Consider the following 115343-nt stretch of genomic DNA (forward strand, 5'->3'; position numbering starts at 1 on the left):
TGGGCCATACGGGCCGGGTGACCGCGGTTGCGGCAGTGCGGTTGCCGGATGGCCGGACTCTGCTGGCGAGCGGCAGCGATGATTGGGCGGTGCGGCTGTGGGATCCGGCCACCGGATACCTGGCTGGCGAGCGCTCGACCATCTCTTGGGCGACCGGGGTCCCCGCGGTGTGGGTGACCGCGGTCGCCGCGGTCGCGCTACCGGATGGACGGTCCCTGATTGCCGCGAGGGGAGACGGCTCCACCAAGGTGCAGTTGTGGGACGCTGCCACCGGTCACCTGGCGGACGGGCCAATTATCGGCCACACCATCAGGGCGGACACTGTCGAGGTGGTGCCGTCGGCGGATGGGCGGGCTCTGCTGGCTGCTGGGGTGGCTGCTGGCGAGCTTTTTCCTCCTACGGTGGAGTTGTGGGACCTGACCACCGGTTACCGGCTCGGCGAGCCCTTCAATTTCCACCTCCACCTTGTGACCGCGGTTGCGGCGGCGCAGTTGTCGGATGGGCGGACCCTGCTGGCGACCGTCGAAGGTCAGGGCCCGCTGATGCTGTGGGATCCTGCCACTGGTGACCTGGCTGGGGAACCACTTGTCGGCCACACGAGGAGGGTGAATGCGGTTGCGGCGGTGCCGTTGCCGGATGGACGGACTCTGCTTGCCACAGGCAGCGACGATTGCACGGTGCGGGTGTGGGATCCGGCCACTGGTCGCGCCTCCGGCGAGCCACTCACCGGCCACGCGAGGAGGGTGAATGCGGTTGCGGCGGTGCCGTTACCAGATGGACGGACTCTGCTTGCCACAGGCAGCGACGATTGCACGGTGCGGGTGTGGGATCCGACTACCGGTCAGCCGGTCGGCGAGTCACTTGCCGGTCGCATCGGAGAGGTGACCGCGGTTGCGGCGGTGCAAATACCAGACGGACGAACCATCCTAGCTGCCGGTAGCACTGACGGCATGGTGCGGCTATGGAATCTATGCACGAGTGGCCTGAGCCAGACTGTCTCGACCATTGACGTCGGCATGAAGGTGACAGATCTTTGCGCGCTCAAAAGAGGCTCGCTAGCAGTCGTGGCGGGCGGCGGCGTAACGGTTATCTGCTTAGACCGGCTCTGACGGGCGAACGCAGGTCATCAGCCTGCCCGTGCGGAGGCCGAATGTATGCACCGCGAACCAGCCGAAAGGTGCGTATGGCGGGGACAGGCGACACAACCCGGAGGTCTCGGCCGAGACCTTAGGGATGTATTGCAAATTCTGCTGTACGGCATCATGGCGCGGACGGGGTCATCCGAGCCGACCGTTTCGCTGCGAGGCGGCGAGCACACGTCATCGGCCGGGAATCAACTGCAAGCTCCCGATAGTAGCCCGACGAAAGGGATCCTCGGACTGAGCGCCACGCGCAAGGACGTAGGCGCCTTGCCTGAGCGCCAAGATAGTTGTGGCCAGGGCGTCGATGTCCAAGTCGGTCGCGAGTTCGCCATGGGCTTTACCGTCTGCCAGGACCTCGCGGATCTGATCCTGAATCCATGTGAACATGGTCGAGATCGGCTCCAGCAGTGCAGGATCTGCGACGACTGCTGAATCCTGTACCAGTCGGCCGAGGCGGCAACCTCTCAGAACGTTCTCGTCGACGGTCAGGAACGCGGCGATCCGGTCCCGCACCGTCGAACCGCTCTGCAGGCGCTGCTGGATCTGGTCCTTGAGCTCGTCGGCCATCCGATGTTCCGCGGCGATGGCCAGATCTGCCTTGCCGCGGAAATGGTGGTACATGCTGCCTTGGCCTGCACAGGCGAGTTCCTGGATCGCCCGAGAGCTGGTTCCTCCATGGGGCTGGTTGGCGCCGTTCGGCGTGCAACATGCGTGCAGAATCGCTGCCTACGAACCGGCGGTATCCGGAATTCGCTAGCCGATCCGGAATCCGCGCGGTACCTGATCGCAGGCGTGTGCGACGGCCACTGAAGATTGCCTAATGAGCGCGCAGCCGTTCAGCGTCTGGCTGTGGAGCGATGCTGGATCGGGGAGAGCGTTCGGTAATCGAATCATGTCCGCTCTGGTGGGGCGGGCGGCAGTGAACAATCCTCGCCCGAGGGCTTGGAATCAATGCTTGCGGGATTATTGCGAGACCGACGAAGAGTAATGGAGCGGGTCACCTTTCGTGCCGGATCTATTGGTCATAGTCCCAGTTTGGCCTAGGTATTGCCGCGCCATGCCGGTGGACCGAAGGTTGGTTTGCTGATGGTGTGCTGTATGTATTCTTTGCGCGTCCTGGTCGACAGCGACGAGCGGGTGTCCGTTCGCCTCATGAGTGTCGGAGGTTTGTGCACACATGGTTCTGCATCGCTCGGTTCCGCGTCCGACGGTACTTACGCCTGGCGCTGCAACATCGCATTTCCGTCCAGTGCTGCTCGACGCGTCGAGCCCGGAAGGACTGCGTGAACTGGAAGCGCTGGCAGCGTCGAGTTCTGTGAGTGCGGTGCACGACACGATCGAAGACCAGCTCGACGAACTGATCCGGTGCGAGGACCCCGCCCTCGCGCATTCGACGGGCTCGCTGGCAGCCTCCCGTCGTCGGATCTGTGGCGGGACTCCGTTGTGGCGGTGGGGAACGTGGGTGTTCTATCCGTGGAACGGCCGGTTGGTGCATGTGCTGCCGCGCGAGGGTTTCCAGCGGGTGCGGACAGATCGGAATCGCAACAAGATCGACCGGGCGCAACAGCGCGACCTGCGCGATCGGCGGATCGGTGTGATCGGGCTGTCGGTGGGCAACAGTGCGGCTGTGACGCTGGCGATGGAAGGGGTCGGCGGATCGTTCCGATTGGCCGACTTCGACACCGTCGGGCTGTCGAATCTGAACCGGTTGCGGGCAGGGGTGGGTGATCTCGGAGTTTCCAAGGCTGTGCTCGCGGCACGTCAGATGTTCGAGATCGACCCCTACCTCGACATCGAGGTGTTCACGGACGGGTTGACCGAGGAGTCGATCGGGTCGTTCTTCGATGGCGTGGGCGGCACCCGGCCGCTGGATCTGGTGGTGGAGGAATGCGACACGGTATGGGCGAAAGTCGCTGCCCGTGAGTGCGCGCGGCACCGAGGGATCCCGGTACTGATGGACGCCAACGATCGCGGCCTGCTGGATGTGGAGCGTTTCGATCGCGAACCCCATCGCCCGCTGTTCCACGGCCGCGGCGGCGGGTCGACCTCGTCCGATGTCGCGAGGATGAACCGGGGCGAACTGCTGTCGTTTCTGCTGGCAGTGGTCGATGAGCCGCGGCTGAGTCCGGCGATGCGGGACGCCGTCGGCGAGATCGGCCGGAGCCTGTCCAGCTGGCCTCAACTCGCCTCCGGGGTGATGCTCGGCGGCGCCTTGGTGGCGGACACGGCTCGCCGGATCCTGCTCGGCGAGCTGATCCCGTCGGGGCGAACCTATGTCGACCTCGACGAGCTCATACCCGCGATAGGCCAACGGATTGCTCCGGCATTCGTGCGGGCGATGGAAGAAGTCCGTTGACGATCGACCTGTGCGACGTGGAACTGGTCGGCACACGGCTGCGGGTGCGTGATCTCCGTGCCGGTGATCTGGGCGTATATCAGCGGATCTTCACCGATCCCCACCTGACCCGATATATGGGCACCGACAGCATGGGCGTCCGGGCGGCCGCGGCGTCGTTCGACGCCGCCCGCCGGTCCCGCGGCGAGAGTCCGCGGCGCAAGTACACGCTGGCGATCACGGCACCGGGTGAGGACGCCATGGTCGGCACCATCGGCCTATTGGTAGAGGATTTCGGCAGCAGCGCGATGATCGGCGGTCTGGTCATGGTTCCGGAAGGGGCGCTGCGTGCGGGTGGAATCGAGGCGGGGCGGCTCATGGCGGCATTCGCCTTCGGGCCGCTCGGGATTCACCGGGTATGGGCGGGGCACCGGCACGATCATCCGGTGATGGACACGGTGATGTCGGGAGTGGGCTTGACGCCGGAGGCGCGGCTTCGGCAGCTGTACCGAACCCAGGGCCGGTGGCGCGATGTGTGCACCTACGCGGCTTTGCGGCCGGAATGGGCTGCGTCGGCGACACCGGCCGAGCGTCGAATCCTGGCGTTACGGCCTACCGCGGCAAGGGAACACGCCACCACAGGTCGGTGAGCAACCCTGCCGAATCGGGCTCCGGGCGCGCCGCGGCGCGATAGCATCGCCGAATACTGGCCCGTGCAATCATTTTTGCCCGAATTGCCACCACCCGAAACGCGCAGCGGCCGGCGACGGGAGGAACTCCACCGCCGGCGAGATCCGAAGTGGAGATCACCGATGGCAGTGCTGATCGACTCCGACTACTTCACACCGGCGGACCGGCGGGAGGCAGTCACCGCGATCCTGCAGGAAGCCGACATCGGGGCGAACCTGCAGATGTGGGATTCGCCGGCCGAAGTGGTCAGCCGGCACCAGGCTTGGATGCTGGGTCCGATCGCGCTCACCCGCTCGGAGGTATCCGGTCACCAGGTCTGGCGGACACGTCGGCATGAGCGAACAACGCCCAGCGACACCCTGACGGTCACCGTTCAGAACGGACAAGTCCGCAGGCACGAACAATTCGGTGCGCAAACGCTGATCGAGCCCGGCGCCTGCGAAGTGATCGACCTGGCCACCACGTTCGCCTCCGGCTGGCACGGTCTCGGGGGAACGCTGTGCCTGCAGCTGTCCAGGGAGCGCCTCGGCATTTCCGCGGAAACGGTCGTCGCGGCTCACGGGCGGCTGGCGGCATCGCCGCTGTACCCGATGGTCACGGCGCAGATCCAGCATCTCGTCGCGATCGCCGACCAGCTCGAAGCAGATCCGGCCGCCGCTTCCGTGGGCGAGTCGTGCCTGGAAATGGTTCGGGCGCTACTGATCTCGGCGGCGGGCCGCGGTCCGGGTGACGGCGCAGCCATGCCGGAGCAACTGCTGATCGAGCAGATCCTCGGGTATGTGCGGACACACCTGTCCGACTCGACCCTGAAGATCCCCGGTATCGCCGCCGCCAACAACATCTCCGTCCGGCACCTGTTCAAGGTATGCGCGCAGTCGGGTATCAGCCTCGAGCAGTGGATCATCGAACAACGCCTGGTCAGGGCCCGCGACATGCTGATCGACAGAGGCTACGCGCACCGGTCCATCGCGTCTGTGGCCGGTGCCGTGGGTTTCCGCGACGCCGCTCACTTCGCCCGGCGATTCCGCGAAGCATTCGGCATCACGCCACGTGACTGGCGCCGCAGCGCCACTGATACGGACAACCCACCGAAGTAGCCGGGGGTTGTCGCGCCCGGTTGCAAGCACGTTTGTGCGTGCACAGTCAGTTGCCGTGCAGTGACAGCCTCCTTCGAAGGCCGATACACCGATATCTTTCGAATGTGGCTGCGCGAGACCGCATCAGGAGTACGAGTGTTCGCTATGGGCACCCGCGCCGATGCAGTCCGTGCCGAGGGCATCGAGAGAGAGGGGAGACCATGTCCACAAAGATCGGCAAAGCGATTCGGGCGGCGAGGATGGCCTCCGGATTCACCCAGGCGGAGTTGGCCGACTGGATCGGAATCGCGGACGGAAACCAGATCAGCCGTTGGGAACGCGATGTGGTGACACCCAGCGCCGACAGTGTCGGCGAGTTGTCGCGAGTCCTAGGGGTGCGTCTCGACAACTCGGTCGGAGATGCAGTGGCGTGCTGATCTGAATGCCGTTCGCCGAGCTTCGGCTGGCTTCCACAGCTACGAAATGACCTGGGAGCTCAGGTCGCTCACGAGGATTCGGACGCCGTCGCCGTCATTGCCGATCAAGGTCGCATCGTGGAGGTCGAGCTGGTCGTGTCGTGCATGATGGCGATCATGGGCGGTCCGGCACTTTCAGAAACGCGCGGTCACGGGCAGGCGACGGTGTGGCTGTGGCCGGGGCACGCTGTGTACCGAGGCCCTTCCCTGCAGCTCGACGCGCACTGCGGCACCGTGCATTGCCTGGCGGTCGGGCTGGACGCGCCGTTCACCGTGCACGTGGGCGGCCGGGAGGAGACCGCGCGTTCTGCGCTGATTCCGCCCCGGATGATCCATCGGGTCGTCTGCAACGGCGAGCGGATGCTGTTCTGCTATATCGATCCGAGCTCGCCGCAGGCAACCAGCTGCTGGAAACGCATGACCGCGCACGACCAGGGAATCGGTCTGGCGCACAGCAAGGAAGACGACCTGATCGATCTCGCCGCTCGGCCGTGGTTCGATCCCGTCGCGGCAGTAGACCTGGCCTGCGGCCCCGGCGTGGCGAACATCGACGCCAGGATCGTGGCCGCGGCGGCGACCCTGCAGGCCCACCCGGCCCGCTCGAACTCGGCCGCCGAACTAGCTGCCGAAGCTCACCTGTCCACGTCACGTTTCCTGCACCTGTTCAACGCCGGCGCAGGCACCAGCTTCCGCCGATACCGGATGTGGGCTCGCATGCTCAGCGTCGGCCGTGCCGTTGCGAAGGGCACCGATTTGACGACAGCGTCCTCGGACGCCGGGTTCGCCAGCCCTTCCCACTTCAGCGACGCCTTCCACGCCATGTGTGGCCTCACCGCCAGCAGCCTGCTCGCCGCGGGCACTCGCGTCGTCGTCCTGGACGGAGTACCGGCAGGAACGGCCCCGCCTGAGCGGTGTCGAGAGCGAGGCGCGTGCCGGGTCGGTGCACGAGAATGGTCAGATGCTCATCCGAATCGTGGGGACGCAACTGCCCGGGTTGTCCTGCCGTCCGGCGGGGATCGAGACGCCGTACTCGAACATCCATGTAGGCGTGCAGCGGAAGAATCGTCCACAGGAGCTGCTCGATCCGCAGCGTGGCGACGCGGACGCTGTCACATGGACTGTGGAATGCGCCGTCGACGGCGCCGATATCCGCGGGCCCTACATTCAGGGCAGACCGGGGGAGCGGTTCCTCTATCTCAGCTGGGGCACCGTCGATGACACGGGAACCGTCACCATGTTCCGGCGGGCCAAACTGATGCTCGCCGACGTGCCCGCCGAGGTTCTGGCCGCCGCGACGGAATCGGGCGTACTCGAGGCTCGGCTCGGTCTCACCGATGCGACCGGAAACCCGTTGTGCGCCAGGGTGAAACCGGCCCTGATCCGCTGGACCGCCGCGACCTGACCGCGGCGCCGACCTCGACCGGCGGGCGCACGCAGGTCGGGTACGAGGGCGGTCTTCAGTGGCAGGATGTGGGCGTGGGTGACTTCTTCGAACGGATCGTCGATCTCGAGGTGTCCGCGGCCGACGCGGGTGCGTTGGCGGAGCGGATGGTCGACTGGATGGTGGGGCGGGGGTGGCTGCTCCGGGAAACTTCGGGCGCGGCGATGTACAGCCTCCAGGTCGACGAAGGGTATGTGGCGGGCCCCGAGTGGGCTGAGATCGCCCAGAATTGGGGCGGCGATTGGACCCCCGCGCCGGTCGCCGTGATCGTCGGCAGAAACGCCCACTACAGCGGTCAGGGTGAGATCGAACCGGCCGCCGCGATATGTCCACAGTGCCACGCGCGCACTGTGATCATCGACTACCCGCAGGTCTGGGAAGCTGATCCCGCAGTGTGGCAACCATTTTCGAACGCTATCGACTCCTGGAAAGAAACCGGCGAAGGCGCGGCCACCTGTGCCACCTGCACCACGACAGGCCCGATCACCAGCTGGCAGTGGGCCGACGATTTCGCCCTCGGCGCCCTCGCCTTCGACTTCTGGGGCTGGCCACCCCTGACCGACGAGTTCGTTACCGAGTTCACCGCCCAGCTGGGCCACCGGACCGAACACCACATGGGCAAGTTCTGAGTCGAGGCCACGTTCGGCGGCCGAACAACCCGCGGATCATCGTCAGCGCGCTCGACCAGCCGGGAAACCTGCGGTCCGACGATGGCCGTGCTCACGGATCAAGGTCGCTGAAATGGCTCCGACCAGCGCGTACTCGCGACGCAGCAACCCGTACGCCCTGCGCGCAGAGTCGGCGGGTGTCCGTCGGTGAGCGGGGTTCAGTGCGACGCCGATCTCACCAATGGGGAGCGGTCCACAGTGAAATTGCGGCCCTCACTACCATGGATATGGCGCAAATATCGATGAACCCAGAGGACGTGTGTTGACTACCGAACAACTTGATCGCTGGAACGCTCAGGAAGCTGCTGCTGAGGCGATGATTCCGATCATCGGGACGTTGTACCGCAGCAAGGGTGTGACGATTCTGCTGCACAGTCGGTCGCTGGTGAACAAGTCGGTGATCAGCATTCTGCGGACGCATCGATTCGCGCGGCAGATCGGCGGCGAAGAGCTGTCGGTGGACGAGACGTTGCCATTTCTGCAGGTGATCAGCCGGTTGGATCTGGGGCCGTGCAAGATCGATCTCGGTCAGCTCGTGATGGCCTATCACGCGGATGAGCGTGGGCTGTCGGTCGAGGAGTACACCACGTCGGTGCTCGCGCAGGTGAGTGACGACAACAAGGCCGTGTCGCAGGGGCCGCGCGATGTGGTGCTCTACGGGTTCGGGCGGATCGGGCGGCTGGTCACCCGGCTGCTGATCGAGAAGGCCGGGTCGGGCAACGGGCTGAGCCTGCGTGCGGTGGTGGTTCGCCGGGGTGGCGATGACGACCTGGCCAAGCGGGCATCGCTGCTGCGCCGGGATTCGGTGCACGGGCACTTCAACGGCACGATCAAGGTCGATACCGACAACGAGACGATCACCGCGAACGGCAACGTCATCAAGTTCATCTACAGCGATGACCCGACGACGATCGACTACACCGCCTATGGCATCGACAATGCGATCCTGATCGACAACACCGGTCGCTGGCGTGACCGTGACGGCCTGGAGCAGCACCTGCGCCCCGGCATCGCGAAGGTGCTGCTCACCGCGCCGGGCAAGGGTGACGTGCCCAACATCGTGCACGGCGTCAACCACCGCGATCTGGACCTGTCGCAGCAGATCTTCTCCTGCGCCTCGTGCACGACCAACGCGATCGTGCCGCCGCTCAAGGCCATGGACGACGAATTCGGGATCGTCCGCGGACACGTCGAGACGGTGCACTCGTTCACCAACGACCAGAACCTGCTGGACAACTACCACAAGGCCGATCGTCGCGGCCGCTCCGCGCCGTTCAACCTGGTGCTCACCGAGACCGGCGCCGCCTCGGCCGTCGCGAAGGCGATGCCGGACTTCAAGGCCAAGATCACCGGCAACTCGATCCGTGTTCCCACCCCGGACGTCTCGGTCGCGATCTTGAACCTGCAGCTGAAGCAGGACACCACCAAGGAAGACGTGCTCGCCTACCTGCGTCAGGTCTCCCTGGCGGGCCCGTTGAGCCGCAACCTCGACTACACCGCCGCCACCGACGCGGTCTCGAGCGACTTCATCGGCTCGCGCGCGGCCTCGATCATCGACGCCAACGCCACCATCGTCGAGGGCGACACCGCGATCCTCTACGTCTGGTACGACAACGAGTTCGGCTACTCGTGCCAGGTGGTACGGACCGTGCAGTACATCTCGGGCATCGAATACCCGACCTACCCGCAGCTGGGTGCGCAGTCCGACGTACGCGAACTGACCGACGCGCGGTAGCGACACGGTGGTGAGGCGGGCACCGGGTCTCTGACCTGGGCCCGCCTACCTCGTCGACCGGATGCGGAGCGCGTGCGGCGAACGTGACCGCTTGTCGGGCCGCGCGATGTTGTGCATACTGGCCACATGACATCGAGTCGAAAGGGCGTCCTGCGCCCGGGCCGTTGAGCCCCACGCCGGTCATCGAACCGGCTTCTCTCCCGCATGAACGCGGGGAATTCACCGATAATCCGCAGTGCTCCCGTGTGTCGTATGACGATTCGCGCCTGGCCCTCTGGCTGCGTGTGCGCGAACTCGCCGTGCCGCCCGGGATGATCGATGTCGCCGGGTCCCGGCGTCTCGTCGGCGACTGGTCCGGGGCATGCGCCGCGGCGCACGTCGATGTGGATATCGATCTGCGGTCGTTGGCGCGGACGCACGGGCGGGGACTCGCCGCTCGCGTGCGGGCCGACCTGCGGTATCTGGCACCGGATCTGTTGCGCTGGCATCTACCCAGAATCGCGCCGGACGGATTGTTGCGGCCCGGGTTGACGATGGTGTTGGCTCGCTACGATGCCGACGACGTCGCGAACCTCGGCACCGGAACACCGTGTCCCAGTAGCCTGCACCTGGTTGTCCGTACGCCACCGGCGTGGGCGGCTGCCGGTCAGCGGATCAGCCTCGCGCTGTGGGACACGATGAGCCCCGCGACGAGTGCCCGCATGCACCCACACCCGCGACCCAACAGTCGCTACCGGCTCGACCTGCACCGTCACCTGTGGGATTCGCGCAGAGTGGGGGAGTTGCGAACCCGCTCTGGGGATTCCGTGTCGCTGCCGCCGGATGGCGCCCCCGGCTTCGGGCTGCCCGGTCCGATCGCGTGGGCAGATCGCCCCGACCACGGGCCGGCTGATCCGATCACGCAGGCCGGTGGGCTCGACTTCGGCCTGTCCGCAACGGTGCTGCCAGGTTGTGCCGTCGACCGTTGGGCGGACGAAGCGGGAATTCTGCTGCGGGCGCAGGGATGCCGGTCCGGACTGGTTCTGGTGCGGTGCGGTGCGCGGAAGCGGGTCGTGTTGGACGTGCGCGCGGATGACTCACCCGCAGTAAGGATTTCGAGGGAGCACCCGCGCGGCGGAATCTCCGCCCTTCCGGTCCTGCCCGATGCCGCGACCTGGGTGCTCCCAGACCTGGAATTGCTGCGCGCGGGTGCGATCACCGCCGATCGACTGCATCCACTGGTCGCTTCCGCGCTCGGACGCGACGGCGCGCCGACCGAGACACCCGGGGTCACCGCCGATCATCGGATCGTCGAGTGCCGGGGCGAACGCCACCGGATCGGTTTGGTGAACGGGGTGCTCGCCGCCTTGGACCACGACCCCACCGAAATCCGGCGCGAGGAGTTGCTGGCAGCCCTGACCGGAACCCCGATGCCCTGCCTGCAAGCCATCGACCGATCACTGCGCCAACCGGATTGGCTCGTCGGCGTCTGCGACCGACTGGACCACGGCGATATCGACGGTGCCCTCACCATCGTCGAAGCCAGGCTCGGTGCCGACGCGGTGCTGCGTGACGGACCACTCAGGGACGCACTCGAAGCCGCTGTACGACAACGGATTACCTACGGCTTGTTCCGGGCAGGCCTCCCCGCACCGGGTCGCGGCCACGTCCCTCCCATCCGGCGCGACCGCCGCGAGCGTCGAGCACATCCGCGACACGCGGCATTGCGCTGACGCGACCGGCACATCGGGGTCATGCGTTCTCGCACCGGCGAGCGCCTGCCGAGCATCCAGCGCGTCCACACTCCATGGATTCGCACTGACCTGCTGATCGGTGTATCGGGTCAGCCGACTTCGCGTTGACGGGCCGAGCTCACATCCGGCTCGGTTGTTGGCCGGCCTTCGCCCGCACGTCAGCCGGCTCGCACTGAACTCGACTTCGCACCAACCGTCCCATCCATCGAATTCTTCTGAACCCAAAGGTGATTCGCACATGACTGTTCCCACTCTCTGCCCGCCGCTCCCGATTCGCCCCGTCGGCTCCCAGCTCGACGTCGCCGGTGAACTCCTCGCTCTGCTGGGCGCGGTGCAGACGGAGCCGCGTCGCAACGCGCAACTGGAAGCGCTGACCTTGGCCGTGGCCGCCGACCTGCCGGTGCTGCTGTGGGGTGAGCCGGGCATCGGCAAGACCGCCGCGTTGACACAACTCGCCGAGTCCCTGGACCTACCGCTGACCACGGTGATCGCGAGTGTGCATGAGCCGTCGGACTTTTCGGGTCTGCCGATCATCGGTGACGACCCCGCGAACCAGGGTGTGCCAATGGCGCCGCCGGATTGGGCCGTGCGGCTGGTGAAGGTCGGGCGCGGCTTGCTGTTCCTCGACGAACTGTCCACCGCACCTCCCGCCGTGCAGGCCGCGCTGCTGCGCGTGGTCCTCGAAAGGCGGGTCGGCGCACTGGAATTGCCGCCGGGCGTGCGCATCGTCGCCGCCGCCAACCCGCGCTCCTCGGCGGCCGACGGCTGGGAGCTGAGTCCGCCGTTGGCGAACCGATTCGTGCACCTGCAGTGGGCCCACGACCACGACGTCGTTGTCCGAGGCCTCGGCGGGACATGGCCGCGCGCGACCCTGCCCCGTATCGCACCCGAAAGCCTCTCGGAGGCAGTGGCATTCGCTCGTCGGTCGGTGTGCACGCTGCTCGCGGCGCGGCCGAAGCTCGTGCATCAGATTCCCACCACCGAGACCCGAAGGGGCGGTCCTTGGCCGTCGCCGCGAAGCTGGGAGATGACCGTGCGGCTGATCGCCTTCGCCACCGCGGCCGACACCAGTCGCGATGTGCTGTCGCAGTTGATCCGCGGCACGGTCGGGGACGGTGCCGGTTTCGAATTGCTGACCAGCATCGATCGGATGGATCTGCCCGACCCGGAGGCGCTGCTGGCCGATCCCGACACCGCGGAGCTGCCGGAGCGGGGCGACCTGCGCCAGGCCGTGCTCGACGGTGTGGTGGCCGCGGTCCGCAAACGACCGGAGAAGTCTCGTTGGGACGCGGCCTGGTCGTTGCTGGTCAAAGCCGTGGAAACCGGAGCGCCTGACCTGGTGGTTGTTCCCGCGACCACTCTGGCCACGCTGCGCCGCGACGACTGGGAAGTACCCGCGTCGATCGAACAGCTCGCCGCGGTGGTATCGGTGTCCCAGAGTGCCGATCGCGCCGCCGCCCGCGTTGCCGTCAAGGCGGGCCGATGAGGGCCGACATCACCGGGCTGGATTTCGTCAAGCTGTATGCCGCACGGCTGCACGCGGTTTCGGCCCGACCGTATTTGGCCACCGCCCTGTACGCGCTGCACATCGTCGAGTCGCCGGTGGTGCCGACGATGAGCGTGGACAAGCACTGGCGGTGCTACGTCTCGCCCAGGTTCGTCGACCACACGCCGGTGGAGGAACTGGCTTCGATACTGGTGCACGAGGTTTCGCACCTGCTGCGTGACCATCACGCGCGCAGCGACCGCTACGCCCATACCCACGACCTGACCGGCCCGGGGGAACGACTGCGGATGAATATCGCCGCGGATGCCGAAATCAACGATGACGCGTTCGGCGACGGTCTGGTCCAGCCGGCTGGGGCGGTCCTGCCCAGAACACTGGGACTCGACGAAGGCCAGCTCATGGAGGACTATCTGGGTCAGTTCCGGCTCGGGCATCTGACCCAAGACCTGGCCTGGCTCGACTGTGGCAGCGGTGCGGACGGATCGGACCGCGAGTGGGACCTGGGGCCCGACGGTGCGGACGGGCTCAGCGAACAGCAACGCGACGGCGTCCGGTTCCTGGTGGCGCAGGGCATCATCGGCCGTCCCGGTGACGCGCCACAGGGGTGGCGGCGCTGGGCGAAAGAGGCCTTGCACCCGTCCCAGCCATGGCGGGATCTGCTCGGCGCCGCCCTCCGCGCGGCAACATCGGCCCCCGGCGTCGGCGAGGACTACACCTACCGGCGCCCGGCCCGGCGTTCGACGGCATTACCCGGCATCGTGTTGCCTAGCTTGCGCCGCACCCCACCTCGGGTCAGCGTGGTCATCGATACCTCGGGATCGGTCAGCGATGACGAACTGGGCAGCGCCCTGCTCGAAGTGGCCGCGATCGTCCGCGCCGTCGGCGGCCGCCGTGACCTGGTCACCGTGTTCTCCTGCGACGCCGCGGCCCGCATCGCCCACCCGCTGTGCCAGGCCGAGGGGATGCTGCTGATCGGCGGTGGCGGCACCGACCTGCGAACCGGCTTCACCAAGGCCCTGCGCACCCGCCCGGATGTCCTCGTGGCCCTGACCGACGGCCAGACGCCCTGGCCGTCCCAACAACCGGCGTGCCGAACCGTGGTCGGCCTGTTCAGCCGGGAGCGCGCGTGGCAGGAGAACAACCCGGACTACGTCCCGGACAGGCCACCCGCGTGGGCGCGGGTGGTCGACATCGGCTGACGCCGGGAAGTCGCCCTCCTACTGGACGCGCCGCGCCCGCACCAGCGGCGCTACCAGCATGATCGAGCCCGACAGGAAGAGTCCGGCGAGCGGGATCAACGGAAGATAGGACACCCACACGACCGGCTCTTGCCGCGCCAGCGCGATCACCGTCGCGACAACCGTGACGACGAACACCACCGCCGACCACCGGTGCGCTCGGCGAACGCGCCGGACACCCGAACTCCGGCCGGACGCCGGTGCGCGTCGCGAGCCGCGGTAGACCAGCGCGAACATCAGCGAACCGGACAGAAAGAGTCCGGCTAGCGGAAACAGCGGCAGGTAGACCACCCATTCCGGTCCACTCAGCGACAACCCGATCACCGTGATCAGTACTGCCGCGAGAAAGCTGACGGCAAGCCATCGATGAGCTCGTCGAACCTCGATGATGTTCATCGAAAACCCTTTCGTTGATCGGTGGAAACAATGCTTCCACGGCACCGACTTCGAAACTTCTCGATTCGTGATCGTTTCTCCCTCGCCGTGTCCGACGGTCGATGGGAACCGACCCCGCCGCCTCGTATCGAACATTCCGATCCGTCCATCGAATTTCCCGATCGAATCGACGCAGTCAGTGCGCTGACCTGTGAAAACAGTCGGAAGAGCGTTGCGGCGGAGCGGATTTCGGAATTCGCGGCGTCCGGCACCGAATACCGTTGATCAACGTTTGCGAACAGGCGCTGCGAAAATGAGAACGGGGATTGTGATGACCAACGGTGTGAGTTCTTCGATGGGCCGGGAATTGCCGCTGCGCGGTGCGGTGAACGCACGGGATCTGGGCGGGTTGCGCACGAGGGACGGGCGGCAGGTGCGCCGCTTGCGGGTGCTACGGTCGGATCTGCTCACCGGGCTGGACGCCGAAGATGTGTCGTTCCTGCTGACCGAGTGTGGGCTTCGCACGATCGTCGACCTGCGTGCGCCGGGCGAGATCGTCACGGACGGAACAGGTACCGTGGTCGACGCCGTCGCTGACTACCGCAACCTGCACGTCTACGGCGCGGACCGGGTGCGCCTCGACCTCACCGAGGTCTCGCCCGACGGAAGCCTGTTCGACCGGTACTGCGAATACCTCGAGCACAGCAGCGAGAACATCGCCGCCGTGCTGCGCCTGCTCGCCACCCCGGGTCAGTTGCCCGCGCTGGTCCACTGCGCCGCGGGCAAGGATCGCACCGGGGTGGTGATCGCGCTGCTACTGGCCGTCGCCGGGGTGCGCGCGGACGACATCATCGCCGACTATGCCGCCACCACCCCGAACATCGCGGCGCTGCGGGCTCGCGGCGAGCGGGTTCGACTGGTGGATGACGCGGCAGATCGGCTCCCCGCCTGGGTCTTCGCCGCCGACGTGGCAACCATGCGCCAGTTCCTGATCCACCTGGACACCGAGCACGGTGGCGCCACCGCGTGGGCGACCAGCGCCGGTCTCGACGAGGCGACGCAGCGGCAGCTGGCCGAGAACCTACTCTGTGACTGAGGTCACAAATCGACAGCGATTTCGTCCCATTCTTCCCAGAACGTTTTCTAGCGCTTGGGAAGGTCTTTACTATTGACGCGACTCTGTGTCTGGAGTCCGCTCTCTTTCGAGCAGTGCTGCAGATCCGTCGTTCGCTCGCAGCTCAGCATCAATTGCCAGTGCATGTTCGACCGATGAACCGGGAGCTCATCCGCCCCGGCGAAGGAGAATGATGACCGACAATGATCCGGGCACCACCACCGCGACGGCGCGCACGCTGTCGCATGCGTCACTGAAATCGGTTCTCCAACAAGATCTTCCAGCGTCACTCGTGGTGTTTCTCGTCGCGCTGCCGCTGTCGCTCGGGGTCGCGCTCGCCTCCGGCGCGCCGGTCGTCGCCGGGCTCATCGCCGCCGCCGTCGGCGGGGTGGTCGCGGGATTACTCGGCGGCTCGAAGGTTCAGGTCAGCGGGCCCACCGCGAGTCTCGCCGTCGTGGTGGCGGGAGCGGTCCAGCAATTCGGTTGGGCCGCCATGTGTTTCATCACCGTCGGGGCGGGTGTACTGCAGATCTTGTTCGGGCTCAGCCGCGTCGCGCGAGCCGTGCTCGGTATCGCGCCGGTGGTGGTGCACGCGATGCTTGCCGGCATCGGGGTGATCATCGCCCTGCAACAGGTTCACGTGCTCCTCGGCGGAACGACGGTCAGCTCGCCGTGGGGCAGCATCGTCGAGCTTCCGCGTCAGGTGATGTCGGTGCAGAAGGGCGACTTGTTCGTCGGGCTGCTGGTGATCGCCGTGCTGATCGGATGGCAGTATCTGCCGCGCCGGGTTCGGGTGGTGCCCGGCCCGCTGGTCGCGGTGGTGGCGGCCACGGTGGTCTCCTTGATACTGCCGGTGACGGTGGAACGGGTGCGCCTCGACGGCTCGCTGCTCGACGGGATCGGGTTGCCCGCGTTGCCGCACGGCGGGTGGCTGCCGCTGGTGCTCACCATGCTCACCGTCGCACTCATCGCCAGTGTGGAGACGCTGCTCTCGGCCGTCGCGGTCGACAAATTGCGCCCCGACCAGCGCACCGACTTCGACCGCGAACTCTGCGGTCAGGGCGCGGCGAACATGGTCTCGGGCGTGCTGGGTGGTCTGCCGATCGCGGCGGTCATCGTCCGCAGCATCACCAACGCCAACGCGGGCGCCCGCAGCAGGGCGGCGACTGTGCTGCACGGTGGCTGGATCCTGGTGTTCGCGGTCGCGCTGGTCGGCCTGGTCCGGCAGATCCCGACGGCGGCGCTGGCCGGGCTGCTGGTGCTGATCGGGGTGCAGTTGGTGAAGCTGGCGCATATCAAACGTGCCCGCCGCACCGGCGACATCTACGTCTACCTGGTCACCGTGATCGCGGTCGTCGCGCTGAACCTGTTGCAGGGCCTGGTGATCGGGCTGCTCGCCTCGTTCGCCTTGCTGCTGTGGCGGGTCGTGCGGTTCACCATCGTCGCGGCGCCGCGCACCGACGGCACCTGGCTGGTGCGCATCGCGGGCACCTGTACCTTCCTGGCCGCGCCCCGGCTCACGACCGAACTGGCGAAGGTGCCCGACGGTGTGGACGTGACGGTCGAGATGAGTGTGGACTTTCTCGACCACGCGGCGTGCGAGTTGCTCTCGGACTGGGCCGACGCCCGTGAATCCGGCGGCGGCACAGTCGACTTCGTGGAACTCGGCACCGCCAGGATGGCCCGCACCCACGACGGGCCGCCGGAACACGGGCACGCGCGCAAAGCAGTCGACGAGGCGATTCGGCCATGGCGGCGCAGCGGCGGCGTCGACCCGATCGCCGCAGGCATCGCGGCCTATCACCGCAAGCACGCGCACCTGATGCGGCCGCACCTGGCCGGATTGCGACACCGGCCCGATGCCGACACCTTCTTCCTGGCGTGCGCCGACGCCCGCATCGTTCCCAATGTCATCACCAACAGCGGTCCCGGTGATCTGTTCACCGTCCGCAATGTCGGCAATCTGGTACCGGTCGGTGGCAGCGATGTCTCGGTCGAGGCCGCGCTGATCTACGCGCTGGACAAGCTCGACGTGCGCTCGGTGGTGGTGTGCGGGCACAGCGCCTGCGGTGCGATGGAGGCGCTGTACCGGCAGGTTCAGGCCGGGCCGGGTCTGGACGACTGGCTCGCGCACGCTCAGCCGACTCTGGCCGCGTTCCACGGCGGTCATCCGGTCGCGACGGCGGCCGAGCTCGCGGGCTTCGGCCCGGTCGACCAGCTCGGCATGGTCAATGTCGCCCGCCAGGTGCAGACCCTCGTCGACTATCCGGCGATCCGCAGCGCGATGGCCGAACGCGGTGTCGCGGTGACCGGGTTGTTCTTCGACCTGGCGACCGCGCGGGTGATCGAGATCCACGCCGACGGGATCTCGGGTTCAGAGGAGGCCCGCAGGGTCGCCGCCGAGCCCGTGTAAAGGGGGGTAGGTGTGGGTCACGCCACAGACTGCCTGCCGTTATGGCGAGACCCACTGTTTGTGCGGCACACTGGCTTTGCCAATTCTTTACCAATAGGTTGGTTCTACCCGTACCCGGTTCGCCGATGCACCGGAATCTTGCTTCATCCCCCTTTGCTTCACCACCGCCCTCGTGATGATCGGCCTCGGCCCTGCGCCGGGAGTCGGCGAAGGAGAGTCATGTCTGTCGAGAACGACCTTGCCCCGCCCCGGGTGGACGGCCCGTCGAACGAGCCGTCCCGCCCCGCCTGGCAACAGACGCTGCTGCGTCACGATCTACCCGCTTCCATCGTTGTTTTCCTTGTCGCGCTGCCGCTTTCGCTCGGCATCGCGGTCGCCTCCGGCGCGCCGATCGCCGCCGGTCTCGCCGCCGCCGTGATCGGTGGTGTGGTCGCGGGCCTGCTCGGCGGCTCGGTCCTGCAGGTCAGCGGCCCGGCCGCGGGTCTGACCGTGGTCGTCGCCGAATCCATCGCCCAATTCGGTTGGCGCACAACCTGTTTCATCGTGGTCGCCGCGGGCGTGCTGCAAATCCTGTTCGGACTCAGCCGGATCGCGCGCGCCGCGCTCGCCGTCGCCCCGGTGGTGGTCCACGCCATGCTCGCCGGTATCGGCATCACCATCGCCCTGCAGCAGATCCATGTGCTGCTCGGTGGTTCCTCGCACAGCACCGCGCTGCGCAATGTGATCGAACTCCCCGGTCAGCTGCTGTCGCTGCACGGTAGTGACGCGCTCGTCGGCGCCGTGGTGATCGCGGTGATGCTCGGCTGGAAGTACGTTCCATCGAAGCTGCGCGCGGTGCCCGGTCCGCTGGTCGCGGTGCTCGTGGGCACCGTGCTCTCGCTCGGTCTGCCCGACGTCGAGCGGATCGCGCTGAGCGGGTCGGTCTTCGACGCGCTCGGTCTGCCGGAACTGCCATCGGGCAACTGGTCGGCCATCGCCATGATGGTGCTCACCATCGCGTTGATCGCGAGCGTGGAGAGCCTGCTCTCGGCCGTCGCGGTCGACAAGATGCACACCGGTCCGCGCACCGGATTCGATCGGGAACTGCTCGGTCAGGGCACGGCGAATGTCGTATCGGGTCTGGTCGGTGGCCTGCCGATCACCGGTGTGATCGTGCGCAGTGCCACCAATGTGCAAGCGGGCGCGCGGACCAGGGCTTCCACTGTGCTGCACGGACTCTGGATTCTGCTGTTCTCGGTGGCGCTGGTCGGCCTGGTGGAACAGATTCCCAAGGCCGCGCTGGCGGGCCTGCTCATCGTCATCGGCATGCAGTTGCTGAAACTGGCCCACATCCGGTTGGCCAGGCGCACCGGTGATCTGCTGGTCTATGTGGTGACCGTGCTCGGCGTGGTGTTCACCAACCTGCTCGAAGGCGTCGTCATCGGGCTCGCGCTGGCGTTCGGGCTGCTGCTGTGGCGGGTCGTGCGCGTGCAGGTGACGGCGTCCCCGCTGTCCGACGGACGCTGGCAGGTCCACATCGACGGCTCGTGCACCTTCCTCGCGCTGCCGAAACTGTCGGGCGAGCTGGCGAAGGTGCCCACGGGCGTCGATGTGATCGTCGAGATGACCGTCGACTTCCTCGACCACGCCGCGTTCGAGGCGATCGAGGAATGGCAACGTCAGCAGGAAAGCGGTGGTGGCCGTGTCGATTTCGTCGAAATCGGCAGTGCGCGGATGGCCGATACCCCCGCCGCCCCGCCGATCCGCGGATTCGGTCGCGCCGCCATCGACGACATGCTCCGTCCGTGGCGGCACCAGAAGTCCGGCGGCGACGCGGTGACCGCGGGTGTCGCGGCCTTCCACCGCGGCCACGCCCACGTGGTGCGTCCGCATCTGGACGGGCTGCACCACAGCCAGGATCCGGACTCGTTCTTCCTGACCTGCTCGGATTCGCGGATCGTGCCCAATGTGATCACCAACAGCGGACCCGGCGATCTGTTCACCGTGCGCAATGTGGGCAATCTCGTGCCGGTCAGCGGTGACGATTCCGTCGAAGCGGCACTGAGTTTCGCGCTGGACAGTCTCGCGGTGCGTTCGGTGGTGGTGTGCGGGCACTCCTCGTGCGGCGCGATGAAAGCGGTCTATTCCGCCGCCGACACCGCGGGTGGCCTGAGCTCCTGGTTGCGGCACGCCGAGCCGACACTGCAGCGGTTCCTCGCGGGCCATCCCGTGGCCGCCGCGGCCAGGGCAGCCGGGTACGACGAGGTGGATCAGCTGAGCATGGTCAATGTCGCCGTGCAGCTCGAGACCCTGGGACGCAATCCCGCGGTGCGCCGCGCTGTCGCCGAGCGTGGGTTGGCGGTGTCGGGGCTGTTCTTCGACATCGCGACATCGCGGGTGCTCGAGGTGACTGTCGACGGAGTCAGCGCGATCGACGATCACGCGGCACTCACCGTCACCCGTTGACGACACTCCGCCGGTGCCGCGGGCATCGGCGGAGGAACGCTGTCACGGCTGCGCCGATCAGGACACCGCGACTCGGCGGTGGTCGGACTCGTAGGCTGGAAACCATGACCAGCGATCCGACCGCCGCCGAGCGCGTCACCGACGGCCCCGAATCCGCGGACACCGAGTCCGCCGACGGGCCGGGGCGGTGGGATGGAGTCAAGGACCGCGGGCGCGCCTTCCGGGGACACGTCGCGCGGCGCCCTACCCTCAACCTCGGCTACCGCATCGCCGTCGGCGTGGTCGGTGGGTTGGTGCTGATCATCGGGATCATCACGATCCCGTACCCCGGACCCGGCTGGGCGCTGGTGTTCGCGGGATTCGGCATCCTGGCCACCGAGTTCGTCTGGGCCCATCACACATTGAACTGGGTGCGCGGCAAATACCGGATCGTCATGGACTGGTACACCTCGCGCGGCTGGTTCATCAAGGTGCTCGGCGCGGTGGGCACCTTCGCCCTCGTCCTGGTGACGTTGTGGCTGCTCGGTACTTATTCGATGGTCGCAGGGTGGATCGGAGTCGATTGGCCATGGTTGCGCAGTCCCCTGATGTCGTGAGCACGGTTCCGGGCCACCTACTCACCGACCCCGCCTGGGTCGCGGCCCGGATCGACGCGATGAGCCATACCTGGGGCACCGATGTTCCCCGGGTCGCGGGCACCCTGTGGTGGTGCATGGTCGCCTCGACCTTGGTCGAGCAGATCGCCGTCGCCTACGCGGCGGGCACGCCAGCGCCGGTCGCCGCGCTCGGCGAATTCGACTGTGCGGTCCGTCCCGACGGTGGTGTCGAGCACGCGGAATTCCGCCGGGTGCCGGTCGACGCCACCGGGCGCTCGGTGCGCTCGGACGTGGGTGGCGAGACCGGTGCGGCGGCGGCCGAGGAGGTCGCGACCGCCTTGCGTGACACCTTGACCGCGGTGATTTACCAGGTCGCGGCAGTGTCCGGGGCCGGGGCTCCGTCGCTGTGGGCGGTCGTCGCCGATGCCATCGGCAACCGGGCGCTCGACGCGGGCACCAAGGAGGCCGCGACCCGACTGGCGGCGGATGTGGGCTCGCGCCTGCCCGCGCCACGGTTCGTCACCGTCGAGGGCCGCACCTTCGTCCGGCGCGCCTCGTGCTGCCTGGTCTATGAGGTGCCCGGCCGGCAGATGTGCACGAGCTGCCCGAAACGTTCGCCTGCCGATCGAGCCGAACAGCTGGCCGCCGCCGCACGCACCCGGTTCTGAATCGGCGACCCGGTCCCTCGACGCCGTCGCCGGACAGCCGCGTGCCCGGCACGGACAGCGCCCACCTTCGCCGTCACTGACCAACACGCGGTCATAGGTCCATCGACACGGCGCATCGGGCCTCCCGATAGCATGGTGCGGCGCGCAGGTGCCCCTGCGCGAGCCGCCGGACGGACCCGGTATCGACGTCAAGGAGAACATTCCCGTGACCACCTCTGCACCCATCAGTCCCGTCGCTCTCGTTCGGGTGCCGGCCGGGACTACCGCGGGCGCAGCGGTGCGGGAAGCGGGCTTGCCCACGAAGGGCCCGGACACGGTCGTCGTCGTGCGTGATGTCGACGGCGCACTCAAGGATCTGTCCTGGATCCCGGCCGAAGACGCCGACGTCGAGCCGGTGCCCGCGAACAGCGAGGACGGGCGCAGCGTGATCCGGCACTCGGCCGCGCATGTGCTCGCCCAGGCGGTGCAGCAGGAGTTCCCCGACGCGAAACTCGGGATCGGCCCGCCGATCAAGGACGGCTTCTACTACGACTTCCAGGTAGACAAGCCGTTCACGCCCGAGGATCTGGCCAAGCTGGAATCGCGGATGAAGAAGATCATCAAAGGCGCGCAGCGCTTTTCGCGTCGCGTCGTGGAGATCGATGACGCCCGCGTCGAACTGGCGAACGAGCCGTTCAAGCTGGAGCTGATCAGCGACAAGTCCGGCATCGACGATCCCGAGATCATGGAGGTCGGCGGTAACGAGCTGACCATCTACGACAACCTCGACCCGCGCACCGGTGAAAAGCTGTGGGGCGACCTGTGCCGCGGCCCGCACATCCCCACCACCAAGTTCATCCCCGCCTTCAAGCTGACCCGTTCCTCGGCCGCCTACTGGCGTGGTGACCAGGACCGCGAGGACCTGCAGCGCGTGTACGGCACCGCGTGGGAATCGGCCGAGGCGATGGACGCCCACCTGGAGCTGCTGGCCGAGGCCGAGCGCCGCGACCACCGCAAGCTGGGCCTCGAACTCGACCTGTTCTCCTTCCCCGACGCGCTCGGTTCGGGTCTGCCGGTGTTCCACCCCAAGGGCGGCATCATCCGCAAGGAGATGGAGGAGTACTCGCGTCAGCGGCACGTCGACGCGGGCTACGAGTTCGTCAACACCCCCCACCTCACCAAGGGGCATCTGTACGAGATCTCGGGCCATCTCGACTGGTACAAGGACGGCATGTTCCCGGCCATGCACCTCGATGCCGAACTCAACGAGGACGGCACTGTCCGCAAGCCCGGCCAGGACTACTACGTCAAGCCGATGAACTGCCCGATGCACAACCTGATCTTCGGCGCGCGCGGCCGGTCCTACCGTGAGCTGCCGCTGCGGATGTTCGAGTTCGGCTCGGTGTACCGCTACGAGAAGTCCGGCGTGATCCACGGCCTGACCCGGGTGCGTGGCATGACCCAGGACGACGCGCACATCTACTGCACCAAAGAGCAGATGCACGCCGAGCTCACCAGCACCCTGCAGTTCGTCCTCGGCCTGCTGAAGGACTACGGCCTCGACGACTTCTACCTCGAGCTGTCCACCAAGGATCCGAAGAAGTACGTGGGTTCGGACGAACTCTGGGCCGAGGCCACCGAAACCCTCGAGAAGGTCGCCGAGGCATCCGGCCTGGATCTGGTGCCCGACCCTGGCGGCGCCGCGTTCTACGGCCCGAAGATCTCCGTGCAGGTCAAGGACGCGCTCGGCCGCACCTGGCAGATGTCGACCGTGCAGCTCGACTTCAACCTGCCCGATCGTTTCGACCTCGAGTACACCTCCTCCGACGGCACCAAGCAGCGTCCGGTGATGATCCACCGCGCCCTGTTCGGCTCGATCGAACGGTTCTTCGGCGTGCTCACCGAGCATTACGCCGGTGCGTTCCCCGCCTGGCTCTCGCCGGTGCAGGTCGTCGGTATCCCGGTGGCGGAGAACTTCGCCGAGCACCTGGATGGCGTGATCGAGCGGCTGCGTGACGCAGGGGTGCGCGCGCAGGTCGACCGCAGCGACGACCGGATGCAGAAGAAGATCTTCAACCAGACCGCGCAGAAGGTGCCGTTCATGCTGCTGGCGGGCGCACGCGACGTGGAAGCGGGCGCGGTGAGCTTCCGGTTCCGCGACGGCACCCAGGTCAACGGGGTGCCCGTCGCCGACGCGGTCGCCACGATCACCACCTGGGTCGCCCACCGCGAGAACGCCTCACCCACCGCCGCGGGGTTCGAGGTCGTCTCCGCTGCGGTCGGGTCATGAGCGAGAACCTCGCCCCCGACGCCGGCTCGATCGTCGACGCCGGGGCGGGCCAGCCCGACCGCCTCCAGCGGCTGTGGACGCCGTACCGGATGTCCTACATCACCGGTGAGATCAAGCCCAAGGACGCGACCGGGCATCCGTTCACCGATATCCCGAAGATGTCGGATGAGGACGGCCTGATCATCGCGCGCGGCGAGCACGTCTACGCCGTGCTCAACTTGTACCCGTACAACCCAGGGCACATGATGGTGGTGCCTTACCGCCGGGTAGCCGACCTGGAGGACCTCACGCCCGCCGAGAGCGCGGAACTGATGGCCTTCACCCAGCGGGCCATTCGCGTGATGAAGCAGGTCTCGCGGCCTGCCGGATTCAACGTGGGTCTCAATCTCGGTGGTGTGGCCGGTGGTTCGCTCGCCGACCACCTGCACCAGCACATCGTGCCGCGCTGGGGCGGGGATGCGAACTTCATCACCGTGGTCGGCGGGGTGAAGGTGATGCCTCAGCTGTTGCGCGAAACGCGGCAGCTGCTGGCGGAGGCGTGGGAGGAATAAAGACCGTGCTCAGCTTCTTCGGCCGCCAGACGTTTGCGAAAGCGACTGCGCCGCTGGGCAAAGCGCTCGTCGGGACCGGGCTCACCCCGGACGCGATGACCCTGATCGGCACCACGGCGACGATCGCCGCCGCGGTGACCCTGTTTCCCTCCGGACACCTGTTCTGGGGAACGATGGTGATCTGGCTGTTCGTCATGTTCGACATGCTCGACGGGGCGATGGCGCGCGCCCGCGGCGGCGGCACCAAGTACGGCGCGGTTCTCGACGCCACCTGTGACCGGGTGGCCGACGGCGCGATCTTCGGCGGACTCGCCTGGTGGGCGGTCTATCACGAGCACAGCAGGCAACTGTTCGCGCTGACCTTGATCGTGCTGGTCACCTCGCAGGTGATCTCCTACGCCAAGGCGCGGGCCGAGGCGAGTGGGCTGTCCGCCGACGGTGGACTCATCGAACGCCCGGATCGCCTGGTCATCGTGCTGGTCGGCGCGGGGCTCACCGGCATCGGCGGGCACTGGGGGATCGGCTGGCTGACCTGGGCCGTGTACGTGGCGATGTGGGTGCTGGCGGTGCTGAGCATCGTGACGGTGTTCCAGCGGGTGCTGGCGGTGCGCAATTCGCCGGGTGCGCGGGTGGTCATTCCGCCGACGCCGCAGCCGGACGCGGCGGAGGGGTCGGCCTCGTGAGCCTCAAAGATCGGTTGAGCGACTGGGGGTACGCCGCAGGCTGGGGTCTGGTGCGTTCGGCGCCGGAAGGGTTGGTGCGCAAGGTCTTCGACCTCGGCGCCGATCGTGCGGTGAAGGGCGGCGGACCGCAACAGTTGCGCCGCAACCTCGCCCGGGTCCTCGGCGTGCCCGCCGACCAGGTGCCCGACGAGCTGATGCGGGCGAGCATGCGCTCCTACGCCCGCTACTGGCGTGAGGCGTTCCGGCTGCCGTCGATGGACCACAGCGCGATCGACTACTACGTCGACGGTCTGGAGAATGTCGACGCCGCGCTGGAACACGGTCGCGGCCTCATTCTGGTGCTCCCGCACTCGGGCAACTGGGATATGGCCGGTGTGTGGCTGGTGCAGCACTACGACAACTTCACCACCGTGGCCGAACGACTGAAGCCCGAATCGCTGTTCGAGCGGTTCGTCGCCTACCGCGAGAGCCTCGGTTTCGAGGTGTTCCCGCTGACCGGTGGCGAGCAGCCGCCGTTCGCGGCACTCGCCGAACGGCTGCGCCAGAACCGGATCGTGTGTCTGATGGGCGAACGCGACCTCACTGGCAAGGGCGTGCCGGTCGACTTCTTCGGTGAACGAACCTGGATGCCCGGCGGTGCCGCGAAACTGGCCATCGAGACCGGTGCCGCACTGGTTCCCGTGCACGGCTGGTTCACCGTCGACGACGACGGCACCGAGAACTGGGGCCTGAAAGCCGAACCGGCACTGGATGTTTCCGGTGGGGTGGCGGCCGCGACGCAGGGGCTGGCCGACCGGTTCGCGGCCAATATCGCCGAACATCCGGCCGACTGGCACATGCTGCAACCGCTCTGGGAGGGCGACCTGTCGTCCGAACGACTGTCGCGGATGCAGGACACAGGGGGCCAGCGGTGAAGATCGGGATGATCTGCCCGTATTCATTCGACGTCCCCGGCGGCGTGCAGGCGCATGTGGTCGAGCTCGCCCGGGTGTTCATCGAACGTGGGCACAAGGTGAGCGTGCTCGCCCCGGCCTCCGACGACACACCGCTGCCCGAGTTCGTCGTCTCGGCGGGTCGCGCCGTCGCGATTCCCTACAACGGGTCGGTGGCGCGGTTGTCGTTCGGCCCGATGGCCTACACCAGGATCCGCCGCTGGATCGACGGCAACGACTTCGACGTGCTGCACATCCACGAACCCAACGCCCCGAGCCTGTCGATGCTGGCGCTCAAGATCGCCGAGGGGCCGATCGTGGCGACCTTCCACACCTCGACCACGAAGTCGTTGGTGCTCAGCACTTTTCAGGGTGTGCTCCGCCCGTATCACGAGAAGATCAGCGGGCGGATCGCCGTGTCCGAGCTGGCCAGGCGCTGGCAGGTCGAGGCGCTGGGATCCGACGCGGTGGAGATCCCCAACGGTGTCGATGTATCCGCGTTCGCGCGCGGTGAGCCGCTCGACGGATATCCGCGCGCGGGCCGCACGGTGCTGTTCCTCGGTCGCTACGACGAACCACGCAAGGGTATGGACGTGCTGCTCGGCGCGCTGCCCGCGCTCATCGAACACCATCCCGATGTGGAGATCCTCATCGTCGGGCGCGGTGACGAGGAACGGTTGCGCCGCGAGGCAGGCGAGCACGCGGGGCATCTGCGGTTTCTCGGACAGGTCTCCGACGCCGAGAAGGCCGCCGCGCTGCGCAGTGCCGATGTGTACGTCGCGCCGAATCTGGGCGGCGAGAGCTTCGGCATCATCCTGATCGAGGCGATGGCCGCGGGCACCCCGGTGGTCGCCAGCGAGCTCGACGCCTTCCGGCGCGTGCTGCGCGACGGGACAGCGGGCCTGCTCACCCCGATCGGTGACTCCGACGCGTTGGCCACCGCCATCGACACCCTCCTCACCGACGACGAGACGCGCGAACGACTGGTCAGTACCGCCACCCAGGTGGTCGCGGGCTACGACTGGCCGGTCGTGGCCGAACAGATCCTGCGGGTGTACGAGACCGTCACCATCGGCGACAACCGGGTGCGGGCCGCCGGATGATCACCTTCTCCGCGACCACCGTCCTCGTTCTCGGGCTGGTCGCACTGCTCGTCCTCGCCCTCGGAGTGTGGGCCTACTCCACCGCGAACCGCCTGGACAGGCTGCACGTGCGCTCCGATCAATCCTGGCAGGCACTCGACGCCGCACTCGCCCGTCGTGCCGTGGTCGCACGCGCGGTGGCCATGGCCGTAGCCGACCATCACCGGCAGGAACCCCCCGGCCTCGGCGTACACCGCTTCGGGGAGGCCGGTCCGGTGAGCACCGATCCGCGCCGGGCCGAACGCGCCACCCAGCTCGCCGCACTGGCCGATCGCGCCGAACGCGCCGACCGCGGCAACCGGGAAACGATCGAGAACCAGCTGTCCGCCGCGCTGTCCCTAGTCGACATCGACCACCTGCGACCCCAGCTGGTGGCCGAACTCGCCGACGCCGAGGCTCGCGTGCTGATCGCGCGCCGTTTCCACAACGACGCCGTGCGCGACACCCTGGCCCTGCGCACCCGCAGGCCCGTACGCATCCTGCACCTCGGCGGTACCGCACCGCTGCCGCACTATTTCGAGATCACCGAGCGCGCCACACCCGCCGCCGCCACCGGCCTGGTCGTGCACATCACCCGCACTTCCGCGCGGGTGATCCTGCTCGACGAGCAGAACCGGGTGCTGCTGCTGCGCGGCCACGACCCGATGATCCCCGAGGTCGCCTTCTGGTTCACCGTCGGTGGCGGGGTCGAACCGGGGGAGACCCTGCGCGACGCCGCGGTCCGCGAGATCCACGAGGAGACCGGTCAGCGCGTGGATCCGGCGTCGCTGCGCGGTCCGCTGTGGCGTCGCGTCGCGGTGTTCCCGTTCAACGGCGAACTCATCCGCTCCGAGGAATTGTTCTTCACCCTGCGCTCGCCGGGTTTCGAATGGCGCCCGGCCGACCTCACCGCGCTGGAACGCCGCACGATCACCGACCACCGCTGGTGCTCGGCCGACGACATCCGCGCACTCGATGACGCGGGCGAGGCCGTCTACCCGTATCACCTCGACGAGCTGCTCACCGAGGCCGTGACCGCGGCCGCGGACGATACCCAGCACGTCGTGCGCTCGATCCGCTGAGGCGGCCGGGGCACGGAACTCGACGCCACTGGAGAAGGCCAGACGGGGGCGGTGTCTGCATCGCCACTGGTCGTGGCAAGGCCAGTGGTGCTCAACTGGCTATGAAGGCCGAATTCGGGCAGATCTAGAATCGACGGTGACACCAACCCGAGCGACTTGATTGGCGCCCATGACACAGGAGACATTCGTGACTACGCCTGAGACCACCAACACCGTCGGCACCGCCCGCGTGAAGCGCGGCATGGCCGAGATGCTCAAGGGTGGCGTGATCATGGATGTGGTCAACGCCGAGCAGGCCAAGATCGCCGAAGACGCCGGCGCCGTGGCCGTGATGGCGCTCGAGCGGGTGCCCGCCGACATTCGCGCCCAGGGCGGCGTGTCCCGGATGAGCGACCCGGACATGATCGACGGCATCATCGCCGCGGTCTCGATCCCCGTGATGGCCAAGGCCCGCATCGGCCACTTCGTCGAGGCGCAGATCCTGCAGAGCCTCGGCGTGGACTACATCGACGAGTCCGAGGTCCTCACCCCCGCCGACTACGCCAACCACATCGACAAGTGGAACTTCACCATCCCCTTCGTCTGTGGTGCCACCAACCTGGGTGAGGCGCTGCGTCGCATCACCGAGGGCGCGGCCATGATCCGCTCCAAGGGCGAGGCCGGCACCGGCGACGTGTCCAATGCGACCACCCACATGCGCACCATCCGCGGCGAGATCCGTCGCCTGACCTCGCTGTCCGAAGACGAGCTCTTCGTGGCCGCGAAGGAACTGCAGGCCCCGTACGAGCTGGTCCGTGAGGTCGCCCAGACCGGCAAGCTGCCGGTCGTCATGTTCACCGCCGGTGGCATCGCCACCCCCGCCGACGCCGCCATGATGATGCAGCTCGGCGCCGAAGGCGTGTTCGTCGGCTCGGGCATCTTCAAGTCCGGCAACCCCGAGCAGCGCGCCGCCGCCATCGTGAAGGCCACCACCTTCTACGACGACCCGGACGTGCTGGCCAAGGTCTCGCGTGGCCTGGGCGAGGCCATGGTCGGCATCAACGTCGAAGACATCCCGCAGCCGCACCGTCTCGCCGAGCGCGGCTGGTGATCGTGGGCCCGATTTCGTTCGGGCACTGAAACATTCGCCTCGGCGGGCGTCGTGATCGCGACGCCCGCCGAGGCATTTTCGTGAGACAACTCAGCGCTGGAGGAGTGCGGTGGTGAGGGTGTCGAGGCGGATCGCGTTGTCCGGGTCGAAGTCCTCGCGCGTCAAGGGGAGTCGGGTTCGGCGCCGGAAGGCGCTCACCGGATCCGTGGGCGGTTCGTCGAGAAACCGGGCGATCGGCGGGACGGCCTTCTCGACCGATCGGCCGAAGACGTATCCGGCGGCCTTGGCCAGGATTCGGTGGGGTGTGGGCAGCGGGTCTGCCATCGCGGTGCGCACCATCATCGGGTTGTAGAGCACGTAGCGGGTGCGTGCGCTCGGGTGGCGGTGGGGAAAGGCGATGCCGAGCAGGTCGTTGGCGCGCGAGGCCTGCATGGCGGCGCGGGTGCCGGTGTAGCCCTGGCTCAGGGTCAGATCGTCCCAGTGGATTCGGCCGGGGAAGCCGCCAGGGCCGCAGATATTCATGATGACCGGGGTGTCGGTGCGTTCCAGTGCATCGACGAGGCCGTGTCCGAGGGCGAATCGGCTCAGGTATTGCAGGGCGAAGGTGTACTCGATCCCGTCCTCGGTGATCTCGCGTTGTGGTCGGAAGCGTTGGGTGCCGAAGATGATTCCGTCGACGGTGTCGGTGAGGGTGCTGATCCAGGCAAGCGTCTCCCGCATTCCCGCCAGGGTGCTCAGGTCGGCCCGCAGGAACACGACGCGCTCGCCCGCGCCGATCGCGACAGCGTCGCGACGCAAGACCTCACCCTTCGCGGTACTGCTGGCGATCGCGATCACCCGGTCGCCGCGTCGCAGAAAATGTAGGCCGAGCCCCTTGCCCATGCCGTCGGTGCCGCCGGTGATGACATAAGTGCGCATCGAATCCCGTTCTCCTCGAATCGTTCTGGACTGTGTCATCGGCCGATATCTCGAGGCTAGAAACGGTGCGGTCATCAAGTCAACATCTGGTGACTTAGAGTGACTTGATGGAACCGAAGCCCGAACCACGTCGCCGCGATCGCGCGGCCACCCGCGCCGCTCTGCTCGATGCCGCGCGGATCTGTTTCGCGGCACAGGGTTTCGATGGCACTGGACTACGAGAGATCGCGGCTCGAGTCGGCGTCGATCCGGCTTTGGTGTCGCGCTACTTCGGTTCGAAGAAGCAGCTCTACGCCGAGGCGATGCACGTCGAGATCCCGACCGGGGTAGCCGCCGACCCGCACCGGCCGGTGGTCAGTATCGCCGACGCCCTGCTCCACGACGTGGTGTACCAGGACTGGTCCCAATACGGCGGAGAACACCCGCTCCTGGCCATGCTCCGATCGGCAGGCCACAGCGACGTGCGCGACCAGCTACGCGCCCAACTCTGCGACGACTACCTGCGCGAATTCACCGACCGGCTCGACGGCCCCGACACGGAGCTACGCGCGGAACTGATCGGCGCCCTGCTGATCGGCCTCGGCGTCCTGCGGTCGGTGATCGGCACGCCCGCCGTGAGCGCCGCACAGTTCGACCGAACCCGAGTACTTGCGGCCCGCATGGTGAATGCACTGACCTGAGTGACCTCCGGGCTCGGCGCCCCCTGCGGATGAACGCGAAGAGCGTCGATCTGTTCGATGATAAGGTCGCGCCGACAGCTTGTAATCGATTGCAGCTCAGGCAAATTCCTGTCAGGAGTGGGTGGCTTCATGAGCCTGAAGGTCGCAAAGATTCTGCTGCTGATCACTGACGCATTGCTGATGCTGTACTGGGTGGCGGTAGCGGTGGACGCGATTCCGAAGGAGTCGGCCTTCCGTGACTACTCCGATCCCATGATGCAGGCATGGAATTGGTCCTTCTTCCCACTCGATCTCGCCGCCGCGGTATTCGGGTTCGCTGGGGTCTACCTGGTCAGACGCCGTCATCGGCTCGGCTGGGTGGTCCTCACGATCGGGCTCACCCTGACCTTCTGCGCCGGGTTCATGGCGATCTCGTTCTGGGCTTACTACGGAGATTTCAACGCGATCTGGTGGATCTCCAATGCGGCGCTGATGGTCGTTCCGGCCATCGTCTTCACGATTCTCGTCGTCGACCGCACCGCCGGTGCCGAAGTCGGCTCCGGACCAGGTCGGTGACGAAGCTCGCTCCTACGGCTGGCCCGCCGCGCCTTCGGTGTCGGTGGTGAGGGCGTCGGCGAAGTTCTCGGCGTAGCCGAGGATGAGTTGGCGCTGGGTGGGCAGGAGGACGGCTAGTTCGTGCCAGGCGATGGCGGTGGGTGAGCCGTAGAGGTGGGTGAGGTCGGTGACCAGGGCTGCTGCTTGTTCGGGGGTGGGAGGGGTGGGGCGGGCGAAAGCCAGTAGGGAGGCGCCGATGGCGATGTGGCGGTAGCCGTGGGTGGTCATGCGGCGGATCACCGTGTGATTGTCGTAGGTGCTCCAGTCGTCGGCGAAGTACCCGTTGGGGATGCCGGCGATGGCGAGGTCGTCGCGGTCCACCGGGACGCGCTGGATCAGGACGACATCGTCGACCACGCGGTCGGGGGAGCGGTTGGCGGCGACGAGTGCGGTGAGTTCGTCCTCGGAGGCGTTGCGGGTGTCGCGCAACGATTCCCAGGAGACGCGCGCGGACGGGTTGTCGAGCAGCGCGGCGATCCGGGAGACCGTGGCGTTCTCGGCGTGGTGGGTGGCGGCGGGGTCGTCCGGGTCGTCGTGGCCGTCGCCCTCCACGAGCCCGAGGGTGGCGTGCATGCTCGTGTACGCGCACTGGCCGAGATCGTCGAGCGTGCACAGGATCCGTGCGTCGGGATGATCCATGCGGACGAGCTCTAACGCGTCGAGCAGTTGGGCGAAGGTGGTGACGTCGTCGAGGCGGGCAACGGTGTTGGAGTCCAGCCGGTTACGTCGAACGGGTGGTTCGCCCGGCTCGAAAGTCGTCATCTGCACGGTGACATCCTGGCACGGCCCTCGGCGCGTCGTCGCGATCCCGCGGGCGGTGTTCGATGTGGGCCTCGGATAGCCCACATCCACGGTGTGCGCGCACGCCAGTGCGGTGGATGCCCAGGAGTTGCTGCCAACTGGGCATACCGTACAGTCGGTCTGTGACCGCGCTCGACTTGTCCTTGCTGGTCGTCGCGGGATTCTTTACCGGCTTGATCGGTTTCGTCACCGGGATGGCCTCGATCGTCTCCTATCCGGCGCTGCTGGCCGCCGGTCTGCCGCCCGTCGCGGCCAATGTCACCAACACGGTCGCCATGGTCGCCGTCGGTGTCGGGGCGACCGCGAATTCCGGACGTGAACTCATCGGACGCGGGCCCACGCTGGTGCGCTGGGCGGTGCTGTCGGCCGTAGGCGGGCTGCTCGGTGCGCTCGCCCTCCTGGTCGCGCCGGACGGTGCATTCGAGGTGGTCGTGCCGTTCCTGGTGGCCATGGCGTCGATCGCGCTGCTGGTGCAACCGCTGGTCCGCCGCCATATCGGCGAGCTCAGCGCGCCCTGGATCGTGCCGGTCGGTATCCTGCTCACATCGGTGTACGGCGGGTACTTCGGCGCGGGCGCGGGCGTGATCTACCTATCGATGATGCTGCTGTGCACCTCCGAATCCATCTGGAGCGCATCGATTCTCAAGAGCTTCCTGCTCGGCATCGCGAACCTGGTCGCCGCGATCGGATTCGCGGCCTTCGGGCCGGTGCACTGGGGTGCGGCGCTGGCGCTGGGCGCGGGTGCGCTGGCGGGTGGCTGGTGTGGCCCGCCGGTGGTGAAAGTGATCCCACCGGGCGTGTTGCGGGTGGCGGTCGGGATCGGCGGACTCGGTCTCGCCGTATACCTGGCCCGATAGGCGATTCGCTCCGGCCATGCGCGATTGAGGACCGCTGCGCGTCTGCGCCCATGAGGCGTACCTCCGCATTCGCTCCGGCCGTGCGCGATTGAGGACCGCTGCGTGTCGGTGCCCATGAGGACCGCGGGTTCGCCCGCCGGGGTGCGGCACTGTCCGTAGCCTGGAAACGGTGCACAAGTCAGACAGTGAAATCGCAATCCACGCAACAGAAGTCGCTTCGGAAGTGATTCGGTCGGCGTTCCACGCTCCGCTCACTCACTACGCCAAACAGGGCGACGATTTCGCCACGCAGGCCGATATCGCGGCCGAGGATGCCATCCTCGACGTCCTCGCGGCAGCGCGTCCCGGCGACCGGTTCGTCGCCGAGGAATCGGGAGTCACCGGTTCCGCCCGCGGCGATCGGACCTGGTTCATCGATCCACTCTGCGGCACCAGGAATTTCGCTGTCGACACCGCGTTCGTTGCGGTCAATGTCGCTCTGCGCGACGGCGATACCGTGCAGGTGGCGGCGACCGCCGACCCGTTCGCCCGCGAAGTGTTCTGGACCGCGGGGGAGGGTGCGTTCCGGCGCGCCGACGGCCGCGACGAACCGTTGCGCCCGCAGGCCGGAAGTCACCTGGTCGATGTCGATCTAGACCACCCGTTCCCGTGGTCGAGCCCGGCGCGACTCTTCGACGCCGAGGGTTTCGCGGGCGAGTTCCACGGGCGGGTGTTATCGACCTCGCTGGCCCTTGTCTGGGTCGCGGCCGGACGGCGCGCCGCCTACATCACCGGCGGCGATATCCGCGACAGTGTGCATTTCAGCAGCGCGATAGCGGTGTGCCAGGCGGCGGGCTGCGTGGTCACCGGCCTCGCCGGGCAACCACTGCACACCGCACCGCACGGGTTGATCGCGGCAGCCGACGCGGACACGCACGCGCGGCTCGTCGAGGCTGTCGCCGGATTGCGCTGATCTGCGCGAGACGACTCGGCAGACGGCGGCCGGTTCGATCGCAGACCACGCCGAAAGAGTTTGCGGGGTCTGTGATCATGGACAGGTGAGTGTAGAAGTCGATTTCCGGGGCAACTTCGAGGTGCACCTGACCGTTCGGGCAGTGGGGGAGCAGGCCTTTCGCGCGGTGGAAAGCTATGCGGTGCAACGGGATATGAAGTTCACCCATATCGTGTTGGCGCGCGGTCGGGTGGCCGATCAGCCGATGCTGACGCTGCAGAGCACCGGTGACCTCGCCGCGGTCACCGAGGTGGCGCAGGCGGCCGCGCGGGAGTTGAGGGCAGCTGGGGTTCCGGTGATTCGGACGAAGATCGAGCTCAGCCCGTGGGGGCGCGGGGTGCCGGCGACCGACAAACAAGGCCGGGCGCGAGGAGCGGGGCAGTATTTCGAGCATCACGTCAAACTGCTCCTGGCCACCGAACTCGACCCGGACACAGTGGCCGAAGCCTGCGCCGGGCACAACGCACACGTCTCGGCGAACGCGCGGCGCACCCGCACCGACGGTCGCACCGAACGTTTCGTCACCCAGCGGTGCCGGACGATGGGTGATTCGAGCGCTGGAAACCGGCTCGACCTGTTGCTGCGTGCACTGCGAGAGCGCGATTTCGAGGTGCTGTCCGTCGAGCGGGAATTCGTCGTCTACGACAGCGACGAGTCGGTCGATGATGGCTGGCTCGCCGAGGACGCCGTGGCGATGCCGCCTACACAGTGGGAGAACTTTCGCCACGGACCGTGGCCGGACGAGCACCAGCGGGTACCGAATCATCCACCGACGGAGCTGGCTCGCGCGAACCGCATGCTCCCGGCGACACTGCTGCCCGTCGATGCCAGCGGGGTGAGTCAGCGACCGGTGTTCGACCCGGCGTTCACCGATCGACGCTTCGGTATGCGATTGAGCGAACCGTATTTCGACGAGGACGACGTGGCCGGAGCATGGCGTCGGGCGCGCCGCGAAGCCCTCGATCACGTCCTGGCGGGTCTCGCCGCGACGCAGTGGGCCGATCAGGTGATGGTGCGCGGTAGCGTGCTTCTCCGCGCCTGGTACGGCACCGAAGCACGTGAACCCGGCGATCTGGATTTCGTTGTGTTATCGCCGGATTGGACGCTGCCGGACCCGCGCACGGAGGCCATGTTCGTCGAGGTGGCCGCTGTGGCACAGGGTGCGGCCGAACGGTCGGGCTCGACCGTTCGGTTAGATCCCGCCGGTGCGGTCTCGGACGAGATCTGGACCTACGATCGGGTGCCCGGACGGCGCTTGGTTCTGCCCTGGTCGGCGACTGAACCCGGCATCCCCGGTGGCAGTGTGCAATTGGACTTCGTCTTCGGCGAGGCACTGCCGGAACCTCCGCTGCGCACCGAGATCGCCCGGCTCGGTTCGTCTGGACCGGGCGCGGTGCTGCTCGCCGCGAGTCCGCAGTTGTCGCTGGCCTGGAAACTGGTGTGGTTGGCGACCGACTGTTTTCCTGAAGGCAAGGACCTCTTCGACGCGGTGCTGCTCGCCGAACGGGTCACCATGTCGCAGGAGCTCTTCCGGGCTGCGGCCGCGGGCGAGGCGGTGGAGGCCGGTTTCGCCGACGGCGCGGCCTGGGCGAGGGAAGCGAGCTGGTCCGAATTCACCAAGGACTACCCACATCTGGCGGACGAGCACGACACCTATGTCTGGCGTCTGGCCAGTGCGCTCGCCGCCATGCTGCCCGACGGATTCAGCACCGCTTACACGGATCTGGCCGGTCGGATCACCTCCGACAAGGACAAGCTGGGCAACGTTTACACCAAGGACGGTCTGCCCGGTCTCGCTCGCGAGATGGACCGATTCCCATCGCCGACCCTGTTCCGCTTGGTCACGCTGCGGGAAGTGGTGGGACGTGACAATTGCACGTTGAGCGAGGCGGCTGATCTGTTGGCGCAGCTGCCGATTCCCGAGGACAGCGAGCTCCCGACCCGAGTCGACCCACACATGATCGCCGCCGCCCTGTCTACGGATTCGAACCTTGGGCACTGATCACCGTGCTCACCGTCCCCGGTTGTCTGTATCTCAGAGTTTCCTCAAATTCACTGGGTAGCGTCCGGGCCGTGGCATCGAGGCCTGCGCTGTGTGGCGCCGGTCTGGGCCGTCGCCCAGAGGGCGAGATTCCGACCCGACGTAAGGACGAGTGGATGAAGTTTCGTAGGACCGGACGAGTCGCGATCGCAGGACTGGCTGTGGTCGCTGCCCTCGGCCTGAGTGCGTGCAGTGACGACAAGGGTGACAAGCCCGCCGCCAAAACCACCACCAGCGCCAAGGCTGAGGCTTCGGCGGCCGCGAACCTGCCCGCCGTGCCGACCGTGGAGGAGCTCAACGCCCAGCTCACCACCGCGCTGGATCCGTCGGTCCCCAATGATCAGAAGCTGGACTTCGTGCAGGGTGGCGAGGCCGACCCCGAGCTGCCGAACCGCTTGGCCCAGGCCGCCTCGGACGCCAATGTCGTTGTGCAGGTCACCGAGGTGACCTCCTTCGGTGACAGTGTCAATGCGAAGGCCAACTTCACGATCAACGGTCAGACCAATGTCGTCGACGTGCCGTTCGTGGCCGAGGACGGCAAGTGGAAGGTCCAGAAGTCGTGGGCCTGCGGCATGATGACCAACCTGGGTCAGACCTCGGTCGCCTGCGCCTGATCGTCCTCGCTCGAGCCCCGTTCGGAATTTCCGGACGGGGCTTTCGCGTCGGCGCCTCGGTTTGCGCGATGTCAGCTGCGCAGTGCCGCCCGATCGGGATGGTCCCAGCGAACGGTCCAGGTCGCTTCCTCGGGATTGTCGGCAGTGTGATCGCGCACAGCGGGCAACGTCCATCGCTGTTCGTCGGGCGTGCGGCGCAGCGCCGCTTGCGCACTCAGCTCCAAGCGGATCGCGAGATCGAAATCCAGACCGCGACCCAGCAGCATCGGCCCGGCGAGTACCAGCACCAGATCGGCCTGCGCCACGCGAATCGCCGCCCGTGCGGACCTGTCTCGCTCCTCATCCCACAGCGCGGGCAACCAGCGCCCTTCGGTCCGTATCGCGTCCACGATCTCGCGCCGCACCGCCTCGTAGTCGAACCATGCTGTGCGATAAGACCATTCGTCGGCGCGCCCGTATTCCATGCGCAGCGACGCGGGTCGCACGTAGTCGTGCATCGACACCACCGCCGCCGATCGGCCCCGATCCGAGAGCGTCTCCACGATCCGGCGGCCGAGCTCGACGGGCGCAGCGGCATCGGCACCGTCGACCGCGAGCACCCGCCGCCCCGGCAGCTCGACGAGCGTGTCCGCGACGAGTCGGGCGAGGGCGGCGGGCGAGGTGGGAGTGAACGTCGGCACTGGTCCATCTCAGCAAATTCGGGGCCGCCGTGCGGAGCCGGACATACCGCCCGGTCGGCGAGGCGATAATCTCGAGCGCATGGCGACAATCGAAGAGGCGCTCGCGATCGAGCGGCTGGAGCGCGACATCTTCCGTGGTGCTTCCACGGAGTCTCAGCTACCGCGCACCTTCGGCGGTCAGGTGGCCGGGCAGGCGCTGGTCTCGGCGGTTCGCACCGTCGACCCCAGCTTCCAGGTGCATTCCCTGCACGGCTACTTCCTGCGACCGGGCAACCCCGAGGAACCCACCGTCTACCTGGTAGAGCGCATCCGCGACGGCCGGTCCTTCTGCACGAGGCGGGTCACCGGCGTGCAGGACGGGCAGGCGATATTCACGATGTCGGCCTCGTTCCATCACGGTGACGAAGGGCCGGAGCACCAGGACGTGATGCCCTCGGTGGAAGGCCCCGACGACCTGCCCGACGCTAGCGTGACGATGACCCCGGAGCGGCTGTGGGCCATGCGCGAGTGGGAGCACTGGGACATCCGCACGCTCCCGCAGGAACAGGTCGTCGCGCGCGACGGCGCCGTCTCCCCACAGCAGGTGTGGTTCCGGTACCGGCACGCGCTGCCCGACGACCCGATGTTCCACGTCTGCACGCTGGCCTACATGAGCGACATGACGCTGCTCGGCTCGTCGAAGGTGACCCACCCCGACGAACCGACCCAGAACGCGTCCCTCGACCACGCCATGTGGTTCCTGCGCCCGTTCCGCGCCGACGAATGGCTGCTCTACGACCAGTCCTCACCCTCGGCCGGCTTCGGCCGCGCGCTCACCGGCGGCAAGATCTGGGACCGCGAGGGCAATCTGGTCGCCGCGGTCGTCCAGGAAGGTCTGATCCGCACGCCGCGCCACAAGTAGCACGTCGGTGGTGATCCGGTGCGGGTGGCCGCCGCACCGGATCACCACGACTACCGAACCTGCACGCGCAGGTGGCACACCACGGTGTCGCTCATCCGGCGCAGCACCCGTTCGAGTTCGTCGCTGCGGTGGCTCGGCAGCACCCGATCCCACCCGCTCGGCGGATCGATCTCCGCGATCACCACGACCTTGCGCCGACTGCCGAAATTGTCGCGGACATAGCGGGCCACCGGTCCGCCGACGGTGGCGTCGCTGTCCTCGAGCAGGACAAGGCGCACCCCGGGATGCCAGACATCCCAGGCTTTCGTGAACGCCGACGTCGACTCACCCGGCAGGCAGACGTGCACGGCGGTGACGTCCTCGCCGATCGACAGGGCGGCCGAGAGCGCTTCGCGACTGAGCTCGCAGACTTCCGCGATCGGCACGATGATCGCGGTCCCGGTCGGGCGCGGCTGCGCGGGTACCGCACCGATACCGCGGGAACCACCGATCCTGGTGTAGGCGTTGCGAATCCGTTCCATGCCGAGCATCAGCAGCGGCAGCACGAGCACGATCAGCCAGGCACCCTCGGTGAACTTCATCGCGGTGGTGACCACGGCCGCGACGAAGGTCAGCAGCGCGCCGAAGCCATTGAGCGCGATTCGCCAGCGCCAGCCGTCGGCACGGGTCAGCCACCAGTGCCGGACCATGCCGGTCTGGGCGATGGTGAACCCGACGAACACGCCGATCGCGAACAGCGGGACGAGCGCGTTCATGCTGCCCGCGGCAGCCACCACCAGCACCGCGGCACTGATCCCGAGCGTCAGCACACCGTATCGGTAGACCCGGCGCGGGGTGGCCACGGAGAACCGGTGCGGCAGGCAGTTGTCGTCGGCGAGCAGTCTGGTCAGCGTCGGCAACCCGCCGTAGGAGGTGTTCGCCGCGAGGGCGAGCAGGATGACGGTGGCGAATTGCACCACGTAGTAGCCGATGCCGTGGCCGAGCGCTGCCTCGGTGAGCTGCGAGAGCACGGTGGTGCCCTCGATCGGCTGGAGCGAGAACTTCTCGATCAGCACGGCCAACCCGATCAGCATCGTGCCGAGCAGCAGCCCCAGCGCGACTTCGGCACGCTGGGCTCGCCGCACGCGCGGCTGCTCGAAGCTGGGCACCGCGTTCGCGATCGCCTCGACACCGGTCAGTGCGGCGCAGCCACTGGAGAACGCCTTGAGCAGCAACAGGACACCCACGGTGTGGATATCGCTGACCGCGGCCGTGCCCGCGGTGACGGCCGCTGGTTCCGAACGCAGCAGGCCGCCGATGATCACCACGAAGATGCCGCCGACGAACACCGCGGTGGGCAGCATGAACGCCTTGGCGCTCTCGGTGATGCCGAGCAGGTTGAGCGCGGTGATCCCGATCAGCACGGCCAGGCAGATCCACACCGTGTACCCGTGCAATCCGGGGAACGCCGAGGTCAGCGCCGCCACCCCGGCCGCGATCGAGACCGCGACATTGAGCACGTAGTCGACGATGAGCGAGGCGGCGGCGAGCAGACTGGTCCGGTCGCCGAGATGCTTCTTGGCGACCGCGTAGGCGCCGCCGCCGTTCGGGAACGCAGCGATCACCTGCCGGTAGGAGGCGATGAGGACGGCCAGCAGGGCCGCGATGGCCAGGGTTACCGGCAGGGTCAGGCCGAGTCCGAGCCCGCCCGCGGTGGCCAGGACCAAGACGATGGCTTCCGGTCCGTAGGACACCGAGGCCATCGCGTCGAGGGACAGTCCGGCCAGGCCGGTGGGAACGGTCAGTCCGCGGCGCTCCGGGACGATCTGCGCAGGTCCCGGGGACTTGCGTGGCAGCAGTGCAATCACATATTGCAGTGTCGACCCGTTCGGCGCGAATGCACCCGTCGTTGACGGAACCCTGACGCCCGCGGCGTGAGCGGGCACACATCGCCCCGCCTCGTAAGCTCAACGCCTGTGAACGCAACCTCGACCGCTACCCGGCCGACCATCGGTGTCCTCGCGCTCCAGGGTGACGTGCGCGAACACGTTGCCGCGCTGGAGCACTGCGGGGCGAAGCCGGTGCTGGTGCGGCGCGAATCGGAGTTGGCGGCCGTCGACGGGCTCGTGCTGCCCGGTGGTGAGTCGACCGCGATTTCCAAGCTGTTGCAAGCGTTCGACCTGCTCGAACCGTTGCGGGCGCGGCTGCGCGACGGGCTGCCCGCGTTCGGTTCCTGCGCGGGCATGATCCTGCTCGCCTCGGAGGTCCTCGACACCAGGGCCGACGCCCAGCACCTGTCCGGCATCGATATGACGGTGCGCCGCAACGCGTTCGGTCGTCAGGTCGACTCCTTCGAAACCGACCTGGACTTCACCGGTCTAGACACGCCCGTGCGCGCGGTGTTCATTCGCGCCCCGTGGGTGGAGCGTGTCGGTGACGGTGTCGAGGTGCTGGCGCGGGTACCGCACGGTCCCGCGCAGGGGCGCATCGTCGCCGCCAGGCAGGGCAATGTGGTGGCGACCTCGTTCCATCCCGAGGTAACCGGCGATCTTCGGGTGCACGAGCTGTTCGTCAACCTGGTTCGCGCAGCGCGATAAAGCCCGCGTCGGCGGGCGTCGCGCGCGGTGAGTAGGCTGGATCGAGCTTGTCCGCCCGGGCAGACGCGCAACCGACTTGAAGGAAGTAGGGCATGAGCGGCCACTCCAAATGGGCCACCACCAAGCACAAGAAGGCGGGAATCGACGCCAAGCGCGGCAAACTCTTCGCCAAGCTGATCAAGAACATCGAGGTGGCGGCCCGCACTGGTGGTAGTGACCCTGCGGGCAATCCGACGCTGTTCGACGCCATCCAGAAGGCGAAGAAGACATCGGTCCCCAACGACAACATCGAGCGCGCCCGCAAGCGCGGCGGTGGTGAAGAGGCCGGCGGAGCCGACTGGCAGACGATCATGTACGAGGGCTACGGGCCCAACGGTGTCGCCGTGCTGATCGAGTGCCTCACCGACAACCGCAACCGCGCCGCGGGCGAGGTTCGGCTGGCGATGACCCGCAACGGCGGCAACATGGCCGATCCGGGTTCGGTGTCGTACCTGTTCGCCCGCAAGGGTGTGGTGACCCTCGAGAAGAACGGCCTGTCCGAGGACGACGTCCTCGAGACGGTCCTCGACGTGGGCGCCGAAGACGTCAACGACCACGGCGATGTCTTCGAGATCATCTCCGAGCCAGGCGATCTGGTCGCGGTGCGGTCGGCTCTGCAGGCCGCGAACATCGACTACGACTCCGCCGAGTCCGGTTTTCAGGCGTCGGTGTCGGTCGCGGTCGACGCCGAGGGCGCCCGCAAGGTGTTCAAGCTGGTCGACGCGCTCGAAGACAGCGACGATGTGCAGAACGTGTACACCAATGTCGACATCTCCGACGAGGTCGCGGCGGAACTCGACGACGAGTAGGTTTTCAAACCCGTTGAACCGCCCCGGCCGTGAATTCGGCTGGGGCGGTTCACGTTTCGGCTAGGACGCCCGCTGCTGGTAGTAGTTCGACATCGACGGGTAGTAGTCGGCGAAATCCGGGCGTTCGGTATGCGTGCACGCGGCGACGAGCATGTCCGCGTAGTACTCCCAGCCCGGACCGATCTGGGGGATCTCCGCCAGCTGGTATTCGGACGTCAGATGGTGGACCAGGCGCAGTTCGGTGGCCGCGCCGGTGTCGAGCAAGGTCACCTCCAGGCGCCACAGGCCGATCTGGTCGGTCGAGGAGATGCCGAGGTGGATCGGTGGGGTGCAGTCTTCGATGCGCATCGGCGTCCACGGTTCCCCCTCCTCGAACCGCATCTGCACCCGGATGGTGTTGCCGGTCCCCGCTTCGCCCTCCCAGGTGCCGTACCACCCCGAGGTCAGATGCGGATCGGTCAACCGCGCCCACACCTCCTCGATCGGCAACCCCAACGACCGGGTGATCACCAGATCCCGCCCGTCGGGCGTCGACACGATGTCACCGGTGGGTTTGGCCATGTGTGGTTCTCCTCGCCTCGGACGGACCGACCATGCCTGCTCTCCTCGACCGTACCCGTGGTGGAACTCGGCGCCCCGGCAGAATGCGGACATGACGCGAATCGAGGCGGTCCGGGGCGACATCACCGAACAGCAGGTGGACGCGGTGGTGAACGCCGCGAATTCCTCGCTGCTCGGTGGTGGCGGTGTCGACGGGGCGATCCACCGCAAAGGCGGCCCGCAGATCCTGTCCGAATGCCGCGACCTGCGCGCCTCCCACTACGGCAAAGGCCTGCGAACCGGGCAGGCGGTGGCGACCACCGCGGGTCGGCTGCCCGCACGCTGGGTGATCCACACCGTCGGCCCCGTGTGGTCGGCCACCGAGGACCGCTCCGAGCTCCTCGCCTCGTGCTATCGCGAATCCCTGCGTGTGGCAGACGAATTAGGGGCGGCGACAGTCGCGTTCCCGGCGATCTCCACCGGCATCTTCGGCTGGCCGATGGACGATGGCGCGCGGATCGCGGTCGAGACGGTACGAGCGGCCGAGACGAACGTGATGCAGGTGCGGTTCGTGTTGTTCGACGATCGTGCGCTCGAGGTCTTCACCGCCGCACTCGGGTAGCGCTCACTGGACGATGGCGTCTGTCGATGGTGGTCAGCGAGTGTTGGCCGCGACCGGGCAGTGACGATCGGCCGGCGGACGGCGACGAATGTGTCGAACCCCGGTGGCACACTCGCGGGCATGACGGAAACCAGTGTGCCGTTTCGGGTTCGGATCCCGATTCGGGTGTCCGATCTCGACCCGCAACTGCATGTCACCGGCTCGGCGTATCAGCAGTTCGCCGACCACGCGCGGTTCGCGTGTGTGACCGAGGCCGGGGTCTCGGTGCCGGACTTACTCGCGGCGGGGGTAGGGCCGGTCAATCTCGAGCTGCCGCCCCGGGCGGCGTGAGAGTCGTGTCGTTGGTCGGTCGGAACCCGGGAATGCTCTAGACTTTCGAACAACTGTTCGTGTCTTCGAAGGGGTGGCCGGTGCGGGTGATGGGCGTCGATCCGGGGCTTACCCGGTGCGGGCTCAGCATGGTCGACAGCGGGCCGGGCCGGAAGGTGGTCGCCCTCGATGTGGGGGTGGTGCGCACGCCGCCGGATGCCGAGCTGGCATTGCGGTTGATGGCTGTCGCCGATGCCGCCGAGGAGTGGATGGATACCCATCGGCCCGAGGCTGTCGCGATCGAGCGGGTTTTCGCGCAGCACAATGTGCGGACCGCGATGGGGACAGCACAGGCCGGAGGGGTGATCGCGCTGGCCGCCGCGCGGCGCGGGATCCGGGTGGCGTTCCATACGCCCAGCGAGGTGAAAGCCGCTGTCACCGGCAATGGTACGGCGGATAAAGCGCAGGTCACCGCCATGGTGACGCGGATTCTCGGGTTGCAGGTCGCACCGAAACCCGCCGATGCCGCCGACGCGCTCGCGCTGGCCATCTGTCATTGTTGGCGGGCGCCGCTGATGGACCGGATGGCGGCCGCGCAGGCGCAGGCGGAGCAGGTCCGCCGCCGCTACGAACAACGGCTCGCCGAACAACGGAAGGTGGTGCGCGGGTGATCGCGTCGGTACGCGGTGAGGTACTCGAGATCGCGCTCGATCACGTGGTGATCGAGGCCGCGGGCGTCGGGTATCGCCTCAATGCCACCCCGGCCACCCTCGCCGGGCTCACCCGCGGCGAACAGACCCGCCTCTACACGGCGATGATCGTGCGCGAGGACTCGATGACCCTGTTCGGGTTCGCCGACACCGAAGCGCGCGAACTGTTCGGGCTGCTGCAGACCGTTTCCGGCGTCGGCCCCCGTCTGGCAATGGCGGTGCTGGCCGTGCTCGAACCCGAAGCACTGCGAAAAGCGCTGGCAGAGAGCAATGTCGCCGCCCTGACCCGGGTCCCCGGCATCGGCAAACGCGGCGCCGAGCGGATGGTCGTCGAACTGCGCGACAAGGTGAACCAGGTGGCTGTCCCCGCCGGTCCGCCGGGCGCGGAAATGCCGAGTACCCCTGTGCGCGAACAGGTTTCCGAAGCGCTCATCGGCCTCGGGTTCCCCGCGAAGCAGGCCGAACAGGCCGTCGACACCATCCTGGCCGACCAGCCGACCGCCACCACCTCGGTGGCTTTGCGCGCGGCGCTCGGCCTGCTCGGCAAGAACAGGTAGACCGTGTACGACGACGACATCGACGAGACCGACGAATCCGACCTCACCGCCCGGTATCTCAGCACCGACGGCGAAGCCGAAACCGGTCTGCGTCCCACCTCGCTCGACTCCTTCATCGGCCAGTCCCGCGTGCGTGAACAGCTCGCCCTCGTCCTGCGCGGCGCCAGCCAGCGCGGCGCCACCCCCGACCACGTCCTGCTGTCGGGACCGCCCGGCCTCGGTAAGACCAGCATGGCGATGATCATCGCGGGCGAACTCGGCACCGCCCTGCGCATCACCTCGGGTCCGGCACTGGAACGCGCGGGCGACCTCGCCGCCATGCTGTCCAACCTGGTCGAGGGCGATGTCCTGTTCATCGACGAGATCCACCGAATGGCCCGCCCGGCCGAGGAAATGCTGTACCTGGCGATGGAGGACTTCCGCGTCGACGTGGTGGTCGGCAAAGGTCCCGGCGCTACCTCGATCCCCCTCGATATCGCCCCGTTCACCCTGGTCGGCGCCACCACCCGTTCGGGTGCGCTCACCGGCCCGTTGCGCGATCGCTTCGGCTTCACCGGCCACATGGACTTCTACGACCCCGCCGAACTGCTGCAGATCCTCACCCGCTCGGCCCGCATTCTCGGCGTGCAGATCGACCACGACGCCGCCGCCGAAGTCGCTGGACGCTCCCGTGGTACCCCGCGTATCGCCAACCGGCTACTGCGCCGCGTCCGCGACTACGCCGAGGTCAGGGCGGACGGCATCATCACCCACCCGATCGCGATGGCGGCGCTCGAGGTCTACGACGTCGACGCGCTGGGCCTGGACCGGCTCGACCGCGCCGTCCTCGGCGCGCTCGTGCGTGGATTCGGTGGGGGACCGGTGGGCGTATCGACCCTGGCCGTTGCCGTCGGCGAGGAGGCGGCCACCGTGGAAGAGGTCTGCGAACCGTTCCTGGTGCGCGCCGGACTGGTCGCCCGCACACCCCGCGGCCGGGTCGCGACGGCGGGCGCCTGGGAGCATCTGGGCTTGGTACCGCCGCCCGATCTGGTCATCGGCGCCATCGAAGTGCGTGGGCGCGAACCGCAACCGAGCGCCGAGGGCTACGACTGAGATACCGCGGCTCCAGGCGGGCACGGCGCCGCGACGTCGTCTACTGTCGATTCAGTGGCAGTCCTAGAGGTGGTGCAACGACTCCCCGAGCCGTTGCGTTCCCTGCTGATGAAGCATCGGGAACTTCTGAAATTCGCCGTGGTCGGTGCGATCACCTGGTTCATCGATACCGGTGTCGTGTACGCGGTGAAACTGACCGTGCTCGGCGACAAGCCGCTCACCGCGCGCCTGCTCGGCGCGCTGATCGCGACCATCGCCTCCTACATCCTCAATCGCGAGTGGTCGTTCCGCGCACGCGGCGGCAGGCAGCGCAGTCACGAAGCCGCCCTGTTCTTCACGGTCAGCGCACTGGGCATCGCGGTGACCATGATCCCGCAGGCGGTATCGCTCTACGCGCTGAATCTGCGTGTGCCGCACGTGGATCCGACGGTGCAGATGGTCGCCAACTTCATCTCGGGACAGATCTTGGGCGTCCTGCTGGCCATGGCGTTCCGCTTCTGGGCCTTCCGCCGCTACGTCTTCCCCGACGACCTGCGCGAAGCCGAACTCCACAGCATCCAAGGGTAGGAACGGGTGTAGCCGCCGATTGGGGTTTTCGGCCGCCTTGATCTGGACTGACTGGAGGGCGCGACGAAGGAGTGCCCGTAGGGAGGGAAGATCAAGGTTCCCAGGCCGAAAACCAGCGGCGCCAGCCGCCAATATCACAGTCGTTCGGGGTGTTCCAGGGCCGTGATCACCAGGTCGATGAAGGCGTCCACTTCTTCGCGGGAGTAGCCGCGGGTGCCGAGCCGGGTGTCGGTGAAGCGGACGCTGCGCACATCGGAGGTGGTGAGGCTGCCGGGGCCGTTGTGGGCCAGGGTCGCCGCGACCAGGTCGAGGAAGGCATCGACCTCTTCCTCGTGGTAGCCGCGCCTGCCGACGGCGGACTGGGTGAAACGCATGCGGTGCACGTCGTCGGGGGTGAGCATCTCGGCGACATCGTCGCCCGCACGCGCCGCCGGAACGGGAGCTCCGCCCTTCTGGCGATGTTCGAGCTCGGTCCGCACCCGGTCGAGGAAGTCGTCGACCTGGTCGGCCTGATACCCGCGACCGCCGAAACGCGGTGCGCCGAAGTGCACGTGGCGGATGTCGTCGGCGGTGAGTGTGCCCTGCCCGTCGAGGGTGGCCGACACTCGTTCCAGAAAGGCGTCGACCTCGTCTGCGTGGTAGCCGCGATGCCCCAGCGTCGGCATGGCGAAGTGGGTGCGGCTCACATCGTCGGGCGTCACAGCGGTCATTGTCTCAGGATTGCCCTTCTATCCCACGGCTTTTCGCTATCGGGCAGCGGCGCGCACGCCATCGATGAACAGCCGCCGCACGGCGTGACTGTACACCGCCATCGACGCTGGATCGGGGGTTCGCATGCCCGCGACGAGGCCGGCGACGATCATGCCGAGTGCCGCCTTGGCGGTATTGGCGGTATCGATATCGGCGCGGAGGTAACCGATGCGCACGCCGTGCTCGAGGTAGCGCGTCATGAGGATCTCGGTGACATCGACCAGGCCGTACACCCGTTCGGTGAGTTCGTCGTCGATACCGGTGGCGTGGAACAGCAGTAGGTGCGCCGTACGCGGATCGTCGAGCAGGACGCGGTTGAGGGAATCGCCGATCCGGTCGATCAACGCGGCGTATTCGGAGATGGTGGACGCGCTCTCGGGCTCGATGTCATCGTCGAGCGCGCCGAAGATGCGCCCGCTCACCTCGTCGATGACATGGTCGATGATGTCGCGCTTGTTCGCGAAATAGCGGTAGAAGGTGCCGTGCCCGATGCCGAGGCGCGTGGCGATATCGGCGATTCCGGTGGCGTGATAGCCCTTCTCGGCGAAGCAGTCGAACGCGGTATCGACTATCTCCCTGCGCAATTCGGCTTTTCGCTGGTCGATTCGCGAGGGTGGCTTCGTCACATTGACGATGTTACAGTCGACGTAACGGGAATGACGCGTCATTCTGACGATTCGGCATTCACAAATCTCGATGTGGAGGTTCGACGTGGCACCTCAGTTCGACGCGGTCGTCGTCGGCGCGGGTTTCGGTGGCATCGGTGCCGGTATCGAACTCGACCGGCTCGGGTTGCGCGATTTCGTCATCCTGGAACGGGAGGACGACCTGGGCGGCACCTGGCATGTGAACAGGTATCCGGGTCTGGCGGTCGATATCGCCTCGGTGACCTACTCCTATTCGTTCGAGCCGAACCCGCGCTGGACCCGGCTGTTCGCACCCGGCGCCGAGCTGAAGAAATACGCCGAGCACGTGGCAGGCAAATACGATCTGCGCAGGCGGATGCGGTTCGGGACCGTCGTCGACGGTGCGCGCTGGGATGCCGAAGACCAGCAGTGGGTGGTGACGATCGCCGGCGGTGAGACGCTCACCGCGCGCTATCTGCTCGCGGCGACGGGGTTCCTGTCCCAGCCCTACACTCCGCCGTTTCCCGGCATCGAGTCCTTCGCGGGCAAGATCATCCACACCACCGACTGGGACGCCGATTACGACCTGACCGGTCGCAAAGCCGCCATCATCGGCACCGGTGCCACCGCGGTGCAGTTGGTGCCCGAGGTCGCGAAGCAGGTCGGCGAACTGACCGTCTTCCAGCGCACCCCGATTTGGGTGGTGCCCAAGGTCGACGCCCCGATTCCCGGGGTGGTGCGGGAACTGTTCGACAGAGTTCCGCTCACGCAGAAGGCGGCACGGCTGGTCAATACCGGCATGCTGGAGGCGCTGATGGTTGTCGGCGTGCTGCATTACAAGCAGGCCAAACCATTGAACCGGGCGGCCGCCGCGTTGGCCAAGGCGCACCTGTTCGCGCAGGTGCGTGATCCGGCGACCAGGCAACAGCTCACCCCGCACTACGACTTCGGCTGCAAGCGCCCGACGTTTTCCAATCAGTACTTCACGACGTTCAACCAGCCGCACGTACGGCTGGAAACGAACTCGATCGACCATGTGGAACCCGACGGCATCGTCACCGCCGACGGCCACAAAACCGAGATCGACACCCTGCTGCTCGCCACCGGTTTCAATCTCTGGGACGTGAACTTCCCGGCCATCGAGATCGTCGGCCGCGACGGCGTGAACCTCGGAAAGTTCTGGCGCGACAACCGTTTTCAGGCCTATGAGGGCATCACCGTGCCCAAGTTCCCGAACTTCCTGAGCCTCAACAGCCCCTACTCCTACAGCGGGCTGTCGTACTTCACCACCATCGAAGCCCAGATGAAGCACATGGGCAGGTTGTTCACCGAACTGTTCCGCCGCGGCGAGCAGACCTTCGAGGTCACCGACGAGGCCAATGCGGAGTTCCTCGACCGGATGACCGACAGGCTGGGTTCCTCGGTGTTCTACGGCGGCGACTGCGCCACCGCGCGCAGCTACTACTTCAACCAGCACGGCGAAGCGGCGCTGCTGCGGCCGACCAGCACCGCCGCCGCGCACCGCGAGGCTGTCAGCTTCCCACTCGACGATTACACCTACGGCCCCGTCTCCTGAGCACCCTCGGCCCCGGTTCGCGCACCCACCGGCCGGGTCGTTTTCACACGCGCGTCGGTGTCCGGTGTGTCGCCGCGGCGGGGAACTGGCAGACTGTCAGGCGTACTTGCACGTCCACCACTGACTAGGGACTGACTTCGACGATGGACTTCCTGTTTCCGCTGCTGATCCTGGCCCTGCTCGTGCCGATGTTCTTCGGTATCCGCAAACAGAAGCGTGAGGCCGAGAAGGTCTCGACGATGCAGGAGGCCCTGAAGGTCGGTGACGCTGTCGTCACCACCTCCGGTCTGTACGGCACCGTCGTCGATCTCGACGAGAACACCGTCGATCTGGAGATCGCCGAGGACGTGGTCACCACCTGGCTGCGCCAGGCGATCCGCGAGGTGCGCGCCGACGAGCAGACGGTCGAGGAGACTCCCGAGGTCACCGACGCCCCCGCCGAGGAAGCCGTCGAGCAGACCGAGACCCGGCTGACCAAGGACTGACCAGTCCCTTTTCCCGCCCGGGCGCGTACCAGCGTTCCGGGCCGGGCACCGTTGTGCCCACCGATCCAGCCTCGACTTCCGCCTAGGAGATGACCTGCTGTGCCACCTTCCCAAGGATCGGCGCATCCGTTCCGGCTGCTCGGCGTCTACGCCGCGCTGCTGGCCGTGATCTACGCGCTGGTGTTCTTCACCGGTGACCATTCCCCGTCGGCCAAGCTCGGCATCGACCTGCAGGGCGGTACCCGCGTCACGTTGACCGCGCGTACCCCCGACGGCAACAAGCCGAGCCAGGACAGCCTGAAGAAGGCGCAGGAGATCATCGAGAACCGTGTCAACGGTCTCGGCGTCTCCGGCTCCGAGGTGGTCATCGACGGTGACAATCTGGTCATCACGGTGCCCGGCGAGGACAGCCAGCAGGCACGCGCGCTGGCCACCACCGCCAAGCTCTACATCCGCCCGGTGCTGTTCGCGACCGAGCCGCAGGCAGGCGGGGCGGCACCGCCCGCGACCGGTACCGCGCCACCAGGCACCGCACCCCCGGCCACGGACGCTCCGGTGCCCGCGCCGGGCGAGGCGACCCCGGCCGTGCCCGGCGCGGTGACCCTGCCCGGCGATGCGACGCTGCCCGGCGATGCGACGCTGGCACCGACCACCCCGGCGCCGCAGTCGCGGGTGTTCCCCGCACAGGCACCGCCGACGCCGACCCCGACGCCCGGTGGTCTCACCCACCAGCAGCAGCAGGCGAAGGAGATCGCCGACGCCAAGGCGCTGCGCCAGAGCACCGATCAGCAGGTTCAGCAGGTCGCCGTGGCGGCCATGGACTGCACCAAGCCCGACCCGCTGGCCGGAAACGACGATCCGGCCCTGCCGCTGGTCACCTGCTCGCAGGACGGCACCGAGGTGTTCCTGCTCGGCCCGAGCCGCATCGACGGCCAGGAGATCGCCGACGCGACCTCCGGCCTGAACTCGCAGCAGGCTCGGCACGAGGTGAACCTCGAGTTCAAGTCCGCCGGTGCCGACGCCTGGTCGGACCTGACCGGTGAGTACGTCAACAAGCGGGTCGCCTTCGTGCTCGACTCGCAGGTCGTCAGCGCGCCGCAGGTGCAGCAGGGGCCGCAGCTGGGTGGTCGCACCTCGATCTCGGGTAGCTTCACCGCCGACAGTGCGTCCGAGCTGGCCAACACTCTGAAATACGGTTCGCTGCCGCTGTCGTTCCAGACCTCGGAAGCGGAGACGGTCTCGGCGACGCTCGGCCTTTCCTCGCTGAAGGCGGGTCTGCTGGCCGGTGCCATCGGCCTGATCGCGGTGCTGCTCTACTGCCTGCTCGTGTACCGGATGCTCGGCCTGCTGGCCGGGTTCTCGCTGATCGCGGCCGGTGTGGCCGTCTACGGCATCATCGTGCTGCTCGGCCGGTGGATCGGCTTCACCCTCGACCTCGCGGGTATCGCCGGTCTGATCATCGGTATCGGTCTGACGGCGGACTCGTTCGTGGTGTTCTTCGAACGCATCAAGGACGAGATGCGCGAAGGCCGCAGCTTCCGGTCGGCGGTGCCGCGCGGTTGGGCACGAGCCCAGCGCACCAACCTGTCCGGTAAGACGGTCAGCTTGATCGCCTCGGTCGTGCTGTATCTGCTCGCCGCCGGTCAGGTGAAGGGCTTCGCCTTCACCCTCGGCGTCACCACCGTGCTCGACGTGATCGTGCTCTACCTGGTCACCGCACCGCTGCTGATGCTCGCCGCCCGCTCGCCGTTCTGGGCGAAGCCGTCGGTGAACGGCCTCGGCTCGGTTCAGCAGATCGCCAGGGAACGCGGCCAGGCCAGGTCGAAGGAGATGTCACGATGAGCAACGACAACCCCACCGAGGAATCGGTGAACCTGGACAAGTTCGAGCCCGCGCAGGGCCCGAAGCACGGATTCTTCGAACGTCTCTACACCGGCACCGGCGGCTTCCCGATCGTCAGCAGGCGCAGGTTCTTCTACACGCTGTCGGCGGTGCTGCTGCTGATCTCGCTGCTCAGCATCGCGGTGCGTGGCTTCACCCTCGGTATCGACTTCGAGGGCGGCTCGCGCATCCAGATCCCCGCGGCTGACAACGTCAGCACCCAACAGGTGGAAGATGTCTACGCCGAGACGCTGGGCCATGGGCCGGTCTCGGTGCAGAAGGTCGGCTCCGGGGCCTCGGCCACCATCCAGGTGCGCTCGGAGACCCTCGACCTGACCCAGACCGAGCAGGTCCAGTCCGCGCTGTTCGATCGGTTCCAGCCCAAGGACTCCGCGGGCGAGGTGAGCCGCAACGCCATCAGCATCGCCGAGATCAGCGAGACCTGGGGCGGGCAGATCACCCAGAAGGCGCTGATCGCGCTGGCGGTGTTCGTGCTGTTGACGATGATCTACATCGCCATCCGCTTCGAACGAGACATGTCGATCGCGGCGATCGTGTCGCTGTTCTTCAACCTGTTCGTGACGGCGGGTATCTACTCGCTGGTCGGGTTCGAGGTGACACCGGCCGCGGTGATCGGTCTGCTCACGATTCTGGGCTACGTGCTCTACGACAACGTGGTGGTCTTCGACAAGGTCGAGGAGAACACCCGCGGTGTGCTGCACCTGAACAAGCGCACCTACGCCGAACAGGCCAACCTGGCGGCCAACCAGACCCTGATGCGGTCGATCAGCACCACGATCATCGGCATTCTGCCGATCATCGGCATGCTGGTGATCGCGGTGTGGCTGCTCGGTGTCGGCACGCTCAAGGACCTCGCGCTGGTGCAGCTGGTCGGCATGATCGTCGGCGCCTACTCCTCGATCTTCCTCGCTGTGCCGGTGCTGGTCTCGATCAAGGAACGCTGGGGTCCGGTGGCCGCGCACACCAAGAAGGTGCTGGACAAGCGTGCCGGTGTCGGCGCGGGCGTCCGGGTTCCGGTGGGCGCGTCGGCGGCCCGTGGTCCGCGACCGACCGACGGCGGCGCGCCGCGGCCGGGTTCGCGTCCGAGCGGAAAGCGTCAGAAGAGAAGGCACTGACGACCGACAAGCAGGGGGTCTCATCATGCGACGCAGCACGATTCGACTGATCACCGGGCTCGCCACGGCGGCCGTGACCACCTCCGTGGTGGCCGGCTGCTCGGCGAAGAACCAGGTGCCCTCCATCGGGTACGCGGTCGACGCCGCGGTCGCCAGCTACAACGGCGCGAGCACGCTCGGCGCCAGTAGCGGTGCCACCGCGGTGTTCGGCCGCGTGCTGACCGGTTTCTTCTACACCGGACCCGATGGCCAGCAGGTGGCCGACACCGACTTCGGCACGGCCAAGGAGGTGCCGGGCGAGACGCAGACGGTGCAGTACCGGCTCAACCCGGACGGGGTGTACTCCGACGGGGTGAAGACCTCCTGCGACGACTTGGTGCTGGCCTGGTCGGCCCGCTCGGGCAAGTTCACCCGCCCCGGCGATCGCGGGCCCGTCTCGTTGTTCGACGCGGCGAGCACCGCGGGCTACGACGAGATCGAGCGGATCGACTGCCAGCCGGGATCCAAGGACGCCACCGTGGTGTTCCGGCCGGGCAAGCACTACCTGCCGTGGCGGACGCTGTTCACCGCGGCCGAGGTGATGCCCGCGCATGTGGTGGCGCAGGCGGTCGGCGTGCCGAATGTGGTGAACGCCCTGCAGACCGGCGACGGTGCGGTGATCGGCCGGATCGCCGATTTCTGGAACACCGGCTGGACCGTGCGGGCCGGGGCGCTCGACCTGACGAAGTTCCCGTCATCGGGGCCGTATCGGATCGAATCCTTCAGTGCCAAGGACGGTTTGGTGCTGGTCGCCAATGAGAAGTGGTGGGGTGACCCGCCCGAGACGAAGCGGATCGTGGTGTGGCCCAAGGGCACCGACTTCGCCGCCAAGGCGAAGGAGAACGCACTCGGGGTCGTCGATCTCGGTGCCGGTTCGGTCGCGGACCTGAATCTCGATGGTTTCGACGAGCAGACGGTCGCGAGTCGCAGCACCGAACAGCTCGTGCTCGCTACCGGCGGGGTGTTCGCGCGGGTGGAGGTGCGCCGGGCGTTCGCGCAGTGTGTGCCGCGGCAGGCGCTGTTCGACACCCTCGGTAAGGCAGGAGAGCCGCCGAAGCAGGGGCTCGGTGCTGGTGTTCTGAATGCCCATGTGGTGCAGCAGGATTCGCTGTACTACCCGGCGGTGATCGGGGGCGCCGATCGGTATCGCGGCGCCGATATCCCCGCGGCCACCGCGACTTTGGCCTCCTCCGGCACGGCGCAGCCGACGGTGCGGATCGGTTATCAGGGGCCGGACGCGCGTCGCGCGCAGACTGTGGCGATGATCGCCGAGTCCTGTCGCGGGGCGGGAATCACCGTGGTCGACGCGGGTGCGCCCGATTTCACGCCGTTGCGGCTTCCCGAGGGTGCGGTCGACGCGGTACTCGGCGGAACCGGCGCGGTGCCCGGGCCCGCGGGGTCGAGCGCGGGTGTGGTCGCGCTCGCCGCGTTGCGGGCAGGTAGCGGCCTCGATTTCGGTGGCTTCGCTAACGGTCGCTACGATGCGATCACCGATCAGCTTGCGGGCGAGGCCAACTCGACCGCGACGCTGAACCTGCTGACCGAGGCCGAGAACCTGCTGTGGGCGCAGCTACCGAGCATTCCGTTGTTCGCGACGCCGCGCACCATCGCCTTCGGCAACGGCATGCAGAACGGGATCGCCGGGCCGACGCAGGCTGGTACCGGGTGGAATATGGATCGCTGGGTGTTGCAGCGATGAGTGGACGTGAGAGGCGAGGGTTGATGAGCAAGCACGCGGTGGTCGAGTCCGACGATCGGGCCAGTGAGCGGACCGCGGAGGCGGCCGAGGCGGTCACTCGGCTGACCCGCTGGCACGACGACTTCCCCACGCCGGGTGTGCGTTTCGCCGATCTCACCCCGGTCTTCGCTGACGCCGCCGGCTTCCGCGCTGTCATCGACTGCTTCGCCGCCATCGCCCCCGACGCCGACCTCGTGGCCGGTGTCGACGCGCGTGGCTTCCTGCTCGGCGCGGGCGTCGCGGCGACCCTCGGCACCGGCGTGCTCGCCATCCGCAAGGGCGGCAAGCTCCCACCGCCGGTCGTCTCACGTGAGTACAAGCTCGAATACGGTTCCGCCGCACTGGAAATCCCCGCCGATGGCGTCGACCTCGAGGGCAAGCGGATCCTGCTGCTCGACGACGTCCTCGCCACCGGCGGCACCCTCGCCGCCGCGGCCGCCCTGTTCAAGGAGGTCGGCGCCGAGGTGGTCGCCGCCGCCGTGGTGATGGAACTCGAGTTCCTGAAGGGGCGCGAGCACCAGGGTGACTACCCGGTGACCTCGATCGTCAAGCTCTGATCCGTCCTCAGCGCGCCGCGCGCAGCATCGGCCAGATCGGCGGGCCGCCCGGGACGTGGAGTTCGCCCGTCACCGTGAAGCCGAAGCGTTCGTAGTACGGAACGTTGACCGGGTTGCTGGATTCGAGATAGGCGAGCGCGCCGTCCGCGTCTACGCGCTCGAGCCGGGAGTGCAGCAGGGCGTGGCCGAAGCCACGGCCTCTGGCATCAGGGGTGGTGCCGATCATTCCCAGGTACCAGTGCGGTTCTGTGGGGTGGTTCTTTTTCAGCAGGGTGCCGACCTGGTTGCCCGCCATGGTGCGGCGGCCGAGGGCACGCCAGATGCCGGGCAACGTGCGAAGTTCGGTGATCGTCGACGTCTCGGCCCGGTGCGGCGAGGTCCACAGGGCGGCGCCGCCCACCGTGCCGTCCGGGCGTAACGCCAGGTCGGACGCACCGCCGGGGACGAAGATGTGGCGCGCCATGGTGGCGAAGAATCGACGCAGCCCGACCGCTCGCCGGTGCGGATCGGGCAGGACCCAGCTCATCACCGGGTCGTGCTGGAAGGCCTCGGCCAGCGTCCGCGCCGCCGCCTCGACGTCGCTCTGACCGGCTGTCCGCACCGCAATCGTCTCCGACATCGCACTCCTCGGCCAGTGGGGCTGTGCTCGCGTGCTCGCCCCGAATTCCAGACTAGCCGCGTCATGAGCGGGCTCACAGGTCGAGGAAAAGGGGTGGCGCGCCGGGTACCGGGGGTGTTATCAATGAAGGGTCTTGTTCCCGGCGATCGGAGTCACGCGTTGATTTCTTGAGGTAGCGCTCTCGGGCGGTCCGCATTCTGCGCACCGTGTATCCGTCGCACCTCCAGGGGATCCGCATGACCTCTCTTTCTCTTTCCGATCTCACCTTTCACTGGCCGGATGGCACCCCGGTCTTCGATGGGCTCGATGCTGTCGTCGGACCCGGGCAGGTCGGCCTGGTCGGCAGCAACGGCGCCGGAAAGTCCACGTTGCTGCGGCTTTTGGCCGGTGAGCTGAAGCCGGTGCGCGGGTCGATCTCCGTGCCGGGCAGTCTCGGGTACCTGCGTCAGGACCTGGGCATGCGCACCGGTCAGCGGGTCGACGCCGTGCTCGGCATCGCCGAGGTGCGCGAGGCACTGCACCGGATCGAAAGCGGTATCGGCGAGCCCGCAGACTTCGACACCGTCGGCATGGCCTGGCAGGTCGAGGACGAGGCCGTCGCACTGCTCGGCAGGCTCGGGCTCGACTATGTCGCCAAGTCGGTCGACGACCTGGACCGCACCCTCGATACCCTCTCCGGCGGCGAAACCGTGCTGCTCGGACTGGTCGCCGAACTATTGCGCGAACCCGACGTGCTGCTGCTCGACGAACCGACCAACAACCTCGACGCGGTCGCCCGCGGGCGGCTCTACGAGGTGATCCGGCAGTTCGCCGGCACCGTGATCGTGGTCAGCCACGATCGTGAACTACTCGACCGGATGGACGGCATCGCCGAACTGCGTGCGGGTGAAATCCGGTCCTTCGGCGGTGGTTTCAGTGATTACGAGCGGATCATCGAGGCCGAGCAAGAGGCGGCGCGCGCTGCCGTGCGCGACGCGCGCAGCGATGTGCGCAAGCAGGCGCGCGAACTCGTCGACGCGCGAACGAAACTGGACCGGCGGGCCCGTTTCGCGCAGAAGATGCAGGACAACAAGCGGGTGCCGAAAATCGTTGCGGGACTGCGCAAGAACGCCGCCGAGGTGTCGGCGGGCAAACTGCGCAACTCCCACATCGACAAACTCGACTCTGCCCGCGAAACCCTCGACCACGCCGAGGAATCGGTGCGCGCGGACCGGGAGATCCGCATCGAGCTCCCCGGTACCCGGCTGTATCCGGGTCAGGACGTGCTCGACCTGGAGCAGGTCGAACTGGCCAACGGGCCGGTGGTCGACCTGCGCGTGAGCGGACCGGAGCGGATCGCGTTGACCGGGCGGAACGGAGCGGGCAAAACCACCCTGCTGCGCCGGATCGTCGCCGAGGGGCCGAAGGTGGCCTGGCGGTTGCTGCCGCAGCGTCTCGACGTCTTCGACGAAACGCGAACGGTGTTCGAGAACGTCGCCGCCGCCGCGCCGCACGCGACACCGGAACAGATCCGCGGTCAGCTCGCACGCTTCCTGTTCCGCGGTGCCGACGCCGACATCGCCGCCGCCGCGCTGTCGGGCGGCGAGCGATTGCGTGCGGCCCTGGCGACACTGCTGCTCGCCGAGCCTGCTCCGAAACTGCTGATGCTCGACGAACCGACCAACAACCTCGACCTCCCCAGCCTCGCCCACCTCACTCAGGCACTGGCGAGTTTCGAGGGCGCGTTGATCGTGGTGAGCCACGACGACCGCTTCCTCGACGACATCGGGGTCACCCGCAGGCTCGAGCTCACCCCCGGGGGGCTCGTCGAGTAGTGCCCCGCGATCAGTCCAGCAGGTCGGCGGCGCCGCTCCGTGCCGACCGGAGGTGGCGGGTCGGTGATGTCGGTGGGCAGGGAAGAATCGGGGCATCCGTACCGTGACCGCGGTATCGGCCGGTGACAACGCAATGCGCCCGGAGCGGGGCCGCTCGAGGCAGGATGGGGTGACGTGGAGCAATCCGTTGTGTCGATCGACGTGGTGACATTGCGGTGCTGGGACGCCGACAGCGGCGTTCGCCTCGGCATCGTCCCCCGCGAGTTCGAGCCGTTCACCGGCGAACTCGCGCTACCCGGCGTGCTGCTGGGCCGCGGCGAACGCCTCGTCGACGCCGCCCGGCGCGCCGTACACACCAAACTCGGTGTGCCGGCCGAGGCGATCTGTGCCGTCGGCCAGCTCGTCACGTTCGACGAGCCCCATCGCGACCCGCGCGGCCCGACGCTGGCCATCGCCATGTGGGCGGTGGTCGCCGAACACGACGGGCCTGCCGAGTGGGTGGGTTTCGACGAGGTCCCGCCGCTGGCGTTCGACCACAATCGCATCGTCGACACCAGCCGTGGCTTGCTGGCCGGACTCCTCTGGAAGGACGCGACGCTCACCCGAGCGCTGGCGGGCGACGAGTTTCCCGCTACCCGCGCGGTCGATCTCAGTACCTCCCTGCACGGCGCCCGTCCCGACCCGGCCAACCTCAACCGGACGCTCGCCGCGATTCCGGGGCTGGGCCGGACCGGTGAACGTCGCCGGGTGAAGGCCACCGGGCGGCCTGCGGTGGTGTGGGCGTTCGACGTCGACGAGGGCAGCTCCGCGCGCTGACCCGCGCCGGTGACAGCGTGCTTTCGCTCGGCGAGTCGAGCGCACCGCGGGGCGCGGGCCATCGCCGCGAAGGGTGCTCGAATCCACGGCGATGTCAGTGTTCGCCTGTGCCGCTGGGCCTTTCGCTTGCCGTGCTCAGAGACCGAACGCTGTCGTGTCGAGATCGTAGAGGGCGTAGGTGCGGCGGAGGACCGGGTAGGAAACGTTGCGAACAGGGACGTTTCCGGTGGTGTGGCCGTATTCGGTGCCGGAGTGGGCGTGGCCGTGCAGGGCCAGGGTGGCGGCGGCCGTGTCGATGGCCTGGCCCAGTGCTTCGCAGCCCAGGCCGGGGTAGATCGACGGGGCCTCACCGGTGAGGGTTTCGGTGGTGGGGGAGAAGTGGGTGAGTGCGATGCGGGTGGGGGTGTCGAGGGCGGTGAGGGCGTGGTGGAGGCGGTGCGCATCGACGGTGCCGCGGCGCATGAGGGCGCGGTGTTCGTCGGTGCCGTGCTCCGGGTCGCCGGGGTGCGTGGGGAAGCCGCCGGACCCGCCCATGACGCCGGCGATGCCGATGCGGTGGCCGCGAAGGGTGCGGATCGTCGAATCACCGTCCAGCACTTGGACTCCGATGTCGGTGAGCATGTCGGTGATGAGATCGGTGCAGCCGCCGTCGTGATCATGATTGCCGAGAACCGCGATGACCCGCACGGCGATGTCGAGGAGTTCGTCGCAGAGTAGTTCGGCCTCGTACTCGGTGCCGCCGTCGGTGAGATCACCTGCTAGCAGCAGCATTTCGGCGTGCGTGCCCAAACGGCGGAAGTCGGAACGGAACTTGCCTACGACGGCCGGACGCATATGCAAGTCGGCGGTGGCGGCGATGCGGACGGGCGCTGGGTTCCCCACCTGCCAAGAGGGCCACAACGGCAACCCTGCTGTCAACGGAATTCGCGGACAACAGTGCTGGCGGGCTCGTGGAATCCACGGACGAAATCCTGGCGGGAGGCTGGACGAAACGTGCGGTTCGTGGGTTGTTCAGCGGGGCGTACGGGCGATGCGAACCTGGTGAAACGTCGATGAATGGCGTGGTGGCGGGCTCGCCGAAGCGAACGTGGTCCCTCATTGTGAGGGGTATGCGCGAGATGTCGGCTCCGGCGAAAGTGCTGGTTGCGCTGGTGACCGCGTTGGTGACGATTCCGCTGGTCGGGTCGGCGGCGGGCTCGGTGGCGGCGTTCGACGATGTGGGGGCGACGGTTGACGCGGCAGCCGCGTTCGGGGCTCCGCGACGCGGGGTCGGCGCGGTGGTGAACAAGGTTGTCGTCATCGGGATCGATGGGTTGATGTTCGACAAGGCCGACTCGGCGCAGGCGCCGCGGTTGCGGCACCTCGCCGCGCAGGGGCTGCTTTCGCAGGGGAACATCGCGGGGCACATCACGATTTCCGGGCCGTCGTGGGCGAGCGCGCTGACCGGAGTGTGGGACACCGAGCACGGGATCACCGACAACGAATTCGGCGCGCGCCCGTTCCTGGCGCACCCGAGTGTGTTCACCCGGATCGAACGGGCCGACCCCGCCCGGCAGACGATGTCCATCGGCACCTGGCACCAGATCGCGACGATCGCGGCCACCGGTGACCGGCGCGCCGACGTCGCCCTCACCACCGCGCCGGTCGCCGACGATCCCGACGAGTCGGACACCGACGCCGCTACCGCGACCGAAGTGGTGTCATCGATCGAGCGTTCCGGACCCGATCTGGTCTTCACCCACCTCGACCAGATCGACCTGGCAGGCCATCAGCACGGCGGAGCGTCGCGCGCGTACCTGGCCGCGATCCGCCGGGTGGACGTGCTGGTCGGCCAGATCGTCGCGGCGGTCGACCGGCGCGCGCACACCCATCCGCGAGAACAGTGGACCGTCCTGGTCACCACCGATCACGGCCACCTCCCGACCGGCGGCCACGGCGGCCAGACCCCCGCCGAAACCGCCAACTTCGTCATCGCCCGTGGGCCCGACTTCACCCCGGGCACCATGACCAGCGCCCACACTGGTAGACCTCACGCCCACCGTCCTCGACCTCCTAGCCGTCCCGCCCGGCCGTCTCGACGGCCACACCCTCCGCACCCGCCCGATCCCAGGCGACGAGCGCTGACAGGTTCCCCCACACGCACTCCTCCAACACCTATCCGCAGGCCGGGAAAGTCACTACGCTGCCCGTGAACAACCGGCAGAAACCGCGGAGAAGCGGATTAGCCGCAGGCCTGTGACCCTGGTGACTCGAACACCAGGTCGGTACGGGGACTAAAGTTGAGGCCCCGGGCGGTTGCAGCACTCGGCCGACAGGTCCGAATGCAGCGTGAGAGGTGGTGGCATGACTCGACAACTCGGCGAGGCGAAGGTTGGGCAGGAATCCACCGGAGCCGCGCCAAGCGAAGGTGCCCCGGCGAAAACCCCCGAACCCGCCAAGCAGTCCCCGACAGCCTCGGTGCCCAGCTCCGCTTCGCGGCGGGTCCGTGCGCGGCTGGCTCGGCGGATGACCGGTCAACGTGGGATCGCGGCGGTCAAGCCGGTCCTCGAACCGCTGGCCACCGTCCACCGCGAGCTGTATCCGAAGGCCAACCTCGGCTTGCTCCAGCGCGCCTTCGACGTCGCCGATGAACGCCACGCCAAGCAGTTCCGTAAGTCCGGCGACCCGTACATCACCCATCCCCTCGCGGTCGCCAACATCCTCGCCGAACTCGGCATGGACACGACCACCCTGGTCGCGGCCCTGCTGCACGACACCGTCGAGGACACCGGCTACTCGCTCGAGCAGCTCAAGGAAGAGTTCGGCCAGGAAGTGGCCCACCTCGTCGACGGCGTCACCAAACTCGACAAGGTCAACCTGGGCTCGGCCGCCGAAGCCGAGACCATCCGCAAGATGATCATCGCCATGGCGCGCGACCCCCGCGTGCTGGTGATCAAGGTCGCCGACCGGTTGCACAACATGCGCACCATGCGCTTCCTGCCGCCGGAGAAGCAGGCCAAGAAGGCCAAGGAAACCCTGGAGGTGATCGCGCCGCTGGCGCATCGCCTCGGCATGGCCACCGTCAAATGGGAGCTCGAGGACCTCGCCTTCGCGATCCTGCACCCCAAGAAATACGACGAGATCGTGCGACTGGTCGCCGACCGCGCACCCTCGCGCGACACTTACCTGGCGAAGGTCCGCGCCGAGATCACCAACACGCTGGCCGCGTCGCGGATCAACGCGATCGTCGAAGGCAGGCCCAAGCACTACTGGTCGATCTATCAGAAGATGATCGTCAAGGGCAAAGACTTCGACGACATCCATGACCTGGTCGGCATGCGCATTCTGTGCGAGGAAGTCCGCGACTGCTATGCCGCCGTCGGTGTCGTGCACTCGCTGTGGCAGCCCATGGCGGGCCGGTTCAAGGACTACATCGCGCAGCCGCGCTACGGCGTCTACCAGTCGCTGCACACCACCGTGGTCGGCCCCGACGGCAAGCCACTGGAAGTGCAGATCCGCACCCAGGACATGCACCGGACCGCCGAGTTCGGCATCGCCGCGCACTGGCGGTACAAGGAGACCAAGGGCAAGCACTCCGGTGACGCCGCCGAAGTCGACGACATGGCGTGGATGCGTCAGCTGCTCGACTGGCAGCGCGAGGCCGCCGACCCCGCGGAGTTCCTGGAATCGCTGCGCTTCGACCTGAAGTCGCCGGAGATCTTCGTGTTCACGCCCAAGGGCGACGTGATCACGCTGCCGCAGAAATCGACCCCGGTCGACTTCGCCTACGCCGTGCACACCGAGGTCGGGCACAAGTGCATCGGCGCGCGGGTGAACGGGCGGCTCGTGGCGCTGGAACGGCAGCTGGAGAACGGCGAAGTCGTCGAGGTGTTCACCTCCAAGGCGCAGAACGCCGGGCCAAGCCGCGACTGGCAGAAGTTCGTGGTCTCACCGCGCGCGAAAGCCAAGATTCGCCAGTGGTTTGCCAAGGAACGGCGCGAGGAAGCTCTCGAAAGCGGCAAGGAGCAGATCTCCAAGGAGGTGCGCCGCGTCGGACTGCCGCTGCAACGGTTGATGAGCGTCGAGGCGATGACCGCGGTCGCGCACGAACTGCACTACAGCGACATCTCCACGCTCTACACCGCCGTCGGCGAGCATCAGGTGTCGGCGCACCATGTGGTGCAGCGGCTGATGGCCCAGCTCGGCGGCATCGGCGATGTCGAGAACGAGCTGGCCGAGCGGTCGACACCGTCGACCACGCCCGCCCGGCAGCGGGTCACCGGTGATGCCGGTGTGCTCATCCCCGGTGCGCCGGGAACGGTCGCGAAGCTGGCCAAGTGCTGCACTCCGGTGCCGGGCGACGAGATCATGGGCTTCGTGACCCGCGGTGGCTCGGTGAGTGTGCACCGGACCGACTGCACCAACGCCGATTCGTTGCAGGAACAGTCGGAGCGGATCATCGAGGTCGAATGGGCGCCATCGCCCTCGTCGGTGTTCCTGGTCGCCATCCAGATCGAGGCACTCGATCGCACCCGATTGCTTTCGGATGTGACCAAGGTGCTGGCCGACGAGAAGGTCAATATCCTGTCGGCTTCGGTGGCCACCCACGGCGACCGCGTCGCGATCAGCAAGTTCACCTTCGAGATGGGCGACCCCAAGCACCTGGGCCACCTCCTCAACGTGGTGCGCAATGTCGAAGGCGTGTACGACGTCTATCGGGTGACCTCCGCCGCCTGACCCCGACTACGGCCCGGGCACTCTCCGCACGAGGGTGCCCGGGCCGCTGTCCATCCAGGTGATCGCCGAAAGGTTGCTGTCCGCATCGGGTTTGCTGGGGGCAGCGGAAGGGCCGATTAGGGCAGGGGTTGGGTTACCCGGAATCTGTTACGGTTTAGTGCGTTTCAACGCTCCACTGGTCAGCGGAAACGGACTGTGATGCGGATCGATTTTGCTCGGTGCACGACACGACTGACGGGGACGCTCATCGCGTTCACCGTTGCTTCGCTGTCGGTTACGGCGGGGGTGGCCGGTGCGGAAGAGGGTACACCCACCACGCCGTCGACACAGGTACCTCTCGCCGCGTGTCCTGCGTTGTACGCCTTGGGGATTCAGGGCACGGGCGAGTCGTCGCCCGACGCGGCGCCGAGCACCGACACCGGGATGCTGTCGACGGTGTTCCGTCCGATGCTGGCCGGGGCGGCCGACGCGGGACTCGTCGATCGGGCGTACGTGCCCTACGAGGCGGGTTTCGGCGGTGCGGTACAGGGCGGTGCGGTGCCGTACACGGAATCGGTCGCCGGCGGCTTGGAGCGACTGCGCTCGATGGCGACGCAGGTGACGCGGCGTTGCCCGGACACCCGGATCGCGGTCGTCGGATATTCCCAAGGCGCCCACGTCGCCTCGTTGTTCGCCCAGGAAGTCGGCGCGGGCACCGGGGCATTGTCCGCGGACAAGGTCGCCGCGGTCGCGTTGTTCGCCGACCCGACTCGCGCCGAGAACGCGCCACTGTTCCCCGGCGCGCCCGACCGGACGGCCCCGCTGGCGGCACCGGGAACATCCGGTGACGCCGTGGCGAACCTCGGTGCGGTGCGCCAAGGGGTCGCCTCCGGTGGTGGACTCGGACCGGAAAGTGACCAGGCCGACGACTTCGGAAAGCTCACCGGTCGCGTCGCGAGCTTTTGTGCCACAGGCGATCTCGCGTGCGACGCACCGCAGGGCGCGCCGATCGTGCGGGCGGTCACCAACCTCATGAGCCAGTCGAAACTCTCCGGCGGCGACCCGATCGGCTCGTTGACCTCGATCGCGCAGGCGCTGGCGTTCACCTCCATCAAAACCGCCACCGCGGTGGTCGAGGAGGACATCTCCGGCGCCACCCTGGGCGATGTGTCGGTCGCGCCGAAGAAGTCGATCTCGCAGCGACTGTCCGATGCCTCGGACCCGAGCAGCGAACTCGATGTGAACGCCGCCTATCACGCGCTGCTGAAGGTGGGCATGATCGGTCTCAACGCCGTCGCCACCGTGGTGAAGTCGGTGATCAGCCCGGCGAGCATCAGCGAATTGGCCACGGCCACATTGTCGAATCCACTGGCCGGGCTGACCCTGCTCGGGACGAAACTGGCAGGCGCGGTCCCACAACTCGTGCCGCCGACCACCGGGGTGCGGCTGGTCAACGAGGCGTTCGCGGCGGTTCAGCAGAACGTGACCGACAACGCCGAGCTCCTCGATGTCACCACCTGGGTGCGCTACTGGGACACGCTGCAACGCCATGACGCGTACTCGCGCATGGGCGTCGGTGCGAACGGCGCGACACCGACGCAGTATGTCGGCGAGTGGTTCGCCGCTCTCGCCCGTGATGCGGCAGGCGTTTCCGGGAAGGGAGCGGTACCGCTCGGCGGGTCCGACTCGCGTGGTATGGGAATTTTCCCGAGCCCGACCGGCGCGTCTACGACACCCAAACCCTCCGGTGGGGGACAATTTCCATTCGGGACAGGAGCCGATGGCGCCTCATCCGGCGGCGCGACGACTCCGCCTGCCGCGACACCCGTAACCACCGCACCCATCAACCGTCCGTTCTCTGTGAACTGATCACCGAGAGGTCTTCGATGCGAACTGTGCCCGGCGCCGTGGAAAGGGGGGAATGTTGAAGTCGTACAACGAATTGTCGCGCTGGTACTCGGCGCTGGAGCCCGAGACCGATGCCGGCGCCCCCGCGCGCCCGGACACCACCGAACCGGTGGCAGGCGACGACGACAGCATCGACCGATATCCGACGGGTTCGGAGTCTGCCCCGACCGCCGAGCCGACACCGGAGCGGGCCACGGTGGGGGAGCGTCAGCCGGAACCGTTCAGCCTCGCCCTCGACGATCAGCCGAACGCCACCGGCGACCCGCACAGCCGGGACGCGGTGCAACAGGCGACAGTTGTCGGCGACCCGTACACTCAGCACCTGCCGAGCGCGAAGGCCGATCAGGTCCACCGGGTCGCCGAGTTCGATGACGCGACAGCTGAATCCGTCGACATCGCCGCGGCCGAGTACGACAAGCGGCCCTACCCGGTCGAACCCGAACCGGTACCACCACCCCCCGCGCAACTGGCCGGACGGCGCAGCGACTTCACCGGCGGCTGGTCGGACTGGGTCGCCAGCCCGGCACCCGGCCCCGACGACGACTACGACGCCGAACTCGTCCAGTTCCCCTGGCCCGACGCCGCCGTCGACGAATACGACGACGCCCGGGTGCTCGAACCCTCCGGCGCCCTGCGCGCGAACCGGAAACGGCAGCGCACCTGGGTGGTCCTCGCGGTCTCGGTCCTCGTGCTCGTCCTCGCCGCGACCGGTGTGTTCTTCCTGCTCTTCGGACGCGGCGACGGCGACACCGCCCGCAGTGCCGCTCCGCCACTGCACTTCACCGCGGGCAACCTGACCGCCGACACCGCGGGCTCGTGCCCGACCGAACGCACCGAGATCGTGCTGCGCAGCGCCGAAGCGGGCGGCACCGATTCCGGTCCCGACGCCGTGCTCGCCTTCCAGTACGCCTACTACGTGACCCGATCGGGGGAGCAGGCCAGAGCGGTGGTCACCCCCGACGCCGACGTCTCGCCGGCCGCCGTGATCCAGCGCGGTATCGACACCATCCCGGTGGGGACCACCCACTGCGTGCGGATCACCGCTGTCGCGGCCGACCGGTTCACGGTGGAGGTCACCGAGTTCCGGCCCGCGGGCGCACCGGCCACCTACACCAAGCAATCGGTGCGGACAGCGCTGGTCGGCGATCGCACGCTCATCACGGGCATCGCGGCAGGGTAAGGAGAGGCGATGACAGACGACTGGAGCCGTTGGCTCGACGAGGCCCCCGAGGGGGACCCGTCCGATGACCTGGCGCGTGATCCGGCTCCGGTGGTGCGGCTGCGGCGCCGCAACGGTGAGCGCCGCGACGGTACCCGCAGGCCGATCCTGGTGGTCGGCGGCTGCGGCGGCGCGGGCACGACAACGACCGCGCTCGGGCTTGCCGCGGAGTTGGTCACCGCGGGTGCGACGACAGTGGCGGTCGACGCGACCGCGGCGGGCAGCGATATCGCCTTGCGCGGCGCTGACAAGCACCTGCACCCGGTGAACCTGCAGTCCTGGGTATACGGCCGCGGCGACGACGAACCGGCGCCGCTCGAGGACTGTCTTTCCCGCTCCACCTCCGGTTTCGGCCTGCTCTGGCGCGATGCGACCCCGCTGCGCCGCCGCGCGACATTTCTCACTGTCGCGCGAGCGCTGGACACCGGTGGGTACACCGCGGTATACGACGGCGGCAACCCGATTGCCGGACGGCAACTGCGGCCACTGCTCGACGACGCCGATATCGCACTGGTACTCGCCATTCCGGCCCGCGTCGACGCCGCCAACCGGCTACGCGTGACCCTGGAATGGCTCGACGACCACTACGGCGACGACGGCGCAGGGGTGGTCGCCGACACCACCATCGTTGTCTCGCACCAGTACTCGCACGACGACTCGCGCGTAGCGGAGCATTTGCGCGAGCACCTGTCCGGCTGGGTGCGCGAGGTTGTCGAGATTCCCTACGACCCGCATCTCGCGCGCGGGGAACTCGTTCGCCACGCCGAGCTCGCCGAGGTGACGCGTTCGGCGTATGCGAGCTTGCTCGCCGGGGTGGCATCATGACGGCAGCCATGAATCTTCGTCGTCGTCGTGAACCGGACGCCCCCGCCGGTGTAGTCGCGCCGCCAGAATCGCTGCGCGCCAAGATCTGGGAGCGTCCGGTGCCCGGGGTCGGCCGGGCGCCGCTGCTGTGGTTGCTCGGGGTGCACGGTGGCGCGGGCGCGACCACGCTGTCGCATGTGCTCGCCCCGGCCGCCGACGCGCGCGGGCGCTGGCCCGGTGTCTTCGACCGCGAGTCTCCCTACGTCGTCCTGGTCGCCAGGGAAACCATCTCCGGACTCACCCGCGCGCACGATCTGCTGCGCCAGCACCACGCCGGGCTCGCAGGCCCGGCACTGGTTCTCGGCATGATCACGGTCGCCGCGCGCCCGGGCCGGATGGCACCGGAGATCCGGCGCTACCGGGAGGTGGTCGGCTCGCTGGCCGGGCACGTCTGGCAGGTGCCGTGGTTCGAGGAATGGACTCTGGTGGAGTCCGACGCGCTTCCGGTGTGGTCGCCGGGCGACGAGGTGGCGGTCAAGAAGCGCCGCCCCGATCCGCTCGACGACGTGCCGGTCGAAATCGGTGACCTCGGTACCGATGTGGTCGCCGCGATCCGCACGAGTCTCGGCGCGGCCGCGTCGGGCGAGGGTCGATCATGAACGCCGGGCGGGTTGCCGGTCGGTGGTGTACAAACGTGTGTCGTCGTCGAAGTGTTTGTGGCACAACACCTTTACAGTGGGAGAAAGGCACCCGATGAGCATGATCCTCCTCGCCGTGCAGGACACGTACGGCACCGTGCTGGCCCAGGTCGGTAATCCGACTCCGGAAGCTCCCCCCGGCTCGGAGAAGATCCTGCAGCTGGTGCGCTACCTCACCTGGTTCGTACTGCTGTCGGGCATCTGCGGCATCACCTACGCGGGCGGCAAGTTCGCGTGGGAGCGCTGGACCGGTGGTGGGCTCGAGTCGCCGAAGATGGTGGCGGGCGCCATGATCGGTGGCGTCGTCGCGACCAGCGCCGGCACGATCATGAGTGCGGTCATCGGTTAGTGGTCACCGTGCTCGCCTACAAGCAGATCCCGGCCGACGTGTTGGCGCCGATGATGCAGTTGCTCAACTGGCTGCTCTGGTTCGTCCTGCTGTCGTGCCTGGCCTGGATGATCCTGTCGGCGGGTCGATTGTGGATCGCGTTCCGCAGCGACCTGGCGGTCAACGATGCCTCACACGGTGTCCTGATGAGCCTGATCGGCGCCTCGGTCGCCAGTACCGCGTCCGCGATCGCGCTGGCCTTCCTGCCGGCATGAATTCCACAGTGACACGACCGGTCGCGGTCGGTATCGCCTTGCTCGCGGCAGCCGTCGGCTGCGGTGGCGGTGGCGATACCGGCCCGGACCTGACAGCCGCACCGACGGGGATCGGCTGGCAGGACTATCAGGGCATCCCCATGCCGCACACCGACCAGGGCCCGAAAACGGTGGGCCAGGGCGCCGCCACGGGCTTCGAGCATTCCCCGCGCGGGGCCGGGCTGGCGGCACTGACCCACACCATCCGGCTGTCGGTGGCACCGGACAGTCAGTGGGCCCAGGTGGTGAACGCCGAACTCGTCCCGGGACCGGCGCGTGACGAGTGGGCGATCAACCGAGTGCAGCTGTCGATCACCGGACCCGCCACGGCGGAGTACGCGCCGAAATTGTTGGGTTACAAAATTACCGAATATCGTGACGAGCGAACGACAGTCGACGTCTATACCGAATACTCCGACCGGTCACGGGCGGTGAACCACACCACGGTCAGCTGGTACGGCGGAGACTGGCGACTGCAGTTACCCGATCCACGCTCGGTCGACCGACCGATCGACCCGATCGACGAATTACCGCAAGACATCGTGACATTGGAGGCACCGCAGTGAGCGAGAAGGAGCCGGGCACGCGCGACCGCGCGTCCTTCGGCATGATCGCCTCCGGTGCCCTGCTCGCCCTGATCATGGTCGTCGGCGCCGTCGTGTACTTCACTCGCGACGGCGACGGCGAGGCCGATTTCGCGCCACCGCCCGCCCAGGCCGCGGGCGGGACGGGATTCGCCGAGCCCGAGGTCGACCTGCTCGGCAGGCGGGTGGACATTCCGAACAACCCGGCGGGCCAGCCCTTGGCCCAGCAACCGGGTACGCAACGTACCGCCGCGGACCCGGATTGGCTGACCGGCGCGCCGGAGGGCACCACGAAACCGCATGGCTGGCAGCGTGTCTACGGCGCGTCGGTGCCGTTCTCCACCTCCGACGGGCCGTCGCGGATCGAAGACGGACTCGCCGTCGGCTACGCGCGTACACCGCAGGGCGCCGCGCTGGCCGCCGCGCAGATCACCTACCGGCTCAACGCGCGCCCGGCCGACCGCGACCTGTACGTGACGCAATTACGGGTCAGCACAGCACAATTGGCCGCCTACGACTCCGCGCTCTCGGGCGAGCGGTTGCCGAAACAGCAGCCGGAGAAGGTGACCAGGTACTTCGTGGCTTCCGACGCGTTCAAGATCGACGACTTCGCCGAGGATCTGGCGATCGTGCGCCTGGCCTCGCGCGGTCCGGTGATCGACGGCAAGCAGTTATACGCCGCCATGCGGATGATCGTGGTGTGGGACGCCGGTGACTGGCGGCTCAAACCGTCGACGACAGCAAATACCCAGACCGAGTACGTGGAATCGCTGGCGGGGTGGACGACATGGTGATCGAGGTACAGCACAGCCCGGATCGATTCCGCGCGGACCATCGAGGGGTGCCAACTATGCTGAGGCGGATCGTCACTATTTTCGCGGTGATCTTCACCGTGATGATCGCGACGCCGACGGTGGCCTACGGCCAGACCTACGGCTTCGACGAGGCGTGCAACGAATTGCACGACACCCTCGACAGTGTCGCGATCCCCGGAGTCTCACTCGGCGACGCGGCGTCGGCGGTGTGTAAGGCGGGCAATGCCGCCTCCCACCCCGGCGAGGCGGCCACCGCCGTCAAGGACAAGGCGTGGGATTCGACCTTCGGCAAGGTGGTCGACTCGCTGATGAAGGGCCTCGGCGAGGCACTGATCCTGGCGTTGACCTTCTGGATGAAGGTGCCCAACGAGGCGGTGAGCGACTCGGGGGCACTGTTCACCAAGATCAACGACTACACCTATCAGATCCAGATATTGCTGTTGATCGCCTCGGTGATCATCACCGGCGGGCGATTGGCCGAGGCCAGACGCGGGGCGGCCGTGAGCGAGGCCGCCGAATCGTTCCGCCTGTTCGCCAGGGTGGTGTTCAGTTCGTGGATGCTGGGCGCGGTGATCGTCGCGGGCACGCGTGCCTCGGACAAGTTCTCCGAGTGGATCATCGCAGACGCCACCGGCGGCAATGCCAAGAACATGGCCGAGCTGATGGTGAAAACCAGTAAGTTGCAGGCCTTTTCGCCGGGTTTGGTGCTGATCATCGCCATCGTCGGCCTGCTCGGCGCGCTCGCCCAGATCGTGCTCGCCATCGTTCGGCAGGGTCTGCTGGTGGTCGCCGCGGGCGTGCTGCCGCTGGCCGCGGCCGCCTCGGCGACCGGGACCGGCAAGCAGTCGTACCAGAAACTGGTCGGCTGGATCATCGCGTTCATGCTGTTCAAACCGGTGGCCGCGATCGTGTACATGATCGCGTTCACCACCGCGGGCCACGTCGACGAGACCACGGAGTCGGGCGGGCTGCCCAGCGGCGAGGACGCACAGCGGATGCTGGTGGCGCTGGTGCTGCTGTGCAGCGTGGCGTTCGTGCTGCCCGCGTTGATGCGCCTGGTCGCGCCCGCCGTCGCCACGGTCGGCACCGGTGGTTCGGGTCTGATGGTGGCCGGTGGTGCGGCGGTCGGCGCGATGGCGCTGGGTGCGATCGGTACCAAGGCCGTCGCCTCCCGGCCCGCGGCGGCACCAGGCTCTGCGGGTTACTTCGGGAGTGGCGGCGCGGGTTCACGACCAGGTGGACCGGGTGGCGGCGGAGGCGGTGGTGGTGGCGCACCGCGGCCTACGCCACCACCGCGCGGGGGTGCTCCCGCACCGGCGACGACCAGTTCGGGCTCGGTGCCCGCGGGTGCGGCCCGCAATGTGGCGGCCGCGCGGACCGCGGCCAACACCACCGGCCGCGCGGACCAATCGATGGGCGACGTCGCCGGTGACCGCTGGGCGAATCGTTCACCCGACCTCGGCAGGAGCACGATTCCGCGATGACGACCTCGGCGACCGACACCTACGAGCGCCGCTCGTACGGGCTGTGGCAGAAACCACGCAGCGCGGGCCTTTTCGGCCTGCGCTGGGAAGAGACCGTGATCGGTTTCGTCGTGGTGATCACGGCACTGATCTGCGCGATGGTCGGTGGATTCAAATGGGGTTTCATCGTCGGCGGGCTCGGCGCGCTGGTGATGGTGCCCCTGGTGTGGCGGACGGGGGGCCGCTCGGGCTATGAGACGGGACTGATGATGTTCAACTGGAGGCGCTCGCGCAACAACGGCGAGCACGTGTATCGGGGTGGCCGGTTCTCCCGGATTCCCGGCGGTGTCACGAAATTGCCAGGGCTGCTCGCGCCGTCGAAGCTCTACGAAGGTATCGACGCCGGTGGCTATCACTTCGGGATGATCCATCTGCCCGCGTTCGCGCAGTACACGGTGGTGTTGCGGGCCTGGCCGCAGGGGCACGAGGCAGTGGACCAGCCGGTGATCGATCGCTGGGTCGCGGCCTGGGGCACCTTCCTCGCCTCGGTCGGGCAGACCAGCGACATCGTCGCGGTGGTGCCGGTGATCGACACGGTGCCCGAGACCGGTAACCGGTTGCTCAACGAGGTTTCCACGATCACCCGCCCCGAAGCCCCCGAGCTGGCTCAGCAGGTGATGTACGAGCTGGCCACCGAATTGCCGCAGGAGCGTGTGCAATTGCTGCCGCGGGTGGCGATCACGTTCAAGGCGACCACCGCCGAGCGGCGCAAGAACCCGGCCGAGGAAGCGGTGGAGATCGGGCGCAGGCTGCCCGGTATCTGCGCGGCGCTGGCCGAGGCGGGCGTGCGGGCACAGCCGATGTCGGCGGAGGAGGTCATCTCCTTCATCCGCCGCAGCTATGACCCGGCCGCGCAGGCCGATCTCGAGGTGGCCGCGGCCGATCCCGGTGGGCACGGCCTCGGCTGGGACGACGCGGGCCCGGTGTCCTACGACGAGAAGTGGGATCACCTGATCCACGACGGTGGCCGCTCGGTGACCTGGGAGATGGACGCGGCGCCCGAGGGCGCGGTGGACGAGCGGGTGCTGCAGCGACTGCTCGCGCCCAATCCCGAAGTGCCACGCAAACGCATCGCGATCGTCTATCGGCCGCACTCGGCCGCCGATGCCGCCGAGATCGTCGACGACGACTTCAAGAACGCGCTCGTCGCGCAGCAGAGCGAACGCGGTGTGGTCTCGGCGGCGGCGACGCTGCGTGTCGGCGCCACCCAGCAGGCTCGCGAGGAACAGGCACGCGGACACGGTGTCACCCGTTTCGGCGCGCTGGTCACGATCACCGAACCGCTGCGCGGTGACCTGCCCCGGATCGAGGCCATCACCCGTGACCTCTCCACGCAGGCCCGGCTCAAGATCCGGCGCTGCTACCGCTACCAGTCCGCGGCGTTCGCGGCATCTCTGGGTTGCGGCGTGATCCTGCCCGAACACGCAACCATTCCGAAGGCATTGGCGGGGTGAGGCGATTATGGGACGCGACTACGAACCCCCGGTGCGCGATCGCGACGATGTCGCGTTGCGCCCGGTCCACCGGCCGCCGCGCATTCGCGGCGAACGCGAGCCACGGCCCGCGGGGAGCGCGCCGCGCGTGAGCGACGACGTGCTCGGCCTCGACGAGCGCACCGAACGCGACGAGCGCGAGAGCTCGTCGCGGGGATCACGCACGGCCGAAGAACGTCCGCCGGGCGAGCGCAGGTCGCGCGAGGAACCGCGTGCCGACCGAGGTCGCCCGACGCGTCCGCGTGGTGAGGAACCGCGCAGGCCGCGCGAGGACGAGGACGGTCGCCTCCGTTCCCGTGGTGACGAGATGCGCGGTCGCGGTGACGGATCGCGGGCAGCCGGCCGCGACGGTGCGGGGGAGCGGCGCGCTCGGCGCCCGCATCCCGATGCCGATCGGGCCGCCAGGGCGCGGGCCGAACGTGGGCTGCGCGAGGAGGACCACGGCCCACGTCTGGAACATCAACGTCCCCAGGGTGATCCGCGTCGACGGCCCAAGCAGGCCGAACCCAAGCTGACGAAGAAGAAGCCGAGGCCGGCGAAGGCGGTACGCGCGATCCGGCCCGACGAGGCCGCCGACCGTGCGATGGGTTCGGGTCGGTCCGTGAAATCGACCAAGCCGGACCGGCGTTCGCAGTCCGGCCCCACGCTGCTCGATGACGCCACCCGTGCCCGCTACGAGATGATCGCCCGCGAGCAGTCGGGCCTGCGCGCGGCCTGGGCGACCTTCCGCATCCACACCGACGACCTGCGTCGCAACAACGCGCAGGCGCGGACCGATGCCGTTGTCAAAGACGGATTCGACCGCACCACCGCCGAATTGACCGACCGCGGATACTCGGGCGCGGGCGGCGGCAAGATGAACGTCGTCGGCCGCCCGGTGGAATATCGGGCCACCACCGCGCAGGTGGCGGGTCTGTGGCCGTGGTCGGTCGGTGCCGGTGCGCCGCTGATCGGCACCCCGCTCGGCTCGCATCTGCACACCGGCGCCCCGGTCTGCTTCGATCCGATGAACTGGTTCATGCGCGGCAGCTTCATCACCGCGCCCAGCCTTTTCGTGCTCGGCCTCAACGGTTTCGGCAAGTCGTCGTTGGTGCGTCGGATCGTGCTCGGCGGCATCGCCCAGGGCATCACCCCGCTGATCCTGGCCGACGTGAAACCCGACTACCGCAAGATGGTCGAACTCGTCGGCGGCCAGGTGATCGACCTCGGCTACGGGCACGGCAAGCTGAACCCACTGGCGGCGGGTGTGCTCGGCTCGGTCGTGCCGCGCCTGGAAGACCAACCCGCACTGCAACGTCAGGTGCTGCAGGATCTGCGGGCCAGGCAGGTGACGCTGATCGCGGGTCTGGTGGAACTGGTCCGCGGCGCTCGCGTCGCCGACTTCGAGGAAACGCTGATCGCCACCGCGCTGCGCATCCTCTACCAGCCGGGCGGCTTCACCCCCGACAAACCACCGATCATGGAGAACCTGCTCGAGGTGATCGTCGGCGGCGGCGCCGAAATGATGCTCGACGCGGGCGCCGACAACGCCGACGAGTACCAGAACGCGATCAAGGGTCTGCGCCGATCACTGCGCGCGCTCACCCAGGGCCCGTTCGGCGCGATCTTCAACGGCCAGACCAGCGTTCCCATCGATACCGGCGCCGTCGCGGTGTGCATCGATGTCTCGCACATCCCCAGCGGTGACAAGAAGCTCAAGGCCGCGGTCATGCTGGCCTGCTGGGCCGACGGTTTCGCCTCCGTCGAGGCCGCGCACGTGCTGGCCGACGCCGACCTGGGCCCGCAGCGCTACTTCCAGGTGGTGATGGACGAGCTGTGGCAGGTGCTCGGTCTCGGCGACTTCATGGTCGACCGCGTCGACGAGCTGACTCGTCTGCAGCGCGGCCTCGCCACCGCCTTGATCATGATCAGCCACACCATCAAGGACTTGCAGGCGCTGGGCTCGGACGCCGCGATCGCCAAGGCCATCGGCTTCCTGGAACGCGCGCGCGCCAAGATCTTCGGCGCGTTGCCCGGCGAGGAGATCAGCAGGCTCGACTCCACGGTGCCGTTCACCTCGGCCGAGCAGGAGATGGTGACCAGTTGGTCGGCGCCGCAAGCACTCACCGGTGAGGCGCTCAAGCCCGGCCAGCAGCGGCCATCGCCGCCCGGTACCGGCAAGTTCCTGCTGAAGGTCGGCGAGGATCGCCGGCCCGGCATTCCTTTCCACATGGAGTTCACGGTGTCGGAGCGAGAAAGCGGAATTCACGACACGAACCAGCGCTTCAGCGAGTTCGGCGACAACCCACGTGGCACTCCGGACTACTCGAACGGGAGTGAGCAATGATGCCGCACCGGTCCTATCGCCGGGTCTCGCCGGAGGTTCGCAATGCCGCCGTCGCCCAGGTGGTCGCGCTGACCGACAAGTTGCGCAGCGAATCCGAGGCTTGCCGGATGGTCGCCGACCAGATCGGCGTGCACGCCAATTCGGTGCGCAACTGGGTCCGCGCGACGCAGGACCCGAGCCTGGACCGGATGGACGCCACCGCGCTACGCCGCAAAGTGGCGCTGCTGCAACAACAGCTGGCCGCCGCCGCGGAGATGAACCGCACGCTCGCCGACACGCTCAACGAGTCCCGGCGCCGCACATGAACCCCGCCGCGGCAGGCGTTGTTACAGTCGGCGCCCGGCGCGGTACCCGGGGAGGCGGCCGGTGAACTTCCGCACGATCATGATGACCTCGCTCGGCTCGGTCGTCGGATTGGTGGCGCTGGTGCTGGTGATTGTGCTGCCGTCTTCGGACGAGACCTGCGAGACCGGCGATGTGCTGGTCGGATCGTCGGTGCCCACACTGCCCCAACTGGGCGGTGACCATCGCGCGGGCGCGACCAGTGCTGCCGCACCTACCTCGAATCCGGCGGTCACCGGCACTCCGGTGCTGGCGGCCGGCGTCGGTCCGCTGCGGCGCACGCTGCCGCTCGAGATCGGCACATTCACCGTCTCCGATGTGTTCGGTTCGCGCGGCGGCGATCACAAGGGCATCGACATGGCCGCCACCGACGGCACCACGATCTACTCGGTCTCCGACGGCCGCGTCGTCGCCGCCGGTGCCGCTTCGGGTTTCGGCAACTGGATCGTCGTGGATTCGGTCGACACCAACGGTCGCGCCTACTCCGCGGTCTACGGCCACATGTGGGACGCGGGCGTCAGGGTGCGCACCGGCCAGACGGTGACCGCGGGTCAGCCGATCGGGATGGTCGGTTCGGCGGGCGAATCCAGCGGCCCGCACCTGCATTTCGAGATCGTGCCCGGTGGCCGGTTCACCGGCGGTCGTCAGATCGACCCGATGCCGTGGCTCGACGGCGCACCGACCCCGGATGTCGGTGGCGCGCGGGCATTTTCGAGCGATCCGAACTGTGTGCGCGGATTCGGTAGCGCCGGTGGGGCACTGGCCGACGGGAAGGTGCCCGCCGAACTCGAGATCTGGTATCGCCGCGCGGGGACCGTATGCCCGGAGATCTCGTCGTCGCTGCTGGCCGCACAGGCCAAGCAGGAGTCGGGATTCCGGCGCGGACTCACCTCGCCCGCTGGTGCCCAGGGCTTGGCCCAGTTCCTCCCGGGCACGGCGGCGAGTATCAATCCCGACGACGGTCAGCCCTACGTCATCGATGCCGACGGCAACGGTTCGGCCAGCGTGTGGGACGACGGCGACGCGATCATCGGCCAGGCCCGCTACATGTGCTCGATCGCCCACAAGATCGCCGGGTGGCTGGCCGCGGGGCGCGTCTCGGGCGATCTGACCGCACTCACCCTGGCCGGATACAACGCCGGTGAGGGCGCGGTGCTGTCCTCCGGTGGCATGCCCAATCAGTATGCGGCGCACTATTCCGAGACCAGGCCCTACGTCACCAACATCTTGTCGATGGAACCGCAGTACCGGGCGCCCGGCGCGCAAGGCCGATTCACCCCCGGGCAGGGGTCCGGCGGCGAACAGATCGTCGAGGCCGCCCACGACTGGCTCGGCACACCGTACGTATGGGGTGGCGGCGGCGTGCAGGGACCGAGCGGTGGCGGTTTCGACGGGCCGGGACTGACCGCCGCGGCGGTGTTCGCCGCCTCCTCGGGCGCGGTCACGTTGCCGCGCACCGCCGAACAGCAATGGGAGGCCGGGCGGGAGGTACCGATCGCGAAGGCGGCGGCCGGTGATCTGGTGTTCAGCGGCTTCGGACGGCAGGGGCCGACCCAGGTCGGGATCTACGCGGGTAACGGTCAGGTGATCCAGGCGGTACCGCCGACGAGCAACCGCGGCGGCGGGGGTGTCGCCGAGGTGGCTGTGCCCGGCGACGCACGGGCGAGGAGGGTGTTGTGAGCGCGCGACCAGCGATAACCTGGTGGGAGAGAACGCGAATCCGCACAACCGGGGCGGTGATGCTCGTGATGGTCCTGTTCTCGGTTCCCGCCTGCGGTGGCGACGCCGAGCCGACGCGGCCCGAGACCACCCCCACCACCCGCCTGCTCGAAGCCGCGGTCGACCCGACCACTCCCGACGGGGTCGCGGTCGTCGCCGTGCGCGAGGTCTACACCTGGAACCCCGCGACCGAGCAACCGGGATCCTCGCTGCAGCGCGCGCGAGAATGGCTGGGGCCCAGCATGATACGTATGCTGGACAGTTCGATCGGCGCCACCGAAACCCCGAAACCGTCGCTGCAGTGGGCCGACTGGGCGAAGGCGAAAGCGCACGTGGAGGCGTTCACCTTCGCCTCGGGGGAGCCGGCGCCCGCGAGCGCCGATCCCACCGTGGCGCAGTACAAGATCGGCATCGAACAAACGGTCGTCTACCCGAACGGACGCACCGAAGCCCTACCGCCGAGCACGGTCATCGCGACCGTGGTGCAGACGCCGCAAGGCTGGCGCCTCGACGCGTTCCGCTGACCACCAACCACGTCCACACAAGGAGGCACCCGTGGCGAAGAAGAAGGTGACGGATCCGGCCGCGGTCGGACCCGACACAACGCTGATCATGATCGTGTTCGGCTTCGCGGCGCTGTTCACCCTCGCCGCCGCCCTGCACCTGGGCAACGCGCTGGCGGTTGTGCCGCAGAGCATTCCGGCCAACCCGATCGCGGTGGTGGCCGATCTGGCGCGGGGCAAGCTGCACTGGCCGCGCGCGTCGACGGTGATCGTGCTGTTGGTGATCGCGACGGCCATCGCCTATGTGGTGATCCGCAAGCGGTTGAAGAAGCGGGCGGTCGCGGGGCGGTTGGCGATCGACGACAAGGCCGACCACATGGGTAGTGGCAGTGCGATCGGGTCGATCACCGAGGCCGGGGTCCGGGAGAAGGCGGCTGACCTCGGAATGAAGTTGGGCACCAACGATTCACCCGGTGTGCCTATCGGTATCGCGGTCGCGGACGGATCCCAGCTCTACGGCTCTTATGAAGACCTTCACCTCGATATTTGGGGCCCACGTCAGGGCAAGTCATCCTCACGAGTAATTCCGGCGATCCTCTCCGCGATCGGCCCGGTACTGGCGACATCGAATAAGCGTGACGTTGTCGACGCGACCCGTGATGTGCAGGAAGCCAAGGGCAGTCGCACTTTCGTGTTCGACCCGCAGGGCGTTGCCGGTGAACGACCCACGTGGTTCTGGGATCCGCTGGCATGGGTCAACCACCGCACCGAAGGCTGCGAGATGCGGGCGGCGCGGTTGGCCGGCCATTTCGCCGACGCGGAGACTGGCGCCAGTGCCGACGACAGTGACAGCTTTTTCGGCCCGGAGGCCGAGGATCTGCTCGCGGCGCTCTTCCTCGCGGCCGCGATCGCGGGAAAACCGATTACGCAGGTGTGGGAGTGGGTGACCAATCCGCAGGACACCGAGCCGATCCAACATCTGCGTGATGTGGGCCACCACTTCACCGCCTCCGGCCTGGCCATGCAGTACAACGCCGAACAGCGCACCAAGAGCGGTATCTTCGGGTACGCCAAGAAGATGATCCGCTGCCTGCAACTGTCGAATGTGCATCCCTGGATCACCCCGGGCAACGAAACCCGCCGACAATTCGACGAGCTCGAGTTCATCGAGCGCAACGGCACGCTGTATTGCCTGTCGCTCGAGGGGCGCGGGTCGGCCGCCCCGCTGGTCAGCGCGCTCACCGAGGCCGTCATCGACGTGGCCACGCGCAAAGCGTCGCAGTCCTCCGGTGGGCGGTTGCCGATCCCGCTGCTGGCTGTGCTCGATGAAGCGGCCAACGTGGTGCGCTGGAAGGATCTGCCCAAGCAGTACAGCCACTTCGGCTCGCGCGGCATTGTGGTGATGACCGTGCTGCAGTCGTGGGCGCAGGGTGCGCGCTGCTGGGGGGAGGACGGAATGAACGCGCTGTGGTCGGCCGCCAACATCAAGGTGCTCGGCAGTGGTGTCGACGATATGGCTTTTCTCCGCGACCGCTCCGAGGCCATCGGCGAGTACGACTCGATCTCGTCGTCGATGTCGCAGTCGGGCAACAGCAAAAGCTATTCGCGCTCGCTCTCGTCATCGGTGACGTTCACCGCGCAGGGGCTGGCGACGTTGCCACGTGGTCGCGCCATCGTCTTCACCTCCGGCCAGCCCGCAGTGCTCGTGCGGACGGTGCCGTGGTGGGAATCGAAATATGCCGACGCGGTCAAGGAATCGATCGCGTACAACGATCCGACACGCAAGACGCGCATCGACGACCTGTTCGGGTCGCCTACGCTCGCGAAATCCATTCCGCCGGACGAAATCGGTGAAGTCGAGGAGGTCAAGCCGCTGTGAGCGAAGATATTTCGGGTACAGGCAAGCAGGGACGGGTCTATGCCGGTGTGACCGAGTTCGTCGGCGAATATTTGAGCCAGCTCTACCAGCGTCAGGTCACCGATATCAGTGACACGGTGTGGTGCCCCGAATGGTGGCGCCATCCGGAGGCCGCCGTGCGCTTGGATGCGTTGTGGCAGGCGTGGGAGCACTATCGGATGAAGGGCGGCCCGGGCATCAGTGTGTGGTTCCTCGAACATGCCGACCCGCATATGACCAAGCTGTTCGACCCGCGTGGGCCGTTCAAGTACTGCAGTGTGCGCAACGGACACAAGGAAATGCTCTCCTCGTTGCCGTTGAAGAAACCGGACTTGGATCTATGGACCGAGCCGGAGAACGGGCTGTGGGACAAGGGAGATGCCCGCGGCGCATGACCTGAACCCGACCTCGGCGGCACCCGTCCGGGACCGCCGAGGTCAGCGGCCGCGTTCGACCCCGCGTTCGATCCCGAGTTCGATTCCGCGTTCCAGGCCACGTGCCCGCACCTGGGGGGTCCGGGTTGCTGCGTCGCGCAGACGAATCGCCTCATCCGGCGAGATTCCGTGGCCCATCTCGACCAGCATGCGCACTTGGCTCAGCTCCGGGGCAACGCCCGCCCGCTGCAGATGTGCCGCGATCGCCGCGCGCCGCTCGGTGGAGTCGTAGGCCGCTGCCTGTCCGACGTTGGTCGAGCTCCCGGTGGCGCTCGACGCGAAGGGGGAACCCGACTCCTTGTTGAGGCTGATGCCGCGCGATTCCACACCGCGTGATTCCACCGTGCGCGAACCCACCGACATCATCTGCACGAGTTCGATATTGCGTGGATCCTTGGCCTTGAGATCGCGCGCCTCGCGGATCTGCAGCTCCCGCGCTTCCTTCATCTTGGCCTCGATCGCCTTCGCGCGTGACTCGGCGTCTTTCTGGCCGTGTTCACGCGACTTGAGGGCGACCAGGGTGGCCATCTGCAGCATGGTGCGCATCATGGACGCCGTTTCGCTGCCGATGTCGTCGAGTTCCGCCATGACTGCTCCCCGATGCTGCTGTGGAAGTGGACATCTGAGCCTACCGCGCGAAGGACACAGTGTGATGTCCGGCGGGTCCGGTGACGGCGGAGAAAATGCGGGTGGGCGGGTTGCGGGCCGAATTGATCGAAGGGTTGCCTAGCCTCTGATGATCTTCTTCGCACGTCGGGGCCCGAAAACCGGAAACGGACCGGACACGCGAGCGTGTCCGGTCCGTTTTGTCGTCGAGAAAAGCGGTGTCAGCCCACCTTGACAGAGTTGAACGAGATCGGGATGGCGGGTCCACCGTCTTCCGCGCCACCCTTGACGCCGCCGCCCGCGACCTTGTCCAAGGTGGCGAGTCCGGCCTCGTCGATCGTGCCGAAGATGGTGTAGTTCGGCGGCAGCTGGGTGTCGCCGAAGACCAGGAAGAACTGACTTCCGTTGGTGCCCTTGCCCTCGGGCGAGGTGCCCGCGTTGGCCATGGCGACCAGGCCGCGCTTGTAGTTCACCGGCTGCTGCAGTGCCGGGTCCTCGGCGGCGAACAGGTCGGTCGGGTACTCGTTGTCGAAGCTGTAGCCGGGGCCGCCCTTGCCGGTGGCCGTCGGGTCACCGCACTGCAGGATGCCGAAGCCCGGCGTTGCCACGATGCGGTGGCAGCTGGTCTTGTCGAAGTAGCCCTGCTGGGCCAGGCTCACCAGCGAGTTGACCGTGCACGGTGCCTGTGCGCTGTTGAGCGACAAACCGATCGGCCCCTGCGTGGAATCGATCGCGACCTTCACCTCGGGACCATCGGTGGCGACCGATGTCGTGGCGGGCGCGGTAACGGGCTTCGCGGGGGGCTCCTGGCCCACCGGGTAGCTGCAGTCGACGGTCGCGGGCTTGGCCGCGGGGGGCGGCGGACCGGGGATGTCCAGGGGAGTGTTGACGAACTGGGTGGTCGGCACGGCCGAGGACGTCTCGGCGTTCGTCGCCGCGTCGTCGTCGCCCCTGGTGAGGAAATACACGCCGGTCGCGGCGGCCGCGACGACTATCACACCCAGTACCGAGCCCGCGATCGTCAAGCGCTTGCGCTTCTTCTCCTGCTCGGCCCGTCGTACCAGCTGGCGCTCCAGCTTGCGCTTGGCCGCCGCCCGTCGCTGTTCGTTACTCGGCACTACCGCGTTCCTCCCGTGTCGTCAGGTTCGTCTAGAGGGTAACCGGTTGGACGCGGGGGGCGCCCGTGGGGAAAACTGGACCATCGTGACCAAGACCAGCAGCTTCACCGCCCCGAAGGGGGTCCCCGACTACCTGCCGCCCGGTTCGGCCGAGTTCGTCGCCGTACGCGACGGCTTGATCCACGCCGCCCGCCTCGCGGGGTACGGGCATGTCGAGCTGCCGGTATTCGAACAGACCACCCTGTTCGCACGGGGTGTCGGCGAGTCGACCGACGTGGTCAGCAAGGAGATGTGGACCTTCGCCGACCGCAACGGGGAAAGCTTCACCCTGCGTCCCGAAGGCACCGCGGGCGTGATGCGCGCGGTGATCCAGCACGGTCTGGACAAGAGCGGTCAGCTGCCGGTGAAGCTCTGCTACGCCGGACCGTTCTTCCGGTACGAGCGCCCGCAGGCCGGTCGCTACCGACAGCTGCAGCAGGTCGGCATCGAAGCCATCGGCATCGACGATCCGGCACTGGACGCCGAGGTCATCGCGATCGCCGACGCCGGTTTCCGCTCGCTGGGCTTGGACGGATTCCGGCTCGAGATCACCTCACTCGGCGACGAGACGTGCCGTCCGCAGTACCGCGAACTGCTCCAAGAATTCCTCCTCGGGCTGCCCCTCGACGAGGAAACCCAGCGTCGCGCGCTGATCAACCCGCTGCGCGTGCTCGACGACAAGCGTCCCGAAGTTCGCGAGCTGACCGCGAACGCGCCGCTGATGATCGACCACCTCTCGGAGTCGGCGAAGGCCCACTTCGAGCAGGTGCTTGCCCACCTCGACGCGCTCGGCGTGCCGTATGTGGTGAACCCGCGCATGGTGCGCGGCCTGGACTACTACACCAAGACCACGTTCGAATTCGTGCACGATCAGCTCGGCGCGCAGTCGGGCATCGGTGGCGGTGGGCGCTACGACGGATTGATGGCCGAACTCGGCGGACAGCCGCTGTCGGGCATCGGTTTCGGGATCGGTGTCGACCGGACCGTGCTGGCACTCGCGGCGGAGGGCAAGTCGGCGGCCGATCCGGCGCGCTGCCAGGTCTACGGCGTCGCGCTCGGTGACGCTGCCAAAGCGAAGCTGGTCACGCTGGCCGGCGAGCTGCGCGCTGCCGACATCAGTGTCGACCTGGCCTACGGCGGACGTGGGATGAAGGGCGCGATGAAGGGCGCCGACCGTTCGGGGGCGAAGTACACCCTTGTGCTCGGCGATCGCGATCTCGCCGAGAACACGATCGGCGTCAAGGAGATGGCGACGGGCGAGCAGCGGTCCGTCCCGCTCGACGGCGTAGTCGCGGTGCTGCGCGAGGAACTCGGGTAGTCGGCTCGGCGCTGGGCGATCGAACCGCTGTCCGGGTGGCCGCGCGGCGCGGCGTTATCGAGCGCGGAGTTGGATCACCGACTCCGCGCTCGGCTGCTGCGGCCGGTGGGGCGCGGTAATCTGACCGCGCCTCACGCCGGGCGGGCCGGTGGGGGTGGAGAGGCACTCGTGGACGGGCAGTCCGGGCAGTCGGCGGCGACGGAACCGGTCGGTATCGACCTGGTGGCGCCCGAGGTGTTCGCGCCGATGTTGCGCAGGCTCGCGCTGGCCGCGTTCGGCGTCGGCGTCGGGGCGGGGTTGCTGTCGGCGGTATGGCTGAGCTGGCCGTACGCGATCCTCATCGGACTGGTGGTCGCGGTCCCGACCATCGGCTATGTGTTCGCGTTCCAGCGTCGGCGAATGTGGTTGAGCGGCACCGTGATCCGCGCACACCGGCTGTTCGGTGAACACACTGTCGACCTCGTCGACGCCACCGGCGTGCACCTGCTGGTGTACCCGGCCCGGCTCAGCCGCATCGTCTTGCGGGTCACCGCGGGCGGCGACACCCAGTTGGTGCCACTGGCGATGTACACCGACGTGGGCAGCGGCCGCGAACTGCACCTACTCGGCTTGCGCAAACTCGCCGACGCGCTCGCCGCCAGCGAACTCGTCGCCGCCATCGCGATCTCGGAAGTGCTCGTGCGGCAGTTGCGTGCCGAGGCCCGCGACGCCGGTCTCGACGAACGCCCGCTGTACAACGCCGTGCAGTCGGTGCGCGGCAAGGACAGTGTCTCGCCGGTGGTGCTCACCGATTCCGAGGTCGCCGCACTCGGCTGAGCCTCGCCGTTCGCGGACGGCGCTGTGGTCGAACCCGGGTCAGCCGAAGAGGGCGAGCTGCGCGTCCTGCGGTGTGGGTGGGGGAGCGGGTGGGGTGGTGGGGCCTTGGATTCGGCGCAGGCCGTGGTGGTCGAGGAGGGGGTTCACGCGGTCGCGCAGCCAGTCGCGATAGAGAGGGGTGACGTTGCCGCCGCGGGCGTACAGCTGGCGGTAGCGGCGCATGAGTGCGGGGTGTTCGGTGCCGAGCCAGGTGAGGAACCAGTCTCGGGTGGGGCCGCGCAGGTGCATCGGGAAGGCCATGGCGCTGGTCGCGCCCGCGTCGGCGATCGCCGCGAACAGGGCCTCGAGGTGGGCTCGGCTGTCGGTGAGACAGGGGATGATCGGCGCCGCCATGACGTGGACGGTGAAGCCGGCCTCGGCCAGTGCGCGGACCAGGTCGAGTCGGGCGCGGGGTTCGGGCGTGCCGGGTTCGAGGCTGTGGTGCAGGTCGGGATCGAGGATGGCGATCGACACCGCGACACTCACCTCGACCCGCCGGGCCGCCTCGGTGAGCAGCGGGAGATCGCGGCGCAGCAGGGGACCTTTGGTGAGGATGGAGAAGGGGGTGCCCGAATCGGCGAGTGCGGAGATGATGCCGGGCATCAAGCGGTATCGGCCCTCGGCGCGCTGATACGGGTCGGTGTTCGTGCCGAGCGCCACCGCCTCACGCTGCCAGGACCGTCGCATGAGTTCGCGGCGCAGTACCGCGGCGATATTGGTTTTCACCACGATCTCGGAATCGAAATCCTCGCCCGCGTCGAGGCCGAGATACTCGTGGCTGCCACGCGCGAAGCAGTAGCGGCAGGCGTGTGAGCAGCCACGCATGGGGTTGATCGTCCAGCGGAAAGGCAGAGCGGAGCTCTCGGGCATCTTGTTCAGCGCGCTCTTGCACAGCACCTCGTGGAAGGTGATGCCGTCGAACTCGGGGGTGCGGACGGAGCGAACCAGCCCGGCCCTGGTCAGGCCTGGCAATGCGCCGTCATCGGCGCCTAGGGTCTGGGCTTGCCACCGCACCCAACGAGTCGAACATGCGTTCGACTGCGTTGTCAAGCGTGACTCGGCACCTCCGCCGATGGCACGATCAATTGGCTGAGCCACTGATGCGCCGCCACCGTGGATTGGCAGGGCTTCGGCGGTGTCATTCGTTCGCGGCGCGGGTAAAATGGCTGATGACGGACCGTTCGGCCCGACGGTCTGTGGTGTCGGTGTCCAGGTAAGAAGTGTTCGATGGAAAGGCCGTTGCTCGTCGCGGTCGTCGCTCAACTCGTCGTCGGCCTGCTGTTTCCGGGTGCCGCCTCGGCGCCCGCGATGTCCTATGTCGCGCTCGGTGATTCCTACACCGCCGCGCCGGGGCTGCTCGAACCGGTGCCGGGCAGTCCGCCGTTGTGTACCCGATCGGTGTCGAACTATCCGCATCGGCTGGCCGCGGCGACGGGGTGGGAGCTCACCGATGTCAGCTGTGCGTCGGCAGCCACCGCGCACATGACCACCGCCCAATATCCCGATCAGCCACCGCAATTCGACGCGCTGTCGCCGCGGACCAGGGTCGTCACCTATCAGATAGGCGGCAATGACGACAATCTGTTCCAGACGATGGTCATGTCATGTATCGCGGTCAATCTCGGTAATGCCGCCGATGTCGGCGCACCGTGCCGCGACACCTGGGGGTCGCGGTTCAGCGACGACATCGCGGTCAACGAGCCCGCGATGGGTGCCGCCATCGCGCGCATCGCGACACTCGCCCCGAACGCGCGCGTGTACGTCGTCGGATATCCGGCGGTACTGCCCGAATCGGGGCGCTGCTATCCCCAGATCCCGCTCAGCACCGGCGATATCGCCTATGCGCGGGGTGTCGAACAGGAGCTCAACGCCGCGTTGCGGCGACAGGCCGAAGCCAACGGCGCGAGCTATGTCGACATCTACACCCCGGGCATCGGGCACGACGCTTGCCGTGATGCCGCGACGCGGTGGGTCGAGCCGCCGGTGCCGGGTCAGCTCAACGCGACACCGGTGCACCCCAACGCCGCGGGGCAGCAGGCGACGGCGGACGTCATCCGCGAAGCGGTGGCGGCGTAGGGGTGTACGGGGTCAGACGGTGCGCGGTGCGCGCAGGAAGTCGACCAGATCGGCGATGGTTTCCTCGGTCGGGCGAGGACGGTAGCCGAGTTCGCGTTCGGCCTTGCCGTGATCGACGATCGGCGCCGAGAGCAGCGCGCCGAGTGCGGCCTTGGACAGGACGTCGGAGCCGAGGCGCCTGCTGATCGGCTCGAGTACCGGCAGCAGCGCGCCGAGTGCCTTCGCGGGAACGGCGAAGCGTGGACCTTTGGCGCCGGTGCGAGCCGCCGCGATCCGGCAGAAGTCGATCATCGTGGTCATCTCGCCGCCGAGCAGGTAGTTCTCACCGGTGCGGCCCTTCTCGCCGGCGAGGATCAGGCCCTGCGCGACGTCGCGCACGTCGACCAGGTCGAAGCCACCGCCGATCATCACCGGAACCTTGCCGCGCATCGCCTGGGCGGCGATGGTGTTCAGTCGCGACAGTCGCTCGGGGTGATCGACCGGGCCGTAGACGCCGGTCGGATTCACGATCACCGCGTCGAGCCCACGCTCGATCACTGGGCGCAAGGCCAGTTCGCCGGACCATTTCGACCGGTCGTACACCGGCAGGCCGGGATCGTCGGAGCGGCTGGAGGTCTCGTCGATGTGTCCGCCTGCCCGATACTGATCGAAGGCGTGGATCGAGCTGGTGTGCACGAACCGGCGCACACCCGATTCCAGCGCCGCCTCGGCGGTGACGCGCACGCCTTCGGTGTTCACCCGCCACGCGAGATCGTTGCGTTCGGCGAGGGTGATCAACGCGACGAGGTGGTAGACCACCTCGGTGCCCGCCAGTGCCGCACGCATCGACGCTGGGTCGAGCACGTCGCCGTCGACCCAGGTCACGGCCGGATCGGCGGTGGTAGGGGCTGCGCGGTCGATCGCGACGACCTCGTGGCCGCGCTCGAGGAGCAGAGGGATCAAGTTGGTACCGAGGTAGCCGGCTGCGCCGGTCACTGCGACCTTCATGTGCCCGAGGATATAGAACATGTTCTAGTTTTGAAAGTGGACCACGCGGATCGAAGGTGGCACGACTCGAAAACTGTCGGGGAGTTCGGCTATATTTGGCGCCAATCGCAGTTGGATGGTCGCGTCGGGAGTTTCGCGTCCGTCGCTCGCTTCTGTCGAGCAGACTTTTCACGACGAGTTGGGGGATTTCGCATGACCGATCTCTCGGTGCAAACCGAAGAGGTCGCTGCGTTCGCGGCGACCAATGGCGGAGTGGCGGCACAGGTCGCCGCGGCGGGCAATATCGACCTGGTTGCCAGCGTGTCGGCGGCCACGCCGGTGTTCGGCCTCATCGGCGCCGACTACCTCGCGATGTTCGCGGCCGCGCAAGCGTTGCAGGCCAAGGACATCAACGATCTGTCGGCCAAGTTCAGCTCACTCTCCGACGCGGCCTTCAAGTCGTCGGTGACCTTCGAGACGACCGATATCGACAATGCCGCCCAACTCGCACGTCAGGCTGCCGGCCTGTGAAGCCGCTGAGTTCGGACGCGGGTGTCATCGCTCCCGACGCCGCCATGGCCGCTGCCGATGCTGATGCCGCGTCGGTGATGGGCGCGGCACCTCTCGACTCGCAGGCGATCCTGGATGTGTCGCTGATGCAGGTGCCCGAGGAGGCCGCCGAGACCGAGGAAGCGGCCTTCACGCTCGCGCAGAAGATCACCGACGAAGCCCAGAACGGCAGCATGTCGCCCGCCGGGTTGGGTGGGCTCGGTGGCCTCGGCACCGGCATGCAGCCCCAAGACATCCTGTCCGGCGTCTCCGACGATGCCTCGTCCGCGCTCAGCGGCTTGCAGGGCACGGTGGCGCAGGTCGCGGCGCCCGCGTCGGCCGCCGCGCTGACAGCGTTCGACCAGGCCAAGGCCGCGCTCACCGGTACCTCGGGCGCCGGTGCCGCGAGCACCTCCGGCGCGAGCACGTCCGCCGCCGCGACGACGCTGACCGAAGACCCGGTCGCCGCGCTGATGAGCGGACTGTCGCTGCCCGCGCTGCCCGGCATCGACACCCTGTTCCAGCCGTTCCTCGACCTGCTCAGCAGCTTCGGTACCGGAGTCTTCAGCTCGCTGGACCCCACCGCGATCCTGAGCAGCTCCTCCGCGGTCATCGAACAGGCGATGAGCCTGGCCCAAGGTGGGGTGAAGACCGTCCAGCAGTTGTGGGAAGGCGAGGCCGCCGACGCGGCGACCACCGCCAGCCAGCAGGCTCAGACCCAGGGGCAGGACACCAGCCAGCGCGGCATCGACATCTCCGCGCTCACCCAGCAGGCAGCCGCTGTCGTCCAGACCGGCAACGCGCAGCTCACCACGATCGCCACCACCTTCGCGGCCCAGGCCACCGCGCTCGCGCCGACCATCATGCTGCCGCCGACCCAAGCCACCCTGATCGGCTTGGCCACCACGCATCTCGGTGAAGCGGTGTCGGTCGTGAACGTCACGCGTGGGCAGTTGATGGGCTACACCGGCGAACTCAGCGGCGTCGTCGGGCAACTCGCCAGCCAGAGCGGCCTGCCCTCGCCTGACGAAGTCCTGTCCGCGGCCTCGGAGAACATCGGCGAACCGCTGCTCACCCAGGCAGAGGAAGCCCTCACCGGCGGCGATTCCTCCACCACCGCGGCGAGCACCACCGCGGGCACCACCACTGCTGGCTCGACGACACCGTCGAGCCTCGGCACCGGTGGTTCCGGTGGCAGCGGCGGTGGCTCCGGTGCCTCGCTCGGTGCGCTCGGCACCGCGCGCGGTGGCGCGGGCGGTGGCGCGGGCGGCAGTACCGGTGGCACGCCGAGCGCGGGCACGCCGAAGACCACGGCGGCCGTGCCGGGCGCGGCGGTTCCCGCGTCGGGCCGTGCGATGACCGGTCTGATGGGCTCGGGTACCACCACGGCCGCGAGCACCGGCGGTAGCTCCGGCATGATGGGCGGCGGCGCGGGAGCGGGCGCGGGCCGTGGCAACAACGAGGAAGAACACGGTCGTACCGTGCAGCCCTACCAGAGCCGCACCGGCAACGACGATCTCACCGGCCCGCTGGGCGAATCCACGCCCGATGTCATCGGCGCCGTCCACGAGGACGAACGCGACGAGGACGCGACCGCAGACCGGTTCTGACCGACCAGGGCCTCGCCGGTGGAAACCGGCGAGGCCCTGCGGGTCAGCGTCGAACGATCAGCTCTTGAAGGCGTCGACAAGCTTCTTGTAGAGGTCGGTGAAGCGCTTGCGGGCGGCCTTCTGCTCCGGGTTGAGGCCTTCGGACGCCTCGGGGGAGTAGATCACCAGGTGGGCTTCGTCGGCCGGATCGTCGGGCATCAGGTCGATGATCTGGGTGCCCTTGTTTTCACCTGCCGGCATCCCGAAATCGATGTCCTTCAGCGCGTTGATCTCCTCGCGCGCGGCCGAGATCACGTCGGGGGCGACCTTTCCGGTCACCTTCTTGGGCGCGGTCTCGGGTTTGCGGTCCTTGCTCACGGCATCGGGCATGTGCACCGCCTTGCCATCGGGAAAGACCTGCAAGACCGGGCGCAGGTCGGTGCGCTGCGACCAGCCGTCGGGGATCGTGGTCAGGCTCACCAGCGGTAGTGGCGCCGGATCGGCATGGGCGAGTGCGCTCGCGCCGGGTAGGGCGAGAGCGCAGACGAGCAGTCCGGTCAGGGTCGGGCGCATGGGTTCCCCTCGATCGAAAGACAGTGCGTGGGTATCGCGTTCGGGGGTCAGCGTAGCCCGGGCGGGTTGTCGAGGTCACGCGCGGAATAGGTGTCGCAGGACTGCACCGACCCGGTCCGGTACCCGACGAGGAACCATTTCTGTCGCTGATCCGATGACCCGTGGGTCCATGACTCGGGATTGACGCCGCGACCCGCTGAGCGCTGGATGCGGTCGTCGCCGACGGCATTGGCGGCCGACAGCGCGTCGCGAATGTCCTTGTCGGACAGGGGCTTCAGGAAGGGCTGCCCGCCGCCCGGTGAGGGTTGCTTGTCGGCGAAGTTGGCCCAGATGCCCGCGTAGCAGTCGGCCTGCAGTTCGGTGCGCACCGCACCCGAGGTCGCACCCTGCGGATCGCGCTGGGCCTTACCGATATCGCCGAGCTGGTTCTGGATGTGGTGGCCGACCTCGTGCGCGACCACGTACTCCTGCGCCAGCGGTCCCGCGCTCGCGCCGAAGCGGTCGGTCAGTTCCTGGAAGAAGGCGGTGTCGAAGTAGGCGGTCTGGTCGGCGGGACAGTAGAACGGGCCGACATCACTGGTGGCATTACCGCACGCGGTGCTCACGGCACCGGTGAACAGCACCAGTTCGGGCTGCACGTATCTCTTGCCGGTCTGTTCGGGCAGCTGCACCGACCACACCGCGTCCAGGCTCTGCGCGGTGGCCACCACCCGGCAGTCGACGTACTTGTTCGCGTCGGCGCCGGTCTTGCAGTGGGTCGGCGTCCCCGCGGTCCCCGGCTGCGGCTGCTCGCCCTGCGCGCCGGTGAAGTTGCCGAGCACCGACCCCGGATCGCCACCCATGAGCAAGGTGATCACCAACAGGATCAGGCCGCCCGCGCCGCCGCCGAGGGCGAGTTTGCCGCCCGTGCCGGGTCCGCCACCCGAGGAAGCCCGGCCGGGATCGATCTGCATACCTTCGTTGAAGGTCATCGCGTACTCGCCTTCGCTCGGATGTCGGGCTGCCTCACAGCATGATTCACCGTCGGCGGGACCAGCGACGGCGAACAAGTGTCACAAGCTTGACACGGTCGGGTAGATATCGGTTTTCACTCGGGCACCGTGTCTCACTACGATGGCAGTGCACCCGGACATCCGCGCCGGTGCGACAAGTCCGCGAAAGTCTGTCGAAAGGAATACCGTGCTGCGCACCCACTTGGCTGGTTCGCTGCGAGGCGAGCACGCCGGTCAGACCGTCACCCTCACCGGCTGGGTGGCGAGGCGTCGTGACCACGGTGGTGTGACCTTCATCGATCTGCGCGACGCTTCTGGCGTCTCGCAGGTGGTTTTCCGCGAGGGCGAGGCGGCCGAACAGGCCCACAAGCTGCGCGCGGAATTCTGTGTGCAGGTCACCGGTGTGGTGGAACGGCGTCCCGACGGCAACGAGAACCCGGAGCTGCCGACCGGGCAGATCGAGGTCGACGCCAAGGAACTGGTCGTGCTCAACGAGAGCGCGCCGCTGCCGTTCCAGCTCGACGAGACCCCCGGCGACGAGGCCCGCCTCAAGCACCGCTACCTCGACCTGCGCCGCGAAGGTCCCGGCCACGCCATCCGGCTGCGGTCCAAGGTCAACGCCGCCGCCCGCAACGTGCTGGCCGGCCACGACTTCGTCGAGGTCGAGACTCCCACGCTCACCCGCTCCACCCCCGAGGGTGCGCGCGACTTCCTGGTTCCCGCGCGCCTGCAGCCGGGCAGCTTCTATGCACTGCCGCAGAGCCCGCAGCTGTTCAAGCAGCTGCTCATGGTCGGTGGCATCGAGCGCTACTACCAGATCGCGCGCTGCTACCGCGACGAGGACTTCCGTGCCGACCGTCAGCCGGAGTTCACTCAGCTCGACATCGAGATGAGCTTCGTGCGTCAGGACGATGTGATCCTGCTGGCCGAGGACATCCTGACCGCGCTGTGGAAGCTGGTCGGCCACGACATCGTCACCCCGATCCCGCACATGACCTACGCGGAGTCGATGCGGCGCTACGGCTCCGACAAGCCCGACCTGCGTTTCGGCGTCGAGATCACCGAGCTCACCGACTACTTCAAGGACACGACCTTCCGGGTGTTCCAGTCGGAATACGTCGGCGCGGTCGTGATGCCCGGTGGCGCGAGCCAGCCGCGACGTCAGCTCGATGCCTGGCAGGAGTGGGCGAAGCAGCGTGGCGCCAAGGGCCTGGCCTACATCCTGATCAACGAAGACGGCACCCTGGGCGGTCCGGTTGCCAAGAACCTGACCGACGCGGAACGTGACGGCCTGGCCAAGCAGGTCGGCGCCGAGCCGGGCGACTGCGTGTTCTTCGCCGCCGGTGCGGTGAAGTCGAGCCGTGCCCTGCTCGGTGCCGCACGTGGCGAGATCGCCCGCAAGTGCGACCTCATCGACCCGAACGCCTGGGCCTTCGTCTGGATCGTCGACGCCCCGATGTTCGAGCCGACCGCCGAGGCGACCGCCAGCGGTGACGTCGCCCTCGGCTACTCGGCCTGGACCGCGGTGCACCACGCGTTCACCTCGCCCAAGCCGGAGTCCCTGGACACCTTCGACACCGACCCCGGTGCCGCGCTGGCTTACGCCTACGACATCGTCTGCAACGGCAACGAGATCGGTGGCGGTTCTATCCGTATCCACCGTCGCGATGTGCAGGAACGCGTGTTCGCGGTGATGGGCATCGACCACGCCGAAGCCCAGGACAAGTTCGGCTTCCTGCTCGACGCGTTCGCCTACGGCGCCCCGCCGCACGGCGGCATCGCCTTCGGCTGGGACCGCATCACCGCGCTGCTGGCCGGCGAGGACTCGATCCGCGAGGTGATCGCGTTCCCGAAGACCGGTGGCGGTGTCGACCCGCTCACCGACGCGCCCGCGCAGATCACCGCGCAGCAGCGTAAGGAAGCGGGCATCGACGCCAAGCCCGAGGTCAAGGCCAAGGGCGACGCCACCGCCGCGCCGAAAGTTGTTCCGGCCGAGAAATAGCGGTCATCGAGGATAGCCCGGTACCTTCTGGTCAGTTCCCGTATCGCCACCGGCGATACCGATCAGAAGGGCACCGGTGCTACATCTTCGCGTGATCAGCCCGCCCGAGCAGACCGACGAGCTGGTGCGGATGCTCGAAGCCGACGCCGGCGTCACCCACCTGACGGTGATGCGCGGCGTCGCGCTCGACCCCGTGGGCGATCTCGTCCAGGCCGACGTGGCCCGGGAGGCGGGCAACACGGTGCTCGCCGACGTGAAGTCGCTCGGCATCGTCGAGCACGGCGGAATCACCCTCGGCCCGGTCACCGCGGTGCTCTCCGATGCCGCGGACCGCGCCGTCCGCGCGGCGCCCGGCGATCCGAGTGACGCGGTGATCTGGGAGCAACTGCTCAAGGAAACCCACGAGGAATCCTCGCTCAACGCCACCTTCGTCGCGTTCCTGACCATCGCCTGCCTGCTCGCCGCGATCGGTGTGGCGACCAACTCGCCGGTCACCATCGTCGGCGCGATGGTGGTCGGCCCGGAGTTCGGTCCCCTGGCAGCGCTCTCGGTGGCGCTGGTGCGCCGCAACTGGCGGCTGGCGCGGCGCTCCGTGATCGCGTTGGCGGTGGCGTTCCCGATCGCGATGGTGGTCACTCTCGGCGCGACGATCGTGTGGGAGAAGCTCGGCTGGATCACCACCGCGGGTGTGATCGACGCGCACAGCGTCGACTTCATCTACGAAGTCGGTCCGTTCTCCCTGGTCGTGGCCTTGCTCGCCGGTGCGGCGGGCATGCTGTCGCTGGTCACCGCGAAGTCGGCGGCCCTGATCGGGGTCTTCATCTCGGTGACGACCGTGCCCGCCGCCGGGTACGCGGTGGTGGCGGCCACGCTCGGACAATGGCACCGGGCGTTCGAGTCGGCGGGGCAGCTCGCGGTGAACCTGGTCGGCATTGTGATCGCCGGGGTGCTGGTGCTCGAGCTGCGGCCGAAGGCGGGCGACGACAAGGGCCCGATCGGCCGATTCAAGCGGGCCATCGGCATGCGGAGCGCGCTCGAACGCTGACCTCAGACGCGGGCCACCGGCCCCGCCGTCAGCATCCGATAGGAGTAGGTCACCGCGATCACGCACACCGGCCCCGCGACGAACAGGCCGAGCCCGCACAGTGCCGCGCCGACGACGGTGACCAGCATGACGGTCAGCGCCAGCAGCAGCGACGCCCACAGATTCGCCAGCACCAGCTGCGCGCTCGCCTTGATCGCTTCCACCGGGCCGTAGTCCTGATCGATCACGAAGTGCAGCGAGAACATGCACAGGAACCCGGCGATCACCCCCGGCGCCAGGCACAGCGACGACAGCAGCAGGGTGATGGTGAACGCCAGCAGCGAGGTCAGCAGGACATTACCCGCGTTGACGAACCGGAAGAACGACCCGAAAGCAGGTGGGTACCCGTCGGTTTCGTAGAGCGCGCCGCGCACCATCGCCGCCTGCAACAGCCACAGCGCGACGATCACCATCAAGAACAGGAACAGGACACTGAACGGTGATGTCGGTTGGACGATCTGGACGACGGCGACGAAGCCGAGATAGATCAACACCCCCACCGCGGTGACGCCGAGCCACGGACCAGGATTGGCCCGGAATCGCTCCCAGCCGTAGCTCAGCGAACGGCCGATATCGAGGGCTTGTGCTCCCGAATGGTAGTAACCGGGCGTCTGCCCACCACCGCCCGGCGACACGCCGGATGCGGGGGCCGCGGCGTACACCGGATTCTCCGGTTTCGCCTGGGGGACCGCGTAACCGGGACCGGTGCCCGCGGGCCCGTACTGCGGTGCCGACCCGCCATGGCCGGCAATCGGCGGTGGCGGCTCGACCGGCTCCTGCCCGTACTGGGCGGCGCCGGGGCCTTCGAATTGCGGATAGCCTGCGCCACCGGCCATTCCGTGTCTGCTCGGTCCCGCGCCGGAAGCCGGTGGTTGCCCGGTTCCCTCATGTCTGCCCCCGGGTCCGGCGAACTGTCCGCCACCGCCAGGAACTGGCGACCCGCCCGGAGAATCGCTCGATGCGGCGTACGGAGTGTCGGTCACTGTGATAGACCTTTCGACTCAACCGGTTTGCGGTGTGGCGCACAGCAGTTCACGATGAGAAAACCCGAAGACCGACTGATGTGTCAAGCGAACAGGCACACACGCGCAACCTCGGCGCCAACACGCCGAACGACGCGGAAAGGTTGTCCAACCGCTCGCTAGAAGTGACCGGGTACGAGTAGCTTGAAAGGCGATGACCGCACTATTGGCCGAACGCGCCGCCGACGTCGTGTCCGCAGCACAACAGTTGCTCACAAAGCGAATGGGTGCTCCGGTAAAGCTGAGTGATCCGATGGAGCTCAGCGGCAGTGGTAGGACAACCGTCCTACGCGTGCGTGTTGCGGAAAACGCATTTTCCTTGCCGCGCACGCTGATCGTCAAGCAGGTGCGCGGTTCCAGTCCTGACCGCCGCGCCGGTGGTTTGGCGCCCGGCGTCGCCAGTATCGACGCGGCGTTCCTGCGCGAGGCGGTGTCCTACCAGTTCACCACCGCGCTGAGCCGCGAGCAGCGTCCCGGTGCCTTCCTGATCGCGCACAGCGTCCCCGATCGGCTCCTCGTGCTGTCCGATCTCGGCGACAACGCGCTGCTCACCTCGGTGCTGCAGGCCCGCGTGGAGCCCGGTACCCGGAACTCGCTGATGGCGTTCGCGCAGGCGCTCGGCCGGATGCACGCCGCGACGGTCGGTCGCGAACCCGACTTCGTCGCCCTGATGCGTCGGGTCGACTCGGTGCACCGCGTCGACGGGATCGCCCAGCAGGCCCAGGCCGCCATCGCCGAGGTTCCCGGTCTGCTCGCGGCCGAGTTCGGCATCGAGGTGCCCGGCGAGATCGCCGAACGCATCGTGCACGGCAACCGCCTGTTCACCGGCGGCCGCTATCGCGCGTTCAGCCCGTCTGACCTGTGCCCCGACAACGTGATCATGAACGAGGAAGGCGCGCGGTTCCTCGACTACGAGTGGGGCGGTTTCCGCGACGCCACGCTCGACATCGCCTACGCGCTCGTCTCCTTCCCCGGCTGCCTGTGCGATTTCGAACTCTCGCGCAGCCGCGCCAAGGAAATGGTCGAGGCCTGGCGCTCGATCGTGGTCGGCGTCTGGCCGTCGCTGGCCGACGACACGGTCCTGGCCGAACGAATTCTCGAAGCCCGGTTGATCTGGGTCTGGCTGTCCACCTACTGGTTCCTGCCCGCCGACCACGCCCGTATCGCCACCGCCCGCGAACACGGGCTGTCGGTGCCGCGCTCGGAAGCCCTGATCAACCGTTGGTCGGCACTGGCCGAGGACGCCAGGATGACCGGTGACGACGCGGTCGGCGACTTCGCCGAACAGGTCTCGGCGATGCTCGAGGAGCGCTGGTCGGAGTAGCGGCGCGAGCGGGCTCCCCACTTCCCGGCGCGACGCGGGTACCGTCGGCAAGCATCTGAGGAGTTGGGAGCAGCCGTGCCGATACCGGTCACCGTCACAGTCGTCCGCAAGCAGTGGTTGACCCCGCACCTGGTGCGGGTAGTCGGCACCGTTTCGGACGGATTCACACCGAACTCGTTCACCGACGCCTATGTGAAATTGATCTTTCCGGTGCCCGGCGTCGAATACCCCGAGCCGCTCGACCTCGACACGACGCGGGCGACGCTCGGCCCGGAGAGCCAGCCCGTGCTGCGCACCTACACCGTGCGGTCCTTCGACGCCGAGCTGCGCGAGATCAGCATCGACTTCGTGGTGCACGGTGACGAGGGCGTCGCCGGTCCGTGGGCGCGGTCGGTGGAGCCGGGCGAGCGGTTCTGGCTGAACGGACCCGGCGGTGCGTTCGCACCCGATCCGGCGGCCGAGTGGTACCTGCTCGCCGGCGACGAATCGGCGCTGCCCGCCATCGCGGCCGCGCTCGAAGCGTTGCCGACCGGTGCGCCCGCTCTCGTGTTCGTCGAGGTGGGCGGTACCGAGGACGAGATCCCCCTTGTCTCGCCTGCCGACCTGCGCTTGCACTGGGTGCATCGCGGTGTGTCCTCGGACGGGATCACCGACGACCTCGCCGGGGCACACTCGCCGCTGGTGGCCGCGGTGCGCGCGGCCGAATGGCTGCCGGGACAGGTTCAAGCGTTCGTGCACGGCGAGGCCGAGTCCGTGATGCGTCACCTGCGCCCTTACCTGCGCAAGGAACGTGGCGTCGCGCCGAAATGGGCCTCGATCTCGGGATACTGGCGGCGCGGCCGCACCGAGGAGGGCTTCCGCGAATGGAAGCGGGAGCTGGCCGCCGAAAGCGCCTGATCCCGATCACGGAGTGCGCCAAGTGATCAGCGGGTCAGCGCGGCGAGTTTGCCTCGCAGATGGGCACGTTCGACCGCGTTGTCGGTGAGCAGCAGCGCCGACTCGTAGGCGACGATCGCTTCGTCGGTGCGTCCGAGCTCGGTGAGGAAGGCGGCGCGGGCGGCGTCGAGATAGCCGTAGGTCGCCAGCGCCGGTTCCGCGCCGAGCGGTTCGAGCAGTGCCAGCGCCTGTGCCGGATCGCCGGCCAGGCCGACCGCGATGGCGTGATTGAGCCCGGCGACCGGCGACGGCGAATCGCGCAGCAACAGCCGATAGAGGCCGATGATCTCCCGCCAGTCGGTGTCGTCCCAGGTGGGCGCCTCGTCGTGGACAGCGGCGATCGCGGCCTGCAAGGTATACCGGTCGGTATGTGGCAGAGCGTGTTTCACCAGCGCGATGCCCTCGGCGATGGCCGCTCGGTCCCAGCGGTCCCGGTTCTGGTGTTCGAGCGTGCACAAATTGCCCTCGTCGTCGACGCGCGCTGCTCGGCGGGCGTCGGTGAGCAGGATCAGCGCCAGCAGCCCGGTCACCGAGGGATCGTCGGGGACGAGCGCGTGCATCATCCTGGCCAGCTGCAGCGACCGGTCGACGAGATCGGCACGGACCAGGACCTCGCCCGCGGGCGAGGTGTGGCCGGTGGTGAACAGCAGATGGATCACCGCGCAGATGGAATCGAGCCGCTGCGGCAGCTCCCGTACCGAGGGCACCCGGTACGGGATGGCAGCGACCGCGATCTTCTTCTTGGCACGGGTGATGCGCGCGGCCATGGTCGCCTCGCTCACCAGGAACGCGCGAGCCACCTCGGCGGTGGTGACACCGCAGACCAGCCGCAGTGTCAGTGCGACCTGCGCCTGGGGTGCGAGGGCCGGGTGGCAGCAGGTGCTGATCAGTCGTAGCCGGTCGTCGGGGATCGCCGGGTCGTCCAGGTCGGCCAGCGCCAGGTCGGCGGTGTCGGCGATGGGTTCGTCGATGACGAGCCGGGGCAGCGTGCGGCGGAAGGTGCCCTCGCGACGCAGCAGGTCGAGGCCGCGGCGCCGCGCGACCGTCGTCAGCCAGGCGCCGGGTTTGGCCGGGATACCGTCGCTCGCCCAGGCGGTCAGCGCCGTGGCGTAGGCGTCCTGCACGCATTCCTCGGCGAGGTCGAAATCGCGGACCAGCCGCACCGTCGCGGCGAGCACGAAAGCCCATTCACGACGGTGCGCCTGCTCGACGGCCACGGCCGCCGCCGTGGTCACGACCGCGGGTAGACCTGGATCGGGCGCACTTCGACGCCACCGGTGGGGGCAGGCACCTGTGCGGCGATCGCGATCGCGGCGTCCAGGTCCGGCGCCTCGAGCAGGTAGTAGCCGCCGAGTGCTTCCTTCGCCTCGGCGAACGGCCCGTCGGTGATGACGACCTCGCCGCCCGCATCGCGGCGGATCGTGGTGGCGGTCGCGGTGGGCTGCAACGCTTGCCCGCCCAGGTTGGCGTCACCGGCGATCTGCTGGAAAGTGCGATGTGCGGCGAGCATGTCATCGAGCTCGGCGGGGGAGTACGCGGCGTAGGTGGATTCGTCGCCGTAGATCAAGACCAAGTACTGGCTCATGATGTGCTCCTTCGGTGTGTGGCTGCCCGCTCGTCGGGTGGCCGTACTCACCCGACGAGCGAGGGTGGGCGCAATCGACAACCCTGTCCGAAGAATTCTGCGCCGATTTCCGCGGCGCCGCGGCGAACCGCGGTCAGAGCACCGGAGTCGGCCGCGGTTCGACCCGTCCGCCCGCCGCGACGGCGAACGACGCGCCGTGCCGCACGCCGGTGGCGGGATCGGTGACGTCGGCGACGTAGAACCAGTCCATCTGCGTCTGCGTCGCGGTTACTTCGAGGACACCGAAGCCGTGTGAGTCGAGTTCGGTGTAGCGCAGGTGGTGGTTGGCCGCCTTGATGGCCTCCTCCGCCGGTACCGACGCGGTGCGGGCGGGCATCTTCAGCAGGTCGCCGACGCTGGAGGAGGTGACCGACGGGATGACGAACTCCGCGCCGACCGTCGGCCCGCCCGGGTAGTTCGCGGCGTTCACCGGCAGGTCGGCGGCCCAGGAGGTGTGGATGTCGCCGGTGAGGAACACGACCTCGCCCACCTCGTTGTCGGTGATCGTCCGGAACAGGGTGTCGCGGTCGGCGGTGTAGCCGTCCCACTGGTCACCGTTGACGGTGATGCCGCCCTGCGGAATACCGAGCGCCTCGGTGATCGCCTGGGTCGTGGCCGCGTCCAGCGGCGGGAACACCAGCGGCGCGACCATCACCGAGTTGCCGATCAGCTTCCAGCGGGTGGGGGAGGAGGTGAGTCCGGCGGTGAGCCAATCCATCTGGGCGCGGCCGGTGATCGTGCGGGACGGGTCGTCGGCGTGGCGCCAGCCCGCGCCCGGCCCTGCCTCCTCGTCGCGGTAGCTGCGCAGATCCAGCATCGACAGTTCCGCGAGCGTGCCGAAACGCAAGCGGCGGTAGATCTGCACCTGACCGTCGGACCGGGTCGCGCGCACCGGCATCCACTCCAGGTAGGCGCGGGCCGACGCGGCCTTGCGGTCGACCCAGGGGCCTTCGGTGGCCGGGTCGTGGTTCTCCGCGCCCTCGCGCCAGGAGTTGTCGGCCGACTCGTGGTCGTCCCAGGTGCAGATGAACGGCACCGCCGCGTGCAGGGCCATCAGGTCGGGATCGGTCTTGTACTGGCCGTGGCGGGTGCGGTAGTCGGTGAGGGTGACGATCTCGTTCGCCGGTTCATGTGCGCGGACCGCGCCGTTGCGGCCGGTGTACTTCCCGCGGCCGTACTCGTAGATGTAGTCGCCGAGGTGCACGATCGCGTCGAGATCGGTGCGCGCGGCCAGGTGCCGATAGGCGCCGAACCAGCCAGCTTCCCAGTTGGCGCAGGAGACCAGGCCGAAGCGAAGGCGGTCGACCTCGCTGTCCGGTGCGGGCGCGGTCCTCGTACGGCCGACGGGGGAGGTCTCGCCGAGTGCGGTGAAGCGGTAGAAGTAGTCCTGACCGGGGGTGAGGCCGGTTGCGTCGACCTTGACGGTGTAGTCGGTATCGGTCGTGGTCGTGACGGTGCCGGACGCGGCGAGCGCGCCGAAACCGGCGTCGGTGCCGATTTCCCAGCGCACCGCCGTCGCATCGCCGATGCCGGAACCGGGCGTGGCGTCCTCGGTGACGGTCACCCTGGTCCACAAGATGACCGCGCCCGGCAGCGGATCCCCGGACGCCACACCGTGCCGGAAGACGGCTCCCGCGGCCTGCGCGGGCGCGGCGGTGCCCAACACCGCGACCGCCGCTACCGCCGTGGAACCGGCGAACAGGGTGCGGCGGGCGAACTCGACCGGCTGAGACGGTACGGCGCTGTTGTTTTCGACCACGATCAGCGATCACAGCCCACGAATCGCTCCCGCGCAAGTCCACGCTCGGATTATTGGTCAACTGTCCATCTCGGTGGAAGGCGCTGATGGATGTCAGGGGCCCGAGCGGGCGTCTGTTGGTGATCTTCGCAGAACATGTCCGAGCGCCTCGGTACCCTGCACAACGTGACCGACAGCCTTTTCGACGTGCCCGGCGAACACCCGTCCGCCGAACCCGGCGCCGATGCGGTGTTCCGTCGCGACTCGGGCGCGCCGCTCGCCGTGCGCATGCGCCCCGCGAACTTGGACGAGGTGATCGGTCAGGCGCATCTGCTCGGTCCCGGCTCCCCGCTGCGCAGGCTCGTCGAAGGCTCGGGTGCGGCATCGGTACTGCTCTATGGCCCGCCCGGGACCGGCAAGACCACGCTGGCCTCGCTGCTCTCACAGGCAACCGGTCGGCGGTTCGAAGCGTTGTCGGCGCTCTCGGCCGGCGTCAAGGAAGTGCGGGCGGTCATCGACCTCGCCCGGCGCCGCCTCGCCGCGGGCGAGCAGACCGTGCTGTTCATCGACGAGATCCACCGCTTCTCCAAGACCCAGCAGGACGCGCTGCTTGCGGCCGTCGAGAACCGCGTAGTGCTGCTGGTCGGCGCGACCACCGAGAACCCCTCGTTCTCCGTCGTCTCCCCGCTGCTGTCACGCTCACTCGTCCTGCAACTGCAACCGCTCACCCCCGACGACATCCGCGCCGTCCTCGCCCGCGCGACCAGCGACCCGCGCGGGCTCGCCGATGCCTACACCGTCAGCGACGAGGCGATCGAGCACATCGTCCGGATCGCGGGTGGCGACGCGCGCCGCGCGCTCACCGCCTTGGAGGCCTCGGCGGAGTCCGCGACCGACGGCGCCGTCGACCTGGAAACGGTCGAGGCGACCGTCGACAAGGCCGCTGTCCGCTACGACCGCGCGGGCGACCAGCACTACGACGTGATCAGTGCCTTCATCAAGTCCATTCGTGGCTCCGATGTCGACGCGGCCGTGCACTACCTGGCCCGTATGCTCGCCGCGGGCGAAGATCCCCGCTTCATCGCGCGCCGCCTGATGATCCACGCCAGCGAAGACATCGGTATGGCCGATCCGATGGCGCTACAGACCGCCACCGCCGCCGCGCAGGTCGTTCAACAGGTCGGCCTGCCCGAATGCAAACTCGCCCTGGCGCAGGCCACCATCCACCTCGCTACCGCCCCCAAATCCGGCGCGGTGACCACCGCCATCGGCACGGCCATGGCCGATGTCTCGCGTGGCAAGGCCGGTGCCGTCCCGCCCTACCTGCGCGACGGCCACTACGCGGGCGCCGCCCTGCTCGGCAATGCCCAGGGCTACAAGTTCCCGCACAAGTACCGCGAGGGCGTCGTCACCCAGCAGTACCCGCCCGACGAACTGGTCGGCACCGACTACTACCTGCCCACCGATCACGGCAACGAACGCACGATCGCCCCGCGCCTGGAGAAGTTGCGCCGGATCATCCGCGGAAAGTAGCTGTACGGAGAGCTCGCGGTTCGCCGTGGCGTGGACCACCCCGGTCGATGAAAAACCACGTGCGCCACACCGGTAGGCTGGGTATTTGTGCAGACCCACGAGATTCGCCGACGCTTCCTGGACCATTTCGTCCGCGCCGGACACACCGAGGTGCCCAGTGCCTCGCTGATCCTGGCCGACCCGAACCTGCTGTTCGTCAATGCGGGCATGGTCCAGTTCAAGCCGTATTTCCTGGGACAGGAAGCGCCGCCGTACTCGCGCGCGACCAGCGTGCAGAAGTGCGTGCGCACCGGCGACATCGACGAGGTCGGCGTGACCACCCGCCACAACACCTTCTTCCAGATGGCGGGCAACTTCTCCTTCGGCGACTACTTCAAGGAAGGCGTCATCACCCTGGCCTGGGAGCTGATCTCGAAGCCCCAGGAGGAGGGCGGCTTCGGTTTCGACCCTGAGCGCATCTGGGTCACCGCCTACGAATCCGACCCGGAGGCCGCCGAGATCTGGCACCGGGTCGCCGGGATTCCCGAGGAGCGCATCCAGTTCCGCGACGGCAAGGACAACTACTGGGACATGGGCGTGCCCGGTCCCGGCGGTCCCTGTTCGGAGATCTACTACGATCGCGGCCCCGCCTACGGCAAGGAAGGCGGCCCGGTCGCCGACGAGGATCGCTACCTCGAGATCTGGAACCTCGTCTTCATGCAGGACATCCGCGGCGACCAGAGCCCCAAGCTGGGCTTCCCGCCGATCGGTTCGCTGCCGCGCAAGAACATCGACACCGGCATGGGCGTCGAGCGCGTTGCGATGCTTCTCCAAGGCGTCGAGAACGTCTACGAGACCGACCTGCTGCGCCCGATCATCGACAAGGCCGAGCAGCTCACCGGCCGCGCCTACGGCGTCGAGCACGCCGACGACGTGCGCTTCCGGGTAATCGCCGATCACGCCCGCAGTTCGGCCATGCTCATCGCCGACGGCGTGAATCCCGGCAACGACGGCCGCGGCTACGTGCTGCGCCGCCTGCTGCGCCGCATCGTGCGTTCGGCGCGCCTGCTCGGCGCCGAGAAGCCGGTGATGGCCGAGCTGATCAAGGTCGTCACCGACCTGATGGCGCCGTCCTACCCCGAGCTGGGCACCGACTTCTCCCGCATCGAGACCGTCGCGGTAGGCGAGGAAACGGCCTTCCTCAAGACCCTCAACACCGGCGAGACCCTCTTCGACAACGCCGCCTCCGCGGTGAAGTCCAAGGGCGGCAAGCAGATCACCGGTTCCGACGCGTTCGCCCTGCACGACACCTACGGCTTCCCGATCGACCTCACCCTCGAAATGGCCGCCGAGGCGGGCCTTTCCGTCGACGAGGACGGTTTCCGCTCGCTCATGGCCGAGCAGCGCAAGCGCGCCAAGGACGACGCCCAGGCCCGCAAGCACGCCCACGCCGACCTCACCGTCTACAAGGAACTGGTCGACCGCGGCGCCACCGAGTTCACCGGTTTCGACGAGCTGACCTCCGAGGCCACCGTGCTGGCGCTGATCGTCGACGGCGTGCGGGTCCCGGTGGCGACGGCCGGCCAGAACATCGAGGTCATCCTCGATCGCAGCCCGATGTACGCCGAGTCCGGCGGTCAGATCGCCGACCGTGGCACCATCACCGCATCGGGCATGAAACTGCAGGTCAACGACGTGCAGAAGATCGCCAAGAAGGTCTGGGTGCACAAGGCCACCGTCGAGTCGGGTCAGATCACCGAGCGCGATGTCGTTCTCGCGCAAGCGGATCCGGCCTGGCGCCGCGGCGCCACCCAGGGGCACTCCGGCACGCACATGGTGCACGCCGCGCTGCGTCAGATCCTCGGCCCCAACGCCGTGCAGGCGGGTTCGCTGAACAAGCCCGGCTACCTGCGGTTCGACTTCAACTGGCAGGGCGCGCTGTCGGAGCAGCAGAAGGCCGATATCGAGGCCGTCTCCAATGACGCTGTCGGCGCGGACTTCCCGGTGAACACCTTCGTCACCGATCTGCCCAAGGCCAAGGAAATGGGCGCGATGGCGCTGTTCGGCGAGAACTACGGCGACGAGGTGCGCGTCGTGGAGATCGGCGGCCCGTTCTCGATGGAGCTGTGCGGCGGCACCCACGTGGAGCACTCCTCGCAGATCGGCCCGATCACCCTGCTGGGTGAGGCCTCGGTCGGTTCCGGTGTGCGTCGCGTCGAGGCCTTCGTCGGCCTCGACTCCTACAAGTACCTGGCCAAGGAGCGTGCGCTGCTGGCCGGTGTGGCGTCCTCGTTGAAGGTGCCGTCGGACGAGGTGCCCGGTCGGGTGGAGCAGCTCGTGGAGCGGCTCAAGGTGGCCGAGAAGGAACTCGAGCGCACCAAGATCGCCGCGGTGCTGTCCTCGGCGGGCACGTTCGCCGAGCAGGCCGAGCGGCTCGGTGCGGTGCGTCTGGTGGCCGCCGCGGCGCCCGAGGGCGTGTCGGCGGGCGACCTGCGGACTCTGGCCACCGATATCCGTGGCCGTCTCGGCAGCGAGCCCGCTGTCGTCGTGCTGCTCGGCAATGTCGAGGGCAAGGCGCCGTTCGTGGTGACGGTGAACAAGGCGGCCCAGGATCTGGGCTTCAAGTCCGGCGATCTGGTCGCGGCCTTCGGACCGAGTATCGCCGGGCGTGGTGGCGGCAAGCCGGAGATGGCGCAGGGCGCGGGCTCGGATCCGTCGGGTATCCCGGCCGGTTTGACCGCGGTCCGTGCCCGGGTGGCTGAACTCGCCGGCTGATGACCACCCCTGGTTCGTCCAGCGAGGAATCCGCCGATCGCCCTGACCCGGCCACTGACCCGGGTCGGGGCCGCCGGATCGCCATCGACGTCGGTAGCGTGCGCATCGGAGTCGCCTCGAGCGACCCCGATGGCATTCTCGCCACCCCCGTCGAGACCGTCGCGCGCGCCAAGTCCGGTGGGCGCGCGGGCGGTCCACCCGCCGACATCGCAAGAATTGCCGACATTGTGCGGGAATACGAAGCGGTCGAGGTTATCATCGGCCTGCCACGCACCCTGCGCGGCGAAAATGGCACCGCGGCCGCCATCGCGCGCAAGTTTGCCAAGCAGTTGCACCGGGTGATCGACCCGATTCCGATACGCCTTTCCGACGAACGTTTGACTACGGTGTCTGCTGCACGTGCGCTGCGCGACAGTGGAGTTCGCGCACGTGGCCAGCGGCAGATGATCGACCAGGCGGCAGCCGTGTCGATTCTGCAAGGATGGTTGGACGAGCGGAGTTCGGTGTTGAAGGACGCAGCAGATACGGCGAGGGTCGGAGACGATGCATGACCGACCGATGGACCAGGGCCGAGGAACGCTACCGGGCACGGGAAGCTGATCGGCGCTACCCCCGCCGCGATGATTGGGGCCTGGACGCGCGCGAGGTACGCGATGACGAGCCGCAGCACGCCGGGCCCGCCGGGTGGGACGACGAAGACGGCACCGACGTCATCCCGCGCTACGACGACGAGATCTACGACGAGCCAGACCCCGAGCCCGCGCCCGAACCCGAACCGGCGCCCCCACCGCGCCGAGTCGGGCAGCGCGCGGCGCAGTCCGGCCGCGCGTCAGCGTCCGAACGTGGCCGTGCGGCAGGGTCCGGCCGTGGCCGCGCTCGCCCGTCGGGACGCGGCAAGCGATCGCGGATCGCCTCACGCAAGGCGGCCGAGCGTAAACGGCGCCGCCGCAATATGTGGGCCGTCGCCGCGGTGTTCGTGGTGCTGTTCGTCTCCGCCGCGGGTTTCGCCGGATACAAACTGATGGGCAGCCTCACCCCGGCCGAAGATTTCGCGGGACCGCCCGGTGCCCCCGTGGTGGTCCAGGTGCACTCCGGTGATACCGCGACGCAGATCGCCGAGACGATGCACGAGAAGGGCGTGGTCGCCAGCTCCGCGGCCTTCTACGAAGCGGCCGTGCGGAATTCGGGCATGAACAGCGTCCAGCCCGGTTTCTACGCGGTCGGTGCGAAGAGTCCGGCCGTCGACGCTGTCACCGCGTTGGTCGGCGGGAAGGCGCGGGTCGGCAATGTGACCATCTCCGAGGGTCGGCTGCTGCACGACAAGCACGACGCGTCCACCGGCGGTCGATACGACGGCATCTACCGCAAGATCGCCGACGCCAGCTGCGTCGGCCCCGAGCGCAAATGCGTGACCTACGAACAGCTCGACGCCGCGGGCGCGAGTATGGACTTGACCGCACTCGGCGTGCCCGCATGGGCGGTGCAGGCGGTCAAGGAATGCCCCGACCGAGCACGGCAGCTGGAAGGCCTCATCGCCGCCGGGAATTGGGATTTCGATCCGAGCGGGACGCCGGAACAGATCCTGCGGCAGCTGGTGACCGCGAGCGTGCAGGCCTATGAAGCCACCGGCCTGCTCCAGTCGGGCGCCGACACGAAGCTGTCGCCGTATGAGACGCTCGTCGCCGCCTCGCTGGTCGAACGTGAGGCGAAACCCCAGGATATGGGCAAGGTGGCACGGGTGATCGTGAACCGGCTGCGGGTCGGCCAGATGCTGCAGTTCGACTCCACGGTGAACTACGGGCTCGACACCACCGAAGTGGCGACCACCGATACCGACCGGGCCACGGAAACTCCCTGGAACACCTACGCGATGGAGGGCCTGCCCAAAACTCCGATCGCCGCTCCGTCGGTGGGCGCGTTGCGCGCTATGGAGAATCCGGAGCCGGGGGCGTGGTTGTACTTCGTCACCGTCGACAAACAGGGCACGACGAAGTTCACCGATTCCTACTCGGAGCATCTGCGGCTGGTCACGCAGGCACAGCGCAGCGGCATCCTCGACAGCTCGCGGCCCTACGGTGGCTGAGGTTCGCAAGGCGGCGGTGCTCGGCAAGCCGATCGAGCACTCGCGTTCGCCACAGCTGCACCTGGCGGCCTATCGGGCGCTCGGATTGCCCTGGAGCTATGAACGCGTCGAATGCTCGGCCGAGCAGTTGCCCGGCCTCGTCGACGGGCTCGGGCCGGAATGGGTCGGGTTGTCGGTGACCATGCCGGGCAAGGAAGCGGCGCTGGCGGTGGCCGTCGAGCGCACCGAACGCGCGGTCCTGGTCGGCTCGGCCAACACCCTCGTGCGCACCGATGGTGGGTGGCGGGCGGACTGCACCGATGTCGACGGCGTCCTCGGTGCGCTGCGCGGTGGTGGTGTCTCCTCGCTCGACGAGGCCGTCGTGCTCGGGGCCGGTGGAACTGCCAGGCCCGCGCTGCTGGCGCTGTCGGAACTCGGGGCGAAGACGGTCACGGTGATCGCCCGCGATGCCGGGCGGGCGCGTAGCGCGCTGGAATTGGCCGATCGGCTCGGTATGCGCGCCACGGTCGTGCCGCTCGACGCGGAGCAGGTGCGCGCGGCGTGCGCGTCGGCCGGTGCGGTCGTCAGTACGGTGCCCGCCGAGGCGGCCGCGGTGATCGCCTCGGCGGTAGCGGCGGCACCGGTCGTGCTCGACGCGATCTACAACCCGTGGCCGACCCCGCTGGCAACGGCTGTCGAGGCCGCCGGGCACACGGTGGTCAGCGGGCTGCAGATGTTGCTGAACCAGGCATATGGGCAGGTCGAGCTGTTCACCGGACAACCGGCGCCGCGCGCCGCGATGGCGGCCGCGCTGGCGGAAACTTCGCCGCGACCGTGATCGCGCGGTTCGCCGATGCGGACCCGATCCGCAGAATTGATACCGGTTCTAGTTTTCTACCGCTAAGGTATTGCCCATGACCGCTTGGGTGTTACGAGCCACCGTCCTCGCCGCGCTGGTCGTCGCCCTCCGCGTCTCGCTGGGCTTCGCCATGGCCTTCTGGCCCACCTACGGCACCTTCTGGCGCGCAGCGTGCCTCCTCGCGATCGTCGCGGTGGTAGTCGCCTGGGGCGTACGGGACGGCCGCACGGGTGCCGACGGCCTGACCGTCCGCTGGTTGGCCGCCGGCTTCGGCGCGGGCCTGGCCAGCTCGGCAGTGTGCTGGATCCTCGATCAGGTGCCCGGAATCGAACTCGGCGAGGTCGGGATCCTCTACGAAATGACCTCCGCGGCGTCGTTCATCCTGCTGCTGGTGTTCCTGCCCTCGATGGCCGGTGTTGCCTACGGCCACACTCGGTCTCGGCGTTCGAACGAATCCGCTACTCCCGCAACGGAACCAGAACTGGCCATCGCGAGCTGAGTGGGCAGTACCCGGACGGTCACTCCCCGGCCCATGCCGGGGAGTGACCGTCCGGTGGTACGGAAGTCAGAGCATTATCGGCGACGTGCCCGGTGTGGTGTCGCGGGCGATGGCCGAGTAGGCGGCGGCCAGCAGAGACGGGTCGGGGCCTTCGAGGCGGCCGGGCTTGGCCAGACCGTCCAGGACCACGAAACGCAGGACGCCGGAACGGGTCTTCTTGTCGGTCTGCATGGCGTCCATCAGGTGCGGGAGGGCGTCGCCGTCGTAGGTGACCGGCAGGCCGACGCTCTCCAGGATGGTGCGATGCCGATCGGCCGTGGCGTCGTCGAGACGCCCGGCCAGACGGCCGAGTTCGGCGGCGAAGACCAGGCCGACCGAGACCGCGGCGCCGTGACGCCAGCGGTAGCGCTCGCGGCGCTCCACGGCATGGCCGAGGGTGTGGCCGTAGTTCAGGATCTCGCGCAGGCTCGATTCCTTGAGATCGGCGGCGACCACATCGGCCTTGACCTGGATGGCGCGGCGGATCAGTTCGGGCAGCACGTCGCCGGTGGGGTCGAGGGCGGCCTCGGGGTCGGCTTCGATGAGGTCGAGGATTACCGGGTCGGCGATGAAACCGGCCTTGATGATCTCGGCCATGCCGGCCACGATCTCGTTGCGCGGCACCGTTTCCAGGGTCACGAGGTCGACCAGCACGGCGCTGGGTTCGTGGAAGCTACCGACGAGGTTCTTGCCCGCTTCGGTATTGATGCCGGTCTTGCCGCCGACCGCCGCGTCGACCATCGCCAGCAGCGTGGTCGGCACGTGTACGATGCGCACCCCGCGCATCCAGGTGGCGGCGACGAAGCCGGCCAGGTCGGTGGCGGCGCCACCGCCGAGACTCACGATGGCGTCGTTGCGGGTCAGCCCGATCCGGCCGAGCACCTCCCAGCAGAACCCGGCCACGGCCAGTTCCTTGCCGTCCTCGGCGTCGGGAATCTCGATGCGGTGCGCGTCGATCCCGGTGTCGGCCAGTGCTTTACGCACCGCCTCGGCGGTTTCGGCGAGCGGCGGCTGATGGAAGATCGCCACGGTCCGCACGGCATTGCCCGCGTTGACCGCTTCGACGAGATCGCCGAGCAGCCCGCGGCCGATGATCACCGGGTACGGGTCGGCGGTGCGAACCTCAATGATGGACGGTTCTGTCACGTGCGCTGCTCCGATTCTTTCTGGTCATTGTTATTACGTCGCCCGCTGCGTCGCCGCGGTTGCCCGCGTCGCCTGCGTTCGTTGGTACTCGTCCCGCGTTCCGCGTCACCGGGTGGCCCGGCCCGCTGAACCTGTTGCGACGTCGCCGAGCCCGAGGGTTCCGCGGACTCGCCACTACGGTGACCCGCCCGTCCCGGGGCACCGGCCTCGCGGCTGGATGCCCGCCTGCCTCGGCCGACGCTGCGACTGCTCGCCTGGGCGCCCGAGACCGCGTTGCGCCCGCCGACCCGGCTACCAGCGGCATTGCGGTTGCCCGCCCGACCACCGGCGGCGTCGCGGTTGCCCGACGGGTTCTCGGCGTTGCCCGCACGGCCTGCCGTCCGTGAGTCCGCGCGGCCTTCCTGGTTCGCGGGCGTGGCACTCGACGAGCTGTCCGAATCTCGGGTGGTAGCACTGGTCGCCGACCGGATGCGTGCGCCTCCTCGGCGCGACCTGGTACGCCGCGACCGTCGACTGCCTGCCGTGCGTGACTCGCTCTGTGCTGTACCACCGGTGCGAGCGGCACCGGTTGTTTCGTCGACCGCGGCACCGTCGGCTGCGGATTGTGTTGCCGCCGAACGATTCCGGTCGTCGACGCTGCCGCGACGCTCGGTTGCCACCACGCCCGTCTGCTCGCTGCCGCCTCTGCGCGCGGCGGCGGCACGTGCCCTGGCCCGCCGCCGGTTCTTGGACCGGTTGCTCCCGGTGCCGGGCCTGCTGGTGACCGAACCCGAAGCCGCGGTGACATTTCCGGTGGTCGAGCGCGTGGCGTCGAGGTCGGTGCGTACCGATTCCAGGCCCAGCTTGGCCAGGATCATCCGCACCACCCGACCCGGACTCCGTCCGTCGGTGCGCACGCGCACGGTGGCGATCTCGCGGTAGAGCGGGCGACGCTCACGCATCAGATCCCGGTACTTGGCGGCCGGGTCGACACCGTTGAGCAGCGGGCGGGTATTGCTCGCGCCGGTGCGCCGAACCCCTTCGGACACACTGATTTCCAGGTAGACGACCGTCGCGTCACGCAGCAGATCCCTGGTCCGCGCGGACAGCACCGATCCACCACCGAGGGAGACCACACCGGCGTGGGAGAGCACGGCGCGGCGCACCACCTCTTCTTCGATCCGGCGGAACTCCGCCTCACCGTCGGTGGCGAAGATATCGGGAATGGTGCGCCCGGTATCGGCCTCGATCCCCGCGTCGGTGTCGTAGAGCACCACCCCGAGTTCCCTGGCCAGCTTGCGCCCGATCGTCGACTTCCCCGAGCCGGGCAGCCCGACCAGCACCACCCGCGCCAGCGGTGCGATCCGGTCGTCGGCGCCGGTGTCAGGAGCACCGGGCTCGACGGTCGCCGGTGAGGGGTCCGCGTCGCTCTCCGGCGCGGTCCCCTCCTGCCCCTGCTCGGTCACGGGATACGGCTGTCCGCGGGCACGTGTGGGCGGCTGCCGATCCGCTTGACGTAACTGGTGATGTTGTCGACGGTCTCGGCCAGCGAGTCACCACCGAACTTCTCCAGCGCGGCCTGCGCCAGCACCAGTGCCACCATCGATTCCGCGACAACGGCCGCCGCGGGCACCGCGCACACGTCGGAGCGCTGGTGGATGGCCACGGCCTGTTCGCCGCTGGACATGTCGACCGTCGACAGCGCGCGCGGCACGGTCGAGATCGGCTTCATCGCGGCACGCACCCGCAGTGCTTCGCCGTTGGTCATGCCGCCTTCGAGTCCGCCTGCGCGGTTGGTCGAGCGCAGCACGCCGTCGGGACCGGGACGCATCTCGTCGTGGGCCAGGCTGCCGCGTCGGCGCGCGGTCTCGAACCCGTCGCCCACCTCGACACCCTTGATCGCCTGGATGCCCATGAGGGCGGCGGCCAGGCGCGAATCGAGGCGTTGCTCGCCGCTGACGAACGAGCCGAGCCCGATGGGCAGCCCGTCCACGATCACCTCGACGACACCGCCGAGGGTGTCGCCGTCCTTCTTCGCCGCTTCGATCTCGGCGATCATGGCCGCCTCGGCCTCGGCGTCGAACGCGCGCACCGGGCTGGCATCGATCGCGTCGAGATCGGCCGGACCCGGTGTGACACCGGTGGTGTTGGCCGCGGTGCCGATCGACACCACATGCGAGATGACCTCGACGCCGAAGGCCTGACGCAGGAAGTTGCGCGCGAAGGTTCCGGCGGCGACGCGGGCCGCGGTCTCCCGGGCGCTGGCCCGCTCGAGCACCGGGCGGGCGTCGTCGAAGCCGTACTTGAGCATCCCGGAGTAATCGGCGTGCCCGGGGCGCGGGCGGGTCAGCGGCGCGTTGCGCGCCATTCCCGCGAGCTCGGCTTCGTCGATCGGATCGGCCGACATCACTTCGGTCCACTTGGGCCACTCGGAGTTGGCGATCTCGATCGCGACCGGACCACCCATGGTGCGGCCGTGGCGCACGCCACCGACCAGGGTGACCTTGTCGGCCTCGAACTTCATCCGGGCGCCGCGCCCGTAACCGAGCCGGCGGCGGGCGAGCTGTGCGGAGACATCGTCCGATGTCACCTCGACTCCGGCGACCATCCCTTCCAGGAGGGCGACGAGAGCGGGACCATGGGATTCTCCGGCAGTTATCCAGCGCAACACGCCGACCATCTTCCCATGTCGACACGTGTAGTCGGGAATGCGGGCCGACGTGATGAGCGGCACGTGGCCGCCGCACCGGGCCGCGCGGTGGCGACCACCGCCCTGATCCAGCCGAACCGGCCTGCTCCGGGCCGGCGACAAAACCCCGTCACCGGGATCATCTCGGCGCGTCGCACCGCCTGTCATGCCAGCGCCATCGCGGTCACCGTGGCCAGGCACATGGCCGGCCCATGCGGAACCAACCGTCGAGACGGTGCCGCCCGCACCCGGCGTGAACCATGTCCGAGCACCAGCCGCAGTCGATCACCGCCGAGCAGCACCACCGCTGCCGCGGCAGTCAGCAGCGGAGCGGCCACCGCGGCCCACACCCAGGCAGGTGGCCCGGCGATCGCCGCGGCGGCCCCGAGCGCCACCGCGAGCTTCACATCACCGGCCCCGAGTGCGGCAGGGGAGAGTAGGTGGGCAACCAGATACGGCATCGTCAACAGCGCGGCACCTATCACCGCGGTCCCCAATTCCCCGGTCGACAGGGCGAACAGGAACACCGCGGCCGCACCGACGCCGGTCAGCGCGTTGGGCAGACGACGGGCATGGATATCGATGACGCCGAGCAGCAGACACCAGGCGATGAGGCAACAGAACGCGGCAGTGGTCATGGGATCGATCGTGCTGCGGCGTGACCGCCGAAAGTGGGTCGTACCCGAGAATGTGGACAACTTCCGCGCATGTGAACAAAGCCGTATCCAATTGCCGGCCGACACGAAATCCCGAGCATCGCGTGCCGACGTGTCGCCCGTTGGGCGGTAGCGTTGACCCATGTGTGCTGACTACACGGCTCCCGATTACGCGGCCCGGCGCGGTGCCCTGCGGAGCCTGCTGGTGGAAAACGGTGTCGACGCGTTGCTGGTGACCGATTTGGTCAACGTCCGCTACCTGACCGGCTTCACCGGATCCAATGCCGTTGTGCTGGTGCATTCGTGGGATATGCGCGGCGCCGAGGACCGCACCATCATCGGCACCGACGGCCGGTACTCCGCTCAGGTGGGCGCTCAGGTCCCCGATCTGCAGGCCGAGATCTGCCGGGCCACCGCGCGTCGCATACTCGAGCTGGCCGGGGAATGGCAACTGGGTCGCGTCGGCTTCGAAAGCCATGTGGTGACCGTCGATCAGCACTCCGCGTTCCGGGAACTGCGCACCGGGCTGCAGCTCGTCCCCGCCGCGGGCCTGGTCGAACAGTTGCGCATGGTCAAAGATCCCTACGAGGTCGACCAGTTGAGCGCGGCGTGCGCGGCCGCCGACGCGGGTCTTGCCACCTTGCTCGAGCGCGGTCTGCTGCGTCCGGGCCGCACCGAACGTCAGGTTGCCCGCGACCTCGAATGGGCGATGTTCGAGCACGGTGCCGAGGCGATCTCCTTCGAGACGATCGTCGCGGCGGGAGCCAATTCGGCGATCCCGCATCACCGTCCGACCGGCGCGATCCTGGCCACCGGCGACTTCGTGAAGTTCGATTTCGGCGCGGTGGTCAACGGCTACCACTCCGATATGACCCGCACCCTGATGTTGGGCACCCCCGCCGACTGGCAGCGCGACATCTACGAACTGGTCGCCCGGTCACAACGCGCGGGAACCGAGGCGCTCAAACCCGGCGCGCAGACCAGCGAGGTCGACGCCGCGGCCCGGATGATCATCGAAGACGCGGGGTACGGCCCGCAGTTCGTGCACGGTCTGGGTCACGGGGTCGGGCTGCAGATCCATGAAGCACCCGGAGTGGCGAAAACGAGTACCGGTACACTTCTCGCTGGTGTGGCGGTGACCGTCGAACCTGGTGTATACCTTCCCGGCCGCGGCGGGGTCCGGATCGAGGACACGCTCGTGGTGCGCGAAGCGGGCCCGGAACTGCTCACCCGCACCAGCAAGGACTTGATCGTCGTCGACTGACGTCGGCGCGCAGAACGCAGTAACCCCCAGTACGCAGTAAAACGAACGAGGAGATCCGAGGACAGTGGCGGACACCAGCGACTTCAAGAACGGCCTTGTGCTGAAGATCGACGGTCAGCTCCAGCAGATCATCGAATTCCAGCACGTCAAGCCGGGCAAAGGCCCTGCGTTCGTGCGGACCAAGCTGAAGAACGTCGTGTCCGGCAAGGTCGTCGACAAGACCTTCAACGCGGGTGTCAAGGTCGAGACCGCGACCGTCGACCGTCGCGACATGACCTACCTGTACCACGACGGCACCGACTACATCTTCATGGACGGTGACACCTACGACCAGATCTCCATCCCGGAGGCGACCATCGGTGACGGTGCTCGCTTCCTGCTGGAGAACATGGGCGTGCAGGTCGCCGTGCACGAGGAGGCGCCGCTGTTCGTGGAGCTTCCCGTCACCATCGAGCTGGTCGTGCAGCACACCGACATCGGTCTGCAGGGCGACCGCTCCACCGGTGGCACCAAGCCCGCCACCCTGGAAACCGGCGCCGAGGTGGCCGTCCCGCTGTTCATCAACACCGGTGACAAGCTGAAAATCGACTCGCGCGACGGCAGCTACCTCGGCCGCGTCAACGGCTGATCGTGACCGACTCCCCGGCAGACAAGAAGGGCTCGTTCAAGAAGCTCGGCGCGCGTCACAAGGCGCGCCGCCGGGCCGTGGACCTGCTGTTCGAGGCGGAGGCGCGCGATGTCGACGTCTCCGTGCTGCTCTCGGATCGCGCTGAGCTCGCGACCCGCGACCAGAGCGTGGCCCCCGTGCACGCCTACACCACCACCCTCGTCGAGGGCGTCGCCGACGACCTCGACCGGGTCGACGGCACCATCGAGGGTTACCTCCAGGACTGGACCCTGCAGCGGCTGCCCGCCGTCGACCGGGCCATCCTGCGGATCGCGGTGTGGGAACTGTTCCACGCCACCGACGTGCCCCCGGTTGTCGCGGTCGACGAGGCCGTCGAGCTGGCCAAGGAACTGTCCACCGACGACTCCCCGTCGTTCGTGAACGGCGTGCTCGGCCAGGTCGTGCAGGTGGCACCCCAGGTTCGCGCCGCGGCGGCTGCCACGGCCGCCACGAAGGCCGCGCGCGGCGAGACGGAGTCCTGACCGTGGCGCGCAAGTACCTCGTGATGGCCGTGCGCACCCCGAAGTTCGATGCCTCGGTGATCGAACCGCACCGCACCTTCCTGCAGGAACTGCTCGCGCAAGGCCGACTCCAGGAAAGCGGCGGCTTCACCGACGGCACCGGTGGTGCCTACGTTGTGCTGGCCGAAAGCCATGCTGCCGCAACAGCACTGGTGCACACCGATCCGCTGCACAGCACCGGCGCATCGGAACTGACGATCCACGAATGGGAAATCACCGTCTCGGCGTGAATCCCGTTGTCACAGCCGCATGTTCACTGTGAACGTGCGGCTGTTGTCGTCTGCGGGCTCGCCTGGTCGGTCAGATCTTGTGTAGGCAGAACGAGACCGCCGGCGAGGTGTGGGTCA

Annotated in this window: 108 protein-coding genes and 2 pseudogenes (2 of these 110 only partly in view); 84 read left to right on the forward strand and 26 right to left on the reverse strand. The window is 68.0% G+C overall.

The annotated features are described in order from the left end of the window. Positions 1-1109, forward strand: partial view of a PQQ-binding-like beta-propeller repeat protein gene (locus ACFWO8_RS07350; RefSeq protein ID WP_378945096.1) — the 3' portion only. 3154 nt of this gene lie to the left of the window's left edge; only the last 1109 of its 4263 coding nucleotides appear in the window; its start codon lies off the left edge, out of view; it ends in the stop codon at positions 1107-1109. Positions 1110-1319: 210 nt separating this feature from the next. Here ACFWO8_RS07350 and ACFWO8_RS07355 read toward each other — a convergent pair whose 3' ends face one another. Continuing rightward, positions 1320-1763: a TetR/AcrR family transcriptional regulator gene (locus ACFWO8_RS07355; protein WP_378945101.1), complete on the reverse strand. Its 444-nt coding sequence runs from the start codon at positions 1761-1763 to the stop codon at positions 1320-1322. A gap of 556 nt (positions 1764-2319) precedes the next feature. On the opposite strand from ACFWO8_RS07355, the gene ACFWO8_RS07360 reads away from it, so the two are divergent. The 11 genes and pseudogenes from ACFWO8_RS07360 (at position 2320) to ACFWO8_RS07410 (ending at position 14002) form a co-directional block, all read left to right on the forward strand. Continuing rightward, positions 2320-3498 carry a ThiF family adenylyltransferase gene (locus ACFWO8_RS07360; RefSeq protein ID WP_378945110.1) on the forward strand — a complete coding sequence of 393 codons (1179 nt, stop codon included), beginning with the start codon at positions 2320-2322 and terminating at the stop codon, positions 3496-3498. After that, positions 3495-4127: a GNAT family N-acetyltransferase gene (locus ACFWO8_RS07365; RefSeq protein ID WP_378945122.1), complete on the forward strand. Its 633-nt coding sequence runs from the start codon at positions 3495-3497 to the stop codon at positions 4125-4127. The genes ACFWO8_RS07360 and ACFWO8_RS07365 overlap by 4 nt, the downstream gene beginning before the upstream one ends. A gap of 162 nt (positions 4128-4289) precedes the next feature. Then, entirely contained in the window at positions 4290-5264 is a 975-nt protein-coding gene (locus tag ACFWO8_RS07370; RefSeq protein ID WP_378945125.1) for a helix-turn-helix domain-containing protein, read from the forward strand. A 200-nt stretch (positions 5265-5464) separates the two neighbouring features. Then, positions 5465-5680, forward strand: coding sequence for a helix-turn-helix domain-containing protein (locus ACFWO8_RS07375; RefSeq protein WP_378945128.1), 216 nt, complete (start codon positions 5465-5467; stop codon positions 5678-5680). 456 nt (positions 5681-6136) lie between these two features. Beyond that, positions 6137-6553 (forward strand): annotated as a pseudogene (locus ACFWO8_RS07380) (helix-turn-helix domain-containing protein); the annotation flags it as partial. Positions 6554-6677: 124 nt separating this feature from the next. Continuing rightward, positions 6678-7121, forward strand: coding sequence for a DUF5990 family protein (locus tag ACFWO8_RS07385; RefSeq protein WP_378945138.1), 444 nt, complete (start codon positions 6678-6680; stop codon positions 7119-7121). Next, the gene (locus tag ACFWO8_RS07390; protein ID WP_378945141.1) at positions 7073-7789 is read left to right on the forward strand and encodes a hypothetical protein; all 717 of its coding nucleotides are present in this window, start codon (positions 7073-7075) and stop codon (positions 7787-7789) included. The genes ACFWO8_RS07385 and ACFWO8_RS07390 overlap by 49 nt, the downstream gene beginning before the upstream one ends. Positions 7790-8144: 355 nt before the next feature. Further along, the gene (locus tag ACFWO8_RS07395) at positions 8145-9563 is read left to right on the forward strand and encodes a glyceraldehyde-3-phosphate dehydrogenase (RefSeq protein WP_378946214.1); all 1419 of its coding nucleotides are present in this window, start codon (positions 8145-8147) and stop codon (positions 9561-9563) included. A gap of 311 nt (positions 9564-9874) precedes the next feature. Continuing rightward, entirely contained in the window at positions 9875-11275 is a 1401-nt protein-coding gene (locus ACFWO8_RS07400) for a hypothetical protein (protein WP_378946219.1), read from the forward strand. Positions 11276-11534: 259 nt separating this feature from the next. Continuing rightward, positions 11535-12782 (forward strand): AAA family ATPase, encoded by a 1248-nt coding sequence (locus ACFWO8_RS07405; protein WP_378945144.1) that lies wholly within the window; start codon positions 11535-11537, stop codon positions 12780-12782. Next, positions 12779-14002 carry a VWA-like domain-containing protein gene (locus ACFWO8_RS07410; RefSeq protein ID WP_378945147.1) on the forward strand — a complete coding sequence of 408 codons (1224 nt, stop codon included), beginning with the start codon at positions 12779-12781 and terminating at the stop codon, positions 14000-14002. Before ACFWO8_RS07405 ends, ACFWO8_RS07410 begins: the two co-directional genes overlap by 4 nt. Positions 14003-14020: 18 nt before the next feature. On the opposite strand, the gene ACFWO8_RS07415 is transcribed toward ACFWO8_RS07410, so the two are convergent. Beyond that, a complete protein-coding gene (locus ACFWO8_RS07415; protein ID WP_378945150.1) occupies positions 14021-14437 on the reverse strand; it encodes a hypothetical protein in 417 nt (138 codons plus the stop codon). Positions 14438-14747: 310 nt separating this feature from the next. Here ACFWO8_RS07415 and ACFWO8_RS07420 point away from each other — a divergent pair, with 310 nt between their 5' ends. The 12 genes from ACFWO8_RS07420 to pdxS all read left to right on the forward strand — a co-directional run bounded on the left by ACFWO8_RS07420 (position 14748) and on the right by pdxS (position 29380). Continuing rightward, positions 14748-15512 (forward strand): tyrosine-protein phosphatase, encoded by a 765-nt coding sequence (locus tag ACFWO8_RS07420; RefSeq protein ID WP_378945155.1) that lies wholly within the window; start codon positions 14748-14750, stop codon positions 15510-15512. Between the two features lie 208 nt (positions 15513-15720). Next, positions 15721-17943, forward strand: a complete 2223-nt coding sequence (locus tag ACFWO8_RS07425) for a SulP family inorganic anion transporter (protein WP_378945159.1) — start codon at positions 15721-15723, stop codon at positions 17941-17943. A 219-nt stretch (positions 17944-18162) separates the two neighbouring features. After that, entirely contained in the window at positions 18163-20388 is a 2226-nt protein-coding gene (locus ACFWO8_RS07430) for a SulP family inorganic anion transporter (RefSeq protein WP_378945163.1), read from the forward strand. 104 nt (positions 20389-20492) lie between these two features. After that, entirely contained in the window at positions 20493-20984 is a 492-nt protein-coding gene (locus ACFWO8_RS07435) for a TIGR02611 family protein (RefSeq protein ID WP_378945166.1), read from the forward strand. Further along, complete coding sequence (locus ACFWO8_RS07440) at positions 20981-21652, forward strand: (2Fe-2S)-binding protein (RefSeq protein WP_378945171.1); 672 nt, start codon at positions 20981-20983, stop codon at positions 21650-21652. The genes ACFWO8_RS07435 and ACFWO8_RS07440 overlap by 4 nt, the downstream gene beginning before the upstream one ends. 205 nt (positions 21653-21857) lie before the next feature. Beyond that, positions 21858-23921, forward strand: a complete 2064-nt coding sequence (thrS, locus tag ACFWO8_RS07445) for a threonine--tRNA ligase (RefSeq protein WP_378945174.1) — start codon at positions 21858-21860, stop codon at positions 23919-23921. Continuing rightward, positions 23918-24472, forward strand: coding sequence for an HIT family protein (locus ACFWO8_RS07450; protein WP_378945177.1), 555 nt, complete (start codon positions 23918-23920; stop codon positions 24470-24472). Before thrS ends, ACFWO8_RS07450 begins: the two co-directional genes overlap by 4 nt. Before the next feature lie 5 nt (positions 24473-24477). Then, a complete protein-coding gene (pgsA, locus tag ACFWO8_RS07455; protein WP_378946224.1) occupies positions 24478-25155 on the forward strand; it encodes a phosphatidylinositol phosphate synthase in 678 nt (225 codons plus the stop codon). After that, complete coding sequence (locus ACFWO8_RS07460) at positions 25152-26069, forward strand: phosphatidylinositol mannoside acyltransferase (protein WP_378945180.1); 918 nt, start codon at positions 25152-25154, stop codon at positions 26067-26069. Before pgsA ends, ACFWO8_RS07460 begins: the two co-directional genes overlap by 4 nt. Next, entirely contained in the window at positions 26066-27190 is a 1125-nt protein-coding gene (locus tag ACFWO8_RS07465; protein WP_378945184.1) for a glycosyltransferase family 4 protein, read from the forward strand. The genes ACFWO8_RS07460 and ACFWO8_RS07465 overlap by 4 nt, the downstream gene beginning before the upstream one ends. After that, positions 27190-28290, forward strand: coding sequence for an NUDIX domain-containing protein (locus tag ACFWO8_RS07470; RefSeq protein WP_378946227.1), 1101 nt, complete (start codon positions 27190-27192; stop codon positions 28288-28290). The genes ACFWO8_RS07465 and ACFWO8_RS07470 overlap by 1 nt, the downstream gene beginning before the upstream one ends. A 169-nt stretch (positions 28291-28459) precedes the next feature. Beyond that, positions 28460-29380 (forward strand): pyridoxal 5'-phosphate synthase lyase subunit PdxS, encoded by a 921-nt coding sequence (gene pdxS, locus ACFWO8_RS07475; RefSeq protein WP_378945188.1) that lies wholly within the window; start codon positions 28460-28462, stop codon positions 29378-29380. A 90-nt stretch (positions 29381-29470) separates the two neighbouring features. Here the strand turns inward: pdxS and ACFWO8_RS07480 are convergent, their stop codons facing one another. Continuing rightward, positions 29471-30298, reverse strand: a complete 828-nt coding sequence (locus ACFWO8_RS07480) for an SDR family NAD(P)-dependent oxidoreductase (RefSeq protein WP_378945192.1) — start codon at positions 30296-30298, stop codon at positions 29471-29473. 107 nt (positions 30299-30405) lie between these two features. Here ACFWO8_RS07480 and ACFWO8_RS07485 point away from each other — a divergent pair, with 107 nt between their 5' ends. Together ACFWO8_RS07485 and ACFWO8_RS07490 are read left to right on the forward strand one after the other, a co-directional pair. Beyond that, complete coding sequence (locus ACFWO8_RS07485) at positions 30406-30978, forward strand: TetR family transcriptional regulator (protein ID WP_378945195.1); 573 nt, start codon at positions 30406-30408, stop codon at positions 30976-30978. 129 nt (positions 30979-31107) lie between these two features. Further along, positions 31108-31533: a DUF5360 family protein gene (locus ACFWO8_RS07490; RefSeq protein WP_378945200.1), complete on the forward strand. Its 426-nt coding sequence runs from the start codon at positions 31108-31110 to the stop codon at positions 31531-31533. 12 nt (positions 31534-31545) lie between these two features. Here ACFWO8_RS07490 and ACFWO8_RS07495 read toward each other — a convergent pair whose 3' ends face one another. Then, on the reverse strand, positions 31546-32334 hold the full coding sequence (locus tag ACFWO8_RS07495; protein WP_378945203.1) for a hypothetical protein: 789 nt from the start codon (positions 32332-32334) through the stop codon (positions 31546-31548). Between the two features lie 161 nt (positions 32335-32495). Here ACFWO8_RS07495 and ACFWO8_RS07500 point away from each other — a divergent pair, with 161 nt between their 5' ends. The 4 genes from ACFWO8_RS07500 (at position 32496) to ACFWO8_RS07515 (ending at position 36876) form a co-directional block, all read left to right on the forward strand. Then, positions 32496-33230: a sulfite exporter TauE/SafE family protein gene (locus ACFWO8_RS07500; RefSeq protein WP_378945206.1), complete on the forward strand. Its 735-nt coding sequence runs from the start codon at positions 32496-32498 to the stop codon at positions 33228-33230. Positions 33231-33399: 169 nt separating this feature from the next. Continuing rightward, entirely contained in the window at positions 33400-34182 is a 783-nt protein-coding gene (locus ACFWO8_RS07505; RefSeq protein ID WP_378945209.1) for an inositol monophosphatase family protein, read from the forward strand. An 85-nt stretch (positions 34183-34267) separates the two neighbouring features. After that, positions 34268-36223, forward strand: a complete 1956-nt coding sequence (locus tag ACFWO8_RS07510) for a nucleotidyl transferase AbiEii/AbiGii toxin family protein (RefSeq protein WP_378945216.1) — start codon at positions 34268-34270, stop codon at positions 36221-36223. Positions 36224-36378: 155 nt separating this feature from the next. Then, positions 36379-36876 carry a hypothetical protein gene (locus ACFWO8_RS07515; protein ID WP_378945219.1) on the forward strand — a complete coding sequence of 166 codons (498 nt, stop codon included), beginning with the start codon at positions 36379-36381 and terminating at the stop codon, positions 36874-36876. A gap of 71 nt (positions 36877-36947) precedes the next feature. On the opposite strand, the gene ACFWO8_RS07520 is transcribed toward ACFWO8_RS07515, so the two are convergent. Next, positions 36948-37556 (reverse strand): hypothetical protein, encoded by a 609-nt coding sequence (locus tag ACFWO8_RS07520; protein ID WP_378945225.1) that lies wholly within the window; start codon positions 37554-37556, stop codon positions 36948-36950. A 79-nt stretch (positions 37557-37635) separates the two neighbouring features. Between ACFWO8_RS07520 and ACFWO8_RS07525 the strand changes: the two genes are divergently transcribed. Beyond that, a complete protein-coding gene (locus ACFWO8_RS07525; protein ID WP_378945228.1) occupies positions 37636-38457 on the forward strand; it encodes an acyl-CoA thioesterase in 822 nt (273 codons plus the stop codon). 50 nt (positions 38458-38507) lie between these two features. Here ACFWO8_RS07525 and ACFWO8_RS07530 read toward each other — a convergent pair whose 3' ends face one another. Further along, positions 38508-40199: an APC family permease gene (locus ACFWO8_RS07530; RefSeq protein ID WP_378946231.1), complete on the reverse strand. Its 1692-nt coding sequence runs from the start codon at positions 40197-40199 to the stop codon at positions 38508-38510. Between the two features lie 213 nt (positions 40200-40412). Here ACFWO8_RS07530 and pdxT point away from each other — a divergent pair, with 213 nt between their 5' ends. Both pdxT and ACFWO8_RS07540 read left to right on the forward strand, forming a co-directional pair. Beyond that, positions 40413-41033 (forward strand): pyridoxal 5'-phosphate synthase glutaminase subunit PdxT, encoded by a 621-nt coding sequence (gene pdxT, locus ACFWO8_RS07535; RefSeq protein WP_378945232.1) that lies wholly within the window; start codon positions 40413-40415, stop codon positions 41031-41033. A 92-nt stretch (positions 41034-41125) separates the two neighbouring features. Next, complete coding sequence (locus ACFWO8_RS07540) at positions 41126-41881, forward strand: YebC/PmpR family DNA-binding transcriptional regulator (protein WP_378945235.1); 756 nt, start codon at positions 41126-41128, stop codon at positions 41879-41881. Positions 41882-41941: 60 nt separating this feature from the next. Here the strand turns inward: ACFWO8_RS07540 and ACFWO8_RS07545 are convergent, their stop codons facing one another. Further along, positions 41942-42442: an SRPBCC domain-containing protein gene (locus ACFWO8_RS07545; protein WP_378945240.1), complete on the reverse strand. Its 501-nt coding sequence runs from the start codon at positions 42440-42442 to the stop codon at positions 41942-41944. A gap of 91 nt (positions 42443-42533) precedes the next feature. Here ACFWO8_RS07545 and ACFWO8_RS07550 point away from each other — a divergent pair, with 91 nt between their 5' ends. From ACFWO8_RS07550 to ACFWO8_RS07575, 6 genes are all read left to right on the forward strand, one after another. Further along, entirely contained in the window at positions 42534-43043 is a 510-nt protein-coding gene (locus ACFWO8_RS07550; protein WP_378945243.1) for an O-acetyl-ADP-ribose deacetylase, read from the forward strand. A gap of 120 nt (positions 43044-43163) precedes the next feature. Further along, the gene (locus ACFWO8_RS07555; RefSeq protein WP_378945248.1) at positions 43164-43373 is read left to right on the forward strand and encodes an acyl-CoA thioesterase; all 210 of its coding nucleotides are present in this window, start codon (positions 43164-43166) and stop codon (positions 43371-43373) included. An 80-nt stretch (positions 43374-43453) separates the two neighbouring features. Then, positions 43454-44023: a crossover junction endodeoxyribonuclease RuvC gene (ruvC, locus tag ACFWO8_RS07560; protein WP_056810781.1), complete on the forward strand. Its 570-nt coding sequence runs from the start codon at positions 43454-43456 to the stop codon at positions 44021-44023. After that, positions 44020-44619: a Holliday junction branch migration protein RuvA gene (gene ruvA, locus ACFWO8_RS07565; protein WP_378945251.1), complete on the forward strand. Its 600-nt coding sequence runs from the start codon at positions 44020-44022 to the stop codon at positions 44617-44619. Before ruvC ends, ruvA begins: the two co-directional genes overlap by 4 nt. A gap of 3 nt (positions 44620-44622) precedes the next feature. Then, positions 44623-45711 carry a Holliday junction branch migration DNA helicase RuvB gene (gene ruvB, locus ACFWO8_RS07570; RefSeq protein ID WP_378945257.1) on the forward strand — a complete coding sequence of 363 codons (1089 nt, stop codon included), beginning with the start codon at positions 44623-44625 and terminating at the stop codon, positions 45709-45711. A 54-nt stretch (positions 45712-45765) separates the two neighbouring features. Continuing rightward, on the forward strand, positions 45766-46278 hold the full coding sequence (locus ACFWO8_RS07575; RefSeq protein ID WP_378945260.1) for a GtrA family protein: 513 nt from the start codon (positions 45766-45768) through the stop codon (positions 46276-46278). Between the two features lie 134 nt (positions 46279-46412). Here ACFWO8_RS07575 and ACFWO8_RS07580 read toward each other — a convergent pair whose 3' ends face one another. Together ACFWO8_RS07580 and ACFWO8_RS07585 are read right to left on the reverse strand one after the other, a co-directional pair. Then, a complete protein-coding gene (locus ACFWO8_RS07580; RefSeq protein ID WP_378945267.1) occupies positions 46413-46988 on the reverse strand; it encodes a DivIVA domain-containing protein in 576 nt (191 codons plus the stop codon). Between the two features lie 36 nt (positions 46989-47024). Continuing rightward, positions 47025-47654: a TetR/AcrR family transcriptional regulator gene (locus ACFWO8_RS07585; RefSeq protein WP_378945270.1), complete on the reverse strand. Its 630-nt coding sequence runs from the start codon at positions 47652-47654 to the stop codon at positions 47025-47027. 85 nt (positions 47655-47739) lie between these two features. Between ACFWO8_RS07585 and ACFWO8_RS07590 the strand changes: the two genes are divergently transcribed. The 6 genes from ACFWO8_RS07590 to ACFWO8_RS07615 all read left to right on the forward strand — a co-directional run bounded on the left by ACFWO8_RS07590 (position 47740) and on the right by ACFWO8_RS07615 (position 55066). Continuing rightward, positions 47740-49230 (forward strand): flavin-containing monooxygenase, encoded by a 1491-nt coding sequence (locus ACFWO8_RS07590; protein WP_378945275.1) that lies wholly within the window; start codon positions 47740-47742, stop codon positions 49228-49230. Positions 49231-49373: 143 nt separating this feature from the next. Continuing rightward, a complete protein-coding gene (yajC, locus tag ACFWO8_RS07595; protein ID WP_378945279.1) occupies positions 49374-49715 on the forward strand; it encodes a preprotein translocase subunit YajC in 342 nt (113 codons plus the stop codon). Positions 49716-49814: 99 nt separating this feature from the next. Beyond that, positions 49815-51557 (forward strand): protein translocase subunit SecD, encoded by a 1743-nt coding sequence (gene secD, locus ACFWO8_RS07600; RefSeq protein WP_378945285.1) that lies wholly within the window; start codon positions 49815-49817, stop codon positions 51555-51557. After that, entirely contained in the window at positions 51554-52732 is a 1179-nt protein-coding gene (secF, locus tag ACFWO8_RS07605) for a protein translocase subunit SecF (protein WP_378945289.1), read from the forward strand. The genes secD and secF overlap by 4 nt, the downstream gene beginning before the upstream one ends. 25 nt (positions 52733-52757) lie before the next feature. Next, positions 52758-54470 (forward strand): ABC transporter substrate-binding protein, encoded by a 1713-nt coding sequence (locus tag ACFWO8_RS07610; protein ID WP_378945293.1) that lies wholly within the window; start codon positions 52758-52760, stop codon positions 54468-54470. Between the two features lie 23 nt (positions 54471-54493). Further along, entirely contained in the window at positions 54494-55066 is a 573-nt protein-coding gene (locus tag ACFWO8_RS07615; RefSeq protein ID WP_378945296.1) for an adenine phosphoribosyltransferase, read from the forward strand. Between the two features lie 7 nt (positions 55067-55073). On the opposite strand, the gene ACFWO8_RS07620 is transcribed toward ACFWO8_RS07615, so the two are convergent. Further along, positions 55074-55685: a GNAT family N-acetyltransferase gene (locus ACFWO8_RS07620; protein ID WP_378945299.1), complete on the reverse strand. Its 612-nt coding sequence runs from the start codon at positions 55683-55685 to the stop codon at positions 55074-55076. A gap of 236 nt (positions 55686-55921) precedes the next feature. Between ACFWO8_RS07620 and ACFWO8_RS07625 the strand changes: the two genes are divergently transcribed. Both ACFWO8_RS07625 and ACFWO8_RS07630 read left to right on the forward strand, forming a co-directional pair. Then, a complete protein-coding gene (locus ACFWO8_RS07625; protein WP_378945303.1) occupies positions 55922-57499 on the forward strand; it encodes an ABC-F family ATP-binding cassette domain-containing protein in 1578 nt (525 codons plus the stop codon). Between the two features lie 174 nt (positions 57500-57673). Continuing rightward, positions 57674-58315: an NUDIX hydrolase gene (locus ACFWO8_RS07630; RefSeq protein ID WP_378945306.1), complete on the forward strand. Its 642-nt coding sequence runs from the start codon at positions 57674-57676 to the stop codon at positions 58313-58315. A 135-nt stretch (positions 58316-58450) separates the two neighbouring features. On the opposite strand, the gene ACFWO8_RS07635 is transcribed toward ACFWO8_RS07630, so the two are convergent. Beyond that, a complete protein-coding gene (locus tag ACFWO8_RS07635; protein ID WP_378945311.1) occupies positions 58451-59197 on the reverse strand; it encodes a metallophosphoesterase in 747 nt (248 codons plus the stop codon). A gap of 227 nt (positions 59198-59424) precedes the next feature. Between ACFWO8_RS07635 and ACFWO8_RS07640 the strand changes: the two genes are divergently transcribed. From ACFWO8_RS07640 to ACFWO8_RS07725, 18 genes are all read left to right on the forward strand, one after another. Further along, positions 59425-60507, forward strand: coding sequence for an alkaline phosphatase family protein (locus ACFWO8_RS07640; RefSeq protein WP_378945314.1), 1083 nt, complete (start codon positions 59425-59427; stop codon positions 60505-60507). 151 nt (positions 60508-60658) lie between these two features. Next, entirely contained in the window at positions 60659-63031 is a 2373-nt protein-coding gene (locus ACFWO8_RS07645) for a RelA/SpoT family protein (protein ID WP_378945317.1), read from the forward strand. A 198-nt stretch (positions 63032-63229) separates the two neighbouring features. Further along, positions 63230-64879, forward strand: a complete 1650-nt coding sequence (locus tag ACFWO8_RS07650) for a cutinase family protein (RefSeq protein ID WP_378945320.1) — start codon at positions 63230-63232, stop codon at positions 64877-64879. A gap of 52 nt (positions 64880-64931) precedes the next feature. Continuing rightward, complete coding sequence (locus ACFWO8_RS07655; RefSeq protein WP_378945323.1) at positions 64932-66098, forward strand: hypothetical protein; 1167 nt, start codon at positions 64932-64934, stop codon at positions 66096-66098. A gap of 9 nt (positions 66099-66107) precedes the next feature. Further along, complete coding sequence (locus ACFWO8_RS07660) at positions 66108-66962, forward strand: MinD/ParA family protein (RefSeq protein WP_378945326.1); 855 nt, start codon at positions 66108-66110, stop codon at positions 66960-66962. Then, positions 66959-67600: a hypothetical protein gene (locus ACFWO8_RS07665; protein ID WP_378945331.1), complete on the forward strand. Its 642-nt coding sequence runs from the start codon at positions 66959-66961 to the stop codon at positions 67598-67600. Before ACFWO8_RS07660 ends, ACFWO8_RS07665 begins: the two co-directional genes overlap by 4 nt. 94 nt (positions 67601-67694) lie before the next feature. Further along, entirely contained in the window at positions 67695-67988 is a 294-nt protein-coding gene (locus ACFWO8_RS07670; protein WP_378913069.1) for a hypothetical protein, read from the forward strand. Continuing rightward, positions 67988-68242, forward strand: coding sequence for a hypothetical protein (locus ACFWO8_RS07675; protein ID WP_378945334.1), 255 nt, complete (start codon positions 67988-67990; stop codon positions 68240-68242). Before ACFWO8_RS07670 ends, ACFWO8_RS07675 begins: the two co-directional genes overlap by 1 nt. Further along, the gene (locus ACFWO8_RS07680) at positions 68239-68847 is read left to right on the forward strand and encodes a hypothetical protein (protein ID WP_378945337.1); all 609 of its coding nucleotides are present in this window, start codon (positions 68239-68241) and stop codon (positions 68845-68847) included. Before ACFWO8_RS07675 ends, ACFWO8_RS07680 begins: the two co-directional genes overlap by 4 nt. Continuing rightward, positions 68844-69659, forward strand: a complete 816-nt coding sequence (locus ACFWO8_RS07685; RefSeq protein WP_378945341.1) for a hypothetical protein — start codon at positions 68844-68846, stop codon at positions 69657-69659. Before ACFWO8_RS07680 ends, ACFWO8_RS07685 begins: the two co-directional genes overlap by 4 nt. A 56-nt stretch (positions 69660-69715) precedes the next feature. Next, positions 69716-71164 carry a hypothetical protein gene (locus ACFWO8_RS07690; RefSeq protein ID WP_378946235.1) on the forward strand — a complete coding sequence of 483 codons (1449 nt, stop codon included), beginning with the start codon at positions 69716-69718 and terminating at the stop codon, positions 71162-71164. Continuing rightward, the gene (locus ACFWO8_RS07695; RefSeq protein WP_378945346.1) at positions 71161-72657 is read left to right on the forward strand and encodes an SCO6880 family protein; all 1497 of its coding nucleotides are present in this window, start codon (positions 71161-71163) and stop codon (positions 72655-72657) included. The genes ACFWO8_RS07690 and ACFWO8_RS07695 overlap by 4 nt, the downstream gene beginning before the upstream one ends. 7 nt (positions 72658-72664) lie before the next feature. Further along, positions 72665-75022: a hypothetical protein gene (locus ACFWO8_RS07700; protein WP_378945351.1), complete on the forward strand. Its 2358-nt coding sequence runs from the start codon at positions 72665-72667 to the stop codon at positions 75020-75022. Then, positions 75019-75327 carry a transposase gene (locus tag ACFWO8_RS07705; RefSeq protein ID WP_378945354.1) on the forward strand — a complete coding sequence of 103 codons (309 nt, stop codon included), beginning with the start codon at positions 75019-75021 and terminating at the stop codon, positions 75325-75327. The genes ACFWO8_RS07700 and ACFWO8_RS07705 overlap by 4 nt, the downstream gene beginning before the upstream one ends. 61 nt (positions 75328-75388) lie before the next feature. Further along, complete coding sequence (locus ACFWO8_RS07710) at positions 75389-77044, forward strand: peptidoglycan DD-metalloendopeptidase family protein (protein ID WP_378945357.1); 1656 nt, start codon at positions 75389-75391, stop codon at positions 77042-77044. Continuing rightward, positions 77041-77607, forward strand: a complete 567-nt coding sequence (locus tag ACFWO8_RS07715; RefSeq protein WP_378945360.1) for a hypothetical protein — start codon at positions 77041-77043, stop codon at positions 77605-77607. The genes ACFWO8_RS07710 and ACFWO8_RS07715 overlap by 4 nt, the downstream gene beginning before the upstream one ends. 31 nt (positions 77608-77638) lie before the next feature. Then, entirely contained in the window at positions 77639-79465 is a 1827-nt protein-coding gene (locus ACFWO8_RS07720) for a type IV secretory system conjugative DNA transfer family protein (RefSeq protein ID WP_378945363.1), read from the forward strand. Then, complete coding sequence (locus ACFWO8_RS07725) at positions 79462-79878, forward strand: DUF4913 domain-containing protein (protein ID WP_378945367.1); 417 nt, start codon at positions 79462-79464, stop codon at positions 79876-79878. The genes ACFWO8_RS07720 and ACFWO8_RS07725 overlap by 4 nt, the downstream gene beginning before the upstream one ends. 42 nt (positions 79879-79920) lie before the next feature. On the opposite strand, the gene ACFWO8_RS07730 is transcribed toward ACFWO8_RS07725, so the two are convergent. Continuing rightward, on the reverse strand, positions 79921-80505 hold the full coding sequence (locus ACFWO8_RS07730; RefSeq protein ID WP_378945370.1) for a hypothetical protein: 585 nt from the start codon (positions 80503-80505) through the stop codon (positions 79921-79923). A gap of 239 nt (positions 80506-80744) precedes the next feature. After that, a complete protein-coding gene (locus ACFWO8_RS07735; RefSeq protein ID WP_378945373.1) occupies positions 80745-81641 on the reverse strand; it encodes a peptidylprolyl isomerase in 897 nt (298 codons plus the stop codon). 85 nt (positions 81642-81726) lie between these two features. Between ACFWO8_RS07735 and hisS the strand changes: the two genes are divergently transcribed. Both hisS and ACFWO8_RS07745 read left to right on the forward strand, forming a co-directional pair. Further along, positions 81727-82998: a histidine--tRNA ligase gene (gene hisS / locus ACFWO8_RS07740; protein ID WP_378945376.1), complete on the forward strand. Its 1272-nt coding sequence runs from the start codon at positions 81727-81729 to the stop codon at positions 82996-82998. A 168-nt stretch (positions 82999-83166) separates the two neighbouring features. Beyond that, entirely contained in the window at positions 83167-83814 is a 648-nt protein-coding gene (locus tag ACFWO8_RS07745; protein ID WP_378945380.1) for a hypothetical protein, read from the forward strand. A 39-nt stretch (positions 83815-83853) separates the two neighbouring features. Here ACFWO8_RS07745 and ACFWO8_RS07750 read toward each other — a convergent pair whose 3' ends face one another. Continuing rightward, entirely contained in the window at positions 83854-84867 is a 1014-nt protein-coding gene (locus ACFWO8_RS07750; RefSeq protein ID WP_378945383.1) for an Rv2578c family radical SAM protein, read from the reverse strand. Between the two features lie 213 nt (positions 84868-85080). Between ACFWO8_RS07750 and ACFWO8_RS07755 the strand changes: the two genes are divergently transcribed. Further along, positions 85081-85929 (forward strand): SGNH/GDSL hydrolase family protein, encoded by an 849-nt coding sequence (locus ACFWO8_RS07755; RefSeq protein WP_378945387.1) that lies wholly within the window; start codon positions 85081-85083, stop codon positions 85927-85929. A 12-nt stretch (positions 85930-85941) separates the two neighbouring features. Here ACFWO8_RS07755 and ACFWO8_RS07760 read toward each other — a convergent pair whose 3' ends face one another. After that, positions 85942-86916, reverse strand: coding sequence for an NAD-dependent epimerase/dehydratase family protein (locus ACFWO8_RS07760; protein WP_378945393.1), 975 nt, complete (start codon positions 86914-86916; stop codon positions 85942-85944). Between the two features lie 192 nt (positions 86917-87108). Here ACFWO8_RS07760 and ACFWO8_RS07765 point away from each other — a divergent pair, with 192 nt between their 5' ends. Both ACFWO8_RS07765 and ACFWO8_RS07770 read left to right on the forward strand, forming a co-directional pair. Beyond that, on the forward strand, positions 87109-87426 hold the full coding sequence (locus tag ACFWO8_RS07765; RefSeq protein ID WP_378945397.1) for a type VII secretion target: 318 nt from the start codon (positions 87109-87111) through the stop codon (positions 87424-87426). Beyond that, positions 87423-89054 (forward strand): hypothetical protein, encoded by a 1632-nt coding sequence (locus ACFWO8_RS07770; RefSeq protein WP_378945401.1) that lies wholly within the window; start codon positions 87423-87425, stop codon positions 89052-89054. Before ACFWO8_RS07765 ends, ACFWO8_RS07770 begins: the two co-directional genes overlap by 4 nt. Positions 89055-89111: 57 nt before the next feature. Here the strand turns inward: ACFWO8_RS07770 and ACFWO8_RS07775 are convergent, their stop codons facing one another. Together ACFWO8_RS07775 and ACFWO8_RS07780 are read right to left on the reverse strand one after the other, a co-directional pair. After that, the gene (locus tag ACFWO8_RS07775; RefSeq protein ID WP_378945404.1) at positions 89112-89606 is read right to left on the reverse strand and encodes a hypothetical protein; all 495 of its coding nucleotides are present in this window, start codon (positions 89604-89606) and stop codon (positions 89112-89114) included. Between the two features lie 47 nt (positions 89607-89653). Further along, positions 89654-90577, reverse strand: a complete 924-nt coding sequence (locus ACFWO8_RS07780) for a neutral zinc metallopeptidase (RefSeq protein WP_378945407.1) — start codon at positions 90575-90577, stop codon at positions 89654-89656. A gap of 208 nt (positions 90578-90785) precedes the next feature. Between ACFWO8_RS07780 and aspS the strand changes: the two genes are divergently transcribed. Both aspS and ACFWO8_RS07790 read left to right on the forward strand, forming a co-directional pair. After that, a complete protein-coding gene (gene aspS / locus ACFWO8_RS07785) occupies positions 90786-92600 on the forward strand; it encodes an aspartate--tRNA ligase (protein WP_378945410.1) in 1815 nt (604 codons plus the stop codon). Between the two features lie 76 nt (positions 92601-92676). Next, positions 92677-93645, forward strand: a complete 969-nt coding sequence (locus ACFWO8_RS07790) for a DUF389 domain-containing protein (RefSeq protein ID WP_378945413.1) — start codon at positions 92677-92679, stop codon at positions 93643-93645. A gap of 2 nt (positions 93646-93647) precedes the next feature. Here the strand turns inward: ACFWO8_RS07790 and ACFWO8_RS07795 are convergent, their stop codons facing one another. Further along, positions 93648-94520, reverse strand: coding sequence for a hypothetical protein (locus ACFWO8_RS07795; RefSeq protein ID WP_378945416.1), 873 nt, complete (start codon positions 94518-94520; stop codon positions 93648-93650). A gap of 340 nt (positions 94521-94860) precedes the next feature. On the opposite strand from ACFWO8_RS07795, the gene ACFWO8_RS07800 reads away from it, so the two are divergent. Together ACFWO8_RS07800 and ACFWO8_RS07805 are read left to right on the forward strand one after the other, a co-directional pair. Then, positions 94861-96030, forward strand: coding sequence for a phosphotransferase family protein (locus ACFWO8_RS07800; protein WP_378945419.1), 1170 nt, complete (start codon positions 94861-94863; stop codon positions 96028-96030). A gap of 75 nt (positions 96031-96105) precedes the next feature. Continuing rightward, the gene (locus ACFWO8_RS07805; protein ID WP_378945422.1) at positions 96106-96927 is read left to right on the forward strand and encodes a siderophore-interacting protein; all 822 of its coding nucleotides are present in this window, start codon (positions 96106-96108) and stop codon (positions 96925-96927) included. A 26-nt stretch (positions 96928-96953) separates the two neighbouring features. Here the strand turns inward: ACFWO8_RS07805 and ACFWO8_RS07810 are convergent, their stop codons facing one another. The 3 genes from ACFWO8_RS07810 to ACFWO8_RS07820 form a co-directional block, all read right to left on the reverse strand. After that, the gene (locus tag ACFWO8_RS07810) at positions 96954-98201 is read right to left on the reverse strand and encodes an RNA polymerase sigma factor (RefSeq protein WP_378945425.1); all 1248 of its coding nucleotides are present in this window, start codon (positions 98199-98201) and stop codon (positions 96954-96956) included. After that, entirely contained in the window at positions 98198-98551 is a 354-nt protein-coding gene (locus tag ACFWO8_RS07815) for a YciI family protein (protein WP_378945428.1), read from the reverse strand. The genes ACFWO8_RS07810 and ACFWO8_RS07815 overlap by 4 nt, the downstream gene beginning before the upstream one ends. Before the next feature lie 133 nt (positions 98552-98684). Further along, positions 98685-100349, reverse strand: coding sequence for an alkaline phosphatase D family protein (locus tag ACFWO8_RS07820; protein ID WP_378945430.1), 1665 nt, complete (start codon positions 100347-100349; stop codon positions 98685-98687). 135 nt (positions 100350-100484) lie between these two features. On the opposite strand from ACFWO8_RS07820, the gene ACFWO8_RS07825 reads away from it, so the two are divergent. The 6 genes from ACFWO8_RS07825 to ACFWO8_RS07850 all read left to right on the forward strand — a co-directional run bounded on the left by ACFWO8_RS07825 (position 100485) and on the right by ACFWO8_RS07850 (position 108035). Continuing rightward, positions 100485-101861 (forward strand): replication-associated recombination protein A, encoded by a 1377-nt coding sequence (locus ACFWO8_RS07825; protein WP_378945433.1) that lies wholly within the window; start codon positions 100485-100487, stop codon positions 101859-101861. Positions 101862-101948: 87 nt separating this feature from the next. Beyond that, positions 101949-104615, forward strand: a complete 2667-nt coding sequence (gene alaS / locus ACFWO8_RS07830) for an alanine--tRNA ligase (protein WP_378945436.1) — start codon at positions 101949-101951, stop codon at positions 104613-104615. Beyond that, a complete protein-coding gene (gene ruvX / locus ACFWO8_RS07835) occupies positions 104615-105166 on the forward strand; it encodes a Holliday junction resolvase RuvX (protein ID WP_378945442.1) in 552 nt (183 codons plus the stop codon). Before alaS ends, ruvX begins: the two co-directional genes overlap by 1 nt. Continuing rightward, entirely contained in the window at positions 105163-106698 is a 1536-nt protein-coding gene (gene mltG / locus ACFWO8_RS07840) for an endolytic transglycosylase MltG (protein ID WP_378945445.1), read from the forward strand. The genes ruvX and mltG overlap by 4 nt, the downstream gene beginning before the upstream one ends. Next, entirely contained in the window at positions 106691-107515 is an 825-nt protein-coding gene (locus ACFWO8_RS07845) for a shikimate dehydrogenase (protein ID WP_378945448.1), read from the forward strand. Before mltG ends, ACFWO8_RS07845 begins: the two co-directional genes overlap by 8 nt. A 76-nt stretch (positions 107516-107591) precedes the next feature. Beyond that, positions 107592-108035 carry a B-4DMT family transporter gene (locus ACFWO8_RS07850; RefSeq protein WP_378945451.1) on the forward strand — a complete coding sequence of 148 codons (444 nt, stop codon included), beginning with the start codon at positions 107592-107594 and terminating at the stop codon, positions 108033-108035. A gap of 66 nt (positions 108036-108101) precedes the next feature. Here ACFWO8_RS07850 and aroB read toward each other — a convergent pair whose 3' ends face one another. The 4 genes and pseudogenes from aroB to ACFWO8_RS07870 all read right to left on the reverse strand — a co-directional run bounded on the left by aroB (position 108102) and on the right by ACFWO8_RS07870 (position 112526). Beyond that, positions 108102-109220 (reverse strand): 3-dehydroquinate synthase, encoded by a 1119-nt coding sequence (aroB, locus tag ACFWO8_RS07855; RefSeq protein ID WP_062983000.1) that lies wholly within the window; start codon positions 109218-109220, stop codon positions 108102-108104. 626 nt (positions 109221-109846) lie between these two features. Beyond that, positions 109847-110563: pseudogene (locus ACFWO8_RS07860) on the reverse strand (shikimate kinase); the annotation flags it as partial. A gap of 98 nt (positions 110564-110661) precedes the next feature. Continuing rightward, entirely contained in the window at positions 110662-111870 is a 1209-nt protein-coding gene (gene aroC, locus ACFWO8_RS07865; protein ID WP_378945456.1) for a chorismate synthase, read from the reverse strand. 182 nt (positions 111871-112052) lie between these two features. Next, entirely contained in the window at positions 112053-112526 is a 474-nt protein-coding gene (locus tag ACFWO8_RS07870) for a prepilin peptidase (RefSeq protein WP_378945461.1), read from the reverse strand. A 160-nt stretch (positions 112527-112686) separates the two neighbouring features. Between ACFWO8_RS07870 and ACFWO8_RS07875 the strand changes: the two genes are divergently transcribed. The 4 genes from ACFWO8_RS07875 to ACFWO8_RS07890 all read left to right on the forward strand — a co-directional run bounded on the left by ACFWO8_RS07875 (position 112687) and on the right by ACFWO8_RS07890 (position 115226). Next, positions 112687-113808, forward strand: coding sequence for a M24 family metallopeptidase (locus ACFWO8_RS07875; protein WP_378945465.1), 1122 nt, complete (start codon positions 112687-112689; stop codon positions 113806-113808). A 64-nt stretch (positions 113809-113872) separates the two neighbouring features. Then, positions 113873-114436 carry an elongation factor P gene (efp, locus tag ACFWO8_RS07880; protein WP_056810621.1) on the forward strand — a complete coding sequence of 188 codons (564 nt, stop codon included), beginning with the start codon at positions 113873-113875 and terminating at the stop codon, positions 114434-114436. A gap of 2 nt (positions 114437-114438) precedes the next feature. Beyond that, positions 114439-114957 carry a transcription antitermination factor NusB gene (nusB, locus tag ACFWO8_RS07885; protein ID WP_378945470.1) on the forward strand — a complete coding sequence of 173 codons (519 nt, stop codon included), beginning with the start codon at positions 114439-114441 and terminating at the stop codon, positions 114955-114957. A gap of 2 nt (positions 114958-114959) precedes the next feature. After that, a complete protein-coding gene (locus ACFWO8_RS07890) occupies positions 114960-115226 on the forward strand; it encodes a YciI family protein (RefSeq protein WP_378945473.1) in 267 nt (88 codons plus the stop codon). A 70-nt stretch (positions 115227-115296) separates the two neighbouring features. On the opposite strand, the gene ACFWO8_RS07895 is transcribed toward ACFWO8_RS07890, so the two are convergent. Next, positions 115297-115343, reverse strand: the final stretch of a protein-coding gene (locus ACFWO8_RS07895; protein ID WP_378945476.1) for a hypothetical protein. 640 nt of this gene lie beyond the right edge of the window; the window shows 47 of its 687 coding nt (coding positions 641-687); its start codon lies beyond the right edge, outside the window — the gene reads right to left on this strand; it ends in the stop codon at positions 115297-115299.

It is taken from the genome of Nocardia sp. NPDC058480, assembly GCF_042720495.1.
Classification (GTDB): Bacteria; Actinomycetota; Actinomycetes; order Mycobacteriales; family Mycobacteriaceae; genus Nocardia.

What these genes read in the sequence shown, in the direction of transcription:
- ACFWO8_RS07355 (WP_378945101.1), bottom strand. Translation starts at nt 1,763, where the DNA reads ATGTACCACCATTTCCGCGGCAAGGCAGATCTGGCCATCGCCGCGGAA.
- ACFWO8_RS07360 (WP_378945110.1), top strand. Translation starts at nt 2,320, where the DNA reads ATGGTTCTGCATCGCTCGGTTCCGCGTCCGACGGTACTTACGCCTGGC.
- ACFWO8_RS07370 (WP_378945125.1), top strand. Translation starts at nt 4,290, where the DNA reads ATGGCAGTGCTGATCGACTCCGACTACTTCACACCGGCGGACCGGCGG.
- ACFWO8_RS07375 (WP_378945128.1), top strand. Translation starts at nt 5,465, where the DNA reads ATGTCCACAAAGATCGGCAAAGCGATTCGGGCGGCGAGGATGGCCTCC.
- ACFWO8_RS07385 (WP_378945138.1), top strand. Translation starts at nt 6,678, where the DNA reads ATGCTCATCCGAATCGTGGGGACGCAACTGCCCGGGTTGTCCTGCCGT.
- ACFWO8_RS07395 (WP_378946214.1), top strand. Translation starts at nt 8,145, where the DNA reads ATGATTCCGATCATCGGGACGTTGTACCGCAGCAAGGGTGTGACGATT.
- ACFWO8_RS07400 (WP_378946219.1), top strand. Translation starts at nt 9,875, where the DNA reads ATGATCGATGTCGCCGGGTCCCGGCGTCTCGTCGGCGACTGGTCCGGG.
- ACFWO8_RS07405 (WP_378945144.1), top strand. Translation starts at nt 11,535, where the DNA reads ATGACTGTTCCCACTCTCTGCCCGCCGCTCCCGATTCGCCCCGTCGGC.
- ACFWO8_RS07410 (WP_378945147.1), top strand. Translation starts at nt 12,779, where the DNA reads ATGAGGGCCGACATCACCGGGCTGGATTTCGTCAAGCTGTATGCCGCA.
- ACFWO8_RS07415 (WP_378945150.1), bottom strand. Translation starts at nt 14,437, where the DNA reads ATGAACATCATCGAGGTTCGACGAGCTCATCGATGGCTTGCCGTCAGC.
- ACFWO8_RS07420 (WP_378945155.1), top strand. Translation starts at nt 14,748, where the DNA reads ATGACCAACGGTGTGAGTTCTTCGATGGGCCGGGAATTGCCGCTGCGC.
- ACFWO8_RS07425 (WP_378945159.1), top strand. Translation starts at nt 15,721, where the DNA reads ATGATGACCGACAATGATCCGGGCACCACCACCGCGACGGCGCGCACG.
- ACFWO8_RS07430 (WP_378945163.1), top strand. Translation starts at nt 18,163, where the DNA reads ATGTCTGTCGAGAACGACCTTGCCCCGCCCCGGGTGGACGGCCCGTCG.
- ACFWO8_RS07435 (WP_378945166.1), top strand. Translation starts at nt 20,493, where the DNA reads ATGACCAGCGATCCGACCGCCGCCGAGCGCGTCACCGACGGCCCCGAA.
- ACFWO8_RS07450 (WP_378945177.1), top strand. Translation starts at nt 23,918, where the DNA reads ATGAGCGAGAACCTCGCCCCCGACGCCGGCTCGATCGTCGACGCCGGG.
- pdxS (WP_378945188.1), top strand. Translation starts at nt 28,460, where the DNA reads ATGACACAGGAGACATTCGTGACTACGCCTGAGACCACCAACACCGTC.
- ACFWO8_RS07480 (WP_378945192.1), bottom strand. Translation starts at nt 30,298, where the DNA reads ATGCGCACTTATGTCATCACCGGCGGCACCGACGGCATGGGCAAGGGG.
- ACFWO8_RS07485 (WP_378945195.1), top strand. Translation starts at nt 30,406, where the DNA reads ATGGAACCGAAGCCCGAACCACGTCGCCGCGATCGCGCGGCCACCCGC.
- ACFWO8_RS07490 (WP_378945200.1), top strand. Translation starts at nt 31,108, where the DNA reads ATGAGCCTGAAGGTCGCAAAGATTCTGCTGCTGATCACTGACGCATTG.
- ACFWO8_RS07495 (WP_378945203.1), bottom strand. Translation starts at nt 32,334, where the DNA reads ATGACGACTTTCGAGCCGGGCGAACCACCCGTTCGACGTAACCGGCTG.
- ACFWO8_RS07515 (WP_378945219.1), top strand. Translation starts at nt 36,379, where the DNA reads ATGAAGTTTCGTAGGACCGGACGAGTCGCGATCGCAGGACTGGCTGTG.
- ACFWO8_RS07525 (WP_378945228.1), top strand. Translation starts at nt 37,636, where the DNA reads ATGGCGACAATCGAAGAGGCGCTCGCGATCGAGCGGCTGGAGCGCGAC.
- ACFWO8_RS07530 (WP_378946231.1), bottom strand. Translation starts at nt 40,199, where the DNA reads ATGGCCTCGGTGTCCTACGGACCGGAAGCCATCGTCTTGGTCCTGGCC.
- ACFWO8_RS07540 (WP_378945235.1), top strand. Translation starts at nt 41,126, where the DNA reads ATGAGCGGCCACTCCAAATGGGCCACCACCAAGCACAAGAAGGCGGGA.
- ACFWO8_RS07545 (WP_378945240.1), bottom strand. Translation starts at nt 42,442, where the DNA reads ATGGCCAAACCCACCGGTGACATCGTGTCGACGCCCGACGGGCGGGAT.
- ACFWO8_RS07550 (WP_378945243.1), top strand. Translation starts at nt 42,534, where the DNA reads ATGACGCGAATCGAGGCGGTCCGGGGCGACATCACCGAACAGCAGGTG.
- ACFWO8_RS07555 (WP_378945248.1), top strand. Translation starts at nt 43,164, where the DNA reads ATGACGGAAACCAGTGTGCCGTTTCGGGTTCGGATCCCGATTCGGGTG.
- ACFWO8_RS07580 (WP_378945267.1), bottom strand. Translation starts at nt 46,988, where the DNA reads ATGACCGCTGTGACGCCCGACGATGTGAGCCGCACCCACTTCGCCATG.
- yajC (WP_378945279.1), top strand. Translation starts at nt 49,374, where the DNA reads ATGGACTTCCTGTTTCCGCTGCTGATCCTGGCCCTGCTCGTGCCGATG.
- secF (WP_378945289.1), top strand. Translation starts at nt 51,554, where the DNA reads ATGAGCAACGACAACCCCACCGAGGAATCGGTGAACCTGGACAAGTTC.
- ACFWO8_RS07610 (WP_378945293.1), top strand. Translation starts at nt 52,758, where the DNA reads ATGCGACGCAGCACGATTCGACTGATCACCGGGCTCGCCACGGCGGCC.
- ACFWO8_RS07615 (WP_378945296.1), top strand. Translation starts at nt 54,494, where the DNA reads ATGAGCAAGCACGCGGTGGTCGAGTCCGACGATCGGGCCAGTGAGCGG.
- ACFWO8_RS07620 (WP_378945299.1), bottom strand. Translation starts at nt 55,685, where the DNA reads ATGTCGGAGACGATTGCGGTGCGGACAGCCGGTCAGAGCGACGTCGAG.
- ACFWO8_RS07625 (WP_378945303.1), top strand. Translation starts at nt 55,922, where the DNA reads ATGACCTCTCTTTCTCTTTCCGATCTCACCTTTCACTGGCCGGATGGC.
- ACFWO8_RS07640 (WP_378945314.1), top strand. Translation starts at nt 59,425, where the DNA reads ATGCGCGAGATGTCGGCTCCGGCGAAAGTGCTGGTTGCGCTGGTGACC.
- ACFWO8_RS07645 (WP_378945317.1), top strand. Translation starts at nt 60,659, where the DNA reads ATGACTCGACAACTCGGCGAGGCGAAGGTTGGGCAGGAATCCACCGGA.
- ACFWO8_RS07650 (WP_378945320.1), top strand. Translation starts at nt 63,230, where the DNA reads ATGCGGATCGATTTTGCTCGGTGCACGACACGACTGACGGGGACGCTC.
- ACFWO8_RS07655 (WP_378945323.1), top strand. Translation starts at nt 64,932, where the DNA reads ATGTTGAAGTCGTACAACGAATTGTCGCGCTGGTACTCGGCGCTGGAG.
- ACFWO8_RS07660 (WP_378945326.1), top strand. Translation starts at nt 66,108, where the DNA reads ATGACAGACGACTGGAGCCGTTGGCTCGACGAGGCCCCCGAGGGGGAC.
- ACFWO8_RS07665 (WP_378945331.1), top strand. Translation starts at nt 66,959, where the DNA reads ATGACGGCAGCCATGAATCTTCGTCGTCGTCGTGAACCGGACGCCCCC.
- ACFWO8_RS07670 (WP_378913069.1), top strand. Translation starts at nt 67,695, where the DNA reads ATGAGCATGATCCTCCTCGCCGTGCAGGACACGTACGGCACCGTGCTG.
- ACFWO8_RS07680 (WP_378945337.1), top strand. Translation starts at nt 68,239, where the DNA reads ATGAATTCCACAGTGACACGACCGGTCGCGGTCGGTATCGCCTTGCTC.
- ACFWO8_RS07690 (WP_378946235.1), top strand. Translation starts at nt 69,716, where the DNA reads ATGCTGAGGCGGATCGTCACTATTTTCGCGGTGATCTTCACCGTGATG.
- ACFWO8_RS07695 (WP_378945346.1), top strand. Translation starts at nt 71,161, where the DNA reads ATGACGACCTCGGCGACCGACACCTACGAGCGCCGCTCGTACGGGCTG.
- ACFWO8_RS07700 (WP_378945351.1), top strand. Translation starts at nt 72,665, where the DNA reads ATGGGACGCGACTACGAACCCCCGGTGCGCGATCGCGACGATGTCGCG.
- ACFWO8_RS07705 (WP_378945354.1), top strand. Translation starts at nt 75,019, where the DNA reads ATGATGCCGCACCGGTCCTATCGCCGGGTCTCGCCGGAGGTTCGCAAT.
- ACFWO8_RS07730 (WP_378945370.1), bottom strand. Translation starts at nt 80,505, where the DNA reads ATGGCGGAACTCGACGACATCGGCAGCGAAACGGCGTCCATGATGCGC.
- ACFWO8_RS07755 (WP_378945387.1), top strand. Translation starts at nt 85,081, where the DNA reads ATGGAAAGGCCGTTGCTCGTCGCGGTCGTCGCTCAACTCGTCGTCGGC.
- ACFWO8_RS07760 (WP_378945393.1), bottom strand. Translation starts at nt 86,916, where the DNA reads ATGAAGGTCGCAGTGACCGGCGCAGCCGGCTACCTCGGTACCAACTTG.
- ACFWO8_RS07765 (WP_378945397.1), top strand. Translation starts at nt 87,109, where the DNA reads ATGACCGATCTCTCGGTGCAAACCGAAGAGGTCGCTGCGTTCGCGGCG.
- ACFWO8_RS07775 (WP_378945404.1), bottom strand. Translation starts at nt 89,606, where the DNA reads ATGCGCCCGACCCTGACCGGACTGCTCGTCTGCGCTCTCGCCCTACCC.
- ACFWO8_RS07780 (WP_378945407.1), bottom strand. Translation starts at nt 90,577, where the DNA reads ATGACCTTCAACGAAGGTATGCAGATCGATCCCGGCCGGGCTTCCTCG.
- ACFWO8_RS07795 (WP_378945416.1), bottom strand. Translation starts at nt 94,520, where the DNA reads ATGGCCGGTGGCGCAGGCTATCCGCAATTCGAAGGCCCCGGCGCCGCC.
- ACFWO8_RS07800 (WP_378945419.1), top strand. Translation starts at nt 94,861, where the DNA reads ATGACCGCACTATTGGCCGAACGCGCCGCCGACGTCGTGTCCGCAGCA.
- ACFWO8_RS07815 (WP_378945428.1), bottom strand. Translation starts at nt 98,551, where the DNA reads ATGAGCCAGTACTTGGTCTTGATCTACGGCGACGAATCCACCTACGCC.
- ACFWO8_RS07825 (WP_378945433.1), top strand. Translation starts at nt 100,485, where the DNA reads ATGTCCGAGCGCCTCGGTACCCTGCACAACGTGACCGACAGCCTTTTC.
- ruvX (WP_378945442.1), top strand. Translation starts at nt 104,615, where the DNA reads ATGACCACCCCTGGTTCGTCCAGCGAGGAATCCGCCGATCGCCCTGAC.
- mltG (WP_378945445.1), top strand. Translation starts at nt 105,163, where the DNA reads ATGACCGACCGATGGACCAGGGCCGAGGAACGCTACCGGGCACGGGAA.
- ACFWO8_RS07850 (WP_378945451.1), top strand. Translation starts at nt 107,592, where the DNA reads ATGACCGCTTGGGTGTTACGAGCCACCGTCCTCGCCGCGCTGGTCGTC.
- ACFWO8_RS07870 (WP_378945461.1), bottom strand. Translation starts at nt 112,526, where the DNA reads ATGACCACTGCCGCGTTCTGTTGCCTCATCGCCTGGTGTCTGCTGCTC.
- ACFWO8_RS07875 (WP_378945465.1), top strand. Translation starts at nt 112,687, where the DNA reads ATGTGTGCTGACTACACGGCTCCCGATTACGCGGCCCGGCGCGGTGCC.